This is a genomic window from Sulfitobacter sp. M85, assembly GCF_029285915.1.
Classification (GTDB): Bacteria; Pseudomonadota; Alphaproteobacteria; order Rhodobacterales; family Rhodobacteraceae; genus Sulfitobacter; species Sulfitobacter faviae.
Window position 1 is genome coordinate 56,518 of sequence record NZ_JABECQ010000007.1, and the last position, 110,522, is coordinate 167,039.

Below are 110,522 nucleotides of genomic sequence, written 5' to 3' on the forward strand. Positions count from 1 at the left end.
AGGTCGAGGGCATGCGCCCCTATTCGCCGCTGGAACTGGCCGGGCGCGAGATCTATGTGCGCGAGGGCTGCTACGTCTGCCACAGCCAGATGATCCGCCCGATGCGCGATGAGACGGAGCGTTACGGCCACTACAGCCTCGCTGCCGAATCCATGTACGATCACCCGTTTCAATGGGGCTCCAAACGCACCGGGCCGGATCTGGCGCGCGTGGGCGGGCGCTATTCGGATGAGTGGCATGTCGATCACCTGATGGACCCGCAATCGGTGGTGCCGGAAAGCGTCATGCCGAAATACGCCTTTCTGATGGATGCCAAGCTTGAGCCTGAGGATATGACCGATCTGGTGGCCACCCACCGCACGGTCGGCGTGCCCTATAGCGATGAGATGATCGCGAATGTCCGTGGCGACTTCCGGGTGCAGGTTGACCCTTTTGGCGATTACGACGGGCTGCTGGAACGCTACCCCGGCGCGCAGGTGCGCAACTTCGACGGCCAGCCGGGGGTGAGCGAGATGGATGCCCTGATCGCCTATCTACAAATGCTCGGAACGCTGGTCGATTTCTCGACCTTCGTGCCTGACGCCAGCCGCTGAGGAGGCCGCAATGGACACCTATTCTTTCCTGCGTGAACTGGCTGATAGCTGGGCGCTTTTGATCCTGACGCTGATCTTTCTGGGCGTCATTGCTTGGGCCTTTCGCCCCGGCTCGCGCGCCCTGCACGACGATGCCGCCGCCGTCCCGTTTCGCAACGACGACCCCGACCAAGCCCGCAATGACGGAGCCCGCACATGACCGATAAACGCAAGATCGACCCCGCCACCGGGACCGAGACCACAGGCCACAGTTGGGACGGGATCGAAGAGCTGAACACGCCGCTGCCGCGTTGGTGGCTCTGGACATTCTACGCCACCGTCGTCTGGGGCGTGATCTATACCATCCTTTATCCCGCCTGGCCGATGGTTTCAGGCGCGACGGCGGGGCTGCTTGGCTATTCCACCCGTGGCGAAGTCGCTGCCGAGATTGCGCGCGTGGACCTGTCGAATGCCGACTTGACCGAAAGTCTCGTCAACGTCGATCTGGCGGTGCTGAAGGACAACGAAGAGCTGCACCGTTTCGCGACACAGGCCGGGCGCTCGGTCTTTGCGGCCAATTGCTCGCAATGCCACGGCGCGGGGGCAGGGGGTGTGGTGGCCTCGGGCTATCCGAACCTTTTGGACGATGACTGGCTCTGGGGCGGCACGATGGAGGATATCGCCTATACCGTGCGCCACGGCATCCGCAACGAGGATGACCCCGACGCGCGTTTCTCGGAAATGCCGCCGTTTGATTGGATGGAGGAAGCCGAGCTCGACGCCACCGTGCATTTCGTGCGCAGCCTTTCGGGGCTTGAGCATGACGCGGGCGCGGCGCAGGCGGGGGCAGAGGTCTATGCCGACAACTGTAGTGCCTGCCATGGGGAGCGTGGCCTTGGTGACCGTGAGATGGGCGCGCCCAACCTTGCCGATGCGATCTGGCTGCGCGGCGGCAGCCATGAGGCGATCCTGCAGCAGCTCAAAGCGCCGCGCATGGGGGTGATGCCGCCGTGGCAGGCCCGTCTGGGCGAGGCCGAGGTGCGCGCCGTGACCGCCTATGTCCACGGTCTGGGCGGCGGCGAGGCTGCGGTCGATGCCGAGGGTGCCGCCGCCGATTAAACCGGTACGACAAATAATCTGCGGATTGATGCAGATCAAAGCGGCCTGCGCCCTAGGGGTGTAGGCCGCAAGACGTAACACCGGAGCCTACTGCCCATGTCCAACGCCGCCCCCCCGCTTTTCGCCGCCCGCGAGCCGATTTTCCCCCGCCGGGTCAGCGGATTCTTTCGTCGGTTGAAATGGGTGATCCTGATCCTCACGCTGGGGGTCTATTACATCACCCCGTGGATCCGCTGGGACCGGGGGCCGAACCTGCCGGACCAAGCAGTTCTGGTCGATCTCGCAAACCGGCGCTTCCATTTCTTCTGGATCGAGATTTGGCCGCATGAATTCTACTTCGTGGCCGGGCTGCTGATCATGGCGGGGCTAGGGCTGTTCCTGTTTACCTCCGCTCTGGGGCGGGTCTGGTGTGGCTATGCCTGCCCGCAGACCGTCTGGTCCGATCTCTTCATGACCGTGGAGCGCTGGATCGAAGGCGACCGCAACGCGCGTATCCGACTGCACAACGCACCTTGGAGCCTGCGCAAGGCGCGGTTGCGGGGGGCGAAATGGGTGGTCTGGCTGTTGATCGCGGTGGCGACCGGCGGGGCTTGGGTCTTTTACTTTGCCGATGCGCCCAGTCTCGCGCGCGACCTCGTGACCCTGCAAGCCGCCCCCGTGGCCTATGCCACCATCGCCGTGCTGACGGCCACGACCTTCATCTTTGGCGGTTTCATGCGCGAACAGGTCTGCATCTACATGTGCCCTTGGCCCCGCATCCAAGGCGCGATGATGGATCCGGGCACACTGACCGTCGGCTACCGCAAATGGCGGGGCGAGCCGCGCGGCAAGGGCGGGGTGAAGCGCCAGAAAGCGGCGGCAGAGGCGATCGGCAGCGGCGATGCGGTGGCGCGTTATGGCGCGGCGCTCGACAAAAACACCGCGGGCGACCGCCAGTCGCGCGACGGCGAGGTTTTGGGCGATTGCATTGATTGCAACGCCTGTGTGGCGGTCTGCCCGATGGGGATCGACATCCGCGAAGGCCAGCAGATGGAATGTATCACCTGCGCGCTCTGCATCGATGCCTGCGACGATGTGATGGCCAAGATTGGCCGCCCGCGCGGGCTGATCGACTATCTCGCGCTGGATGATGAGCCGCCCACCGCGCCGAAGGAAAGCGCTGCCGTGGCTGGCCTTGCCGAGGCGCCCGCGGGCGATGTCGCCGGGGCCACTGCGCCGCCCTGGCAGCCCAAGCCGCTTTGGCAGCATGTCTTCCGCCCGCGCACCCTGATCTACACCGCTGCTTGGGCCGCGATCGGTGTAGCGCTTGTCGTGGCGCTCTTCATCCGGCCCGAGATCGACATGACCATCGCGCCGGTGCGCAATCCGACCTTCGTCACCCTCTCGGACGGGTCGATCCGCAACGCCTATGACATCCGTCTGCGCAACAAACATGGGGAGGCACGGGATTTCCGGCTGTCTCTCGCCGGAGACCGCGGTTTGGACCTCAGCGTCGAGGGGGCGGCGGGTTCGGTGGTCTCCGTCCCCGCCGACACCACCCGCCTGCAACGGGTCTATGTCATCGCCCCGCCGCAGAGTGACGCCGCCACCGCGCCGCGCAGCGATCTGCGGTTCTGGGTCGAAGACGTCCGCTCGGGCGAGCGGGCCTTTGGTGACACGATTTTCAATGGAAAGGACAGCCAATGACCGCAGCGCAACTGCAACGGGAGCGCCCCCTGACAGGCTGGCATGTGCTGGCGATCTTCGTAAGCGGGTTTTCGATCATCATCGCGGTGAACCTCGCGCTCGCTTTCAACGCGGTGCGCACCTTCCCCGGCAAGGAAACCGAATCGAGCTACGTCGCCTCGCAAAATTTTGACAGCGACCGCGCGGCGCAGGAAGCGCTCGGCTGGGCGGTGCAGACCGAGTTGACAGGGGAGACGCTCCGCTTGGCGGTGCAGGATGCCAATGGCGTGGTGCAGCCCGAGATCATCGCGGCGACATTGGGCCGGGCGACCACCGTGGCGGATGACATGACGCCCGACTTCGCCTGGGCTGGCCGCGCGTGGGTTGCGCCGGTCACCGCAGGCCCCGGCAACTGGAACCTGCGGATCGAGATGCGCGCCGCCGATGGCACGCTCTTTCGCCGCCGCATTCCGTTGCGGGTGGTACGATGACCGTCGCCGCCTGTCCCGGCTGTGTCGCAGGCACCCCCTCGGCCGTGGCTGCGGCGCAGCGCATCGCGGAGAACGACAAGGCCATCCACCTCGCCCTGCCGCAGATCCGCTGCGCGGCCTGTATTGCGGGGGTCGAGGGGGTTTTGGCCCGCTTGCCCTCGGTCAAAGCCGCGCGGGTGAACCTTGGGGCCAAACGGGTGCGGATCGTGCTGAGCTCCGGCTATGACGCCAGCGCCGCGCTTCAGGCGTTGAACGACGCGGGCTTCGAGGCGCATGAGCTGGACGCGACCGCCCTGCGGCCTGCGGGGGATGACACGGGCCGCCGTCTGCTGGCCCGCGCCGCCGTGGCGGGCTTTGCCATGATGAACGTGATGGCAGTCTCCGTCGCGGTCTGGTCCGGGGCGGGCGATATCACGCGCGAGATGTTTCACTGGGTCTCTGCTGCCATCGCGTTGCCCGCCTTGGCCTTTTCGGCGGTGCCGTTCTTCGCCTCGGCATGGGTCGCCCTGCGGGCGGGCCGGATGAATATGGATGTGCCGATTGCGCTGGCGATCCTGCTGGCGGCGGCGACCTCGCTTTATGAGACTTTCGCCGCCACCGGGGCGCATACTTGGTTCGATGCGGCGCTTTCGCTGACCTTTTTCCTGCTGGTGGGCCGTTATCTGGAGCATCGCGCGCGGGCCACAGCACGTTCCGCCGCGGCGGAGTTAACGGCGCTGGAACTGCCCCGCGCGACCCGTCTGACCGCGACGGGGCGTGAGACGGTGGACGTCAGCGCCTTGATGCCCGATGACCGCATCGCCCTTGCCGCCGGAGCGCGCGCGCCGGTGGATGGCATCGCCTTGGGCGCGGTGATGGTGGACCGCTCCGCCCTGACCGGAGAGGCCGACCCCGTCGCGGTGGCGGCGGGTGGGCCGATCTGCGCGGGCGAGGTAATCCTTGGCACGCCGCTGACCCTAAGGGTCACCCGCCGGGCCGAGGACAGCACCCTGCGCCGCCTCGCGGCTTTGGTCGAGGTCGCCGAGACCGGCAAACACCGCTACAGCGGGATCGCCGACCGCGCCGCGCGGCTTTACGCGCCGGTGGTGCATGGGCTGGCGGCGCTGGCTTTCGTGGTCTGGTGGGCACTGACGGGGGACCTTTATCACGCGATTGCCGTGGCCACGGCGACGCTGATCATCACATGCCCCTGCGCGCTGGCGCTGGCCATTCCGGCGGTGACGGCGGCGATGACCGGGCGTTTGTTCCGCGCGGGCGTGTTGCTGAAATCCCCCACGGCCTTGGAGCGTTTGGCCGAGATCGACACAGTTCTCTTCGACAAGACCGGCACGTTGACCGAGGGCGTCGCGCGGCTGCCCGCGCTTGATACAGAGGTGGCATCGGTCGCGCTTGCCCTCGCGCAGGCGTCTGACCACCCCGCCTCGCGCGCCTTGGCGGCGGCGTTGCAGGGGCAGATGCCCGCCGATCTGCACGACCTGCAAGAGGTGCCGGGCAAGGGCGTCTGCGGCCTGTGGCACGGGGCGCGGGTCTCATTGCGTCGCGGGCAGGAGGGACCGGAACTGCATCTGGCGGACCGCTCTATTCCCTTGCCTCTGTCCGAGACCCCCCGCGCCGGGGCGGCGGAAGTCGTCAGCGCCCTGCGCGGGCGTGGGATGGAAGTGGCGATGGTCACTGGCGATACCGCGCAGCGTGCAGAAGCGCTGGCCCACACCCTCGGGATTGACACGGTTCATGCCGCCGTTCGGCCCGAGGATAAGGCCGGTCTGGTTCGCGACATGGCTGCGCGGGGCAAGCGGGTGCTCATGGTGGGCGACGGGTTGAATGACACGGCGGCGCTTGCCGAGGCGCATGCCTCTCTCGCGCCTGCCACGGCGCTGGATGCCGCGCGGGTCGCCTCAGACGGGGTGATGCTGGGCGGTGATCTTTCTGCGGTCGCCGATACCCTGCGGCTGGCCCGCCGGGCGCGCAGCCGCATTCGCCAGAACCTCGGGCTGGCCGCCGCCTATAACGCGGTCGCGATCCCGGTGGCGGTCATGGGCTTCGCCACCCCGCTGATGGCGGCGGCGGTGATGTCTTCCTCGTCTATCCTCGTGGTTTTGAATGCGGTGCGCTGATGAATATCCTGATTGTTCTCATCCCCGTCTCCCTCTGTCTTGGCGCGGCAGGGCTTGCGGCCTGTCTCTGGACGCTGCGCAACGGGCAATACGATGACCTCGAAGGAGACGCGGCGCGGATTTTGCTGGAGAATGGCGCGCCTAGTGGTGACACCCACCAGCGTGATTCCGAAAAGGCGACCTAGAAACGCAAAACGCGGACCGTGGCCCGCGCTTTCTTAGCTCAATGAAAGCCCGCCGTCAGTCGGCTGCCTGAGAGGCCGAGATGAGCGCGTCCATATCCTTGATCAGCACGGTCTGAGAGGTCTCGAGCGCGATAATATCTTGCTTGCGCAGGCGGGTCAGGGTGCGGCTCACCGTCTCAATCGTCAGGCCGAGGAAGTCCGCGATGTCGCTGCGGGTCATCGGCAGGGCGCAGGTAGTGTAATTGCCAATCGGCCTGCCGGTGCGCTCCGCCAGCGTGATGAGGAAGGAGGCAACCTTTTCCAGCGCGGATTTGCGGGCCAGCATCATAAAGTGATCCTGCATCGCCGAAATCTCACGCAGGGCGGCGTTCAACAGCCGCTTATGCGTCTCGTGATCCCCCTCGAAATCGTCGAGCGCATGGCGGCGGTGGGCAATCACCTCTGCCGTCTGGATCGCCTCGCAATCGCTGTGATGCAGCGCGCCATTGGGAAAGCCGATGATGTCGCCGGGCAGGCCAAAGGCGATGACCTGCCGCCGCCCGTTGTCGAGCACGCGGGTCAGGCGAAAAACGCCCGAGGTGATCTCATAGATATGATTGGCGATATCGCCCTCGCGAAACAGATGGCTGCCGACCGCCTGCCGCTTGCGCGGCGATTGCGCGGCGGGGGTGCAGGGGCAAAGCTGCGCCTCGGGCACTTTGGTTGCGGGGGTGAACTCATTGGATAGCGTCACGTACATGCGATCGTCCTTTCTGCGGCGCGGTCACATTCTCAGGCGCATGTCGCAGAACGACCTTTGGTCTTGTATCCGTTTGTAACGCTTTGTCGCAGGGGATGGCGTGGCGGGTGGTGCTCGCTTGGGTTGCGGACTATACAAACGCAACTTTTGGGGTGATGGGCGTGACCGCGAAGAAGATCCTTGTTGTTGATGACGATGCCAAGATCCGGACGCTTCTTAGGCGCTGTCTTGAAAGCGACGGATACCTTGTGACCGAGGCGCATGACGCGCAGAGCGTGGGAGCGGCCTTCGCGGCGGAGGCTTTTGATCTGGTGACTTTGGATCTGAACCTCGGCGCGGAGGACGGGCTGGACATCGCGCGCGACCTTCGCCGCGATCATGACGTGCCGATCTTCATGGTGACGGGCAAGGACGATGTGATCGACCGCGTTGTCGGGCTGGAGCTGGGCGCGGATGACTATCTGACCAAACCCTTCCATGTACGAGAGGTCTTGGCCCGTGTGAAATCCGTCCTGCGGCGCAGCGGCAAGCGCGAGGCGGAGACGCCCGCACCGCAAAATGCAGAGCCGTGGCTTGCGCTTGATGGGCTCAAGATCAACCTCGACCGGATGCTGCTGGTGGGCCGTGACGGGCAGGAGGGGGATCTGACCACGGCTGATTTCAAACTTCTGGCCGCCTTCGTGAACCACGCGAAAAAGCCCTTGTCGCGCGACCGGTTGATGGATCTGATCGACGGACAGAACTGGGCACCCTTGGACCGCACCATCGACAACCAAGTGGCGCGGCTGCGCAAGAAGGTCGAACGTGATCCGGCGCGTCCGCTGTTGATCAAGACGGTGCGCGGGGTGGGCTATGTGCTGACCGAAAGCCCCACCGCCACCTCGGGTTAGTCCTGTAACAAGGCGCGAAACGCCTCGGCCAGATCCGCTTGCCTGTAGGGTTTGCGCAAGAGGGCGAAGGCGTTGCTCTCTTCCTCGCCGCGCAGGATGTTTTCGGAAAATCCCGAGGTGATCAATATTCGCAGATCGGGCATTTCCGCCGCGACCCGTTTGGCCAGCGCATGGCCCGACAACTCCCCCGGCATCACCAGATCGGTAAAGACCACGTCGATGTCGTCGCGGTCTTGCAGGATGTCCCAAGCCGCATCGCCGGTGGTTGCCGTGACGCAGTCGAACCCCAGCGACTCCAGCCGCCGTTCCGACAGGCGCAGGACCATCGGATCGTCTTCGACCAGCAGCACGCGCAGGCCGGTGCCGATACCGGCGTGCTGCTCTGGCGCGTCGCTGGAGGCCGCCCGCGTGCTGGTGCTGTCCACGAGGGCGGGGAAATAGAGGCTGATCGTCGTGCCCTTGCCCAATTCGCTGTAGATCGCGATATGCCCGCCGGATTGTTTGATGAAGCCGTAAACCATCGACAGGCCCAGCCCCGTGCCTTGGCCGACCGGTTTGGTCGAAAAGAACGGCTCCATCGCGCGGGTGCGGGTCTCAGCAGACATGCCTTCGCCCGTGTCCGCGATCGACAGGCGGATGTAGTTGCCCATGTCGATGCCGATTTCCTGTGCGACATAGGTGTCGTCAAGCTGCATGTTGCGCGTTTCCAGCGTGATTTTCCCGCCCGAAGGCATGGCGTCTTGGGCATTGAGCGCGATGTTCAAAACGGCGGTCTGAAGCTGGGTGGCATCCACCTTGGCCTGCCAAAGGTCCTCGGCAAAACCCGTCTCGACCGCGATATGCGCGCCGATGGTGCGTTTGAGCATCGCCACGGCTTTTGAGACTTCGGCGTTGAGGTCAATCTCCGCCGCGTTCAACGTGGTCTTGCGGGCAAAGACCATCAGGCGCGAGGTGAGGTCCGCGCCGATCTCTGCCGCCTCCAACGCATCCGAGATCAGCGCGCCGCTTTTGGCCGAGGTTTCCGACATCTCCAGCAGTTCGAGATTGCCGATCACGACCGTCAGAAGGTTGTTGAAATCATGCGCGATGCCGCCGGTCATCTGACCGATGGCGTCCATCCGTTGCGAGCGGGCGGTGGCCTCCTCGGCGGCTTTTCGGCGCGACAGATCGTGCATGATGCCGACAAAGGCGACCTCGCCCGAGATATCGGCGCGGCCCACGGAAAGATGCAGCGGGAAGACACTGCCATCGGCGCGCAGCCCTTCCACGTCGCGGCCCACGCCGATGATGCGTTTCTCTCCGGTCTCGAGATGGTGGCGCAGGAAGCCGTCATGTTGAACGGCCATATCCCCCGGCATCAGCATGCGCACGTTCTGCCCTACCAGATCCTCGACCGGATGGCCGAAAAGCGTGGCCGCCGCCTTGTTCACCCGCAGGATATTGCCCGCGTGATCCGCCACCACCATGGCATCGACGGCGGCGTCCAGAAGGGCCAGCAGAACGGGGCTTTCGTCGTTGATCTTCATGCGAGGGTTCCGTCTGTAGGGGCTGCGGGGCAGGGCATCCGATAGCGTGAGAGGGGGCGGGGGCGCAATGCGGGGCGGGGGCGCGTTAAGTGCCCGAGGGCTGCCTCCCGAACCACGCCGGCCCTACCACTGGATCGCTTCCAGATAGTCGAGCAGATTGGCGAAATCGGTTTCCAGCACCTCCCCATCCGCGCCGCCATTTGGGTAGACATGGCGCAGGCCAACGGCGGAGAAGTCTGGCATGGGTGAGGCGGGGTCGTCTTTCGCAAGCTGGCCCATGACGAAGCGGCTGACAAACTCACGGGGGAAGTAGCCGTCATTGCGCTGTTTCAGCCCGGCCAAATCCGGCGGCACGACATCCAGATGCAAGGACATCGGACCGCCCCCTTCGCCCTGCGCCCCGTGGCAGGCGGCGCATTCCTTGGCATAGACCCGCTGCCCCGCGCGCAGCCGGTCGGTGTCGTCAGAGGACCCCTCCGAACAGGCAGAGAGGAGGGCGCAGGATAGCCCGGCAAGGGCAGCGAGTTGAGGGCGCATAGGGGGTCCTTTCGATGGGCGTTAGTGCGACAGAAGCACAGGAAAGGCGCTTTGTTCAATCAGGCTGCGGGTCGTGCCGCCAAAAACCATCTCGCGCAGGCGGGAGTGGTCATAGGCGCCCATGACAATCAGATCGGCCCCGGTTTCTTTGGCGCGTTTCAGGATGGCGGTGCCAATGTCCTCGCCTCCGCTGGCATATTGCTGCACGGCAACGTTGCAGCCTTGGTGGGTCAGCCAAGCGGCGACATCCGTGCCCGGGTTCTCACCGTCATAGGCCGAGATTGAGACCGGGTCGAAAAGCGCCACGGTCACCTCCCGCGCATTGCGCAGGATTGGCAGAGCGGCGCGGATCGCCCGCGTGGCGGGAATGCCCGCTTTCCATGCGACGAAGACCGATTGCGGGGTCAAGGCCGCCTTGGACTGCGCGGTGTTGAGCAGAACCGGCACGGCGGACTCAAAAAGGGCGGCATGGACGATGTCCTCGAACAGGCGGCTGTCTTCGCGCAGGTCCGCGCCGATAAGCACCGCATCACAGGTCAGCCCCGCCCGCGCCACCGTGTTGCGCAGGCCGGAGGCATCGCCACAGACCGCGCGCACATCCGCGCTGGCGCCTTGATCGGTGAGATACTGCGAAAATTCCGCGCGCTGTTTTTCGACCGCCTCGCGGGCCGCGTCCACATCCGCCTGCCAGCCTGCCGGGAGGGAATAGGTGCTGAGTTCGCCCACCCCCATCGAATAGACCGGGACGGCAGGGGTTTCGCTGAGCAGAAGAACGATCAGATGCGCGCCCTGGGTCTGCGCCTCGCGGGCGAGGGCCTCAAGCTGATTTGGCCGGGCATCGACCCCCAGAACGACTGTGATGGTGGCATTTTGCATGGCGACGCTCCTCATGTGACCACGGCCATTATGGGGCGGGCCGGAGCGGCTGCATTGATCTGGATCAAGCGGGAGGAGGACTGCGGAAAGAACCGTAGGCGGCATGCGCCGGAAAAGGGTATCGCCCCCGCGCAAAGGGGGGCGATACCTGCGTCAGTTAAAAGCTGATCGACGCGGTCAGGCTGACAGTGCGGCCCGGTTCGGTCAAGGGCACCACATTGGCAAGCCCAAGCCCATCGGAACTGCGGCTTGCATAGGTCGCGTCGAACAGGTTCTGCACGTCCATGCGCACGTTCAGGTTCTCCATCCGCCGCGGTTTGTATTCCGCGTAGAGATTGACCACCTCATAGCCGTCGAGCGACACATCGGTATCGTCGTTCTCCAAGGCGATCTGCGCGGTCGCGCCGATACGCCATTCCTCGGTCACGTCATAGCCCGCTTCGAAGCCAAAGATATGGCCGACCGGACGGCCAAGGTAATAGGCGGTCGTGGCGGTTGTCGCGTCGTTGGTTTGCACATCGGCATAGGTGTAGTTCAAGGTCGCGAAGCCGCGCGCGCCGGTATAGGTGACCGACCCGTCGAAGCCGCGCGATGTCAGATCGTCCACAGCACCGCGTGCGCCGCTCGAGGGCAGAACGGCGTTGATGTCTTCGATCTCAGTGTCGAAGAGCGCGCCTTTGACCGCCCAAGGGCCGCTGTCGTAACGCAGGCCCAAGCGCACCGCATTGGCGCGCGAGGTGGTGAAGCCGTCATAATTCCACGGGGTGCGGAAGTTGACCAATGCAGCCTCGCCCAACTCATAACCGCCCCAGCTGGAGGCGGCTCCGGCGTTGAGGGTCCATTGATTGTTCAAGACGTAATCGACCGAGCCGTTGACGCTGGCGCCGCTGGCGTCGAAATCGCTCCCATCCGCGCCTTCGAAGGATGCCCAGTCGTAGCGCCCGCCGTAGGATACGGAGATGCGGTCGGAGAGATCCTGCCGTGCCTGCGCGAAGATACCGATGTTGCTAAGCTCTTCGCGGCCGCTCGAACTGCGCGGGCTGACCGTGTTGTCATAGCCTTCGGCGCTTTCGTCAAAGAAATCGACACCGACATTGACGCTGCCGTTGCGGAGCGTGAAGTCGTTGCTGAGCACACCGCTGAGGCTTTTGTTCACGCCATAAAGCGAGCCTACGTCCATCGCCTGCTCGTTGTAGCTGAGCTGCGCATAGGGCGCCCAGATGCCCGAGGGGTTCTCATCCTCATAGGTCAGCGTATAGGAGGTGCGCTGCGACAGCGCTTCGTAGAGCACCGTGTCGCGCCCGATCACATCGGCAAAGTCGGGGCGGATGAAGCCACCTTGAGACGCGCGCAGGCCATTGTCGGTTGTCTCAGAAGCAGAGAAGCTCAGACGTTTGCCGCTTTGCGAGGTATAGGCGAATTTCGCGATATAGTCGGTCAGGTCCGCCGCCGTGCCGGTGATGGTGCTGCCCGAGCCGTCATCATAGTCATCGCCCGTCGCGCGTGTGCCGCTCAGCAGGTATTCAAAACCGTCGTTCTGCCCGAAGAGGGTCAGGGTATTGCGGAACCCTTGGCCATTGCTGCCATAAGATAGCGTGTAGCGACCTCCAAAGGGATCGTCCCCGTCCAGCAGATCGCGGGCGTCTTTCGTGGTATAGGCGATGGAGCCCGCCAGCGCGTTTGGCCCCTGATCCGCCGGGGCAAGCCCCGCGCTGACCTCAACGGATTTCAGCAAGGCCGGATCCAGCAGAACGTTGCCGGTATGGTGGAAGGCCGATTTGTTCTGACGCGCGCCATCGATGGTGACGGAAAGCATGCTTTCCTCGATCCCGTTCACATAGACCTTCTGCGCGATCGGCGCGCCGCCGCTGGCGGTGATCGCGGATTCGCCGGCAAAGACATCGGCCACGGTGGCCGGGTTGCGCTGTTCGATTTCGGTTTCGGTGATCTCGTCATTGCCCAAAACAGCCTGAGCGGCTGAGGTCTGAATGCGCAGCACACCGAGATCGAAGGCGGTGTCGTCTTGCGCGTAAGCGAGAGTGGCGGTCGAGCACATCAGCCAAGAGAGCGCGACGCGCTTGGCGGTATTGGTTTTCATTTTATTGTCCCTTGTAGAAATCCTTGGCTGGCTGGGACTCATGAAACCGCTTGCTTGCTCTGCGCGGATAGTTGCGACAATCCGCCGAAATGTTCAAGGCGCGGATTTGGCTAAAGCGGGAGGGTGGCGGCTGCGGCGTTGGATTTCTACGCGGGTGCCTGGTCTTTAAGCAGACCGGTTTGGAGGACGGCGACGTCGAGGCTTGCGCGGCGACTGACCAGCGTCTTCGTATCGGGGGAAATAAGCACCACGCCCAAGGCGTTAGTGGCGGAGAGACAGGGATTCGAACCCTGGGAACCCGTGAAGGCTCAACGGTTTTCGAGACCGCCCCGTTCGACCACTCCGGCACCTCTCCGCGGGGGTCTGGGGGGTCCGTTTAGTCGCCTTTTCCAGCAGTGGCAAGAGGGGTTTTGCGCATCAATTGAAAGTTTGGGGATTTTCATTGCGCCGAGGCTGGTAGAGCCTAAGTCTAAAGGCAGAATTCTGCGAAAGGACCGCCCATGTTTCGCCAAAACCGTATGATTGCAGCCCCCTTTGTCATGGCGTTGATGCTGCTCGTCGCGCTTGCCCTGCCGCTGCGGGCGGCGGATCGCGGCGCGTTGGAGCGGTTCTTGGAAGTGACCGGCTTTGACGTGGCGTTGGAGAGCATTCGCCTGTCCGCCGATTCCGCGCCTGAGATGTTAGGGCTGCAAAGCGAGGATTTCGGCTCGGAGTGGTCGCGGCTGGTGCGCGATGTCTTTGACACCGAGTTGATGCACGACATGGCGATGGATATCCTTGCCGAGACGCTCAGCGATGACCTGTTGGATCATGCCGCCGGATTCTATGCCTCCGATCTGGGCCAGCGTTTGGTGGCGGTCGAGAACAAAGCGCATATGGCTGAGGATGACGGGCTGAAGGCCGAGAGCGGTGCCGCCATCATCGCGGGGCTTGAGCGGATCGGCTCCCCCCGGTTGGAGACCCTGCGGCGTTTGAACGTGGCCAGCGATGTCGAAGAAATCTCGGTCCGGGCCATTCAAGAGGTGCAGATTCGTTTCCTGATGGCCGCCGCGGCGGCCGGGGTGATCGAATTGCAGATGGAAGAGCCGGACCTGCGCGAGGCGATGCGGGCGCAGGCGGATGAGCTGGGCGCGCAGATCGCCGCTAACGCATTGGCCAACGCCGCCTATACCTATCAATCCTTCTCGGACGAAGACCTTGCCGCCTATGCCGAGGCGTTGGAGCATCCCAAGATGCAGCAAGTCTATACGCTGATGAACGCCGTTCAATATGAGATCATGGCCAACCGGTTTGAGGCCGTGGCCGCGCGGCTTGCGGCCATGCAGCCCAGTCAGGACATCTGATGCGGGCTTGGGTTTTCGCGCCGCTTTTGTGGCTTCTGGCGCTGCCCGCTTGGGCCGATGCGCGGATGACTGTGCTGGTCGATCTGTTGGAGCTTCGCCAAGCGGCGGTGATCCTCGGCAACGAAGGGCAGGCCCATGCGGAGGTGCTGAACCAAGACATGCTGGGCGGGCAGGGCGGCCCAGCCTGGCAGATGCAGGTCGAAAGCATCCACGATCCCGAGCGTATGGTCGAAATGGTCCGCCGCGCCTTGGAAGAGACGATGACGGCGGAGGAGGTCGAAAAGACGATCGCCTTCTATTCCACCGAACTGGGGCGCCGGATCGTCGGGTTGGAGAATGCCGCCCGCGCCGCCATCGCCGAGCCTGAAGTCGAGCAGATTGCGCGGGCAAACTATGGGGTGCTGGCGGGAGACGGTGATCCCCGGGTGACTTTGATCCGCCGGTTGATCGACGCTTCCGATATGATCGACCGCAATGTCGGCACGGCACTCAACAGCAATTTCCAATTCCTCCGCGGCATGCGCGATGGCGGCACGCTGGAGGACAGTGATGAAGACCTCTTGGCCGATGTTGGCGCCGATCTGGATGCGGTGACCGAAGACACCTCCGTCTGGTTGCACGCCTATATGCTGCTGGCCTATCACCCTTTGAGCAACGCCGAAATCGCGCAATATGCGGCCTTTGCCGAGACACCGGCGGGCCGGGCGCTCAACCTCGGGCTTTTCGACGGGTTCGGTCGGGCCTATGAGGATATCTCTTACGGGCTAGGGCGTGCGCTGGCGCTGAATATGGTGGCCGAAAGCCTATGACAGGCCCACGGGGCAGGGCCAAGAAAACCTACTTGACTTGCCCCGCCATTCCGAAGATAAGCCCGCATCCCGGCGGGTAATCCGTTTTCGGGATTGTTTTTTAATGACGCCCCATGGGCGCGCTGTTCGAGGCGGCTTGGCCGGAAAGCCATCCACAAACTCCCAAGCGGGGGCCACAGAACGCGGATGACAGAAAAGGAAGACGCATGTTTGCGGTCATCAAGACAGGCGGCAAGCAATACAAGGTTCAAGCAGGCGATATGCTGCGCGTTGAACGTATTGCGGCCAATGCTGGCGAAACGGTCCAGTTCAACGAAGTTCTGATGCTGGGCGGCGACAGCCCCGTGCTCGGCGCGCCCACGGTCAAGGACGCAGGCGTTCAGGCCGAAGTCGTCGATCAGATCAAGGGCGAAAAGGTCATCAACTTCGTCAAGCGCCGCCGGAAGCACTCTTCCAAGCGCACCAAGGGTCACCGTCAGAAGCTGACGCTGGTCAAGATCACCGACATTCTCGCCTCCGGCGCAGAGAAGTCGGGCGTATCCGAAGCTGTCGGCACCGGTTCCGTAAGCGCCGCCGCCGTGGCTGCCATCACCGGCAAGACCGATGAGGCTGCGCAGATCAAGAAGGCCAAGAAGGCGAAAGCCACCAAGGCCGCTCCGAAAGCCGAGAAAGCCGACCAGATGTCGGAAGCCGGCGCGGACGACCTGAAGGCGCTGAGCGGCGTTGGCCCTGCACTTGAGAAAAAGCTGCACGAAGCGGGCATCACCTCCTTCGCTCAAATCGCAGCATGGACCGAAGCGGATATCGCTGAAGTTGACGAGAAACTGTCTTTCAAAGGCCGTATCCAGCGTGAAGGCTGGGTCGAACAGGCCAAAGAAAAGACCAAAGGCTAAGGAGAGACCGAGATGGCACATAAAAAAGCAGGCGGTTCATCCCGTAACGGGCGCGACTCAGCTGGTCGTCGCCTTGGCGTGAAAAAATACGGCGGCGAAGCCGTCATCCCCGGCAACATCATCGTGCGTCAGCGCGGCACCAAGTTTTGGCCTGCCGAAGGCGTTGGCATGGGCAAGGATCACACGATCTTTGCAACCGTCGACGGCGCTGTGACCTTCCACAAAGGTCTGAAAAACCGCACGTTCATTTCGGTTCTGCCACGCGCGGAGGCCGCTGAATAAGCCGTACCCCAAAGGGTTTGAAAAAATCAGGGATCGGCGATACCGCCGGTCCCTTTTTCTTTTTCGGAAAGACCCCCGATGTTTTTAGTTTCCAGTTCAGGGCCCATTGGCCTGCCGGGCCGTTTCTCCGCTCTTTGCGGACCGCGGCTGAATTTTGATAAAGTCGTTACATTCGGCAGGGAGGAATATGTCGAATGTGTCAACGCCTCGGCGCGCGGGTTACGCGCGATCGGGGCAGGGGCGGCCCGTCTGGCCAAAGGCCCCCAATCCAGTCTGTTCGGAGGAGGAACATGACGATGCAGTTGGAAGCGATTGTGAACCAACCCCTTATTGAGACTGAGCGGTTTGACCTGCGTCCGGTGCGCCGGTCCGACATGGGTATGATTGAGATGTATGCCAGCGACCCGCGGGTCGCCAATGCCACATCCTCAATCCCGCATCCGCTGCCGCCCGGCAGTGTCGAGGCCTATGTCACCCGCGCCATGTCCGATGACCGTGAAGAAGACGTCTGGGTCATGGATGGCACCCGGGCGGACAGTTCCGAGGTGATGGGCGTGATCTCCCTCACCCGGCTGGACCGCAACCAATCCGAAATCGGCTATTGGGTGGCACCGGCGTTCTGGAACACGCATCTTGCCTCTGACGCGGTGCAGGCTTTGGTAAACGCCAACCCCTTGGGCAATGACGCGCTTTTTGCCTCTGTTTTCCATGACAACCCGGCCTCGGCCAAGGTGCTGACCAATGCGGGCTTTGTCTATCTCGGCGACGCGGAAACCTATTGCTTGGCCCGCGATGCTGCCGTACCCACATGGACCTATAGCCGCAAGCTGTAGCTCCGTTTCCCGTGCCTGAAAGGCAAGACCATGAAGTTTCTCGACCTCTGCAAAGTCTACATCCGATCCGGTGCCGGGGGCGGCGGCTGTGTGTCGTTCCGGCGTGAGAAATACATCGAATATGGCGGCCCGGATGGCGGCGACGGCGGCACCGGCGGCTCGGTCTGGGCCGAGGCGGTCGATGGGCTGAACACGCTGATCGACTTTCGCTATCAGCAACACTTCTTTGCCAAGAACGGCCAGCCCGGCATGGGCAAACAGCGCACCGGTAAGGACGGTGAGGATATCATCCTGCGGGTGCCCGTGGGCACGGAGATCCTTGATGAGGATCAGGAAACCGTGATCGCCGATCTGACCGAGCTTGGCCAGCGCGTGCAGCTTGCGCGCGGCGGTAATGGCGGCTGGGGCAACTTGCATTTCAAATCCGCCACCAACCAAGCCCCCCGCCGCTCGAACCCCGGGCAAGAAGGGGTGGAGCGGACGCTCTGGCTGCGGCTCAAGCTGATTGCCGACGTGGGGCTTTTGGGCCTGCCTAACGCGGGCAAGTCGACCTTCCTCGCGACCACGTCGAACGCGCGGCCCAAGATTGCCGATTACCCTTTCACCACGCTGCACCCGAACCTTGGGGTCGTCGGCGTCGATAACACTGAATTCGTCGTGGCGGACATTCCCGGCCTTATCGAAGGTGCCTCCGAAGGGCGCGGGTTGGGTGACCTTTTCCTAGGCCACGTAGAGCGTTGCGCGGTGTTGTTGCACTTGATCGACGGCACCTCGGAAACCGTGGCCGAGGATTACCACACCATCATTGGAGAGCTGGAAGCCTATGGCGGCGATCTGGCGGAAAAACCGCGCGTCACCGTGTTGAACAAAGTTGACGCACTGGATGAGGAAGAGCGCGCAAGTCGTTTGAAAGAATTGGAAAAAGCCTCAGGCGCTGACGTGATGATGATGTCCAGCGTCGCGGGTGAAGGCGTGACCGAAGTGTTGCGAACTTTGCGCCAGAACATCGACGATGACCGCCTGCGTTTTCGCAGCACCGAGGAAGAGACACCTTGGCAACCCTAAGCACCGCCCGCCGCGTCGTCATCAAGATCGGCTCCGCCCTTCTGGTGGACCGCGATAGCGGCAATCTGCGCCGGGATTGGCTGACTGGATTGGCGCAAGATGTCTTGTGGCTCAAGGGCTTAGGCTGCGATGTTGTGCTGGTATCCTCGGGCTCCATCGCGCTTGGCCGGGGTGTTCTGGGCCTTCCGCCGACCGTCTTGGCGCTGGAACAGGCGCAGGCCGCCGCGGCGGTGGGGCAAATCCGCCTTGCCCGGGCCTATGAAGAGGTGCTGGCCCCCCATGGGATCACCACGGCGCAGGTGCTGGTAACGTTGGAAGACAGCGCCAACCGCCGGCGCTACCTCAACAGCCGCGCGACCTTGGAGCAACTGCTCTCGCTCGGCGTCGTGCCCATCGTGAATGAGAATGACACGATCGCGACCGACGAAATCCGCTTTGGCGACAATGACCGTCTCGCCGCGCAGATCGCGGTGACGGTGGGCGCGGATCAGTTGATTTTGCTCTCCGATGTGGATGGTTTCTACAGTGCCAACCCCTCACAGGACCCGACCGCGAAACGCTATGATGTGATCGAGAGCATCACGCCCGAGATCGAGGCGATGGCCGGTGATGCCGGGTCGGGCCTGTCCAAAGGTGGCATGAAAACCAAGCTGATGGCCGCGCGCACGGCGACAACGGCGGGCTGTGCGATGGCGATCACCGATGGGTTCGTCATGCGCCCGCTCACCGCGCTCGAAAGTGGGGCGAATGCCACTTGGTTCAGCGCGCAGAGTGATCCGCAGGCCGCACGGAAACGGTGGATTGCGGCGATGAAACCGCGCGGGGCGGTGACCTTGGACGCCGGAGCCGTGGCGGCTTTGGCGCGGGGCACATCCCTTTTGCCGGCCGGGGTGACCGCCGTTGAGGGGCGTTTTGAACGGGGCGATAGCATCGCCATGTATGACCCCGCCGGTCATGCGGTGGGTCATGGTCTCAGCCGCTATTCGGCGGGGGAGATCGGGCAGATCAAAGGCCGCAAGAGCGCGGAGATCGAGGCGCTTTTGGGTTATCCCGGGCGGGCGGCTTTGATCCATCGGGACGATATGGCGCTTTAGGCGAAGGTGAAGATAGGGGCATAAGGCTATGAACGAAATCGAGAATATCTCCGAGCTGATGGCCGATATCGGCGCCCGCGCCCGTGCAGCGGCAGCGCAACTGGCAACCGCCACGGCCGAGAGGAAACACGCCGCCCTGATCAGCGCTGCCGATGCGGTCTGGAAAAACCGGGCCGAGATCATTGCCGCCAATGAGCAAGACCTCGCCTTTGGCCGCGACAAGGGGCTGTCGGATGCCATGATGGACCGGCTGATGCTGAACGAAGAGCGCATTCGCGGCATGGTCGACGGGCTGCGGTCGGTCGCGGAACAGGTCGATCCGGTGGGCGAGGTGATCGCTGAATGGGACCAGCCCTCGGGCCTTAACATCCAGCGCGTGCGCACGCCGCTTGGCGTGATCGGCGTGATCTATGAATCGCGCCCCAATGTGACGGCGGATGCCGGCGCGCTTTGTCTCAAAGCGGGCAATGCCGTGATCCTGCGCGGCGGGTCGGAAAGCTTTCATTCATCGCGCGCCATCCACGCCTGTCTGCAACAGGGGCTGCGCGATGCGGGCATGCCCGAAGACGCGGTGCAGTTGGTGCCGACGCGCGACCGGGCGGCGGTGCGTGAGATGCTGACGATGACGGATACCATCGACGTGATCGTGCCGCGCGGCGGCAAGGGGCTCGTCGGCTTGGTCCAGCGTGAGGCGCGGGTGCCGGTCTTTGCCCATCTGGAAGGCATCGTGCACATCTATATCGACGCCGAGGCGGACCCCGAAAAAGCCTTGAAGGTCGTGCTGAACGCCAAGACACGGCGGACGGGCATCTGCGGCGCGGCGGAATGTCTTTTGATCCATGAGGATGTCGCCAAGACCATTGGCAATGGCGTGATCCGGGCGCTGATCGACGCAGGCGTCGAAGTGCGCGCCGATACGGCCTTGCAGGATGTCCCCGGCACGGTCCCGGCCAGCGATGCGGATTGGGGGCAAGAATACCTCGATATGATCGTCGCGGCGCGGGTCGTCCCCGGTCTGGACGCTGCGATGGCGCATATTCGCGAGTATGGATCGGGGCATACCGATTGCATCCTGACCGAGAATGCGGAGACCGCTGCGGCGTTCTTCATTGGGCTGGATTCCGCGATCCTGATGCATAACGCCTCGACCCAATTCGCGGATGGGGGAGAGTTCGGCATGGGCGCAGAGATCGGCATCGCCACGGGCAAGCTTCATGCCCGCGGCCCCGTTGGCGCGGCGCAGTTGACGAGTTTCAAATACCTCGTGCGTGGCGAGGGGACTGTGCGCGGCTGACCGTCAGAAAGACAGGGTCAGTGCCGTATCGCTGTTGTCGAGCGTGATTTCTTTCCCCTGTGCTTCGGCCAGAATTGGCAAAAGCGCGAATTGAACCTGCGCGGGCTGTAGCGGCCGGTCCGGCCCGGGCTGTGTCAGCAGCGCCCAAAGTTCAGGGTCTATCGCGATTTTGTCAGCCTCGGCCAGTAGGGACCAATGGCCTGCCCCTTCGGCGATGGTGATCCGCCCGCCGTGGTGCAGGGCCGTTTCGATACAGAGCAGCGCGAGGAAGGCCATCCGCACGCTGTTGCGTGATTGGGAGCTTGTAACCTGCCAATCAACCTCAACCCGCGAGGCGGCATAGAGATCACGTAGGATCGAAGTCACCTCGTTCTGACCCATGGTCTGATCGCCCGCAGCCCCAAAGGCGATGCGGAAAAAGCGGATCCGGGCCGAAGCGCTTTCGACGCTTTGGCCGATCAAGGCAAGCTCAGGCCCCGGGGCGGCCCCGGTGCCCGCCATCTGAAGCAATTCAAGCCCGTTGTTGATGACCCCGATTGGCGATATCAAGTCGTGGCAAATGCGGCTGCCGATCAGGGCGGGCAGGTCGATGCTAAGCTGGCCCATGGTGGCCCCTTGGAATGATTGGAAATGGCATGGATGATCTGAACGCGCTGCTGACGCCGGGCATGTTGGTGATGCATCCGCAGCATCCCGAATGGGGCACGGGGCAGGTGCAAAGCAATATCGGCGGCAAGGTGACGGTCAACTTTCGCGACCAAGGCAAAGTGGTCATAGACAGCTTTCGTTTGGAATTAATGCCGGTCTTTGATGAGGGATGACCCTTTCCAAATCCTTAATGGTGGCAGAAAATTTTCTTAAAGCAACCATAGGGAGAGTAGCCGATTTCCGCTTTCCTCGCAACTGTTGCGCCCGCGCTACCGATTGCCTATCAGGCGGAGACTTTCATTTCGGGCATAGGATTGGCCGATGCCGCGGGGCTTAGCAGCAGATTTTCAGGTCAGATTAGCGCAGACGGAGGCCGATGTGCAGGCGGCACAGCGGCTGCGGTACGACGTTTTCGTGCGGGAGTTGGGCGGCGGTGGGCCGATGGTCGATCATGCCGCCGGGTTGGAGCGGGACCGGTTCGATCCCTACTTTGACCACCTGCTTTTGACCGACCGGCGCAGCGGTAAATTGGCGGGCGTCTACCGGGTGATGCGGGGCGATATGGCCGCGCGGGCAGGGGGCTTCTATTCGGCGGCGGAGTACGATCTAGCGCCGCTTGTCCAGTCGGGTCGTAAGCTGTTGGAATTGGGGCGCTCTTGCCTTGACCCCGCTTATCGCGGTGGCACGGCGATGCACCACCTTTGGGCCGCGCTAGCAGGCTATGTTGCCGAATATGAGATCGAGGTTCTCTTTGGCGTGGCGAGCTTTCATGGCACCGACACCGCGGCTCTGGCCGAGCCGCTTTCGCTTTTGCATCACCGGCATTTGGCGCCGCCCGAACTGCGGGTCCGCGCGCGCGAATATGCGCCCATGGACCTGATCCCCGAGCCCGAGTTGGACCGGCGCAAGGCCATGCTGGCGGTGCCGAGCTTGATCAAAGCCTACCTTCGGTTGGGGGGCACCGTGGGCGAGGGGGCCTATATCGACCGCGCCTTCAACACCACGGATGTTTGCCTGATCCTTGATACGAAACAGATGAGCGCGCGGCAGATGCGGTTCTATAACGGGAGCGCTGCATGAGCACGACTTGGGACAGCGACCAGCCGCCGCCAGAGCGGCGTTTGACCCTTGCAGGGATGCTGCGCGTCATGCTCCGCGGCGCGGTCTTGGCGCTTTTGGTTTTCGGCGGCTTGCTGGTCTTGCTGCTGCTGCGCTTGATCGAGCGGCCAATTTTTGGCCTGCATCGGCCCATCACCCCCCATATCACGCAGATGGTATGCCGCACGGCGTTCTGGGTGCTGGGCATGCGCTTTATCCGCCGCGGCACCCCGATGGAACGGCGCGGCGCGGTGGTGGCCAACCATACCTCATGGCTCGATATTTTTGCGCTGAATGCGGCCAAACGGATCTACTTCGTCTCTAAATCCGAGGTGGCGGGCTGGCCCGGCATCGGCTGGCTGGCACGGGCGACGGGTACCGTCTTTATCCGCCGCGACCGGGCCGAGGCGCGCACCCAGACAGAGGTGTTCCGGACGCGCCTCTTGGCCGGGCATAAGCTGCTGTTTTTCCCCGAGGGCACCAGCACCGACGGGCTTCAAGTGCTTCCCTTCAAGACCACGCTGTTCGAGGCCTTCTTTGACCCTGCCTTGCGGGATGAGATCGCGGTGCAGCCCGTCAGCGTCATCTACCACGCGCCGCAGGGTGAAGATCCGCGGTTTTATGGCTGGTGGGGGGATATGTCCTTTGGCGCGCATCTGCTAACGACGCTGGCCGCGGCCCGGCAGGGCGCGGTTGAGGTGGTCTATCACCCGCCGCTGCCCGTGGCCGAGTTCACCGGGCGCAAGGCGCTGGCGCAACGCTGCGAAGCGATTGTGCGCGCGGGCCATGCTCAGACAGGTGCTGATGGCGGGCCGCGCCTGCAATAAGCCCCTTGCGCTGCGCCGCGCGCTGGCCTATATGCGCCCCACTTGAACCCGCAGTCGGGGTTGGGCCTTTTGGGGAGAAATCCCAGATCGTCCGCCGGTTGGCAGCATGAGGCTGTCATACCCCCGATGAGGCTAAACCGGAAAGGTATAAAGACATGGCTCTTCCTGAGTTCTCCATGCGCCAACTGCTCGAAGCAGGCGTACACTTTGGTCACCAGACACAGCGCTGGAACCCCCGCATGGGCCCGTATATCTACGGCGCGCGCAACGGCATCCACATCATGGACCTCACACAGACCGTCCCCATGCTGGACGAAGCGTTGAAAGTGATCCGTGACACCGTCGCCAAGGGCGGCAGCGTTCTCTTCGTTGGCACCAAGCGTCAGGCCGCACAGCCGATCGCCGACGCCGCAGAGAAATGCGCACAGTACTACATGAACCACCGTTGGCTCGGCGGTACGCTGACCAACTGGCAGACCGTTTCGCAGTCGATCAACCGTCTGAAAAACATCGACGAACAGTCCGAGCGCGGTTTCGAAGGCCTGACCAAGAAAGAGCGTCTTGGCATGGAACGCGACCAAGCGAAGCTTGAAGCGTCGCTGGGCGGTATCCGCGAAATGGGCGGCCGTCCTGACCTGCTCTTCGTCATCGACGTGAAGAAAGAGTCGCTGGCCATTGCAGAAGCCAACAAGCTGGGCATCCCGGTTGTGGCCGTGGTTGATACCAACTGCTCGCCCGACGGTGTTGATTACATCATCCCCGGCAACGACGACGCGGCCCGCGCCATCGCGCTCTACTGCGATCTGGCATCGCGTGCTGCTCTCGACGGCATGTCGGCTCAGCTGGGTGCGGCAGGCGTTGATCTGGGCGCCATGGAAGAAGCTCCCGAAGAAGAAGCCGTGAGCGAAGAGAGCACCGGCGTCGAAATCGGCAACGCGTCCGAAGAGACTCTGCACGACGATGCCATGGGCAAAGATGCGCCTCTGGACATCGAATCCAAGAAAGAGACCGTCGCCAAAGCCGAAGGCTAAGCGTCACGGACCTGAAACACGGGGCAGGGTAACCTGCCCCGATTTCCACCAGAGGCGGGCCTTGGGCCTGCACCCGATTTCCAAAGGAGAACCAAGAGATGGCAATCACAGCATCCATGGTCAAGGAACTGCGCGACAGCACCGGCGCAGGCATGATGGACGCCAAGAAGGCACTGACAGAAAACGACGGCGACATGGAAGCCGCTGTCGACTGGCTGCGCACCAAAGGTCTGGCCAAAGCGGCGAAGAAATCCGGCCGTACCGCTGCCGAAGGTCTCGTGGCCGTTAAGGTCGAAGGCGGTCACGGTGTCGCGGTTGAGGTGAACTCCGAAACCGACTTCGTGGGCAAGAACGCTGAATTCCAATCCATGGTCAGCAACATCGCCGATGCCGCGCTGAAAGTGGACGATGTCGAAGCGCTGAAAGCGGCTGAGATCGACGGCAAATCCGTTGAAACCACCCTGACAGACGCCATCGCCAAAATCGGCGAGAACATGTCTCTGCGCCGCATGCAGAGCATCGAAGGCGAGACCGTCGTCTCCTACGTCCACAACGCCGCCGCACCCGGCATGGGCAAAATCGGCGTTCTGGTCGCCATGACCGGTGGCAACGAGGAACTGGGCAAGCAGATCGCGATGCACATCGCTGCTGTGAACCCCGCGTCGCTCTCCGAAGCTGATCTGGACCCAGCCGTGGTCGAGAAAGAAAAGCAGGTTCAGATGGACATCGCCCGCGAAAGCGGCAAGCCCGAAGCCGTGATCGAGAAAATGATCACTGGCCGCATGCAGAAGTACATGTCCGAAGTGACACTGGTGAACCAGTCCTTCGTCGTGAACCCTGACCTGACCGTCGGCAAGGCCGCTGAAGAAGCGGGTGCGACCATCACCGGTTTCGTGCGTCTGGAAGTTGGCGAAGGCATCGAAGTCGTCAAAGAAGACTTCGCAGCAGAAGTGGCGAAAGCCGCGAAAGGCTAAGCCTTCTCGACCTGAAGAATATGGGGCGGTGCATTCCGATGCGCCGCCCTTTTTCGTGGGCATTCATCGATAGCGACGCCGATAAAAACGACGGCTCGAAGTATCAGGGCAGGTTCTGGATGGGGCAGGGGAAGGATCCGGTCAGCCAGGCGAAAAATAAACCTGACTGAGACCGGCGAGCCAAAAAGCGCCTTGGTATTACAAGGATTTAAGGCCCGTCGTACCGCAGGTGCGAACACCCGCGATACTGGCGGACCATGGCCATCTACTACCTGAGGTGCCAGTAAGGTATTCCATACCCTAATATATTACGGATCCATCACGAACATCTGGTTGGCAAAGGCTGCTTTCAGCACCGCCTGGGCCGTCGTTTCGACCGACAAAGCCTCCCGTGCGAGGCGCAGGTGTTTTTCGACCGTAGGCGCCGTCAGGCCCATCAGCAGGGCGATATCCTGTGTAGTCTTGCCATCTCCGACCCATTGCAGCACCTCCAGTTGACGCCGCGTGAGGCTGCGGTTGGGGCTGCTATAGGGCAGGGAGAGAATTTTCAGATGCGCAATTTCATTCATCAGCTGAATGTCCGCGCCATGCGTGGCCCAAATCGCATCCACCTCATCCTGAGACAGGCCACGGCGCGCCGTTAGCGCAATCGCCCCCTTGGACCGGGCCGAGATCGAGCGGAAGCTGATCGTATAGCCCGCCGTCACATCCATGCTGGCGTTGAAGTCGATCACCCGTTTTTCGGTCTCCGACAGGCCATCGCGCTGCGTGATCTCCGCCAAGGTGCCCCAGCTACAAGCGCCTTCGTTGTTGAGTGCCCAACGCAGCATCGGCGCATTGAAGTAGAGCCCGCTGTGCAGGTAGCCGTTGAGGTATTCCGCGCTTTGATTGCTCAAAATCACGAAATCCGCCGGGTCGCCCAAAGAGGTCGGTGTGCGGTAGCGCGTAAAGCCGTAGATCAGCCGGTCGAACCCATAGTCTGCCATCTGTCGCGTATGGGCATCCCAGAGTGCTTCGATTGTCGGGCTATGCGCGATCTGATGCAGATAGTCGCGCAAAATCATCAGCTTACGATATGACGTTGAAGGGCTTGGATTGCCAGAACATAGCCATGAACGCCAAAGCCGCAGATCTGTCCAAGGGCCACAGGCGCGATATAAGACGTGTGGCGGAAACTCTCGCGCGCGTGAATATTGCTCAGATGCACTTCGACCACCGGCAGTCCGACAGAGGCGATGGCGTCCATCAGCGCGATGGAGGTATGGGTATAGGCGCCGGCATTCAGAATGATACCAGCATGTTGGCCGCGGGCCGCGTGGATCAGATCGATCAGGCTGCCTTCGTGGTTCGACTGCGCAAACTCCATCTCCAGACCCAGCCGCGCGGTTTCCTCGGCACAGAGCGCCTCAACATCCGCCAAGGTGGTCTTGCCATAGACCTCAGGCTGTCGCGTGCCCAGAAGGTTCAGGTTCGGGCCGTTCAAGATAAGTACAGACGCCATAATCACTCGCATTAAATCATCTAGATAGTGTTAACGGAGCAAAACTGGCGCTGTCCAGCGTCAGGTGGCATTGCGGTGCTACTGTGGCGAGAAAATCGCAACAACAGGGCTGGCATGGTGATATGTGAAACTGATAATCAGTATTATGTAAATAAAACGGTTCCTGAGAAGCGCTAGAAGAGTTTAACCCAAGGCATAACCCGCGCCGCGCACGGTTCGGATCGGGTCTCCGCCACCTTCGCGCGTCAATGCTTTGCGCAGTCGCGCGATATGAACGTCCACCGTGCGGGTATCGACATAGATGTCGCGGCCCCAAACGTGGTCGAGCAGTTGATCGCGGCTGAACACGCGCCCGGGTTTTTCCAGCAGCGTCGTCAGCAGCCGATACTCTGTCGGTCCCAGTTTCAGCTCGTTGCCCGCGCGGCTCACGCGGTGACGCTCCGGGTCAAGCTGGATGTCGTCAAAGCTCAGCAGCGCGCCTGCCGCTGCGGGACGTGTGCGGCGCAGCTGCGTGCGCACACGGGCCATGAGTTCGCGCAGGTTGTACGGCTTGATCACATAGTCGTCCGCGCCGGTTTCGAGCCCCCGCACGGTATCCACTTCCTCAGAGCGCGCGGAGAGCATGATGACTGGAATGTGCCGCGTCGCCTCGCGCGATTTGAGTTGGCGGCAAACTTCGATGCCGCTCATCAAAGGCATCATCCAATCGAGGATCACCAAATCCGGCGCAGCCTCTGAGACCAGAAGCATGGCTTCTTCGCCGTCTTCGGCCCGGCGCACCTCAAAGCCTTCGGCTTCGAGGTTATAGGCCAGCACCTCACGTTGCGCGGGTTCATCTTCTACCAGCAGAACTTGCGGTCGTGTGACGTCCATCGTCTCAGTCCTTCGTGGTGATCGAAGTGCGGTCGGCCTTGGGCCGGTCGTCCTCGGGCGTCTCACCGGTCACCAGATAGACAACCTGTTCGGCGATGGCGGTCACATGGTCACCCATACGTTCGACGTTTTTGGCGATGAAATGCAGATGCATACAGGCGGTGATGCTGCGCGGGTCTTCCATCATGAAGGTGAGGAATTCGCGGAAGAGCGCATTATACATCTGGTCGACATCTTCGTCGCGGGTGATCACATCCCGCGCAAGATCCGCGTCGCGCTGGATATAGGCGTCGAGCGCGTCTTTCAGCATCGCCTCAACCGCGCCAGCCATGCGGCGGATCGCGCCGGTGCTGTCGCTGACAGGCTCCATCTGGTTCAGGACGCTGGTGCGCTTGGCCATGTTTTTTGCATAGTCGCCAATACGTTCGAGGTTGGCGCTAATCTTGATGACGCTCAGCGTCAGACGCAGGTCGATCGCTGTGGGCGCGCGCAGCGCGATGACGCGGGCGGCGCTTTCGTTGATTTGCTCTTCCAGCCCGTCGATGGCCTTGTCCCCTGCCCGCACCTCATTGGCGAGCTCTTCGTCGCGGGTTTCGAGCGATTGCGCGCCGCGGCGAATGGCATCTTCGACCAGCCCGCCCATTTTGAGGATCTGCGCCTGAACGGCCTCCAGATCGCGGTCGAATGCTGATGCAATGTGTTGATCTGACATGATATTATCCAATACGGCCGGTGATGTAGCTTTCGGTGCGCGGATCTTGGGGCCGCGTGAAGATGTCGTCGGTGTCGCCAAATTCCACAAGGTTGCCGAGGTGGAAAAAGGCGGTTTTCTGGCTCACCCGCGCGGCCTGTTGCATGGAGTGCGTGACGATCACGACGGAGTAGTTCTGCCGCAATTCGTCAATCAATTCCTCGACTTGCGCGGTGGCGATGGGGTCGAGGGCCGAGCATGGTTCGTCCATCAAGAGCACTTCGGGCTCTGTTGCCACGGCGCGGGCGATGCACAGACGCTGCTGTTGGCCGCCCGAGAGGCCGGTGCCCGGTGCGTGCAGACGGTCCTTCACCTCGTTCCAGATCGCGCCCCGGCGCAGGGCCTGTTCGACGATATCGTCGAGGTCGGCCTTATTGCGGGCCAGCCCGTGGATGCGGGGGCCGTAGGCCACGTTGTCGTAGATCGACTTTGGAAAGGGGTTCGGTTTTTGAAAAACCATACCCACTTTGGCGCGCAGCTGCACCGGGTCGACCCGTTTGTCATAGATGTCTTCGCCATCGATACGGATGTCGCCGGTCACGCGGGCCACATCAATTGTGTCGTTCATCCTATTGATACAACGCAGAAAAGTCGATTTGCCGCAGCCCGAAGGGCCGATAAAGGCGGTCACGGTTTTGTCGTTGATGTCGATGTCCACGTCGCGAATGGCGTGGCTGTCACCGTAGTAGACCTGCACTTTGCGGGCCGCGATCTTGACGGGTTGGGTTGTCACGTCACTCTCCGAATATCTGTTGTCTTTCATGGTCCCGTCCTTGGTTTACCAGCGACGCTCAAAGCGGCGGCGCAGCAGCACGGCAATGGCATTCATCGTGATCAGGAACACCAGCAAGATGATGATACCGCCCCAAGCACGTTCGTAGAAGGCCGGGTCGGCGCGTTTGGCCCATTCATAGATCTGGGCCGGCATGGCGGAGTTCGGCGACATCAACCCTTCGGCGATGCTTTCCGGCGGGTTGGAGGCGATGAAGCCGACCATGCCGATCAGCAGCAAAGGTGCTGTTTCGCCAAGCGCTTGGGCCAGCCCGATGATGGTCCCCGTAAGGATGCCCGGAGCGGCGAGAGGCAGCACATGGTGGAACACCGATTGCATCTTCGAGGCCCCTACCCCAAGCGCCGCGTCGCGGATCGAGGGCGGCACCGATTTGAGCGAGGCGCGGGTCGAGATGATGATCGTCGGCAGGGTCATCAGTGTCAGCACCAGACCGCCCACCAGCGGGGCCGAGTTCGGCAGGTGCATATAGTTGATGAAGACCGCAAGGCCGAGGATACCAAAGACGATCGAAGGCACCGCAGCGAGGTTCGAGATGTTCACTTCGATGATATCGGTGATCCAGTTCTTCGGCGCGAATTCTTCGAGGTAGATCGACGCGGCGACCCCGATGGGCAGCGCCAGCACCAGCACCACCAGCATCATCGCGAAAGAGCCGATCATCGACACCCCCATGCCCGCCGCTTCGGGCCGCGCGTCAGAGGCGTCGGCGCCTGTGATGAAGTCGAGGTTGAAACGCTTTTCGATGCTGCCGTCGGCGATCAACGCATCGACCAGATCAAGCTGCTCGGCGCTGATGTTCTTGTCATTGGCGATGCTTTCGCGGGTCACGCGGCCCTTGAGGTAGCCATCGACACGGCTGTTGGTCAGGAACTCGAATTCGGCATTCGTGCCGATCAGCTCGGGGTTGGCCAAGACGTAGTTGCGCAACTGGGCGGCGGCGTCTTTCGACAGGATATCGGCCATCGCCTTGGGCTTGAGATCGCTCTCGACCTCGCCCGCTTCGATCTTGTTTTCAAAGGCAGCTTTCAGCAGGGGCGAATATCCGAAGGTCGAGACCTTCTTGATGTCTTCCAGATCGCGGTTGCCGTTCTTGTCGAGCTTGTCTTCCAGCAACGGCACGGAAAGCGTCACATAGGTCTGCTGAAACGCGCCGGTCCCGCGGGAGATGATGGTGAAGAGCAGCGTCAGCAGCATCAAGAGGCCGATGACGATGGCAATGATGCCATAGAGCTTGAAACGGCCCTCGGAAGCGTTGCGGCGTTTGGTGCGCCCGTCTTGGACCAGCAGAGAGGCTCCGCGCGGGTCTGCGATGGGGGCTGCGGGGTTGGGGATATCGCTCATTCGTACTGCTCCCGGTATTTGCGCACGATGTAGAGGGCCAGCACGTTCAGGCCCAAGGTCAGGACGAAGAGGGTCAGGCCAAGGGCGAAGGCCACCAGCGTCTCGGGGCTGGCGAAATCGCTGTCCCCGGTCAACTGGCTGACGATGCGGGTGGTGATGGTGGTCATGGCTTCCAGCGGATTGGCCGAGATGCGAGCGATGGCCCCTGCCCCCAGCACCACGATCATGGTCTCACCGATGGCGCGGCTGGCGGCGAGCAAGACGGCGCCGACGATGCCCGGCAGCGCCGCAGGCATGACCACTTGGCGGATCGTCTCGGACTGGGTCGCGCCCAAGCCGAAAGAACCGTCGCGCAGCGACTGCGGCACCGCGTTGATGATGTCGTCCGACAGGGAGGAGACGAAGGGGATCAACATGATGCCCATGACCAGCCCGGCGGTCAGGACCGAGGTCGCCCCCGACATCCAATCGACGCCCAGAAGCCCCTCTTCCCCACGCCCGAAGACTTGGACGAGGAACGGCCCCACCGTCAGCAGTGCGAAAAGGCCGTAGACGATTGTGGGGATGCCTGCGAGGATTTCGAGCAGCGGCTTGGCCGTGGCGCGTACCTTTGGGCCTGCATATTCGCTCAGGTAAATCGCGGCGAAAAGCCCGATGGGCACGGCCACCAGCAGCGCGATGAGCGAGATATATAGCGTCCCCCAAAGCAGCGGCAGGATCGACAGGTCACTGTCGCCGCGGAAGTTCGGTGCCCAGGAAGAGCCGAAGAAGAAGTCGGTCCAGGGGTGCAGGTTGAAGAAATTAATCGTCTCGAAAAGCATCGACAACACAATGCCAACGGTGGTCAGGATCGCGAGCGACGCCGCGAGGATCAGCAGCGCCTTCACGCCCCCTTCGACCCGGTTGCGGGCGCGGAAGGTGGCATCGGTTTCGCGGTAGACCATGGCCAGCCCGGCCAAGGCGATCAGCGCCACGATGATGTTGCGCCAGAAATTGCCCGTCGCCGTCATCTCGCGGTAAGCCTGCGCGGCTTGCAGCACCTCGGGGCTGATCTCGGCACCCAAGGCAACGCCCTGTTCGCCCAGCCATGCGCGCAGGTCATCGGCGGCGGAAAGATCGGTCGCATCTGCCGCGCTGAGCGCGCCGGAAGAGACGGCCGCGTCCAGCCCATCAGCCAGACGACGCACATCGCTCATGATCAGATTGACGGAGGAGCCTTCGGGCACAGCCTCGGCGGGGATCATATCAACCACCGAAGATTGCACCAGCATCGGCTGAACCAGCAGCCAGATGCCCAAAACCAAAAGCGCGGGCACCGCCACGCTCATCACTGCATTATAGCCGTAGTAGCTTGGCAGCGAATGCAGCTTGCGGCTGTCGCCTTGGGCAGAGGCCAAAGCCCGACGCCGCGCAAGGAAATACCCGCCCAGTGCCAGGGCCGCGATCAGGATGACCAGCGGCAGCACCGCGCCTGTTGTCAGTATTTGTCCCACATGTCCCCCGGTGGATCAAAAAGCGAAAAACCGGGGGCAGTCACCCGCCCCCGGCGATAAGGGTAAAGGCTTAGGAGCCGCTGCCCATCACGGTCTCATCCGCAACCACGGACTGGGTGTCGGCCAGTTCAGGGTCGGAGACCAGACCGTATTCGGCCAGCGGGCCGTCGGGGCCGGCAACTTCGTCGGCGACGAAGAATTCAGCGTATTCTTTCAGGCCGGGGATCACGCCGATGTGGGCTTTCTTGACGTAGAAGAACAGCGGGCGCGACACGGGGTAGTCACCCGAGGCGATGCTCTCGGTGGTTGGCTCGACGCCGCCCATGGTGGCAACTTGCAGCTTGTCGGTGTTGTTCTCGTAGAAGGCCAGACCGAAGACGCCGATGCCGTCTTGGTTGCTTTCGATGCGCGCCAGCGTCTCGGTGTAGTCGCCGTCGATGTCCACGGACTTGCCGTCGGTGCGCAGGCTGATGCACTCTTTCTCAGCGGCTTTCTTGTCGCCATCCGCGGCTTCGAGGAAGGCTTCGAAATCACCGGTTTCTTCGCAGCCCGCGAGGATCACTTTGTCTTCAAACACTTCGCGCGTGCCGTGTTTGGTGCCGGGGATGAAGGCTTGGATCGGCTGGGCGGGGAAGTCGGGGTTGACCTGATCCCATGTGGTATAGGGGTTCTCGGTCACTTCGCCATCGACGACAACTTTGGCGGAGAGGGCTTTGTACCAATCGACCGGCGTGAACTCGAAGGTCTCGCCATTGATGTCGGAGGCGAAAACGATGCCGTCATAGCCGATGCGCACTTCGATGATGTCGGTCACGCCGTTTTCGGCACAGGCCGCCACTTCGGCGTCTTTGATCTGGCGGGAGGCGTTTGCCACGTCGATGGTGTTCTCGCCCACGCCTTCGCAGAAGCGCTTGAGGCCAGCCGAGGAGCCGCCCGATTCCACGACCGGTGTCGGGAAGTCAAAGTTTTCGCCAAAGGCTTCGGCGACGATGGAGGCATAGGGCAGCACGGTCGAGGAACCGGCAACCTGTACTTGGTCACGCGCGGCAGCAGCGGTTGCAGATACGGCGGCAATCGCCAGGGCGGAAGTGGTGAGTTTTGCGAGTGACATGATATCTCCTGTCAGATGCGAATTGGTGACCACCCCATGGTGATCTGCGCCCCGTCTATGAAGGCGGTGCTGTGCTTTTGTGACAGCAACGTTACAGTTTCATGACAGTCGCCCTGAATCACCAAATTTCTGCAAAAATCAGTCAGAACCCGGTTTCATCGGCAGAATCACGCGGAATTCGGCCCCTTCGCCGGGGGTGCTGGTGATCTTGAGCCGCCCGCGGTGACGGTTCATGATGTGTTTGACGATAGCCAAACCCAGTCCCGTTCCGCCAAGCGCACGGCTGCGGTGGCTGTCGACCCGGTAGAACCTTTCGGTCAGCCGCGGCAGGTGAATCGCGTCGATCCCGGGACCGTGGTCGCGTACACTGACATAGACCGCAGGGCCGCGCATCGCCGGGTCATGGGCCGTGCGTTTGACCGAAATCTCAACCCGGTTGTCGCGCCCGCCATATTTGATCGCGTTCTCGATGAGATTGGTAAAGACCTGCACCAACTGATCCGCATCGCCCAGCACAAGGGCGGGCGCATCCCCCAAGGTCGGTGCCAGTGTCACATTGCTGTCGACCGCCAGCGGCGCGAGGTTGCGCAGGGTGCCGCGCAGCAGGTCGCGCACATCGATCGGCGCCTCGGGGCGCACGCGCTCTTCGGCCTCGACCCGGCTGAGGGACAAAAGCTCTCCCACCAGCCGGTTCATCCGCTCTGCCTCTTGCGCCATGATTCCCAGAAACCGCTCGCGCGCCGCCGTATCATCGCGTGCCGGGCCTTGCAGCGTCTCAATGAAGCCGATGAGCGCGGTAAGCGGAGTGCGCAACTCATGGCTTACATTGGCCACGAAATCGCGGCGCATCTGGCCTGCCTGCGCCATCTCCGTCACATCGTTGAAACTGAGCAGGACAATCCCGTGGTCGCCCACCGGGCGCAGGCTTACGTCATAGGTGGTGCCATGTTCGCCGCCGGTGCTGGTAAAGCGCGCTTGGCAGGGGCCCGCGCCCGCAAGACAGCGTTCGACCGCTTCGACCAGCCCCGGCTGGCGCAGCGCGGTGACGAAATGGCGGCCCAGCAGCCCCTTGCCCAGCAGATCCTCGGCGGGCGCGTTCAGAACGGTGATCCGCTCTTCGGCATTGATGGCCACGCTTGGCAGCGGCAGCGCCGCCACCACATCGGAAAGGGTTACGGCGGTGCTGCCCACGTCAGAGCGGTTCAAGATCGCGGCGGAAGCGCGCGGCGTTCTCGGCATAGTGTTTGGCGCTCGCGGTCAACTGTTGGATCGCCTGCGCGTCAAGCTCACGCACAACTTTGCCCGGCACGCCCATGACGAGCGACCCATCGGGGATCACCTTGTTCTCGGTGATCAGCGCCCCTGCCCCGATCAGGCAGTTCTTGCCGATCTTCGCCCCGTTCAGCACCGTGGCCCCCATGCCGATCAAGCTGTTGTCGCCGATGGTGCAGCCGTGCAGCATGACCTTATGACCGATGGTGCAATCCTCGCCCACGGTCAGCGGATAGCCCATATCGGTGTGAAAGACGCAGTTCTCTTGCACATTGCTGCCGCGGCCCACGGTGATCATCTCATTGTCGCCGCGCAGGGTGCTGCCAAACCAAACTGAGGCTTCGGGGCCGAGCGTCACCTTACCGATGACATTCGCATCAGGGGCGACCCATGCATCGGGGGAGACTTCGGGGCGGGCATCGGCGAGGGCGTAGAGGGTCATTTCAATTCCTCGAATTCGGATTGCAGACGGCGAACGTGATCCTTGATGGCGGGTTGTTGGCTCAGCCGCAGCCGGGCGGCGGTGATGATCGATTTCAGCCGCGCCTCGGTCTGCTCGAGATCGTCGTTTACGAGCACGAAGTCATAGCCGTCCCAATGGCTGATCTCATCCCAGCTTTTGCCCATGCGCTTGGCAATCGTCTCGGCATCGTCTTGGCCCCGGCTTTCCAAACGGCGCTTCAACTCGGTGATCGAGGGCGGCAGCAAGAAGATCGACAGCGTGTGCGTGTTCAGGTCGGAGTTGCGGATCTGCTGTGCGCCCTGCCAGTCGATGTCGAAAAGAATGTCCTGCCCCTCGTCAATCGCCGCCTGCACGGGGGCCTTGGGGGAGCCGTAGAAGTTGCCAAAGACATGTGCGTGTTCCAGCATTTCTCCCTCGGCCACGGCCTGCCGGAACTCCTCTTCGCCGACAAAGCGGTAATCCTTGCCATCCTCCTCGCCCGGTCGGGGGGCGCGGGTGGTGGCGGAGACCGAGAAGTTGATCGTCGGATCCCATGCGCGCAGGGCGCGGGCCATGGTCGATTTGCCCGCCCCGGAGGGGGAACTGAGGATGATCAGAAGGCCGCGTCGGCTTGGGTTTGTCACGTCTTACTCCACATTTTGCACTTGTTCGCGCATTTGGTCGATCACCGCCTTCAGGGCCAGACCGACAGTCGTCAATTCGGTGCTCTGCGCCTTGGAGCAGAGCGTGTTGGCTTCGCGGTTGAACTCCTGCATCAGGAAATCCAGCTTGCGCCCCACCGGCCCGCCCTGCCCGATCAGCGCACGCGCGGCGGCGACATGGGCGGCAAGGCGGTCGATCTCTTCGGTGACATCGGCCTTGACCGCGATCAAGGCCAGCTCCTGCGCCACCCGGTCCGCATCCGCGCCCTCACTGTTGTCGAGCACGCGCGCAAGGTTGCGGCGCAACTGGGCAGCGGTCTCTTCCTTCCGGGCCTCGGCCAAAGCGGCGGCTTCGGCGGCGCGGTTTTCGACCTCGGTCAACTGCTCTTGCATTACACCGGCCAGCGCCGCGCCTTCCTGCGCGCGCATCTCGTTGAAATCATGCAGCAGGGTCGGCACTTCCGCCAGCAAAGCGGCGCGCAGCGCGTCGATGTCCTGTGCCTGATCGGCCTGTTCCAACACACCGCGCATGGAAAGAATGTCGCTCGCCTGTGAGGGCGCCAGCGATACCCCGGCATCCATCGCACGGGCCTCGATCTCATGCAGGGCGGTCAGCAGCGTGTCGACACGCGCCTCGTTGATCTGCAAGCTGCCGTCACTCTCAGCCGAGGAGATGCGCAGGTTGCAGGTGATATTGCCCCGCGCCACCTCCGCCGAAATCTGCTTGCGCAGGGCGGCCTCAAGCCCCTCGACCCAATCGGGCACGCGCAGCCGCAGGTCGAGCCCTTTGCCATTGACCGCGCGCAGCTCCCAAGACCAGCTCCAACCCTCCAAAGCGCCGGAGGCAGAGGCGAAACCTGTCATGGACCTGATCATCGGCGCGTTCCTTGCAAGGGCGGTCATGTCCTGCCTTACGGCGAAACCCCCGCGAGGGGCAAGCCCCCGCCCCCTCGGCCCGGCGGATCCCTTGGCTCACGCGTTAACCACTTCAGCGAAAGCATGACGAATTCCTTAACCGCCTGCCGTATTAATGATTTGGTAATCATTTCGGCCGCATTGTGCCGCTGTCGTTTCAAAAACGGCTGCTGTATTGGCCAAGTCCTTATGGGTGAGTTTCAATGGGCAATACAGGCCACACCGCGCAGAATGTTGTCGCCATGTCAGATCATCGGACGCATGTTGGCTATGGCCCGCTCGCGCAGGTCGAAGCCTATTGGGAGGCCCTGCGCGGCAACAGGTTGATGCCGCGGCGGTCGGATATCGACCCGCGCGGGATCGAGCAGGCATTGGAATATGCCTTTATCCTCGAACGTGTCGCCGTGGGTGTCGGACGGTTGCGGATTGCGGGCGACCATCTGCGCGATCTCATGGGGATGGAGGTGCGCGGCATGCCGATCACCGCCTTTTTCGGCTCGCAGTCACGCCCCCGCGTCGGCGAAGCGCTGGAAGAAGTGTTTCAGATGCCCGGCCAAATCACACTGGACCTGGGCGCGGCGGCGAGCTATGGGCGGCCTGCCTTGACGGGGCGGATGCTGCTCTTGCCGCTGAAAAGCGATCTGGGCGATGTCAGTCGGGTGCTGGGCTGTCTTGTCGTGCTGGGGGAGATCGGACAAACCCCACGGCGTTTCGATCTGGCGCAGGCCACGCGGCATAGCGCCTTTGGCGGGTTGGCCAAACCTCTGCGCCATGCCGATCCCCTGCAGCAGCCGCTCTTGCCACGCGAAACCGGATTCGCAGAGCCGAAGGCAAGCTTCACCGCCGCCCCGACGGGTGAGAACCCGCCCTATCTGCGTCTGGTGAAGTCAGAGCAGGAATAGCCCGTCCGCCGCCCTCGGAACGCGAAAACGCCGCCCCGGAAAACGGGACGGCGTTTCTTTCGTCACAATCGAGTGCAGGCTGAGGCTGCTACCCCGCCGCCCGCGCCGTTTGAGCCACGCGGCGGTTCGACAGTTCCTCCGCCACGAGGAAGGCCAGTTCCAGCGACTGGCTGGCATTGAGCCGCGGGTCGCAGGCCGTGTGGTAACGGTCCGACAGATCCTCGTCGCTGACCGCCCGCACACCGCCGGTGCATTCGGTCACGTCTTGGCCGGTCATCTCGAAATGCACACCACCGGGGACGGAACCTTCGGCGTTATGCACGGCAAAGAACTCATGCACTTCGCGCAGCACGGAATCGAAGGGCCGGGTCTTGTAGCCGGTAGAGGATTTGATCGTGTTGCCGTGCATCGCGTCACAGGTCCAGACGACATTGGCGCCCTCTTCCTGAACGGTCTTGATCAAACGCGGCAGGTGATCGCCCACCTGCCCCGCACCAAAGCGCGAAATCAGGGTGAGACGGCCCTCTTCATTCTCGGGGTTCAGCTTGGCCATCAACTGCTTGAGGTCATCGCTGGTCATCGAGGGACCACACTTCAGGCCAATCGGGTTTTGCACGCCGCTGGCAAACTCCACATGCGCCCCGTCGGGTTGCCGCGTGCGGTCACCGATCCAGATCATGTGACCCGAGCCTGCGAGCCACTTCCCGGTTTGGCTGTCACGGCGGCAAAGCGCCTCTTCATACTCCAGCAACAGCGCTTCGTGGCTGGTGTAGAATTCCACCGATTGCAGCGTATGTGCGGTTTCGGCGGTCACCCCTGCGGCGGCCATGAAATCAAGTGTGTCAGAGATGCGGTTGGCGATCTCACGGTATTTCTCGGCCTTTTCGTCGTCGGTGAATCCCAGCGTCCAGCCGTGGACCTGATGCACATCAGCATAGCCCCCGGTCGAGAAGGCGCGCAAAAGGTTCAGCGTGGCGGCGGCCTGCGTATAGGCGCGCAGCATCTTTTGCGGGTCGGGGATACGCGCCGCTTCGTTGAAGGCCAGATCGTTGATGATATCGCCGCGGTAGCTGGGCAGTTCCACGCCATCCACCACTTCGGTCGGGGCCGAGCGCGGTTTGGCGAATTGGCCGGCCATGCGCCCCAGTTTGATCACCGGCACCTTGGCCCCATGGGTCAGCACGATGGCCATCTGCAACATTACCTTGAAGGTGTCGCGAATGGCGTCCGAGCTGAACTGTTCAAAGCTCTCGGCACAGTCGCCGCCCTGCAAAAGGAAGGCTTCGCCACGGCCCGCGGCGGCCAGATGTTTCTTCAACCGGCGTGCTTCGCCCGCAAAAACGAGGACCGGATAGCGTGCCAGCTGTGCCTCAACCGCTTCCAATGCGGCTTGGTCAGGGTAATCGGGCATCTGGACGCGCGGTTTGCTGCGCCAGCTCGAGGTGCTCCAGTCTGTCATCTTTCTACTCCGCTCCACAGCGCCGAGTGTCGGCGCTTCGTGATCTTTCTCTATACAAAGGCGCGGGGAAAGTGACCAGAACCGAAATGCGCCCTATTGACGTGGCGTGAGGCCCGTGGGCAATGTTTCCGGTAAGTTCTGGCGGCCATGGCACATGTCGGCAGAGACGACCTGAATAGAAAGACGCCGTGATGTCCCAACCGCGCCCGGCCACCCGCATGCCCCCCCAGACCGACAAGCCGCGGCGCTTCGTCTTTGTGTTGTTGGAGAATTTCACCCTTCTGAGCTTTGCCTCGGCGGTGGAATGCCTGCGGATCACCAACCGCATGCTCGAACGCGAGGTCTATGAATGGCAGGTCGTGGGCGAAAGCGGTGAGACCTGTGTAAGCTCATCCGGCGCGGTTTTCGCGCTGGACGGCGGGCTTGAAGAGTTGGGCCGCGACGACACCATCATGATCTGCGGCGGCATCGGCGTGCAGGCCGCGACCACCAAGAAGCTGCTGGCATGGCTGCGCCGCGAGGCGCGCAAGGGGCTGGTTGTTGGCGGGCTTTGTACCGCGGCACATACGCTGGCCAAGGCGGGGCTGCTCGACGGCAAACGCGCCACGATCCATTGGGAGAATCAGGACAGTTTCGGCGAGGAATTTGAAGAAGTCATTCTGACGAAATCGGTCTTCGTGGTCGATGGCAACCGGCTGACCACGGCGGGTGGCACGTCTTCTTTGGACATGATGCTGAAACTCATTGCCGATGATCATGGAGAGGAGACGGCCAACGCCGTGGCGGATCAGCTCATTTATTCCTCGATCCGCACCGACCAAGACACGCAGCGCCTGTCGGTGCCCACGCGAATCGGCGTGCGCCATCCCAAGCTTTCCCAAGTTATTCAGCAGATGGAGCGCAATATCGAAGAGCCGATCAGCCCCTCCATCCTCGCCCGCGACGTGGGCATGTCGACCCGGCAGCTAGAGCGTCTGTTTCGGCGCTACCTGAACCGCAGCCCAAAACGCTACTATATGGAATTGCGGCTGCAAAAGGCGCGCAACCTGTTGATGCAGACAGATATGAGCGTGATCAACGTGGCGCTGGCCTGCGGCTTTGCCTCGCCCTCGCATTTCTCGAAATGTTACCGGGCGCATTACCAGACCACGCCTTATCGTGAGCGCGGCAGCCAATCCACCCGGCAGCCCGCCTGAGGGTTAGGGCGTGATGCGGTAGACGGTGCCGTTGACCTCTGAAATGAACCAGATCCCACCCTCGGGCCCTTCGACGACATCGCGCACGCGGGCGGTCTCGTCGGTCTTGATTTGCGCCACCTCTTCCAGCGGCGTGCCGCTTAGCCGGGCGATATAGTCGAACTTGAGCGAACCGACGAAGATGTCACCTTCCCATTCAGGGAAAAGCGCGCCGGAGTAGACCATCAGCCCCGCAGGCGCGATGGAAGGGTCCCAGTAGAATTCGGGCTGCGCCATCCCTTCCTTCGCCGTGCCCTCACCGATCTTCGCGCCCGAATAGTGCTCACCGTAGGAAATCACGGGCCAGCCGTAATTCGTGCCTTTGGTGATGCGGTTCACCTCATCCCCGCCCTTGGCCCCGTGTTCCGACACCCAAAGCCGCCCATCCAGATCCAGCCCCGCCCCTTGCGGGTTGCGATGGCCGTAGGACCAGATTTCGGGCAGCACGTCGGGCGTGTCGACAAAGGGATTGTCATCGGGAACCGAGCCGTCGCGGTTCACCCTAATGATGCTGCCGTTATGCGTGCTGCGGTCCTGCGCCGCCGGACGGTCGCCGCGTTCGCCAATAGTGACCAGCAGCGTGCCATCCGGTGCCTCGACCACGCGCGAACCGAAGTGCTGGCCGCCGCTGCTGCCGGGTTTCATGGCGAAAAGCTCGGTCAGGTTTTCCAGACTGCGGGTATCCTTGGACAGTTTCGCGCTGGCCAAGGCGGTCCCCGCGCCGCCACTCTCTTGGGGTTTGGCATAGGTCAGGAACAGCAGGCGGCTTTGCGCGAAATCCCCGGCCAAGGTAATGTCCAACAGGCCGCCCTGCCCGACCACGGCCACCTGCGGCAGGCCCGTGACCTCATGCCGAGCGCCGTCCTTTTGGTAGATCAGACGACCGGCTTTCTCGGTCACCAACAGACCGCCATCGGGCAAAGGCGCGACGCCCCAAGGGGCCTCCAGATTCTCGGCGATGGGCGTGATCGTCAGGCCGCTTTGTGCGCTGGCGGTGCCTGCGGCGGAAAGGCTGCAAAGGGTGAGGGCAGTGGCGGTCGCGATATGTTTGGCGAATGTCATGAGCAGGCTCCTGTGGGCATGGGGCTTGGGTCTAGACATAGCCAGCGACCCGCCCATTTCCACCATCGCGCCCGTATCCCGCGAAAAGCCTGCGAAAAACACTTTATAAATCGCCTTTTCTTTTTCGAAACCACAACCTAACGTTCGATCAGAACGAGAGTTCAACTAAGGGAGAGTACCAAATGAAAAAAATACTGATGGCCACAACGGCCGTTGCCCTGCTCGCCACTGGCGCGCATGCTGAAGACACCAAGATCGGCATTCTGCTGGGCTTCACCGGCCCGCTGGAATCGCTGGCCAATGACATGGCCGCCGGTGCCGAACTGGCAATTTCCGAAGTTAACGAGAGCGGCATGTTCCTCGACGGTGCCACCGTTTCGTCCGAGCGTGGCGACACCGGCTGCATCGACGCGGGTTTGGCCGTGGCCTCGGCTGAGCGTCTGATCACCTCCGACCGCGTGAGCGGCATCGTCGGCGGCATGTGCTCGGGTGAAACCACCGCCTCGCTGCAGAACGTGGCCATTCCGAACGGCATCGTGATGATCTCGCCCTCCGCGACATCCCCGGCGTTGTCGACGGTCGAAGACAACGGCCTGTTCTTCCGCACCTCCCCATCGGATGCGCGTCAGGGTCAGGTCATGGCCGACATCCTGAACGACCGTGGCATCAAGGAAGTCGCCGTCACCTATACCAACAACGACTATGGTAAAGGTTTGGCCGACAGCTTTGAGACCGCTTACAAAGAATCCGGCGGCACCGTGACCATCAACACCTCGCATGAAGACGGCAAAGCGGATTACTCCGCCGAAGTCGGCGCGCTGGCCTCTGCCGGTGGTGAGGTTCTGGTCGTGGCAGGCTATGTCGACCAAGGTGGCGCGGGCATCGTGAACGGTGCGCTGGACGCCGGTGCATTCGACGTCTTCATGTTCCCCGACGGCATGGTCTCCGACACGCTGGAAGAGAAATTCGCCGAGATCGCGGATGGCTCCTTTGGTCAGAACCCGAGTGCTGCTGGCGAAGGCCCGGACAACTACAAGAAGATGGGCAAGGAAGCCGGTTTCGAGCCGACCAACGCTTTCTCGCCTGAATCCTATGACGCGGCAGCGCTGATGCTGCTGGCGATGCAGGCCGCGGGCTCCAACGATCCGGCGGAGTACAAGGAAAAGGTGATGGAAGTCGCCAACGCCCCGGGTGAGAAAATCCTGCCGGGTGAACTGGGCAAAGCGCTTCAGATCATCAAAGACGGCGGCGACGTGGACTATGTCGGTGCCTCGGCGGTCGAGTTGATCGGACCGGGCGAGAGCGCGGGCAACTACCGCGAGATCGAGATGAAGGACGGCAAGATGGTCACGGTCGGCTACCGCTGATCCGCGCTACCATCTAACCGCTAAGAGAGGCCCGGTCGCAGTGCGATCGGGCCTTTTGCTTAGGAAATCCGCTTTTCTTCCGGGGATGCAGCCAGTACAAATCCCCTATTGAGGACGTGGAAAACACGTCCCGTCTGGGAGGACAGGATGAAAAAGCAACGTATGGCCGTGCCGGTCAGGGCTTTGGGCATGTATTTCGCTGAACGTGATTTCAGCAATGCGGCGCAATTTGCCTTTGACGAGGCAGCGGAAAGCTTTCCTCAGATCAGGACCGCAGCGGTCCCTTTCAAGAATCTCAGCACATTGTAAACAGGTATGGCGGCGTGCATTCGTGCGAGCCACCGTATGACGACCAATAAAAACCAGCCACAAGGTGGCGGACACGGGGATGGACATATGATCGTCGTAGACGACGTACACAAACACTTCGGCGGGTTTCACGCCGTCGACGGGGCAAGCCTGTCGATCGAGAAAGGATCGATCACTGGTTTGATCGGCCCAAATGGCGCGGGGAAAACCACGCTGTTCAACGTAATTGCCGGCGTGCTTCAGCCCACTTCGGGCCGCGTCACCATGGACGGGGAGGACATCACCGGCCTGCCCCCGCATGAGCTTTTCCACAAGGGGCTACTGCGCACTTTCCAGATCGCGCATGAGTTCTCTTCGATGTCGTGCCGCGAGAACTTGATGATGGTGCCAGGCAATCAGTCGGGCGAGACGCTGTGGAACACATGGTTCGGCACCAAACGCATCGCCAACGAAGAACGCGCGCTGAAGGCCAAAGCCGATGAGGTGCTTGAGTTCCTGACCATCGAACATCTCGCCGAACAGAAAGCGGGCCAGATCTCGGGCGGGCAGAAAAAGCTGCTGGAGCTTGGCCGCACCATGATGGTGGATGCGAAAATCGTCTTCCTCGACGAGGTCGGCGCGGGCGTGAACCGGACGCTGCTGAACACCATCGGCGACGCGATCATCCGGCTTAACCAAGAGCGCAATTACACTTTCGTCGTGATCGAGCATGACATGGATTTCATCGGCCGCCTTTGCGACCCGGTGATCTGCATGGCTGAGGGCCACGTGCTGGCCGAAGGCACGTTGGATGAGATCAAGGCGAACGAACAGGTGATCGAGGCCTATCTCGGCACCGGGCTGAAGAACAAGGACAAGGTAGGCGCATGAGCAATGATCCCTACGGCGACCGCGGCAACAAAGATTGGTCGGTCGGCAACGCGAAGGGCCAAGGCAGCATCATGCCCAAGGCCAGCGGCAAAACCCACCCCGCCCCCGGCGGCCCCTTCCTGATTGGTGACGGCATGACGGCGGGCTACGGCAACGGCCCCGACATCCTGCATGACTGCACCATCGCCGTGGACCGCGGCGAGATCGCGGTGATCGTCGGCCCCAACGGGGCGGGCAAATCCACCGGCATGAAGGCGGTCTTCGGCATGCTCGACATGCGCAAAGGCCATGTGCGGCTGGATGGTGAAGACATCACCGAACTCAGCCCGCAGGACCGTGTGGCCAAGGGCATGGGTTTCGTGCCCCAAACCTCGAACATCTTCACCTCCATGTCGGTCGAAGAGAACCTTGAGATGGGCGCTTTCATCCGCCGCGATGACTTTCGCGATACGATGACGCAGGTCTATGACCTTTTCCCGATCCTCAAGGAAAAGCGCCATCAGGCGGCGGGTGAACTCTCGGGCGGGCAACGCCAGCAGGTGGCCGTGGGCCGCGCGCTGATGACACAGCCCAAGGTGCTGATGCTCGACGAGCCGACGGCGGGTGTCTCGCCCATCGTCATGGACGAGCTTTTCGACCGGATCATCGAGGTCGCCCGCACGGGCATCCCGATCCTGATGGTCGAACAGAACGCCCGTCAAGCGCTTGAAATCGCGGACAAAGGCTATGTGCTCGTGCAGGGGGCGAATGCCTTTACCGGCACCGGCAAAGAGCTTTTGGCCGATCCTGAAGTCCGCAAATCGTTTCTGGGGGGCTGAACATGGATCTGCTCAACGCTTTCATTGCACTTTTGAACTATGTGCTCATTCCGGGCATCGCCTATGGCTCGCAGCTGGCGCTCGGCGCGCTTGGCGTGACGCTGGTCTACGGCATCCTGCGGTTTTCCAACTTCGCCCATGGCGACACGATGGCCATGGGCACCATGGCGACGATCCTGATGACATGGCTGTTCCAGTCCATGGGTCTGAGCCTCGGCGTGCTGCCGACGGCGCTTCTGGCCCTGCCCTTCGGCATCGCCTTTACCATGCTGCTGGTGCTCGGCACCGACAAGGTGGTCTACAAGTTCTACCGTGAACAGAAGGCCAAGCCGGTGATCCTCGTGATCGTCTCGCTCGGCGTGACCTTCATCTACAACGGGATCACCCGTTTCATCATCGGCGCGGACGATCAGAACTTCCTCGACGGGCAGCGTTTCATCATGTCGGCGCGGGATTTCAAAGAAATGACCGGCCTGCGCGAAGGTCTTGCCTTCAAGACCACCCAAGGCATCACCATCGTCACCGCGATCATCGTCGTCGCATTGCTGTTCTGGTTCCTCAACAAGACGCGGGCGGGCAAATCCATGCGCGCCTATTCCGATAACGAGGATCTGGCGCTCTTGTCGGGCATCAACCCCGAGCGTGTGGTGATGATCACATGGATGATCGTGGCCGCCTTGGCGACCATCGCAGGCACGCTCTATGGCCTCGACAAGTCTTTCAAACCCTTCACCTATTTCCAACTTCTGCTGCCGATCTTTGCGGCGGCCATCGTCGGCGGGCTCGGCTCTCCGGTGGGGGCCATCGCGGGCGGTTTCGTGATCGCCTTTAGCGAGGTCACGATCACCTACGCATGGAAAAAGGTGCTGGGCTATGTGATGCCCGAAGGGTTGCAGCCGGACGGCTTGGTGCAGCTCATGAGCACGGATTACAAATTTGCGGTCAGCTTCGTCATTCTTCTAATCGTTCTGCTGATCAAGCCAACCGGCCTGTTCAAGGGGAAATCGGTATGACCCAGACTGTGAAAAACACGATCCTTTTCGCGATCATCGCCCTGATGATCATCTACACCGGCTTTGCGCAAAGCTGGAACTCGGCCCTGCTGATCATCGCCATGGGTCTGATCTCTTCGATCATGGCGCTTGGGGTGAACCTGCAATGGGGCTTTGCGGGTCTGTTCAACGTGGGCGTCATGGGCTTTGTGGCGCTTGGCGGTCTGGCGGCTGTTCTGGTCTCCATGCCCCCGACCGAGGGCGCTTGGTCCACCGGTGGTTTCGCCATTCTGGGGGCGCTGGCGCTTGGGGCGGGCACCGTGGTGGCGGCGGTCATGCTGATGAAGCGTATGGCCCCCGGCACGCTGCGCACGCTTTCGGTGATCGCGGTCTTGGTCATTGGTTTCTTCATCTTCCGTGCCCTGCTTGACCCCGCCGTTCAAGCGGTCGAGGCGATCAACCCCGCGCAGACCGGCTATCTCGGGGGTCTTGGCCTGCCGGTGCTGATCTCTTGGCCCGTGGGCGGCCTCTTTGCCGCTGGCGCGGCGTGGCTGATCGGCAAGACGGCCCTTGGCCTGCGGTCGGACTATCTGGCGATTGCGACGCTGGGGATTGCCGAGATCATCATCGCGGTACTGAAAAACGAAGACTGGATGAGCCGTGGCGTGAAGAACGTGATCGGCCTGCCCCGCCCCGTGCCTTACGAGATCGACCTGCAAAACAACCCCGCCTTCGTGGAACGTGCGGCGGGCCTTGGCTTTGATCCCGTAGACGCCTCGACGCTCTGGGTCAAACTGCTCTATATCGCGCTCTTCGCCGCTGTTCTGATCGTCCTGTTGTGGATGAGCCAGCGTGCGCTGCACTCGCCATGGGGCCGGATGCTGCGCGCGATCCGCGACAACGAAGTCGCGGCAGAGGCCATGGGCAAAGACGTGACCGCGCGGCATTTGCAGGTCTTCATCCTTGGCTCCGCGATCTGCGGCATCGCGGGGGCGATGATGACGACGATGGACAGCCAGTTGACGCCCGGCACCTACCAGCCGCTGCGCTTCACCTTCCTCATTTGGGTGATGGTGATCGTTGGCGGCTCGGGCAACAACTTCGGCGCGATCCTTGGCGGCTTCCTGATCTGGTTCCTCTGGGTGCAGGTCGAGCCGATGGGCCTGTGGCTGATGAACCTGATCACGGCGGGCATGTCCGAAGGATCGGCGCTGAAGGCCCATCTGATCGAGAGCGCGGCGCATATGCGGCTCTTGACCATGGGCATCGTGCTGCTTCTGGTCCTGCGTTTCAGCCCGCGTGGGTTGATCCCCGAGCGGTAACGCTCGCAGAGCTTCACAAGATAAAGAGGGGCGCGGTCGCACTACCGCGCCCCTTTTTCATTTCTCAGGCCGCTTCAGCGCCCCTTGAACAATCCGCCCAAGATGCCGCGCACGATCCGGCGCCCGGTGGTGCCTTTCAGCTCTTTGATCACCGCGCTCGCGATGGCATCGCCGAAACCGTCGGTCGCCTTGCGGCTTGACCGGCTGCCGCCGCTGCGTGCCCCGCCATAGCGGCGGGCCTTCTGGAACTCACGCGCGGCTGCGTCCTCGGCCTCTGCCGCGGCTTCGATCTTTTCCGCCTCTTTGGCCGCCGCTTCTGCGCGGGCCTTCAGCATTTCATAGGCCGACTCGCGATCCTGCACGGTCTCGTATTTCCCCGCCAAATCGGAGTCCGCCAGCACCGCCGCACGCTCCGCCACGGTGATCGGGCCGAGCCGCGAAGACGGCGGTCGGATCAAGGTACGCTCCACCACGCCCGGCACGCCCTTGCGTTGCAGCATGGAGGTCACGGCCTCCCCAACACCGACCTCGCGGATCGCCTCTTCGGTGTCGAAGCGCGGGTTCTCGCGGTAGGTCTCGGCGGCTTGGCGCAGTTCCTTACGATCCCGCGCGGTAAAGGCGCGTAGCGCGTGTTGGATACGGTTGCCAAGCTGGCCAAGAATATCGTCGGGTACATCGGCGGGGTTCTGGGTGACGAAATAAACCCCGACGCCTTTGGAGCGGATGAGACGCGCCACCTGTTCCACCTTGTCGACCAGCGCCTTGGGCGCATCGTCAAACAGCAGATGTGCCTCGTCAAAGAAGAACACGAGTTTCGGTTTGTCGGGGTCGCCGACCTCGGGCAGTTCCTCGAACAGTTCGGACATGAGCCACAGCAGGAAAGTCGCATAAAGTTTGGGCGAGGCCATGAGCTTGTCAGCGGCGAGGATATTGATCCGCCCGCGCCCTTCGGCATCGCAGCGCATAAGGTCCGAGAGCGCCAGCGCCGGTTCGCCAAACAACTGCGCGCCGCCTTGGTTCTCCAGCACCAGCAGCCGCCGTTGAATGGTGCCGACGGAGGCGGTCGAGACATTGCCATAGCGCAGCGCCAAGTCCTTCGCATTCTCGCCGACCCAGACCAGTAGGGATTGCAGGTCTTTCAGGTCCAAAAGCGGCATCCCTTCCTCATCGGCCACGCGGAAGGCGATGTTCAGGATGCCCTCCTGCGCCTCGGACAGGCTGAGCAACTGCGCGATGAGCAGCGGCCCCATCTCGGAAACCGTGGTGCGGACGGGGTGGCCCTGCTCACCAAAGAGATCCCAAAAGGTGACCGGGAAGGATTGATAGCTATAGTCGTCAAAGCCGATCTTGGCCGCGCGTTCGGTGAAAGCGCCGTGCAGTTTGGTGGCCTCGCTCCCCGCGACGGCAAGGCCGGACAGATCGCCCTTCACATCCGACAAGAACACCGGCACCCCGGCATTGGCAAAACCCTCGGCGAGGATTTGCAGCGTCACCGTTTTGCCCGTACCCGTCGCCCCTGCAATCAGCCCGTGACGGTTGGCATAGCCAAGATCGAGGAATTGCTTTGTCGCATGGTCGGGACCGCCGCCGCCGATAAAGATGTCACTGCTCACGCTAGGGCCTTTCTGTCAATTTTAGCCATTCGTCCGTTCCACTAGAGCATACAAACTTAACCTTTGCGCGCCATAGTGAAGGCATCCCGCTCGCATGTCCTTTCATCGGGTGGGTGTACTTCCTCCCTGTTAGACTTGGCCGCGCCTTCGGGTGCGGCCCTTTTTCTGCCGAGGGCCATGCTAAAACCCTGACAGATTGTCGCATTTTTCCTGTTGACCGGCATCACGCGCTTGCCTAACGTGGCATTAATAAGTCGGCCCAGTCCGACGGGGAGAAAGTACACGGAAAGGGGGCGCGCTGCGTCCCCTTTTGCATTTCCGCCCTGTAAGCCTCTGACATCGTGAGAAAACCATCTTCGTCGGGGTCGGCATGAAATTGCCCGAACCTTGATCGAAATGCGGCCCTTGGCACTGACAATCCCGGGGCGGCGTGGTAAGGGGCGATAACGCAACAAATGTGGATATGACATGAGCAAGTTTATGACCGCCCTGCCGCTTTGTGCAGCGCTTGCACTGACGGCCCCGATGACGGCTTTCGCCCAGACTGCCACGGAAGAGGACACCGCTCAGACCGAAGAGCAGCAGCCCCAGCCCGGCACCAGCGGCAATGCTTCGCAGATCGAAGAGCAGCTGAGCCTTGGTGAAGACGCGGACAAAGACCCCGAACTGGGCAAACCCTACACCAAGAAAGAGATCGGTTCCTGGGAGATGCGCTGCATCAAGACCGAAGAAGAGGTCGACCCCTGCCAGATGTACCAGCTTCTCGCCGATGGCGAAGGCGCGCCGGTTGCCGAAGTCTCGCTCTTCCGTCTGCCCGATGGGGGTCAGGCCAAGGCCGGTGCCACGGTTGTCGTCCCGCTTGAGACCGCCCTGCCCGCGCAGCTGACCCTGTCGGTCGACGGTGGCAAGGCCCGCCGCTATCCCTATGCCTTCTGCAACCCCGTGGGCTGCTATGTGCGCATGGGTCTGACCGATGCCGATATCGGTGCTTTCAAACGCGGCAAGGAAGCGGTGCTGACCATCGTGCCCGCTTTGGCACCGGATCAGGAAGTGAAGCTGACCCTCTCGCTCGACGGGTTCACCGCCAGCTACGACGAAGTCTCGGTGATCGAGCAGTAAGACTGGATTTTACCGATTTGAATGCCGCGCCCGACCTCGGGGGCGGCATTTTTTATGGCCGCGCGTCGCTCAGGCGCGGCGCAGCGCCAGCACGGCGTTCATCCCGCCAAAGGCGAAAGCATTGCTGAGCGCCACATCGACCTGCGCCTCGCGTGCCTCATTGGGCACGACGTCGAGCGCGCATTCCGGGTCGGGTTCCTCATAGCCAATGGTCGGCGCGATCACCCCATCCCGCAGCGCCATGATACAGGCCAGAAGCTCAACCGCCCCGGTGCCACCGATGATATGACCATGCATCGATTTGGTGGAAGAGATCATCAGCCGGTCCGCATGGGTGCCGAAAACATCCGCCACGGCGGCGCATTCGGTCTTGTCGTTGGCCGCCGTCCCGGTGCCATGGGCGTTGATATAGCCGACCTCTTCGCGGTTGATGCCCGCGTCGGCCAGCGCCCCTTCCATCGCCCGCGCGGCCCCGGCCTTGGAGGGCATCACGATGTCGCTGGCATCCGAGGTCATGGCGAAACCGGCCACTTCGCAAAGGATCTCGGCCCCCCGCGCCCGGGCATGTTCATAGTCTTCAAAGACAAAGACACCCGCGCCCTCGCCCTGCACCATTCCGTTGCGATTGGCCGAGAACGGGCGGCAGGCATCGCGGCTCATCACGCGCAGCCCTTCCCAAGCCTTCACCCCACCAAAGCAGAGCATGGATTCCGATCCGCCCGTCACCATCACCGGGCTCATGCCAGAGCGGACCATGGCAAAGGCCTGCGCCATGGCGTGGTTCGACGAGGCACAGGCGGTGGAGACGGTGAAGGACGGCCCGCGCAGGTTCCATTCCATGCTGACATGGCTGGCCGCGGCGTTGTTCATCAGCTTGGGCACAACGAAGGGATGCACCCGATTTTTGCCCTCTTCGTAAACCGCGCGGTAATTGTCGTCCCATGTCGAGACACCGCCCCCCGCCGTGCCAAGCACAACCCCTGCGCGGGCGGCCAAGTCATCGGTGAAGGTCAGGCCCGATTGTTCGATCGCCTCGCGGGCGGCGGTGAGGGTGAATTGCGTGAACCGATCATAAAGCGCGATTTGCTGGCGGTTGTAGCGGCCCTCGGCCTCGAACCCGCGCACCTGACCGCCGATGCGGATGGCCAGCCGCTCCACATCCCGGAACTCTAGCGGACCGATGCCGCATTTGCCCTCGCGCATGGCCGCCAGCGTCTCGGGCACCGACAGGCCCAGAGCGTTGATCGTGCCCGCGCCGGTGATGACAACGCGCCGCATCGCTCAGCTCTGTTCGGCCTGCAGCCGCTCCACCCCGGCGACGATGCTGCGCACGGTCGAGATGTCGAAATCGCTTTCGCTGGGGCTGTTGGCGTTGAAAGGCACGTTCACGTCAAATGTCTCTTCGATGGCAAAGATGCATTCCACGACGCCCATGCTGTCGATCCCGAGGTCTTCGAGCGTGCTGTCGAGCGTGACATCCTCCGGCTCTATCATGGCCTGTTCGGCGAGGATGGTAATGACCTGATCCTGAGTGCTCATGCGGCGTCCCCCAACATATGTCCGCGGCAGGTTTAGTCAGCCTTGTCGCCTTTGGAAACCACCTTTTGCAAGGCCGCGACATCACGCAGCAACTTGGGCAAACGGCGCAGCGCTTTGTAGATTTCGGTCTGCTTGCTCATCTGTGTGGCGGGGTAGCCCAGCATCGTGCGTCCCTCGGGCACGTTGGACAGCACGATCGTCCCGCCCCCTGCGATCACCCGGTCCCCAATCGTGATATTGTCCGCCAGACCGACCTGCCCGCCCAGCACCACATTGTCGCCCACGCGGGTCGAGCCGCCAACGCCCGCCTGCCCGCAGAGCAGGCAGTTTTTGCCAATCACCGCGTTGTGGCCGATATGCACGAGGTTGTCGATTTTCGTGCCGTCGCCGACCTGCGTGTCGCGAATGGTGCCGTTGTCGATGGTAGAGCCCATGCCCATTTCGACATCCGCACCGATGGTCACGGCGCCGAGCGAATGGATACGGGTCCAAGGCTGCGGGGCGGCATCACCCTGATCGCCCAGCGTTTGCCGCGCGCTTTCCACGGTGGACAGCTCAGCCGTCACGAAAGAGAAACCGTCGCCGCCCAAGCGCACGCCCGACTGCGCGATGAAACCCGATCCAATGGTGATCCGCGCGCCGATGCTGACATGTTCGCGCAGAAAACAGCCATCGCCCAATGTCGCATCCACGCCGACAAAACACAGCGGCCCGATGACGCTGCCCGCGCCGATCCGCGCCCCGGCAGAGATCACCGCCAAGGGGCCGACCGAGACGCCTTCGCCCAGCACGGCCTCGGGGTCGATCACGGCAGTGGGGTGGATGCCCGGCTTGAACCCCTGCCCCTTGTCGAGCATCCGCGTCACGCCGGAAAGCGCGTAGCGCGGGCGGTTGGGCAGGATCGCGGCCTTGAGGCCCAGAGCGCGCCAGTCGGCCCCTTCCCAAAGCATCGCCACTTCGGCGGCGCCATCGGAAAGGCTTCTGGCATAGCGTGGGTCCATCGCCAGCGCCATTTCGCCCGATTTGGCGCTGGCGGGTTCCGCGACGCCGCTTACCTTGAGTTCGATGTCACCCTCGGCGCTGGCGCCGACGGCTTTGGCGATTTGCTGAACACTATAGGTCATTTCGGGCGGCCCTTACTTGTTGCGCGCCCGAGAGTTACCCCTGAACGCCGCGCAAGGCCACCCCCGCCTTGGAGAGTGCGTTCCAGATCAGCGCATCCCGGCCATATACGTCATCGCGATATTCGGTATGGCCGCGGGCGTTGGTCACGGCGGTGCGGTAAATCAGATGCACCGGCACCTGCTCTTCGAGGACGACGCGCGTCTCGCGTCCGCTGCGCAGAATGGCCTGAAACTCACCTTCCGGGTCTGCTGATTGCGGGGCCAGCAGCGCATAGGCGAATTCAAAGGGCTCGGCCAGACGCACGCAGCCATGGCTGAAGGCACGCACGTCGCGGGCAAACAGGCTCTTGGCCGGGGTGTCATGCAGGTAGATGTTGTATTTGTTGGGGAACATGAACTTCACCAGACCCAAAGCATTGGTCTTGCTGGGCGGTTGGCGCATGGAGAAGGGGAAGGTCCGCGCGGTGTAGCGGCTAAAGTTGACCGCGCCGCGGTTCACCTTGCGGCCCCGGCTGTCGGTAATCTCGATATGGCCCACGGCATAGGGGTTGCGTTTGAGCTGCGGCAGGTATTCCCCAGTGACGATCGACCGCGGCACATACCAGCTGGGATTGACCACCATATGCTCCATCACGTCCGAGAATTCGGGCGTTGGACGGTCCTCGCGCGCGGCCCCCACGACCGATCGGGTTTGGAAGGTGATCTTGCCATCGTCGATGATCTTGGCCGAGAAATCGGGGATGTTCACAAGGATATGGCGTTTGCCGCGGTCGGTGTTGAACCAACGCTCACGCTCAAGTGCGACCATGACCGATTGCAGCCGCTGCTCGACGCCAATGTTAATCTGTTTCATCGTGGCCGGACCGGCGACGCCATCGGTGTTCAGCCCGTGGGCCTCTTGGAACTGGCGCACGGCTTCGGTCAGGCTGGCGTCATAGCCCATGGCGTTGGACCGCTTCAGAAAGCCCATGGCGATCAGACGGTTGCGCAGGGCAATCACGTCATTTCCGGTATCACCCGGCTCAAGCTTGCCCGCGGGCACCGAGGGGCCCCAGCCGCCCTGCGACAGCAGTTTTTCCATCGCGATCTTCTCTTTCAGCAGCGCATTATACTCAAGGCTGCGCGGCGGCAGGGCGCGGAAATAAGCGGCAGGCGTGGATTTGGGCAGGTCTTGCAGATAGGTCTTGCGGTCACGGTATGGAATTTCGCGCACGATCTGGCTGATGATCCGTTTGGGGATCAGCACACCGGTCTGCACGTCGCGGGCATAGCGCAGGAACACGCGGCTCAACTCCACCTCGGCGAATCCCCGGTCGCGCGGGGTCTTGGCTGTGCGCAGCATTTCCAAGACGGCATCGGGGTTGTAGCGGGTGACCGGCAGGCCATGATCATCCGCCGTGGTGATCGCCCGCATCAGTTCCGACCGGCGCGCACGGTGCTCTTCGGCGGCCCCGGTCCAGATGGCGGTATAATCGTTCTCACGGTAGAAGGCGGCGATGTCATCGTCTTGGGCAGCAGCTTCGGCGACGGCTTGTTTGAAGGCGGTGACCTGCGCCGTGGCAGGCGCGGCAAGGACCAGTGCCGAAATCAACAGGGCAAACCCTGCGATAAATTTGGACAGTTGCCGTGAAAAAGTCGCGCTGAAACCCATGTCGTACCCCGTGAATATACCATTGCCGCCGCGCGACCCTATTGCCTGCCCGGTTTGCCAATAATACTACGCGCAAGTCCATTCAAATTTCCGTTCGCAGGAAAAACGCGTGATGGCCTGTGCGGATTGCGCATCGGTTGCCCCTGCAAACCTTGGGTTTTTTAAACGCATTGCGCAAAAACTTGCCTAAATTTGAACCACTCGGGAACCATTCCGATTCAGCCCTTGGTCAGGTTTTCCCGCTATGCAATAACAATGTTGCATCTGGGGATGAGATGAATGGCCCATGTAACATCTTGGGTAACTTAGGCAGACGACGGGACAGAGACACATGACAGGCAAAAGCTCCTCGGGGATGACCCGGCGCGCCCTTCTCGGCGCATTCGCAGCAACCACCGTTGCAGCAGCTCCCACCTTCTCGAACGCGGCAGGCTTTCTACGGGGCGCAGGCGACATTCGCCGCATCCGCATGTATTCGGGCCGCACCGGTGAGCGGTTGGACATGATCTATTGGATCGAAGGCCACTATATCAAAGACGCCTTTGCCGAAATCAATCATTTCATGCGCGACTGGCGGACCGACGATGTCATCAACATGGACCTGCGCACCATCGATATCATGGCCGCGTCGCATAATCTGCTGGATGTGAACGAGCCCTATATGCTCCTCTCCGGCTACCGCAGCCCGAAAACCAACGCGATGCTGCGCTCCCGTTCCAGCGGTGTGGCCAAGAATTCGCTGCACCTCAAGGGTCAGGCCGCTGACCTGCGCCTCGCCTCGCGCTCGGTGCATCAGGTGGCGCGCGCGGCGATGGCTTGTCGCGGTGGCGGTGTCGGGCGCTACTCCGGCTCGAACTTCACCCATATGGACTGCGGCACAGTGCGCAGCTGGGGCGGCTGATCGCAGCCTCTCGGGCGGGATGAGTGAATTGTTAAGGGCGCCTTCGGGTGCCTTTTTTGTTGCCCGATTTTGTCGCCGGTGGGCTTTCGCTGGCGGTGGTACGGCTCTACGGTCGCGCCAAACACATGCCGGGGAAAGAGATGCAGATAAAGGCGGCGCGCATTGCGGTGATCGGTTTCGGGCCGCGCGGCCTTGGCGCGTTGGAGGCTCTGTCGCAACGGCTTACGGGGACCGAAGGGCGGATACAGATCGACCTTTATGAACCCGGCCCCCATCCCGGCGCGGGTCCGAACTTCGCCCCCTCGGAGCCCACCTATTGTCTGCTTAACATCCCAAACCGAGATATCGCGATCCGCCCGCCGAAGGGGTCGCGGGTCGGACATTTCGCGGAGTGGCAAGACCGCGCCGTAGATCCCGACAGTTTCCCCTCCCGCGCTGAAATGGGCCGCTACCTTATGGCGCGGCGGGACGATCTTTTTGCCCGGGGTTTTACGAAAACTGGCGTGACTTGCAGGGTGATCCCCGCCGCTGTGGCCCGCATCTCGCCCGAGGGGGCAGGCTGGCGTGTGCAATCGGAAAGCGGGTCGGAGGCGCTATATGACGAAGTGCTCCTCACCCTCGGGCAGCCCCCTGTCGAGCCGGACGCGCAGTGGGCCGATTGGGAAGAGCACGCGGCGCGGCGCGAGGCGGAAGTCGCGCAGGCCTATCCGGCTGCAGATCTGCGCCCGAGGGCGGCGGCATGGCGGGGCAAGCACGTCGCGATTCGGGGCTTGGGGCTGTCGACCTATGACGTGTTGCGCGGTCTGACCATGGCACAGGGCGGGCGTTTCGACGCGGCGGGCTATCATGCCTCGGGCCGGGAGCCCTGCCGCATTCTGCCCTTCTCGCTCAACGGGCCCCCCCCTTCCCCAAGCCACAGGATGCCGCTTTCGACGCGCTGTTCGATCCCACATCGGAAGAGACCACGGGCTTCTCAAAAGCCGCCACCGCTGCGATCAATGCGGCACCCGAGGAGGCGCCTTCGTTGATCTCTGACGCCCTCCTGCCCGTGGTTGCGCGTATCCTTGCACCTCAGAATGTGGGGGCGGCGGAAATCGCGAACTGGCTCAAGGTGGAATGGTCAGACCCCGGCACGCAGGACCAGTTGCCCCCAATGGAGGCGCTGCGCCATGGGATAGACTTGGCCACCGGAGAGGTCGCGCCGAGTATTGGCTACACGCTCGGGCAGGTTTGGCGCAAATGGCAGGACGCATGGCGCGCGGCCTTCAACCCGGGCAAGGCGTCGCCCCAGACATCCAAGCGGCTGATAGACTTCGATGAGGGGCTGAAACGATATTCCTACGGCCCACCCCTCGCCTCCGCTCGGGAGCTTTTGGCCCTGATCGACGCAGGGCTGGTCGACCTGTCCTTCGCCACCGATCCAGAGATCACGAATAGCGCGCAAGGCTGGACATTGCAGGCGGAGGGGCACGCGGCGGAGGTGTCGGTCATCGTCGACGCGGTGCTGCCTGCGCCGAACCTCTCGGTCATCGCAGCACCGCCCCTGCCCGATCTCATCTCCCAAGGTTTGGTCTCCTCGCTGTCATCCGATCTGGCCGCAGCGACCGCGCCTGACGGGACGCTGCGCGCCCCTGACGGACGCCCCGTGCCCGGCCTTTGCCTGCTGGGGCGGCTGGCGCTCGGCAGCGTGACGGCGGTGGATTCCCTGCACGATTGCTTTGGCCAATCCGCCGACCGTTGGGCGCAGGGCGTGATCGACAGGCTGTCGGTTTGACACGCTGCCGCTTGGCTACAACAGTTTGTGATCCGGCCCGCGCGATGGAACGGCAAGGCGCTGAAACGGTTTCCCTTTCAACACGAGATTGAAGAATAGGGGAACGACGCAATGAAGAGACGACATTTCATCACCGGTGTAGCCGCCAGCGGTGCCGCATTCGGCGGTGTCCTTGCCACGCCCGCACTGGCGCACCCGCCCAAGGAAATGCCGAGCTATGACGTGCCGCCAGAGATGATGCCGCGCAAAGTGCCGATCGCGGCAGGCGCGCCGCCCTATGAAATCCACGTCGATCCCGACAATTTCGCACTCTACTGGACACTGCCCGACAATATGGCGTGGCGCTATACCGTGGGCGTGGGCCGCCCTGGTCTCTACGAATCCGGTGAGTTCTACGTCGGTGCCAAGAAGGAATGGCCGAGCTGGACCCCGACCCCAAGTATGATTGACCGCGAACCGGAGAAATACAAGAAATACGCCGATGGTATGGAAGGCGGTTTGGACAATCCGCTGGGGTCGCGTGCCCTCTATCTCTTCACGGAAGAGCGCGGCGATACCTTCTTGCGCATCCATGGCACCAATGACCCCAGCACATTGGGCAAACGCGTCTCGAACGGCTGTGCCCGTCTGGTGAACGATCAGATGGCCGAGCTCTATAACCGCGTGCCGATGAACACCCGCGTGGTGCTTTACGAACCCATCGGCTGAGTTTTCTTTCGGCCACATCAAGTAGCCCGGAGCGGAGAATATCCGCTTCGGGCTTTTTTGTGCCTCTCGGTCGACCAGTAGGATTGAAACATTTCACACGGGCCAAAGAGGTTTGCCTGCGGTGGCGGCACACACGTTTCTGCGACGACTGTGTAACAGGTCTTGAACGCTTTTCGCGGGACCGACTAGCGTCATGGGCCTCGGCCCACGGCGCAGGGATAACCTATTAATAACGGTATCTTATGCGGATATGTCAATTTGTTACGATCTGATCGCGCCGGGTCTCGCTCTAACACTGGGCCGTGATCCGAGTTGCTTTGTAACCGCCCCTCACTGCGCCTTAATATCATTGTATCGAACGGGCCTCCCGACCTCCCCGCCTCTCCCCAGAGCGAGAAAGCCGACGCCCTTTCCCAAACCTGAAAGGACTAGAACAATGAAACTCTTTATCGCAACCGCCGCCGCCACTCTGATCGCCACCGCGAGCTTCGCAGGCCAGTCGACACGCTACGAAGACCTGCGCTTGGACACGTCTGTCACGGCTGATGTCGTCCATGCCGCGGATGCCGGTGAAACCCGCCCTAATGAGCGCGCCGCTGACCTGCGGTTGGAAACATTCTCGGACGAGAGTGCGCCGGTCGCCACCTTCTCGACCAGCGGCCCCGTGAGCAGCTTGGGCGAAGGTTTCGCCTATGGTGGTTATGGCGCGGGCAACGACTCCCGCTAAATTGTCTTAGGTAGACCCGAGAGGCCCGGCCCGAAAGGTGCCGGGCTTTTTTCTTGCAGGCGGAGCCGCATGGCCCGATGGGCAACAACTTCTTTCTGCAAAAAAGGGAAAATGGCGGAGCGACAGGGATTCGAACCCTGGAGACGGTCTCCCGCCTACACACTTTCCAGGCGTGCGCCTTCGACCACTCGGCCACCGCTCCGTTGAGGCGGGGTTTAGCTTGGGGGGGCAGTGAGTTGCAAGAGCGAATTCCCCCCAGAGAGGATAAATTTATCTAACCGCCCAGATGAACATAGACACGGCGGTTCAAACGGCCCTTTTTCTCAATCTTTCCAAGGCGAAGCGCGCCGATCTCGCCCGTGCGCGCGACATGGGTGCCGCCACAGGGCTGTAGATCGATGGGGTCCTGCGCCTCTCCGATGCGGATCAGGCGAATGTCCCCCCGTCCGCGCGGCGGGGCGACGGACATGGTTTTGATAAGTTCAGGCGCGGCGTCCAATTCGGCTTCGGTGATCCAGTCCTCGCTCACCCGCGCATCGAGGGAGACGAAGTGGTTCAGCGCCTCCTCCAGTTCCTCGCGGTTCTGCGGCGCATCGGGCATGTTGAAATCAAGGCGCCCGTGGGTGGCCGAAATCTGTCCCCCCGTCACCGGATGGGGGATCACGACCGACAGAAGGTGCAGCGCCGTATGAACGCGCATGTGCTTGTGGCGGCGGTCCCAGTCGAGCTCCTGTTTCACGAAAGCGCCCACCGGCGGCAAGGGACGCGGCTCTGCCGGGACCAGCGCGATGCCGCCGCTGTCGCGGTCGCGCACCGTAGTTGCAATGGTAAGCTCTTGCTTGTCCCAGGTCAGCCACCCGCTGTCGCCCGGCTGGCCGCCGCCCGTGGGGTAGAACAGGGAATTGTCCAAGATCACCCCACCTTCGGGCGTATGGGCCGCCACGCGGGCCGGGGCGTCGCGCAGGTAGGTCTCGGTCCGGTACAGCTCGCCCGTCATGCCTGCGGCTCCGGCTTTGCGTCATCTTCTATTTTCGGTGCTTCGGCCTTCAACGTCTCAGGGTTGCGCAGCCATAGGTCGCGTTGGGCAAAGGGAATTTCGATTCCTTCTTCTTTGAAACGCGCGGCGATGGCGTGGTTGATGTCGTTCTTGACCTTCATCATCCAGTTCACATCCCGCAGGTAGCAGCGCACCTCGAATTCCAGCGCATCGGCCCCGAAGTTCAAGAACAAGACCGCGGGCGGCGGGTTGGTCAGCACGATGGGCTGCGCCTCGGCGATCTCTTGCAGGATGCCTTCGATCCGTTTGGTGTCGGTGCCGTAAGCCACGCCCACGGGCACGATGAGGCGGCCCACGGTATTGCCGCGGGTGTAGTTGGTGACCGTGCCGCTGATTAGGTCAGCGTTGGGCACGATGACATCGGTGCGGTCGAAGGTCTCGATCCTTGTGGAGCGCACCGAGATGTCGCGCACATAGCCCATCTGGCCACCCACCTCGATCCAATCCCCCTCGGAGATCGGACGTTCGATCAACAGGATGATGCCCGAGACGAAGTTCGACACCACGTTTTGTAGGCCAAAACCAATACCGACCGACAGCGCACCGGCGACATAGGCCAGCGCAGAAAGGTCGATCCCTGCCCCGGTGATGGCGAGCAGCGCGGCGAGGAAAATCCCGACATAGCCGATCCCCGAGACGATGGCGTTCTGCCCGCCGATGTCCATCCGCGTCTTGGGCAGGACGTTGCTGCGCAGCGCCCCTTGGATCAGACGGGTGGCGGCATAGCCGATCACGAAGATCACCGCGAAGGAGAGGAAATCCGTGGGACGGATCCGCGTCTCGCCAAAGGCGAAGCCGCGGCTGAACAGCGCCCAAAGCTCAGTCAGGTCGGTGACCCGCGCGCCCCATGCCAGCGCCATCACGGGCAGCGACAGCAACAACAGGATCAGGCCAAAGAAGACGGGCATCAGCGCTTCGCGTGCCTGCACCCCTTGCCCGGTCATGGCACCGTAAACATCGGCCAAGAAGCGTTGCAGCGTCATCACCAGCCCCAGAAGCACCAGCGTGGTGACATAGGGCGGCAGCAGCGAAACGGCGGCGTTGTAATAGCCGCTGATCAGCAGGAGGGGCGCGACCACGGCCACGATCATCGCGCCCAAGCCCAGCCCGCGCACGACGCGGTTCAGGGTCGAGGTCCGCGGCTCTTCGGCGGCGGAGACATCTTCCGTCACCGGATCGCTATAACCGCGCAGGATTTTCCCGATGCGGAACAGGGCAAAGGCGCTCAGCAGCATCACCGGTAGGCGCAGCACAGCCTCGGTGGTTTCGGCCGGTTGTTGGCCATCGAAAATGGCGGTGATGATGGCGCCAAGGATGACGGTGACGGTGATGATGCTGACGTAGAAACGAACCGCTTTGCGCTCAGCCGCGGGCAGCAGGATCAGCGCCTCGTCCTCATCGCGAGAGAACACCCGTTCGGCGACCCAGCGAACGCCCAGCATCGCGCCGCCGATCACTGGGATCAACTTTACAAGGGTCGAGCCGCGGGGGCCGAGCCAATCGGTCGCCAAGACGGCCATGGCCAGCAAGACCAGACCGACCGTGGGCAGGATGATCCGCAGAAGAGACACGACAAAGCGCCAAATGCCAAAGCCGCGCGCGCCGAATTGCTGAAGCCGACCCACAATCGCGGTCGACCAATGGTGGCCACGGAAGATCAGCACCAAGCCCAGAACGGTGAGGGCCAGAACCGCAGGGAGAGAGGCGCGCAGGCTGCGCCGCGCCGTGTCGGCATCGTCAGGCGCTTCGGCGGCGATCTCACCCGCCGCTGTCGCCAGATCGTCTATCGCGCTGCGCCAATGGACGGGGTTGAGCGGCGTGGGCACCACCTCCATCAACTGCTCAGTCTGGCGTTCGCGCAGCGCAACGTCGATCTGCCCGATCAGCGCATCGGCGCGCAGATATGCCGCTTCGGCCCGCTGAACCGGGGTCAGCAGTGTGTTGAGCTGTCGGTTCAACTCTTCACGGTTGGCGGCGACTTCGGGGGATTCCGGCTCGGCCCCATCGCCCTCCGGCGGGGTTCCGAGCGCGGCCAATTGTTCGCGCAGCGCGCTGATCCGCGCCGCGTTCAGGTTGCGCGCTGCGTCGAATTCGGCGCGGTAATCCACCAGCCGGGCGCGCTGCACCTCCAGCATGGTTTCGGTGGTATCGGGAGCGTCAATCGCCTCTTCAGCCGAAGAGGCGACGGTTTCCCATTGGTCGAAATCCGGCAGAACCGGTTCCTGTGCGACAGCCGCGCCGGTCAGCCAGACCAGCAACGCGGTAAGGCCAAGGGCGAAGCGGAGCATTTGGGTCATGTATCCTCGAAAACACCTGGGATGGATTGCGGCGCGGCATCAAGCCAAGCGGGCGTCGGCAGCCCCTTCTCGCGCAGGAACTCCGGGTTGAAGAGTTTGGATTGATAGCGCGTGCCAAAGTCGCACAACACGGTCACGATGGTATGGCCCGGCCCCATCTCTTTCGCCAGACGCATGGCCCCGGCGACGTTGACGCCCGAGGAGGCACCAAGGCAGAGCCCCTCATTCTCCAGCAGGTCAAAGACGACCGGCAACGCCTCTTCGTCGGAGATGTTGTAGGAATAGTCGGGCTTGAACCCTTCGAGGTTTGCGGTAATCCGCCCCTGCCCGATGCCTTCGGCGATGGAACTGCCTTCGGACTTCAACTCGCCTTCGGTATAGTAGCTGTGCAGCGCGGCCCCATCGGGATCGGCAAGCGCGATTTTGACGCCCTTGGGTTGCAGCGCCATGGCCACGCCGACGAGCGTGCCGCCCGAGCCGACCGCGCAGCAAAAGCCATCGACCTTGCCGCCGGTCTGTTCCCAAATCTCGGGACCAGTGGTTTCGATATGTGCTTGCCGGTTGGCGGTATTGTCGAACTGGTTGGCCCAGATCACCCCCTCGGGCGTGGTCTTGGCCAGTTCCTTGGCCAAACGCTCGGAATAGCGGACAAAGTTGTTGGGGTTTTTGTAAGGAGCCGCAGGCACCTGCACCAGTTCGGCACCGGCCAGCCGCAGCATGTCTTTCTTTTCCTGCGACTGGGTCTCAGGGATGACGATGACGGTCTTGAACCCCATCGACGCGCCCACCAGCGCAAGCCCGATGCCGGTGTTGCCCGCGGTGCCTTCGACAATGGTGCCGCCGGGCTTCAACTCACCCCGTGCGATGGCGTCGCGGATGATGAACAGCGCCGCGCGGTCCTTGACCGATTGGCCGGGGTTCATGAACTCCGCCTTGCCCAAGATTTCGCAGCCGGTCTCTTCGCTCGCGCCGCGCAGCCGGATCAGCGGTGTGTTTCCAATGGCCTCGGCCAGATCTTTAGCAACCTGCATGTTTGCCCCCAGTTCATGTTCCGTCCGGTTTAGCTGTCGCGCCTTCGGACCTCAAGCGTTCGCGGTGGCGGGCAAGCCAATAGGCGCTTGCCACCAATGGCGCATTGGCCAGCGCCTGCGCATCGGCCAAGGCCATCAGATCATCGAATGACATCAGATGCGACCGGATATCCTCGCCCTCCGCAGCCAAACCGCCGGTGCCGATGATATGATCCGGCAAATCTGCCAATCCCACGAAAATGTGAAAGAATTCCGTCGCATTCCCTGGGGAGGCATATACGTTTCCGACCGGCTCCAAGGCGCCCACGGTGATGCCCGCCTCTTCCTGCGCTTCACGCCGGGCGGCGGCCTGCGGTGTCTCGCCGGGGTCGATATGGCCTGCGATGGGTTCCAACTGCCAGCGGGTATGATCGCCGCGCGCCAGCGGGCCCATGCGGATTTGCTCAACCAGCAGCACGCGGTCGCGCAGCGGGTCATAGGGCAGCACCAAAGCTGCATCCGCGCTGACAAAAACCGCCCGGTCGATCTGCGCCGACATGCTGCCGTCAAATGTCTCATGTCGCAGAGAGATTTCATCAAGGGCGAAGAAGTTCGCGTAAACGCGGCGGCGGTCGGTCACTTCGACCTTGCCATCGAGCGCCAGCGGATCATGCATGCCCTGTGTCGCCAGCACCTGCTGATGGGCCCGACGGCGGATCATCGGGAACATCGCATCGACCTCGGCCCGCGGGCGCTTGCCCATATAGCTCATCACTTCGCGCGCGGCGTGGCAGGAAGGCGCGGCCCAATCACGCTCCCACTCAGGCAAGGACCATGGCCCCTGCGCGGTCCAGCGCCCGGGCTGGGGCAGATAGACCTCAGCCCCCTGCCCGTCTGCCAGTGTCACCGGCACCAAATCATAGTCGAACGCGCCTTCATAGAAATCGAGCCGCGCGAAATCATCCGCGCTCAGGCCCCGCACCAGCAAGCCCTCGGCCTGCGCGCCATCGCGCGTCTCAATCGTGGGAAACGGGCCTTCGGCGGCGGCAGAGACTTGGTAGCCGGACAGATTGGCGGGGCTGAGATCAATCGCCTCGGCGGAGCGGCCAAGCACGATTTCCAACAGCGGCAGATGCCGCAGAGTGCCGTAGATAAAGAGATGTCGCATGGTGATCAGGGCCAACGGTTATAAGCAAATTCGGTCAAAAGCCCTGCGATCATGCCGCCGACGACAAGTGCCACGCCGATGGGCACGGTGGCGATCATTAGGCCGAATTCCGCGCCGATCTGGAACACGGCGACGATGGCCTCGAAGGGATCGTCATAGCGGTTGCGCAACGCCAGCCGAACCATTTCATTCGCCGCCTGCAAAAAGATCGCCCAGAGCATCAGCACGAAGACACCGGCAAAACCGTTGTTGATCGCAGCCACGATGCCCCGGCCCGCGCGCCGGCCCATCACGCGCCAGCCCACGATGAGGCCCAGCACCACGTTAAGCGGCAGGAAATACCCGAAATCCGTGCTTTCCGGCATCAAGGGCACGACCATGCCCGACAGGACAAAGGCCAGCACGGCGAGTGAGATCGCTGCCATAAGTCGTGCACCAGTCGGCATTTTTCGGCTCCTTGCGGCATTGGACCGCAGGGGCGGTCACACAGGTCGCCGTACCGTAATCTGCGTCACGTCGCAATTGCCACTGTCAAATGTCGCGGCACAGGAAGTGAGGTAAAAATTCCACATCCGGCGAAAGCGTTCGTCAAAGCCTAGCGCGGTGATCTGATCCCATTTCTCGTTAAAGGTCTCATGCCAACGGCGCAGGGTGATGTCATAGCTTTTGCCAAATTCGATCGACCGGTCGACGACCAGCCCTGCCCGCTCTACCTGCTCCCGCAGGATCGTGGGGCTGGGCAACATGCCGCCGGGGAAGATGTATTTTTGGATGAAATCCACTCCGCGTTTATAGACCTCCCAACGGCGGTCAGCGACGGTGATGATCTGCAAGGTCGCGGCGCGGCCCGGTTTCAGACGTTGGTGCAGCGTGTCGAAATAGACCGGCCAGTATTTCTCGCCCACCGCCTCGAACATCTCGATGCTGGCGATGCCATCATAGCTCTCGGTCTCGTCGCGGTAGTCTTGCAGTTTGAAGGTCACGCGGTCCGAGAGGCCCGCCTTGGCGATCCGCTCCTGCGCGTAGTTGAACTGCTCTTGGCTGATGGTCAGCGCGGTCACTTTCAGCCCGCGTTCGGCGGCGGCATATTCCGCAAAACCGCCCCAGCCGCAGCCGATTTCCAAGACATGATCGCCGGGCTGCACGCCCATCTGATCGACCATGGATTTGTATTTCGCCCGCTGCGCTGCCTCCAGCGATTGCTGGGCGTCGCCCTCGAAAATGGCCGAAGAATAGGTCATCGTATCGTCCAGCCATAGGCTATAGAACGCATTGCCCAGATCGTAGTGATAGCTGATGTTGCGCTTGGCCTGTTTGCGGTTGTTGCGCTGAAGCCAGAAGCGGAACTTCTCGAACTGACGCAGCAGCCCTTGGCCGGGGAAACCGTCATAGACCGTCTCATTCCCCGCATGAACCAAATCCATGAAGGCTTGCAGGTCCGGCGTCGACCACCACTCATCCAGATAGGCGTCGCAAAAGCCTAGGTCCCCCTCGCGGATCAACCGGGCAAAGAGATCATCGTTATGGATATGCAGTTCTGCCACCGGGCCGGGCTTGGCCCCTTCGGCGCGGAACACGCGGCCATCGGGCAGGACAAAGTCCACCCGCCCGTGCTGCATCTCCTGCGCCATGGCGAAGACCTGCGGGAAATAGCGCGGCAGACCTTTCTGCCCCTCGGTGGTCGTAAGCTTCATACCTCGGTTCCGTTCTTGTTCTGGCCTACTGTAACCGCAGACTGCTGTTTCGCAAAAAGTTAAAAGTCGCGGTTGCGATAGGCGTCGAGCGCCCGTTCCCGCCCCTCTGACAGATCGACGATCGGATCGGGGTAATCATCCTCTGGGCTTAGGCCCCAGCGGCGTGGGACCGCGTCGAAATAGGCCAGCGCCTCGTCATTCGGTTTCGCGCGGCCCTCGGCGATCCAACGGCGGGTGTAGTCGCGCCCCTTGTCGAACCGATCAAGCTGGGTCTCAGGGTTGAAAATGCGAAAGAACGGCGTCGCATCGGGGCCAGAGCCTGCGGCCCATTGCCAGCCCATCGCATTATTGGCCGGGTCCCAGTCGATCAGGTGTTCTTCGAACCACTTTTGCCCGATCCGCCAGTGGCACATCAAATGTTTCGTCAGATAGCTCGCCACGATCATGCGGCCCCGGTTGTGCATGCGCCCCGTGACCTGCAACTCGCGCATGGCCGCATCGACGAATGGCACCCCGGTGCGCCCCTGTTTCCACGCCAGCACCTCGGCGCGGCGCTCGTCCTCATTCCACGGGAAAGCCTGCCATTCCTCGCGCCAGTTTTGGTCAAGTATGCGCGGCGTGTGATACATCAGGTGATAGGCAAACTCGCGCCAGGCGAGTTCCTTGAGGAAGGTCTCAGCCCCGCGCTTGCCCTCCTGCATCGCCCGCTGGCCCGCGTGCCAGCACTGGGCCGGGCTGATCTCACCCAATGACAGGTTTTCTGACAAGGCCGAGGTGCCATCCTCGCCCGGCATGTCGCGGCTTTCGTCGTAGCCTTCGACGATATGGGCCATGAATGAGCCAAGCCGGGCCTGTGCCGCAGCCTCCCCCAGACGGATATAGGGGCGCACTACGTCGCGCCCGCGCTGCATCTCGGCGTCCATTTGCCAATCGTCGAGCGCGGCGCTCTCGGGCCAGTTTGGCGGGGCTGGGATGTCGCTCGGGGTGGCCAAGGGGGCCGCCACATCGCGGCCCCGGACCCCCTTCCAATAGGGGGTGAAGACTTTGTAAAAGCCGCCGGTCTTGGTCTCAACCGTCCAAGGCTCGAACATCAGATGCCCGGCAAAGCTACAGGCTTCGACCCCATCGTCCTTCAGCGCCTCTTTGACCCTGGCGTCGCGGTCGATCGCGGCGGGATCGTAAAGGCGGCTCCAATAGACTGCCCCCGCGCCGGTGGCTTCAATCACCTCGCGCAGCACCTCAAGCGCATCGCCACGGCGCAGGATCAGGCGGCTGCCCTTCTCGGCCAAAGTCTCCCCAAGGCAGCCCAAGGCCAGCCCGAGGCGGAATTTCGGCGCCGCGCCCAAAGCCTCTGATTGTGCGTCGCAGATGAACAGCGGGATGACCGGGCGGCCCGACTGGCAGGCCGCCGTCAGGGCAGGATGGTCGCTCAGCCGCAGATCGCGGCGGAACCACATGATAATCGGGGAATTGTCGCTCACGTTCGGGGTCTTGCTCCTACACTTGTCCCGAAACATAGCGCCCCTGCGCCGGGGTCAAGGATCAGAGCAGATCATCCAGCGCGTTCAGCAGTTTGTCCATTTCATCCTGCGTCGTGTAATGGGTGAAACTGAGGCGGAGCACGCCTTTGGCCTCATCTACCCCCATCGCGCCGAGCGCCCGGCCTGCGTAGAAGGTGCCACCCCCTGCCATGATGCCGCGCGCGGCCAATGCCTGCGCCATCTCGACCCCCGGTCGATCAAGCGCCAATGCGACCGTGGGCGCGCGAGTTGCCGCATCGGTGGGGCCGATGACCCGCACAGAGTTGCGCGCCGCCATGGCATCCAGCAGCGGTTGCAACAGAGCCGTCTCATGGGCGCGCATCGCGTCATGCACAGCAACACCGCGCGCCGTGGCCCCGGCAGTGCCGCCGATATGGTGGGCGTGGAAAGCGTCGATATAGTCCGCCATGCCCGCGCTGGCTGCGATCTGCGCGTGATCCGGCCCGGCGGGGGTGAAGCGCTTGTAAAGCACGTCTCCGTTGAAGTGATGCGCTTGGTTCGGCAGCAGCTCGGCCAGCGCCCGGCGGATGACCATGACACCCTGATGCGGCCCGAAGGTCTTGTAAGCGGAAAATAAGTAGATATCCGGCCCCAGCACCCCGACATCGGCAAAGCCATGTGGCGCATAAGAGACGCCATCGACGCAGACGAAAGCCCCGGCGGCATGGGCCAGCGCCGTGATCTCGGTCACCGGGTTGATCTCGCCCACCACATTTGAGCAATGCGGGAAGCAGACCAGCCGGACATTCTCGTCCAGTAGGTCTTCGAGCTTTGCCGGATCGAGATGCCCGGTCTCAGGGTCGATTTGCCATTCGCGGATCTCGATCCCCCGCTCGGCCAGCCTGCGCCACGGGCCGGTATTGGCCTCATGGTCCTGATTGGTCACGACGATCGCCTCACCGGGCTGCATCATCTGGCCAAAAGCCTGCGCCAGCACATAGGTGTTTTGCGTGGTCGAGGGGCCAAAGCTCAGCTCCTCCGGCGTCACGCCTAGGATCGCGGCCATGCGGGTGCGGGCCTCGTCCATCTCCTCCCCACCAAGCCGGCTGGCCTCATAGGCGCCGTAGGGCTGCACCTTTCGCTGAGTGTAGAAGCGATGCAGCCGGTCGATCACTTGGCGGCAGGTGTAAGACCCACCGGCGTTCTCAAAGAAAGCCTGCCCCTGAAGGCTCGGCTCGGCGAAAGCGGGAAATTGGGTGCGGACCCATTCGGAATCAATATGCATGGCGGGAAGGTCCACCGCGGCGCGGCCAAGGTCAAGCGCCCAAAGAAAACGGCGGCCCCGAGAGGCCGCCGTCATCCGTGTCTTAAAGGCTGTGCAGGTTAGCGGATTTTACGCTCGTCCTGCAGACCGCGGAAGATGCAGAAGCACATGAAGAGCAGCAGCAGCGTGAACAGCAAACCGGTGGAGATCACCATGGATTGCAGCGCTGCCAAGCCGCCACCGATCAACAGCGCGATGGCCACGGCACCCTCAAAGATGCACCAGAACACTCGCTGCGGCACCGGCGCATCGACCTTGCCGCCTGCGGTGATCGTGTCGATCACAAGCGACCCGGAGTCGGACGAGGTGACGAAGAACACCACCACCAGCACGATGCCGATGAAGGAGGTGATCGAAGCCAGCGGCAGTGCATCGAGCATTTTGAACAGCTGCAACGGCAGACCCGCATCTTGGGCCGCGGTGTAGCCGTCATTCAGCACCTGATGGATCGCGGTGCCGCCAAAGATCGACATCCACAGCACACAGACAAGCGATGGGATCAACAGCACGCAAACGATGAATTCGCGCACGGTACGGCCCCGGCTGACGCGGGCGATGAACATGCCGACGAAGGGTGACCAGCTGATCCACCAAGCCCAGTAGAACGCCGTCCAGCCTTGGGAGAAGTTCACGTCTTCACGGCCAAACGGGTTTGCGAGTGCGGGCAGATATTCGATGTAAGCAACCAGCGAGTCCCAGAAGAAGGACAGCAGGAACACGGTCGGCCCGACGATCAAGGTGAACAGTGCCAGCAGTGCTGCCAGACCCATGTTAACCTCACTGAGGACTTTCACACCGCCATCAAGACCGCGCAGCACCGAAACCAGCGCCACGGCGGTGATCAGCGAAATCAGAACGATCTCAGATGTGGTGCCAACGGGAATCCCGAACAGCTCGTTCAGACCGGCGTTAGCTTGCGTGGCACCCAGACCCAGCGACGTGGCCAGACCAAAGAGCGTGGCAAAGACCGCGATGGTGTCGATGATATGCCCGGGCCAGCCCCAAACACGTTCGCCCAGAACCGGGTAAAAGGCCGAGCGGATCGTCAGCGGCAGACCTTTGTTATAGGTGAACAACGCCAGCGCCAGGGCGACGATGGCATAGATCGCCCAAGGGTGCAGACCCCAGTGATAGATCGTCGCCGCCATGCCAAGGCGCAGCGAACCGGCCTCGTCACCCGACGCACCCGCGAGCGGGGCCCAGTCGGTGCGCAGCCCGTTCTCGGTCGTGATCTCCCCCATGGAAGTCGAGAAGTGGGTCAGCGGCTCGGAGACGCCATAAAACATCAGACCGATGCCCATGCCCGCCGCGAAAAGCATCGCGAACCAGCCAAGATAGGTATAATCCGCAACCGCTTCGTTGCCGCCAAGGCGAACATTGCCAAAGGGCGTCACGATCAGCAAAAGTGCGAAGATCACCACCAAATCGGCAGAGCCGATCAGGAACCAATCAAAGTTCTTAGTGGTAAAGTTGAACATGGCCGAAAAGATCGCGCCTGCCTGTTCCGGCAGCGCGATGGTGTAAAAGACGAAGATCACCACGGCGATCCCCGAAATCAGAAAGACCGGGTTGTGAATGTCGAGCCCGAACGGCCCGATCTGCCGTTCGATATTATCCTGACCGATCTCATAATCGGTATCGATCACATCCGCCTTGCCCTCAGGCTCGGGGATGCCGTGCGAATTGGTATCGCTCATAATCTGTTCCCTCTTTGATGACAGATTACCGCGCAAAACACGGCCTTCTGTTTTTCTCATCCGTGCACAACAGGATAGAGGCCTGCGACCATTGGGCAAGCCATTGCGGCCAAGCCCCCTTGGAAACTTGGCTAAAACGACCGTTTCGGTATCTGCTGCGACGTAAGTTTGGGGGGACTACCCTGTCCCGAGCGCGGCTGCAATCGCATCGGCCTGTTCGCGAATCCGGTCCATGTCGCCTTGGACACCGGGCGGGCGCAGCTTATCGCCCTCATGCCGCGGCAGGATGTGGTAGTGGAGGTGAAAGACCTCTTGCCCGCCCGCAGCCTCGTTAAACTGCTGCACCGTGATGCCATCGGCGCCAAAGGCGCGCAGGCAGGCATTGGCGACTTTCTGAACCGTCGCCAGACAATCCGCCAATTGTGCGGGGCTGGCGTCGAGCATGTTGCGGCAGGGCGACTTGGGGATCACCAGACAATGCCCTTCGGCGCGGGGCATGATGTCCATAAAGCAATAGGTCTTGTCGTCCTCATAGACCTTAAAGCTGGGGATCTCTTTGCGCAGAATCTTGGCAAAGATATTGTCGTCGTCGTAGCTGGCCATCATGCTCTCCTTCTGGCGGTCGGGGCGGCGCGGACCATTAACCACACCGCCCCGCGCCGAGGCAATATCAAGCGTTTACGTCGACGACCACCCGGCCCTTGACCTGCCCTTTCAGGATGTCCGCCCCCAATTGCGGCAGGTCGCTGAGACCCGCGGGTTGAACCATAGCCTCCAGCTTGTCCATCGGCAGGTCTTTGGCCACCCGCTCCCAGGCGCGCAGACGGTTGTCATAGGGCTGCATGACGCTGTCGATGCCCAAGAGGTTCACGCCGCGCAGCAGGAAGGGGATCACCGTGGCAGGCAGGGCCGCACCGCCCGCAAGGCCCACGGCCGCCACGCTCGCCCCATATTCCATCTGACCCAGCACGCGGGCCAGCATCGCGCCGCCCACGGCATCGACACATCCGCCCCATGTCTCGCCCTCAAGGGGGCGTTTGACCGTCTCGTTGATCTCATCCCGCGCGACGATCCGGGCCGCGCCGAGGCTCTTGAGGTAATCTTCGGTCTCGGGCCGCCCGGTGACCGCCGCCACTTCATAGCCGAGGTTGGCAAGGATCGCGGTCGCGACCGAGCCGACGCCCCCCGCAGCACCCGTGACCAGAACCGGGCCTTTCTTGATGCCGTGATCCTCCAGCGCCATGACGGCCAGCATCGCGGTGAAACCTGCCGTGCCCACGGCCATCGCTTGACGCGTGTCCAACCCTTCGGGCAGCGGCACCAGCCAATCGGCCTTGACCCGCGCCTTTTGCGCATAGCCGCCCCAATGCGCCTCGCCGACGCGCCAACCGGTCAACACCACCTTGTCGCCGGGCTTGTAACGGTCGTCATTCGAGGTCTCGACCGTGCCGGCGAAATCGATGCCCGGCACATGCGGATAGTTGCGGACCAAGCCACCACCCGGCCCGATGCATAGGCCGTCTTTGTAGTTCACGGTGGAATATTCGACCGCGACCGTCACCTCGGCCTCGGGCAGTTGGTCTTCGGTGATCTGGGTGACCTCGGCCTGGGTCTTGCCTTCGTCATCCTTGTTTACAATCAGCGCATTAAAGCTCATCTTTCATCTCCTTTTCAGGTTTCAATCTAACGGACCTCAGGCCCAGTAACTTTCCCTCACGGTCACGTCACGCTCGCCGTCGGGGGTGTGCGCCCGCAAGCGCGTGCCCGGGTCCCAATGGGTCATCCGCACCATTCCGATGGCGACATTCACGCCAAAGTCAGGGGACCAAACCGCCGAGGTCACCTGCCCCACGCGTTTGTCGCCCGCCATCAAGGGCCAGACACGATCACAAAGCGGCACCGGATCGCCAGCGATCTCTAGGGGACGTATCTGTTGCACCGGGCCCTCTTTCGCCACCCGCAGCAGCGCATCTCTGCCGATACAGCCCATCGCCGCCTGCGTGTCGCAGAGCTTGCCAAGACCGCATTCGTGGGGCGTGTTGTCGTCGGTCATGTCATTGCCATAGCTCAACAATCCGCCCTCGATCCGCTCAATCAGGTTCGGACAGCCCGCCCGCACATCCAGATCGCGTCCCGCCTTGAAAAGCGCCTCCCAAAATGGCATCGCGATGTCGCCCCTTCGGTATAAATCTCAAAGCCGCCCTGTTTGGAGTAGCCGGAGCGCGCGACATTCATGGCGCGGCCTTGAAACTGGAACTCTCCGAAGCGGAAGAACTTCACCTCCCGCACCGCCGCGCCAAAGACGCGTTCCATTAGATCTTCGGCCTTCGGCCCCTGCACCGCCAGCAGGTTCACATCCGGCTCATCGACCAAGACATCAAGATGATAACCGTTGCATATCCCCTTGGCCCACAACAACAAATCGCTATCGGCGATGGAAATCCACCAACGATCCTCGGCCAGTTTTACCGCCACCGGATCGTTAAGCATCCCACCCGTCTCATCCACGATCGGCACATAGACACAGCGGCCCGGCGCCACATCGCGCAGATCGCGGGGTGTCAGCATTTGCATCAGTCGGGAAGCATCGGGCCCGCGCAGTTCAACCTGTCTTTCGCATGCCACGTCCCAGACTTGCACGGCTTTCTTCAAGTGGTGATAATCCGCCTCGGTGCTTTCAAATACGGTCGGCAGCAGCATCCGGTTGTAGACCGTATAGGCTTTCACACCCGCCGCCTCGACCCCGGCAGAGAATGGCGTGCGCCTGATCCGGCGCGAGAGAGAGAGTTCGGCCATCAGCCCTCCTCCGGCATGAAAATGAAATCGGTCACCGGCGCGTCACATCCTGCGCTGGTGAGCATGGCGTGCACTTGGCCGCGGTGATGGGTTTGGTGGTTGAATAAGTGCACCACACATCCCGCCATTGGCTTGGAAACATCGCGTTGCAAGATGCCGGAATGCCACGTTAAATCGCGGTCTAGCATCGACTGGTCCAGCCCCGCCGCCCACTGAGAAATGGCAAGGTCGCATTGAACTCGCGCCAAAACCCATGCGTCACCGGAGGGGCAAAGCTCGGTGTCTTTGCCTTCCGGCTTTGCCGCGGCAGGGTCGAACCGCGACAGCCAGAGTTGATCGCACCACAGAAGATGGTTCAGCGTGCCGAGGATGGAGCCGAAGAACGCCCCGCGATCCTGTGTTAACGTTGCCTCATCCAAAGCCTGAACGACGCTCGACAACTGACTGTTCTGCCATGCATTATAGCGCGCCATTTCCTTGGCATAGGTGGGAGTGATCACCGCGCCCCCTGCCAATCGATCGCGCAGACCTCAGCCGATTTACCACCGAAATCCCAGACCCGGCCATAGTCGCGGACCTTGGATTTTACGCCACGCGCAGCCACGATATTCGGGCCCATCCAGTATTTCGAATTAGTGATCGTCACAGGCTCTCCCGGTTCGGCCCCGGCCAGCATCTCGATCTCGCCGTTGATTTTTCGACCAATATTGATGACCCGGCGGTTGCCGTCGCGAATGATTTCGACCGGGGCGCGTTCGGCGCCGACGATCTCGCTTACCAACATGGTGAACAGCCCCGTGGTGCCGCCCGCAGCGCCCGAGAAGATTTGCAGCAACCCGTCATAGGCCGCCTCGCTCGCGCGGTCGTCGACATAGGCGGCGACCTTCCAATTTCCCTCGCCCATGCGGCCCGGAATGTCGACCAACAGCCCGACGTTCAGGCCGGCCAAATCCTCCCCCTCGAAATGGCCTTCGTCGATCACGATGCCCATCCATGCATGGCAGTGGCCTTCGGTCGGCAGATGCGCGCCAAGGCTGACCACGCAGGGGCAGAAGACATCGCAAGAGCAGTTTAGGAAAAGCTCGCCCTTGATCGCCCAATCGGCGGGTGTCATCTCTCTGTTTGGCATATCATCCTCCTGTGATCATGGGCCAACCCGCCACGACACCTGCGCCGAGGATCAGGGCGAAACCCATTGGTTTTGTTACGTAATGCCCGATCTGGGGCAGTTTTTCGATGACCATGAAAAGCGTGGCCAGCCCCATCCAAGCAAGGTTCATGACCCCGCCGGCAAAGCCCAGAAGCATAAAGCCCCAGCAGCAGCCCGCGCAAAAGGCGCCGAGGCCCAGCCCCATGCGAAAGCCGCCCGCGGCGCCGGGGCGCCAGTGGCCCATGAAATACATCATCGGAGAGTGGCAGACGCCGTGGCAAATCTCCTTGGCGCGGGTAAATTGGAAGAGGCCCACAGCCAAGAGCAGCGCCGCCGCCGTCCAACGCGATTTGGCGATGCCGAGCATATCGATGACGCCGCCGTGCAGCAGCAACAGTTGCAAACCCGCGATCCCCGCCGCGAAGACGAGCCAGACCGCGAGGTAGCCCGCAAGCACCGCCAGCCAGCCCGCGCGCGTGCCATTGGCCGAAGTCATAAGGTCTTCATAGGCGCGTAGCGTCGGCACCATGGTCGGGACCATCATCGCCGCCATCATCGCGCCCCACATCACGAACAGCGGAAAGAAACGCGCCATGGGCATATACATATCCATGCCCGGATCCATCTGCCGCATGCGTTCGCCCATGGCACCGGGGCGGCCGAGCAGATCGAGGTCCATCTGCATCGCCATGCTGTACATCATCCACCAGGCGGCGAGAATTAGGGCGAAAAACCCCAGCCATAGTGTTGATCGTACCATCCCGGTCATCGCCGCCCTCCCCTGCGTGCTCTTGTAGATTTAATGTCAGACAATTAAAGTCCTCGCAAACACTAATTGTAAGACATATGAAAATTGACCCAAGCAACCCCGCCGATCTATCGGCTCAGATCGCCACAGCCATTCGCGACGCCATCATCGGCGGGCATCTGATCGTCGACCAGCGCCTGCCCTCCGAGGCGGAGCTTGCCGAGCAGTTCGAGGTTTCCCGCCCCACGGTGCGCGAGGCGCTCAAGCGGCTGGCCGCGCAATCGCTGATCCGCACGCAGCGCGGGGCCACGGGGGGTGCTTTCGTCAACCGGCTGAGCTTTCCGGATGCCTATGCGCAGCAGATCACCACCTCGACCCTGCTGCTGTCGATGAATGTGGTGAGTTTTGAGACCGCTTGCGAGGCACGCTTCGCCTTGGAACGCGCCTGCGCCCCACTATCGGCAGAGCGGCGGACGGCGGACCACCTTGCCACCATGCGCGCGGAGATTCATCGGCAGGCGCAGCCGGGACTGACAGATGAGGCCTTTTGCGCCTCCGACGTGGCATTTCACCGGGCGCTGGTCGATGGTGCGGGCAATCCGGTGCTAAGTTATCAACTTGCGGGCGCGGTCGAGGCGATGCAGCCCCTGATGAATATGATCACCTTCACCGCGCGGGATCGCGCGCGGATCGTAGCTCTGCATCAAGAGATCGCGGATGCGGCAGAGGCCCATGACGGCAAGGCGGTGACGGCAGGGCTGACCGCGCTTGAGGCCGAGACGCAACAGCTTGCCCAAAGCGTTTTCGCCGCGCGTGCGGCGCGGAATGCCGAAGCTGCGGGGCGACGCTAGGTTGGGCCATATAAACAACGCGATACGCGCTTATCTTGACGTGAAAAATTCGCCGCATCGCACCCCTTGCAATTCACCCATGGCAGCCCTACTTTAATCCTGTCCTTCGGGACTATGGACATAAACGCGCTCGTAATAAGCGGTTCGGACCCGGGGGCGGTACCCGGCGGCTCCACCAAACATCCTTCATTTGGGGATCATGGGGCCGAAATAGGATCGACGAACGTCTAAAGGGGTTGCTTTGTCTCGGTGAGATACCACCGTTATCGGTTCAAACTGTACAATTGCAAATGACAATCGTGCTCCAGTTGCGATGGCCGCGTAAGCGGTTTCAGCGACTGAAATCTTAAGTCCTTAGGCCTTGCAGCTTAAGGCGGGGTTCGCAGGTACCTGGCAACAGAAACCTGCACTTTTCCCTTCCGTTTCATACCCGTTAGACGGCGCTTTTGCCTTAACTTGACCGCGCTTTCCTCTGGCCCTATCCGTGACGCAGCGAAGCCGTGGTGGCTTTGATGACGCAGGATGGCCCCGATGACCCCGCCCAGTTGGCCCGATATGTTTCGCGTGTTTGGCCGGATTGGGTTGATGTCCTTCGGCGGCCCCGCAGCCCAAATCGCCGTGATGCACCGCGAGCTGGTCGAGCATCGCCCGTGGTTGAGCGAGCAGACCTACCTGCGGGCCCTTTCGCTCTGTATGCTGTTGCCCGGACCGGAGGCGATGCAGCTGGCGACCTATGCAGGCTGGCGCCTGCGCGGCGTTGCGGGCGGGCTGTTGGGGGGGCTGCTTTTCGTCGTGCCGGGGGCGGTCTTCATCGCGGCACTTGCGCTGCTTTATGCGTGGTATGGGCAGATGCCCTTGGTCCAAACGGCCTTTCTGGGCATCAAGGCCGCTGTCATTATCGTGGTATTCCAAGCGCTTATGAAGGTTTCTTCAAAGGCGCTTCACGGGCGGCTCGGCTGGGCGCTGGCCTTTGGGTCTTTCATCGCGCTCTTCGTGCTGGGCCTGCCGTTTCCGCTCATCATTCTGGTTGCCGGGGCCATTGGGATGCTGAGCCGAGGCCCGACGCCTGAGACCGAAGCCGCCGACCTGCCGCCGGCGCATAGCCTGCGCACTCTGCTCATTTGGGGTGGTCTCTGGGCCGCGCCGCTTCTGTTCCTTGCCTTCATCGGCGACGACTTTCTGCTGCAACTGGGGCTGTTCTTTTCCAAACTGGCCGTGGTGACCTTCGGCGGGGCCTATGCGGTGCTGGCCTATATGACCCAGACCGTGGTGCAGGATTTCGGCTGGATCGAGACCGATCAGATGATCGACGCGCTCGGCTTGGCCGAGACGACGCCCGGCCCACTGATCCTTGTGACGCAATTCGTCGGGATGTTGGCGGGCTTTGCGCAAAGCGGCCCCGCGGGGGCGATGGCTGCCGGGCTGCTGGCGCTTTGGGTCACTTTCACGCCCTGTTTTCTGTGGATTTTCCTTGCTGGCCCGTATCTTGAGGCACTCTCTGAACAGCCGCGCATCGCAGGCGCGCTGCGGGCGATCACGTCGGCTGTGGTGGGGGTCATCGCCAATCTCTCGGTTTGGTTCGCGCTGCATGTGCTGTTTGATCGGGTGGGCGCTGACGGCCCGCTTGCCCTGCCCCTGCCCGTTTGGGACAGTTTCAACCCCATGGCCGTCGCGCTCACACTCTTGGCTGCCGTGCTGATGCTGGCGCTCAAGCGTAATTTTGTCATCACGATGGTCCTGCTCGCGGCGCTGGCGCTGATCCTTCACGCGATTTAGCGCGGCACCCCCTTTCACTCGCCCCTGAATGGGGTATGCTTACCCCTGCCCAACGCCCGGACCGGAGAGAAGAATGAGCCGCAGCATTGATTACGGCAACCTGATGCACGAAGCCATGCGGGGCCTGATCCGCAGGGTCTTGCAAGACGTATCGGACAAGGGACTGCCGGGGAATCACCATTTCTTCATCACCTTCGACACCTCGCATCCGGATGCGGAATTGGCCGATTGGCTGTCGGACCGCTATCCCGATGAGATGACCGTGGTGATGCAGCACTGGTACGACGGCCTTGATGTGGGTGAAGACGGTTTCGCCATCACGCTGAACTTCGGCGATGCGCCAGAGCCGCTTTATATTCCTTACGACGCGATCCGCACCTTCGTGGACCCTTCGGTTGAGTTTGGCCTGCGGTTCGAACAGCAAGAGACCGAAGAGGAAGACGTGGCTGAGGATGAGGCCACGCTCGACCAGACGGATGAGGCAGAGTTGGAAGTCGCGGAAGAGCCGGTCAAAGATGCCGAGATCGTCTCGCTCGATTCCTTTCGGAAGTAGCGGCGGAATGGCCGTTAGCGCCATCCCCGCATTGCGCAGCGCGTAAGGCGCAGGTACACCGCTGGACAACGATAAGTCACAGCAGGAGCCGCAAAATGGCCGATACCCGCACCGAAACCGACAGCTTTGGTCCGCTCGAAGTCCCCGCCGATAAATACTGGGGCGCGCAGACGCAGCGTTCGATCATGAACTTCCCGATTGGCTGGGAAAAGCAGCCCATCGCCATCGTGCGCGCGCTCGGCGTGATCAAAAAAGCCTGCGCGCAGGCGAATGTGGCGCAGGGCTCGCTGGACGAGGAACGCGGTCGCGCGATCATTCAGGCCGCTGGCGAAGTGTTCGAGGGTAAGTTCGACGACAACTTCCCGCTGGTGGTCTGGCAGACCGGTTCCGGCACCCAGTCGAACATGAACGCCAATGAGGTTATCGCCAACCGCGCAATTGAACTCATGGGCGGCACCATTGGCTCGAAAGATCCGGTGCACCCCAACGATCACTGCAACATGGGCCAGTCCTCGAACGACACGTTCCCCACCGCCATGCATATCGCCACCGCGATGACGGCGCGTGACGTGCTCCTGCCGGGGCTGGAGAAGCTGCACGGCGCGTTGCAGAAGAAGGTCGAGGAATTCGACGGCATCATCAAAATCGGCCGCACCCATACGCAGGACGCGACACCGCTGACGCTGTCTCAGGAATTCTCGGGCTACACCCATCAGGTCGCCATGGGCATTGCCCGCGTGCGCGATGCGCTTGGCCGTATCTATGAGCTGGCACAGGGTGGCACCGCCGTGGGCACCGGGCTGAACACCAAGAAGGGCTGGGCCGAGACCGTGGCGCATAACATGGCCGAGATCACCGGCCTGCCCTTCGTCACCGCGCCCAACAAATTCGAAGCACTTGCCGCCCATGACGCGATGGTCGAGATTTCCGGCGCGCTGAAGACCGTGTCGGCGTCGCTGTTCAAAATTGCCAATGACATCCGCCTTTTGGGCTCCGGCCCGCGCTGCGGTCTGGGCGAATTGATCCTGCCCGAGAATGAGCCCGGCTCTTCGATCATGCCGGGCAAGGTGAACCCGACGCAATGCGAGGCGCTGACGCAGGTCTGCGCCCATGTCATGGGCAATGATGCCGCCGTGGGCTTCGCCGGGTCGCAGGGGCATTTCGAGCTTAACGTCTACAAGCCGATGATGGCCTATAACGTGTTGCAATCCATGCAGCTTTTGGGCGATGCGGCCTCGGCCTTTACCGACAATCTGGTGGATGGCCTGAAGGCTGACGCGGACCGGATCGAGAAGCTGATGCGCGAGTCGCTGATGCTGGTCACCGCGCTGGCCCCCGAGATCGGTTATGACAACGCCACCAAGGTCGCCAAGACCGCGCATAAGAACGGCACCACGTTGAAGGAAGAGGCGATTGCCTTGGGCTTCGTCGATGCCGAGACCTTCGAGCGTGTGGTGCGCCCTGAGAATATGATCGGCCCGAAATGAGCCAGCCCATCAACCTGAACAAGGCGAGAAAGGCACGCGATCTTGCGGCCCGCCGCGCTCAGGCGGATGAGAATGCGCTGCGCTTTGGCCGCAGCAAAGCTGAGAAGGAGGCGGCGCGCAAAAGCGCCGCCCAAGCCAAGGCCACGCTCGACGCGCATAAGCGCGAGACATGAGCGCAAGGCCCCGCAAACATTCGGTGACCCTAAGGGGCCACCGGACATCGATCTCCCTCGAAGACGAATTCTGGGATGAGTTCCGCGCCATCGCCGCCGCACGGGGCATGCCGATCAACGCGTTGGTGGCCGAGATTGACGCCGCCCGTGGGCTGGACATCGGGCTGGCCGGGGCGATCCGCTTGTTTGTGCTGCGGTCGTTAAAGGAACGTTTACCAAAAGCGGATTAGCGTCTGGCCATGACTTTGGCCTCTCCCCTTTCGCCACAGGCGTGGCTCCACAGCCTCTTTGCCTCGCGCGCCGCGATCAGCGGTCAGGTGATCCGGCGCAAAGCGCGGGATATCGAGAAATTCGTCGGACGCCGGGCATTCGAAGCGGAATTGAAGCGCCGTGGGTATCAAGCGGTGGAAAACGCCGGACAGGTCATCATATTTTGCAATCGTGAACCCATCCGGCGGATCGTGTAGCCGTTTTCTTTAAAAGAAAACGGCCCCGGAATTTTCAAAAAATTCCGTTTAACAGATCGACGCTTGGTAGATTTTCTCGATGTTCTGCCCGAGCGCCGTGTTGAACTCCGCGTCCGTCATCTTGACATTCAGCCCTTCCGTCAAAGCGCGGGAGAAGCTGGCGATCATGGTCCGGTTCTTGCCCAGCCGTTCGCAGGCTTCCGCCGTGGAATAGCCACCCGACAGCGCCACGACGCGCAGAACATTGGCATGTTCGGCCAGATCATCATAGAGACCGGCCTTCTCGGGGATCGTCAGCTTCAGCATCACCATCTCACCTTCGGGCAGCGCCTTCAGGTGTTTCGCGATCTCACCGTGCAAAATTTCTTCGGCCTCGGCCTTGCTCTCGGAATTGATGTTCACCTCGGGCTCGATGATCGGCACGAGACCGGCAGCGCAGACCTGTTTGGCCAGTTCGAACTGTTGCGCCACCACGGCGGCAATGCCGTTTTCGTTGGCCTCATGAATGACAGAGCGTTCCTTGGTGCCGAAGATACCATGCTTCACGGCGCGGGCCAACAGGTCGTCAATCTCCATGATCGGCTTCATCATCTGCACGCCGTTGCTGGTTTCCTCCAAACCCTTATCAATCTTCAGGAAAGGCACCACGCCGCGGTCTTCCCAGAGCAGTTGTGCAACCGGTTTGCCATTGATCGTGTCATCCATCGTGCGCTCGAAAAGGATCGCGCCGATAACTTTTTCAGAGGTGAAATCATCGGCCAGAATGATCCGCGCCCGCATGTCGTGAACGGCTTTGAACATCTCTTCGTCGCCGTTGTAGTCCGACGGTTCCACGCCATAGAGGCTCAGCGCCTTGGGGGTGGAGCCACCCGATTGATCAAGCGCCGCGATGAAGCCCTTGCCGCTGTCCATTTGCTCAAGTTGCGCCTTGTCGTAGCCCATGTCACCCAGGTCCTATTTTGATTCCGTTCGCTGCGTTTCTAATTGAAACGCAAAGCCGATGATAGCAGCTAGCGTCTTGATAGCGCTAACCAAATGCCCTTATCTGAACGGACGGTCAAATGTGCGACAGGCACTGGCACGCGGTCCGGTTGGGCCGTCACGCGGAAGTCGCGCAGGATGCGCGACAGGATCAGCGGCCCTTCGACCATGGCAAAGCCCGCCCCGGTGCAGACCCGCGGCCCGGCGGAGAATGGGATGAAAGCGTCGCGCTGGCACTGTTTGCCATTCTTGGTCTGCCAGCGGGACGGGTCAAAGCCGTCGGGGTTGTCCCAGAGCCGTTCGTGGCGGTGCAGATGCCACGGGCTGAGCACCAGTTGCGCGCCCTGTTTCACCTGTCGGTCACGGAAGTGTTCGGGGCAGCTGTTCTCGCGCACCATCATCGGCACCGGCGGGTAAAGGCGCAGCGTCTCGCGAAAAACATCGCGGCTGAGCTTGAGTTTCGACATCACCGCGAAATCGCAGGTCTCAAGCGCCTGCGCCTCTTCCGCCAACCGCTCTTGCCACGCGGGATGGGTGGCCATCAAATACAGCGCCCATGCAAGGGCCGAGGCGCTGGTCTCATGCCCCGCAAGAAAGAAGATCGCGACCTGGTCGACCATTTCTTCGGTGTCGAAGCGCTCTCCGGTTTCGGGATCGGCTTGGGTCATAATCTTGGTGGCAAGATCATCGGGCGCGGTGCCCGCCTCGATCTGCGCGATGCGCGCGCGGGTCAGATCGGTGATCAGCGCCCTGATCCGCGCCGCGCTGGCCCGCGTGTCGCGGCGAAACAGGCGCGGCACCCAGCGCGGCAGCGGCAAAAGCGCCCCGAGGTTCAGGATTGGCTGGCTACGCTGGTAATTGCGAAACTCGTCAAAAACCGCGCGGGCGACCTCATGTTCAATCGGCAGCGAAAACAGCGTGCGAAAGATCACATCGGCGGCGGCGTGGCTTGTCTCAGCCTCGATCTCGACCACCCGGCCCGCCTTGGGCTCCAGCCGTGCCGCAGCCGCCTCTGCCGCGTCCCACATGGCGGGAAAGGTCTCACGCAGGCGCCCGCCCTCGAAGGCCGGGTCGATGATGCGGCGCTGGCGTTTCCATGTCTCGCCATTGGTCAGAAAGACAGAGTTGCCCAAGAGGGGCCGCAGCCCCTCGCCGATACGGTCGGACTTGGGGAAATCCTCGGGCCGGTCCTTCAACACGGTTTTCACCAGTTCGGGCTGGTTCATCAGGTAGCTGCGAAAAAACGGCGTTTTGAACTCAGCCATCCACGCCCGATAGAGCCGCGCGGGCTGGGCCGAGAGGATGTCGGCGCGAAACAGTTTGGCATAGCGCCAGAGCGACACGCGGTCGGGGCGCGCGGGGGGTTTGGGCGGATGGCTCATGCAGCGACAGAGGTGTATTTGCTGACCGCGTGGTCGATCCGCGATTTCGATGCGGGCCGCCCGTCATAGCGCGCGGCGAGTGTCTGCGGCCCGGCGGTGATCTGGAAATAATCATAGTCACGTGGACGGTCGAAGGCACAAAGATACTGGAAATGCAGCCGGAAGAAGCGCCAGCGCAGCGCCTTCCAACGCGCGGGGCTAAGCGTTTGCGTGAAGGCGGCGGAGAAGACCAGCGGCCAGCGTTTCCCTTCGGGCGCGACACCAGACACCGACACCGGATCGCAAAGCGCAAAGGCGCAGCCATCGCCCGGGGCGGTGACATCGACCCAGGCCAATTCATCTCGCGCCGAGAGATAGCGCAGATCGCCGCGCAACCGCTCGGCCCGGGGCAGGAAAGACACCATTGGCACCACCTGCCCCAGCGTGAGGAAACCCAGAGCAGGCCCGCCCTCGGTCACCCTGCCCGACCGGATCAGATCGGCCAGTACCGAAACCCCCAGATGCGCGCCCGAGGAATGGCCGACGACCAAGACCTCGTCGATATCATCGGTCAGCGCGGTGGCGATGGCATCGGCAAAGGTCGCCATCCGGGCCTCAAGCTGCGGCGGATTCGCGCCCTTGGTGGCGGCGGAATAGGCGTAATCATGCATGAGGTAATAGGCGAAAAACTTGCCGTCCTTCTTTTTGAACCAGCGCAGCAGGGCAATGCCCAACCCCATGCCCAGTGCCGCGAAGGCGAGCCGCGCGGCCCAATGATCGCTGAGCATGCCGAGAAGGCCATAGGTCAACAGGCCAAGCGCCACCGCCAACAGCGCCTGCGCGATTAACATGCCAACGGGGTAGAGTGCGGCGATCACCGGCCCCTTGCGCAGCCGCATGAGCCGCCAGAGCGCGCCCGACCCGATGTAGACCCAAGCCGTGCGCAGCAATTGCCAATAGGTCGCGGGGATCGAACTGCTCATGCTTTCGCGCACGATGTCGGACCAGACCAGAACCTCGACCTGCGCGCTCACCCGCTGCCCGTCGATCTCAGCATCCACCTGCCAGCCGTAATTGCCGCGGCCCGCCTTCGGATTCAGCCCGATCTCATAGCCCGAGATCGCCGCCTGCGCGGCGCTTTCCTTGCGGTACAGCTCGCGGTAGCGGCGCGGGTGAATCGGATCGTAGCCGGGGATGTAGAACACCCGGCGCGTTTTCACCGTCTTTCCCTGCGCTTTGCTTACCATGCCCGCCCTCTTCTTCGGCATAGTCTAGCCGTAATTCGGGGCGAGAATAAGGCTTAACCCACAGTTGCGAGGATCGGGAAGGTTTCTAGCAGCCAGAAGGAGAAGGCGGTGAATGCACCGGTCAGCAAGGCCAGCCCGACGAGCACAAGAAGCCCCCCCATGATCCGCTCAATCAGCTTCATATGCGGTTTGATGCGGTTCATCAGCGTCATTGCGCGGGTGATAAACATCGCGGCCAGCAGGAACGGGATCCCCAGCCCTGCCGCATAGACGCCCAGCAAAAGCGTACCGCGAGAGACGGAAGCCTCGCTCGCCGCGAGCGACAGGATCGCGCCAAGCTGCGGGCCGATACAGGGCGTCCAACCAAAGGCGAAGGCCAGCCCTAGAACATAGGCGCCAAAGCTGGAACCGCCCTTATCGCCCGCGTCCAACCGCGCCTCTTGGTCCAGAAAGGGAATGCGGAAGAGGCCGATGAAATGCAGGCCAAAGACAATGATCACCACGCCGGAGATCTTGGCGAAAAGCGCCTGATTCTGGAGAAAGAACATCCCAAAGGCCGAGGCGGTGAAGCCCAAGAGCACGAAGACGGTGCTTAGCCCCAGGACGAAGAACAGCGCCGCCACCACCGCCCGCCGTCGCGCGCTGGATTGGCTCGACATGTCATTGATCGACACGCCCCCCATATAGGCCAGATAGGGCGGCACGATGGGCAGCACGCAGGGCGACAGGAAACTGAAAATCCCGGCGACAAGGGCGATGGTCATGGCCGGCAGGATCCCGGCGTCGAGGAGGCTTATTTCAAACATGACCGACTCCTAGACCGACATGGCCCCGGCGTCACCTGTCATATTGTCACAAGATCGTGGACCTCGGGACCGGCTTGGCTTAACTGATCTTATGAAGATCGAAAAACTGGATGCCACGGGGCTTCTCTGCCCCCTGCCCGTGCTGAAAGCACGCAAACGACTGGCCGCGCTGGCGCCGGGCGATCAGCTGCACATGCTGGCGGATGACCCCGCCGCCGTGATCGACGTACCACATTTCTGTACCGAGGCAGGCCATCAGCTGACCGAAACCCGGACCGAAGGCGCGGCAGAGCTTTACATCATCACTAAGGGCGGCTGAACGGGCGCGGTCGCGCCGTCTTTCTTACCCTATCGCTAAACTGAAAACGGCGGGCCCGAGAGCCCGCCGTTTCCTTTATCTAGAGCGCTTTAGCTGCCCAGCGACCACCAGCCGCGCCGTTTGGGTTTGGGCTTCTCGGCGGGCTGCTCTTCGACCTTTTCGGCCACTGGCTCAGGAGCGGTTTCGGCAGCGGGTGCCTCGGCCTCGACCGGCTGCGGCGCGGGGTCGGGCTGCGGCTCAGGCTGAGGCGCTTCCGCGACGGGCGTCGCCGTCTCCGGTGACGGGGCCGCGATGGGCGCTTCACTCGGCAGGGCTTCGGCCATTGCATCGGGCGTGGCTTCGGCGACCGGCTCGACCGGCTTGGCCTTGGCCCGGCTGCGGCGCTTGGGCTTCGGCGCGGGTGCGGCCTCTTCCTCACTTGCCACGGCGTCTGCGCTCACGGTCTCTTCCGCCGCGTCGGCTGCGGGTTTCTTGGTCCGACGGCTACGCTTGGCCTTGGGCTTGGGGGGCTCCTCCCCTTCGGCCTCGGCGCTGACCTTCGGCGCTTCGCCTTCTGCGGCGGCAAGGGCTTCGGGCGCGGGTTCCGCTTCGGGAGCGATTTCGGCCTTAGGCTTGCGCGAGCGGCTGCGGGATTTCGGCTTGGGCTTCTCCTCGGCGGCGGGCGCGGCTTCCGCTTCGGCCTGCGGGGCTTCTGCCTCTACCGGCGCGGTTTTCTCGCCCTCGTCCGATTTCGCCTCGTCCTGCTGCTGAGCACCGTTTTGATCCTCTGCACCGTTCTGCTGATCGCCATTGCCATTGCGGCCACGGCCACCCCGGCTGCGGCGACGGCGGCGGCGGCGCTTGGATTTGCCCTCACCCTCTTCACCGTTGCCATTGCCGTTCCCGTTCTCGGAGGGGCTGGCGTCCTGTGCGGCGGGGGCCTCTTCGGCCTCGGCGGCGCTCTCATCCTCGTCGATTTGATCCATGAGGGAAGTATCGACCGAGACGACGTGATCCGAGACGGGCGGCACGGTGCGCGTGGCCGTCTTGAACTTCTCGATGTGGAAGTCGGGGCTGACCAGCGACGGATCGCCTTCGATCCGCACGGACATGCCGTAGCGCATTTCAATATGGGCGATATGCTCGCGCTTTTGGTTCATCAGGAAGTTGGCGATGCCCACGGGCGCGCGCACCAGTACTTCGCGGGAGCGGCGGCGGGTGCCTTCTTCTTCGATCTGGCGGATGATCGACAGGGCGAGGTTATCGTCCGAGCGCACGAGGCCGGTGCCGTGGCAGGCGTGGCAAGGCTGGGTCGTCGCCTCGATCATGCCGGGGCGCAGGCGCTGGCGCGACATTTCCATCAGGCCGAAGCCCGAGATGCGGCCCACCTGAATGCGCGCGCGGTCGGTCTTGAGCCGGTCCTTCATGCGCTTTTCGACGGCGGCGTTGTTCTTGCGCTCGTCCATGTCGATGAAGTCGATCACGATGAGCCCGGCAAGGTCACGCAGACGCAGCTGGCGTGCGACCTCGTCGGCGGCTTCAAGGTTGGTCTTGAGCGCGGTCTGTTCGATCGAGCCTTCTTTGGTGGCCCGGCCCGAGTTCACGTCGATCGCCACCAGTGCTTCGGTCACGCCGATCACGATATAGCCGCCCGAGGGCAGTTGCACCGTGGGGTTGAACATGCCCGAGAGGTAGCTTTCCACCTGATAGCGGGCGAAGAGCGGCAGGCTCTCGTTGTAGAGCTTCACGTTCTTGGCGTGGGACGGCATGATCATTTTCATGAAGTCCTTGGCGATGCGGTAGCCGCGCTCGCCCTCGACGTGAATCTCGTCGATCTCGCGATTGTAGAGGTCGCGGATCGAGCGTTTGATCAGATCGCCTTCCTCGTAGATTTTGGCAGGCGCGATGGACTTCAGCGTCAACTCGCGGATCTGTTCCCAGAGACGCTGGAGGTATTCGTAATCGCGCTTGATCTCGGCCTTGGTGCGTTTCGCCCCGGCGGTGCGCACGATGAGGCCGGCACCTTTCGGCACCTCAATCTCGGTCGCGATTTCCTTGAGCTTCTTGCGGTCGGCAGCATTGGTGATCTTGCGGCTGATGCCGCCACCGCGGGCGGTGTTGGGCATTAGCACGCAGTAACGACCGGCGAGGCTGAGATAGGTGGTCAGCGCCGCACCCTTGTTGCCGCGCTCTTCCTTGACGACCTGCACCAGCAGGATCTGGCGGACCTTGATGACTTCTTGAATCTTGTAGCGGCGCGGGCGCGGTTTGCGCACGGGGCGGATGTCTTCGCTGTCGTCCTCATCGGCGACGGATTCGATGGAATCGTCCTTCGCCGTGGCATCGCTGCCTTTGTCCTCGCCATCGGCGTCTTCATCGTCGGCCTGCGCGTCACCCTTGGCGTCGGCATCCTCGGCCTTTGCCGCGTAATCCGCCTTGGCCGGGGCCGCGTCCTCGGCCTTGGCGATATCACCCTCCGCCGCATCATTCTCGGGCTCTTCAACCGGCGTCTCCGCGACCCGCTCCATGGGCGAACTGCCCTCTTCGCTGTCGAGATCGACGGTTTCCATGCCCGCGATCTGATCGCTGTTTTCCTCGGCGACCTCGGCGGTGGCTACGGCATCATCGCTGTTGGTCTCGGCCGCTTGGCTTTTCGACCGGCTACGCGACCGCGAGCGGGTCCGCTTGGGTTTTTCTTCTTCGTCATCCTTGGCGGCCTGCGCTTCGGCATAGGCGCGCTCTTCTTCCAGCAGCGCCTGACGGTCGGCCACGGGAATCTGGTAATAATCGGGGTGGATTTCCGAGAAAGCGAGGAAACCGTGACGGTTGCCGCCATAGTCGACAAAGGCCGCCTGAAGCGACGGTTCGACCCGTGTAACCTTGGCTAGATAGATATTGCCAGCAAGCTGGCGTTTGTTTTCCGATTCAAAATCGAATTCTTCGACCTTGTTTCCGTCCACGACCACGACCCGAGTTTCCTCGGCGTGGGTGGCATCGATAAGCATTTTCTTAGACATAGATCCATTATGCACAGCACCCGCGCACAAAATGCCCCTGGCGGGGCTTCGGGCTGGGAGGTGTGACTTGTCAGGGCGATGGAGGACGCGGCAACAGCAGGGCCACGAATGGCCCCCAACTGTCTGCTCTGAGCATCTGCGCGCGTCATCGCGGTTCTTCTCCGATGCGAGGGCTCTGCGGCCTCTCCCATCCATTAATTAGCTGTGCTTCGGTCGGGCTAACCCTCGCGAATATCAGCGGTTCTTCGGCCGTTTCCGGCCCAATCGGTCTGCTGGCCCCCCGGTGTCGGGCGGGCACGGCAGCGAAACTGTCAAAAGTCACCCCACGCCGGTCGGGCGTTACGGGACTTATCCGGCTAGTTAAGGGCTTTACGGGGTGAAACACAATGGTCAATCGAATGAGCAACAGTCAAATGCGCTTTATCCCCGGTCGGTTGACAAGGCGCATGGGCTTGGAAACATTCAGACTGTCACGGCGGCTGTCGCCGGGCGACACCATAGAATTGCCTTGCCGCCGATGCGGCCCAGAGTTTCAAAGGACCGCTTTCATGCCTAAATTTCTGCGCCCCGCGCTTTGTCTGACCCTTCTGGGCCTCGCCGCCTGTGATGAGATCGCCGTGGCCGACGACCCCGCAGCGCTGGCGGAATTGCGCGGGCAGAAAAGCTGTATCTCCGCGGTGGCCCAGCAAACCGGAGCGGCGGGGATTGCGATCAATACCACCCGTCCGGTGGTTGAGCTTTACCGCCATATCGTCGATGTGCCCGGCGCGGCGAGCTGGTCTTGCATCACCGATCCGAATGGCAAAGCGGTCGAGATCGCAGAGCAGCGCAACGGTTAAGCCGCGCTGCTTGTGGGGCGCGGTCAGAGGTAATCTGACCGCTGCAACCCGTATTTCGCCATCTTCTCATTCAACGTCCGTCGCGGCAGGCAAAGCTCGTCCATGACGCTGGCGATCGAGCCCTTGTGGCGGCGCATGGTGTTATCGATCAACATACGCTCAAAGGCTTCGACATATTCTTTCAGCGGCTTGCCCTCGGTGGTCATCACCGGCTGCATCTCATCATGGTCGCTCATCAACAGCGAGGCAATGGTGCCCGAGCCGCGGCGCGATTGCAGCACGGCGCGTTCGGCGACGTTGATGAGTTGCCGCACGTTGCCGGGCCAAGGCGCCTGCAACAGCTGTGCCGCCTCTTGCGCGCTGACCTGAGGCGCCTCGCAGCCGTATTCATCCGCGAATTGATCGCTCAACCGAGTAAAGAGCGTCAGAATATCCTCGCCCCGTTGGCGCAGCGGGGGCACGGTGATGCGCAGGGCCGCCAGACGATAAAACAGGTCCGAGCGCAGCGCGTCTTCCGAGGTGCGCCCTGCCTCTTGCAGGTTCGAGATGGCGACGATCCGCGTCTCCGCCGGGGTGCCCTGCTCGTTGATCGCGCTTAGCAGCCGGGCTTGGAGTTGCTCAGAAAGCGCTTCGATATCCTCTAAGACCAAAGTGCCGCCGCGGGCTTCTTCGATAGCGGGCAGTTGCGCGTCTTCGGGCTGCATCGGGCCGAAAAGCCGTTTGGCCAGCGCTTCTTCCTCGAAAGCACCGCAGGAGACGAGCACGAATTTCTTGCCCGCACGCGAGCCTACGGCGTGCAGCGCATGGGCGACCAAAGTCTTGCCCGTCCCGGTCTCCCCGTCGATCAGCACATGCCCATCGGCCTGCCCCAGATCGAGAATATCCTCGCGCAGGCGCTCCATCACCGGGGATTGGCCGATCAGCTTTTTCATCAACTGGCCGCCGTCCGACAGTTCACGCCGCAGGGCGCGGTTGTCCATCACCAGCCGCCGCGCGTTGGCGGCCTTCTTAGCCAACTCGCTCATCCGGTCGGGGTTGAAGGGCTTTTCGAGGAAATCGAACGCGCCCACCCGCATCGCCTCAACCGCCATCGGCACATCGCCATGGCCGGTGATCATAATGACCGGCAGGGCCGAGTCGCTGCCCATGAGTTTTTTCAAAAACTGCATCCCGTCCATGCCCGGCATCTTGATGTCGGAAATGACGATGCCCGGATAATCGGGCCCCAATGTCTTGAGCGCGTCCTCGGCGCTGCCGAAAGTTTCCGTGTCATAGCCTGAGAGGGCCAGCCACTGGCTGATCGACTGCCGCATGTCCTGTTCGTCATCTACAATCGCGATTTTCATTGCCTGAGCCATGCGTTCACTCCGCCGCTTCTATCTTCGTTTCATCTGCCAATATGGGCAGTTGCATTTCAAAAACAGCGCCACCGTTCTGTCCGTTGCGCGCCGTCAGCCTTCCACCGAGGTCGTTCACGATCCCCGATGAAATGGCAAGACCCAGCCCAACGCCATCGCCGGGCTGTTTGGTCGTGTAGAAAGGTTCGAACAGCGCGTCCAAGTCTTCGATCCCCGGGCCATTGTCGCGCACGGTCAATGTCGCCGTCTCCCCCGCTGATAATATAATGTCCACCTGAGGGTTTCGTTCCGATTTTGTTGCGTCCAATGCGTTTCTTAACAGGTTTACCATAACTTGTTCGATCCGCATACGGTCTCCCATCACCGTGACGGGATTATCGGGCAGAATACGGCTGATCTGGACCTGTCGTTGGCGCAGTTGCGGCTCCATCATCGACAGGGACGATGCCAGCGCTGCGCCCATGTCGACAGGAGAAAACGCCTCCTGCCCCTTGCGGGCATAGGATTTAAGCTGCCGCGTGATCGCGCCCATCCGCTCGATCAGGTCGTCGATACGGCCAAAGGACGACAGCGCCTCATCCTGCCGGTTGCGATTGAGCAACAACCGCGCGCCCGCCAGATAGGTCTTCATCGCGGCGAGCGGTTGGTTCAATTCATGGCTGACGGCGGCAGACATCTCGCCCAAGGCGGCGAGTTTCGATGACTGTTCAAGCGTTTGCTCGGCCACGGCGAGGGTCTGTTGCACGCGCTTTCGTTCGGCAATCTCACGTTGCAGGGCAAGGTTCAGCGCCCTGAGTTTTGCCGATTCCCGTTGGAAGATCGCCAGCCTTCCGGCCGTGCGGCGGCTGAGGAAGTAGAACGCCAAGGCCAGCAAAATCGCAAAACCCATGACCTCAAGCGCCAGCACGCCGTTCACCTTCTCGCGGACCGAGGCATAGGTGGTGTAGCTGCTCATCCGCCAGCCCCGGAACGGGATGCGGTTTTCCAGACGCATCACCGCTTCGCCCTGCAAATAGGCATCGGGCGGCAGCGCGGTCCAATCGGTGGTGGCTTGGATGGCGCGCTCAATGGCGCTTTGCGGCGTGTGGTTGGCCAAGGCTTCGGGTTCGGTCAGCCCGCGCCAGCGCGGCTCGGTGGCGAGGATGATCTGCCCGGTGCTGTCCATGACGATCACCGCGTCGGAAATCCCGGCCCATGCGCGCTCGAACTTCTGCAAGTCGACCTCGACCGCGATTACGCCAAGGGTCGTGCCGCCCGACTGCATGCGCCGCGAATAGAGGAAACGATAGCCGCCCTGCTCCCGCTCAATCGTCGAAAAGATTGTGGCGTTGGAGCGAATGGCGTCGACGAAATAAGGCTCGGATTTATGCGCAGAGCCCAAACGGTTGCGGTCGGTCGCCGCCACCGTGCGCCCGTCGATGTCATAAAGCATCAAGGAGGCCGCGCCGATCTCCTCCACGAAGGAGATAAGCCGTTGCGTCGATAGGGAATAATCCGCCGTTTGTAGCGCCCCGATCAAGGTTGGGTCGCGGGCCAAAAGCTGCGGCACGATGGCATTCTGGCGCAGTTCCGCCAGCAGGTTCCCGCTATAAAGCGCGATGCGCAGTTCGGCGCGGTTGCGGGTACTTTCGGTAAAACGGTCGGTCAGCAGCTTATTGGTGATCGAAATCGTCACCACAGCGAGGATCATCAGCGCCGCGATGGCGAACCGCACCCGCCAGGATACGGCCATGCTATTGCCTTCGGAACCGGATGTATCACTCATCGCGGCAACCTACGCGCTCCGCGCGCCGCACTCAAGTCAGGCGGTTTGCAAAGCACCGGTCAATGCGCGGAAGAGCGCCGCCCCATCCGTATTGCCATGCGCCGCTTCCGCCGCCCGCTCAGGGTGCGGCATCATGCCCAGCACCCGGCGGTTATCCGACAGGATGCCCGCGATGTCATCGCGCGCGCCGTTCGGGTTCTCGGCATAGCTGAAGGCCACGCGATCTTCGCCGCGCAGTTTCGCAATCGTCTCGTCATCCGCGAAATAGTTGCCGTCGTGGTGGGCGATCGGAATGTCGATGACCTGACCGGCAGTGTAGCCGCTGGTGTAATCGCTCGCCGTAGTCTCGACCTTGAGACCCACGGTCTTGCAGATGTATTTCAATCCCGCGTTCCGCAGCAGCGCGCCCGGCAGCAGGCCGGTTTCGGTCAGCACCTGAAAACCGTTGCAGATGCCCATCACATAGCCGCCACGCTCCGCATGGGCGGCCACTGTGCGGCAGATCGGCGAATTCGCGGCGATGGCCCCGCAGCGCAGGTAGTCGCCATAGGAGAACCCGCCGGGGATCCCCACGATATCAACGCCTTGCGGCAGTTCGCTGTCCTTGTGCCAGACCATGGAGACCTTGGCACCCGCGGCTTTGAAAGCCACGGCAAGGTCGCGGTCGCAATTGGACCCGGGAAAGACAACCACCGCTGCGTGCATCAGGCCAGCTCCACCGAATAGGATTCGATCACCGTATTGGCCAAGAGCTTTTCGCACATGGCGTTTACATCGGCCTCGGAGGTGCCTTCGGCGAGGTCAAGTTCGATCACCTTGCCCTGACGCACACCGTTCACCCCGTCAAAGCCCAAGGCTCCGAGCGCGTGGCGAACCGCTTCGCCCTGAGGGTCGAGCACCCCGTTCTTCAGCATCACATGCACCCGTGCTTTCATGGCGCGACACCCCTTTGTAACATCTGCAAATTGAACGGCGAAGCCGCGTTAGTTTATCAGCGTCGGCTTTGTCACCGGCGCGTTGTTCTTGGGCATGACGCCAAGGCGTTTGGCCACTTCGGTATACGCATCGGTGAGCGAACCCAGGTCGCGGCGGAACACGTCTTTATCGAGCTTCTGACCCGTTTCGATGTCCCACAGGCGGCAGCTGTCGGGGCTGATCTCATCGGCAACGATCAGACGCTGGAAATCACCGTCGTAAACGCGGCCAATCTCGATCTTGAAGTCCACCAGCTTAATGCCCACGGCCATCATCACGCCCGACATGAAGTCATTAACCCGCAGCGCAAGGCTCAGGATATCGTCCATGTCTTGCTGGCTGGCCCAGCCGAATGCGGCGATATGCTCTTCGGTGACCAGCGGATCGCCGAGCGAGTCGTCCTTGTAGCAATATTCAACGATCGGGCGTGGCAGCTGTGTGCCCTCTTCGATCCCCAACCGCTTGGACATGGAACCGGCGGCATAGTTGCGTACGATCACTTCCAGCGGAATGATCTCAACCTGCCGCACGAGCTGTTCGCGCATGTTCAGGCGTTTGATGAAATGCGTCGGCACGCCGATGCTGTTCAGCCCAGTCATAAAGAACTCGGACAGGCGGTTGTTCAACACGCCCTTGCCTTCGATCGTGGCTTTCTTCTCGGCGTTAAAGGCCGTGGCATCGTCTTTGAAATATTGAACGATCGTACCGGGCTCGGGACCTTCATAGAGGATCTTTGCCTTGCCTTCGTAGATCTTGTTGCGCCGGGCCATGGGCATCCTTTCCAACAGGGGGCCGGGAACATCCCCGCCGCTTGCGCTTCTCTTAGTGCAAGCACCCCGCTGCTGCAAGCATGGCCCGCCACCTTTGCCCCGCCACTTGCGAGAACGGGCCTGCGTTCGCATATCGATAGGGTAATCGCAGCAACCGGAGACCCGCCATGAGCAACTTTGACGACCGTGCAAATGCCTTTGAAAGCAAGTTCGCCCACGATGCGGATATGCAATTCCGCGCCGAGGCGCGGCGCAACAAGCTTCTGGGTCTCTGGGCTGCTGAACTTTTAGGCAAATCCGGCAGCGATGCCGAGGACTATGCCAAAGAGGTCGTGAAATCCGATTTCGAAGAGGCGGGCGACGAAGACGTTTATCGCAAAGTCTCGGGCGATCTGGGCGACCGCGCGGATGAGGCGACGATCCGCGGCAAGATGCAAAGCCTGATGGCCGAGGCCAAGGCGCAACTGCTGAGCGAGACAAGCTGACCCCCTGCGCTCCGGTCTTGGCACCGGGGCGCAGCCTTCCCGCCTGCCCTCATAATGAAGATGAATATTATGAGATTGCCCCCAGGTAGCCACCATGACATCAGGCGAAATTCTCAGACCTAACAGGAGCCCCCATGAGCAACGCATTCACCGATCTTCTCGCTGAAAAGGGCACATTGCTCGCCGATGGGGCCACGGGCACCAATCTGTTCAACATGGGGCTGATGTCGGGCGATGCGCCCGAATTGTGGAACACCGACGAGCCCGCAAAGATCACTAAGCTTTACCGTTTTGCGGTGGATTCGGGCAGTGATCTGTTCCTTACCAACTCCTTTGGTGCCAACGCCGCCCGCCTCAAGCTGCACGACGCGCAGGACCGCGTGCATGAGTTGAGCCGCGTCTCCGCCGAACTGGCGCGCGAAGTGGCCGATACCGCCGAACGCAAAGTGATCGTCGCAGGCTCCGTCGGCCCGACGGGCGAGATTATGGAGCCTGTGGGCACCCTGTCCCACTCCCTCGCCGTCGAGATGTTCCACGAGACCGCCGATGGGCTCAAGGCAGGTGGTGCCGATATCGGCTGGCTCGAGACGATCAGCGCCCCGGAAGAATACCGAGCCGCCGCCGAAGGCTTCCAGCTTGCCGGTCTGCCGTGGTGTGGCACGATGAGCTTTGACACTGCGGGCCGCACGATGATGGGGCTGACTTCTGAAGGGATGGTCGACTTGGTGCATGGGCTCGAAAACATGCCGCTGGCCTATGGTGCCAACTGCGGCACTGGCGCCTCTGACCTGCTACGCACCGTGCTTGGCTTTGCCGCGAAGAACGGCACGCTGCCGATCATCTCGAAAGGCAATGCAGGCATCCCGAAATACGTCGAAGGCCACATCCACTATGACGGCACGCCCGAGTTGATGGCGCGCTATGCGGTGATGGCCCGCAACGCAGGCGCAAGCATCATCGGCGGCTGTTGCGGCACCCTGCCTGAGCATCTGGTCGCCATGCGCGAGGCGCTTGACAGCACCGAAAAAGGCCCGGCCCCGACGTTGGAGCAGATCCGCGAAGAGATCGGCGATTTCTCTTCCGAAAGTGATGGCACCGATGGCCAAGGCCCCACCCGCGCGCCGCGCCGCGGGCGTCGCCGGGGCTGAGGCTCAGAACAAGCTCAATTGATCGCCCTTTTCGGAGGGCGGTCGATACAGATCACAGCGCAGCGGCACGCCAGACCGGGCCAGCCCCAAACGTTTCACCGCCAGATCAAAGCGTTGCGCCACCATCTGCGCATATGGCCCCTCACCCCGCATCCGCTTGTGCCAGCCCGCGTCATATTCCTTGCCCCCGTGCATATCGCGTAACCGCGCCATGATCCGCTCGGCCCGGTCCGGGTAATGGGTGGCGAGCCAGTCCTGCACCAGCGGCGACACCTCTCGCGGCAGGCGCAGCATGATCCAACTGGCGTGCCGCGCGCCCGCGTGGCGCCCGGCGGTGAGGATCGCCTCCAACTCCGGGTCGGTCAGCGCCGGGATCATCGGCGATGCCATGATCCGCACCGGAATCCCTGCTTCCGACAGCTTTCGGATCACCTGCAACCGCCGCCGCGGCGCGGGCGCGCGCGGCTCCATCAAGCGGCTCAGCTTTGCGTCCAGCGTGGTCACCGAAATGCCGACCGCCGCCAATCCGCGCCCTGCCATGTCGCTCAGAATGTCGATGTCGCGTTCGATCAGGCTGCCCTTTGTGACGATCGCCACCGGGTGATTGAACGCCGACAACACCTCAAGACACTCTCGCATGATGCCATGGGTCTTTTCGATCGGTTGATACGGATCGGTGTTGGTGCCGATGGCGATGGGCGCGACCTGATAGCGCTTCGACCGCAACTCCCGCGCCAGAACGTCCGGCGCTTCGGGGCGGGCGATCAACTGCGTCTCAAAATCCAGCCCCGGCGAAAGGCCGAGGTAGGCATGGCTGGGCCGCGCGAAACAGTAAACACAGCCATGTTCGCAGCCGCGATAAGGGTTGATCGAGCGGTCAAAAGGCAGATCCGGCGAGCGGTTGTAGGTGATCACCCGGCGCGGCACCTCGATACTGGTCTGGGTGCGCAGCACCGGAAGCACCTCGTCGCGCGCCCAACCGTCATCTTCGGCGACGCGGGTATGACGCTCAAACCGGCCCGCATCATTGCTGCCGGCCGCGCGGCCAAGCACGCGGAATCGCTGGTCTTCCCTATCCATGAAAGAAGGTTAGAACATTGCGCGAACATCGGCAAGTAACCTCGTGCAAACCCTTGTCCTTACACCGCAAAAAGCAGTAGTTTGGCCCCAAGGCGTCGCGCAAGGCGCGGCCGATGTCGCAAACCGCGACCCCGGCGCTAACATTCCGTGGGACAAGGGCTCAAGTGTCATGCACCTGCACGCCCAGCAGAAGGAAACACCATGTCGGAAGAAGACGATATCATCCTGGCCGAGTTGGACGACGAAGAACTGGTCCAACAGATGTTCGATGACCTCTATGACGGTCTTAAGGAAGAGATCGAAGAAGGGGTGCAAATCCTGCTTGAACGCGGTTGGGAGCCCTATGAGATCCTGACCAAGGCGCTTGTCGGCGGGATGACCATCGTCGGCGCCGATTTCCGCGACGGGATCCTCTTCGTGCCCGAAGTGCTGCTGGCCGCCAATGCGATGAAGGGCGGCATGGCCATCCTCAAGCCGCTGCTTGCAGAAACCGGAGCGCCGCGCGTGGGCAAGATGGTGATCGGCACTGTCAAAGGCGACATTCATGACATCGGCAAGAACCTCGTCGGCATGATGATGGAAGGCGCGGGTTTCGAGGTTGTCGATCTGGGCATCAACAACGCGGTCGAAGCCTATCTCGAAGCGCTCGAAGCGGAAAAGGCCGATATCCTTGGCATGTCTGCCCTGCTGACCACGACCATGCCCTATATGAAAGTGGTGATCGACACGCTGATCGAACAGGGCAAGCGCGACGACTATATTGTGCTGGTCGGTGGCGCGCCCCTGAACGAGGAATTCGGCAAGGCCATCGGTGCCGATGCCTATTGCCGGGATGCCGCCGTGGCGGTGGAGACAGCGAAAGACTGGATGGGCCGTCGACATAATTCGGCCAACGCCTGAGCGTTTCGCCCCTGCCCGCTTGGCTTGGGGCGCGGTGACATGCGATGGTATCGGCATGAATGACACCCCGCTGCCAGATGACCGGACCCTGACCCAAGACGGGCTCGCGCCCACCCGCGCGGGCCGTATCTTGCTGATTGCCTGCGGGGCGCTGGCGCGTGAGATTTTGGATCTGAAAGCCGCCAACGGTTGGACCCATCTGGACCTGACCTGCCTGCCCGCGAAATATCACCTCTACCCGGAAAAGATTACGCAGGCGGTGCGTGATACGGTCGCCAAACACCGTGCGGATTACGACGATTTCTTTGTTGTCTACGCCGATTGCGGCACGGGCGGCGGGCTGGAACGCGCCTGCGCAGAACTCGGCGTGCAAATGGTCGCCGGGCCGCATTGCTATAGCTTTTTCCAAGGCAACGAAAGTTTCGCCAAAACCGCCGAAGATGAGATCACCACCTTCTACCTCACCGATTTTCTGGTCCGGCAGTTCGACGCTTTCATCATCAAACCCATGGGCCTCGACCGGCATCCCGAGCTGCGCGACATGTATTTTGGTAACTATGAAAAACTGGTCTATCAGGCGCAGACTGACGACTCGGCGCTTACCGAAAAGGCGCGGGACTGCGCCGCTCGGCTTGGCCTTGCGTTCGAGCGGCGGTTCACGGGTTACGGTGATTTGGAGAGCGCTCTGCGCGCCCTTTAACCCTTACGCTTCCTGCGCGGCCGTCTCGCGCACACGCTCGATCATCGCGCGCAATCCGTTGGAACGCTGCGCCGAGAGGTGGTCGTTCAACCCCAGCCGCGCCAGTTCCGCCTTGGCATCGACGCCGCCCACTTCACTAGGTGTCAAGCCGTTGTAAAGCTTGCGTAAAACCGCGATCAACCCTGAGACGATCATCGCATCGCTGGCGCCGTCGAAATGCAGTTTCCCGCCCTCGAACTGTGCATGCAGCCAGACCTGAGAGGCGCAGCCATCGACCTTGGTCGCAGGGACGCGCAGCGGCTCAGGCAGCGGCTCCATCGCTTTGCCAAGGTCGATCACATGGCGATAACGGTCTTCCCAATCGTCCAAAAACTCGAAATCCTCGACCAGTTCTTCAAAGGCGGGCGTGGCCATCTGTGCACTCTCTTCGGGTGAATTCCATTGCCTGACAGGTAGGATGCCCATGGGCAAAGGTCCACCCCCTTCCCAAGGCTGGCGGGATGGGGTAGCACAAGGCAAGTAAACTTAACGGCGGTTCCCATGCGCAAGACAATCCTCGCTCTTTTGGCTTCGACCCTTTTGGTATCCGCCTGCGGCACGGTCCGTGACAGTCGCATCAATCCATTGAATTGGTTTGGCCCCGCCCGTTCGGTTGAGACCGCCCCGGCGGAGAGCACGAACCCCCTGATCCCGCAGCGCAGTGGGCTGTTCGCGCGGCGCGCGGTTGAGGTCGACACCTATGAGGGGCGCCCCTTTGAGCAGATCACCGATCTGACCATCGAGCCGGTGCCGGGCGGTGCGATTCTGCGCGCCACCGGGCTGGCGGCACGCCAAGGCATCTACAAAGTGCGCCTGACCCCCGCGACGCCGGATGAGATGCCCGTCGACGGTGTTCTGACCTATCGTTTGGAAGGGGTCCGGCCCGACAAGGCCACCCCGCAAGGCAGCCGCCCCACCCGCGAAGTGATTGCCGGGCGTCGCCTGACCGATCAGATGCTGGCCGGGGTGCGCGAGATTCGCGTCGAAGGGCAGCTGAACGCGCTGGTCTCTCGCCGCTAAGACGCCGCCTGCCCTCTATTGAGAAAGAGCCGCCCCTGATCGGGCGGCTCTTTTCGTTTCAGACTTTGACGGCCTTCACGTCATTTCCGTCAGCGGCCAAGGCGATCTTGCCCTCGCAGAGCAGTAGCGCATCGGCACCGAAGACCTCATGCCGCCAGCCGCGCAGCGCCTGCACGTCACGCTCCCCCGCCGAGAGCATGTCGAGATCGCTGGCCGAGGCGATGAGCTTGGCCGCAACGCCCGCGCTTTCGGTCTTGGCCTTGAGCAGCACCCGCAGAAGATCGGCTAGCGCCGGGTTCACCTGCAACTTGTCGCGCTTGCGGTCGGGCTGGGGCATGTCGGCAGGCTTGCAGGCCACACCTGCGGCCACAGCCTTCAGGATACCTTCGGCGATTTCGCCCTTGCGGGCCTCGCGCAGCAGCAGCCGGGCGCGGTTCAACTCTTCGCCATTCGAGGGCTTGAGGCTCGCCAATTCGACCAGCGCGTCATCCTTGAACACCCGGTTGCGCGGGATGTTGCGGCTGCGGGCGTAATCCTCACGGAAGGCCGCCAGCTCACGGACGATCGCCAGAAACTTGGGCGAATTGGTCCGGGTCTTGACCCGTTTCCACGCATCCTGCGGTTGGGTGACATAGGTGTCGGGGCTGAGCAGCGTTTCAAGCTCTTCGGCCACCCACCGCGCGCGCCCGGTCTGTTCAAGCTTGCGGGCCAGAAATTCGTAGATTTGGCGCAGATGGGTCACGTCGGCCAGCGCATAGGTCTTCTGCGCCTCGGTCAGCGGGCGGCGCGACCAATCGGTAAAGCGCGAGGTCTTGTCGAGCGACTGATGCGCGATTTTGCGCACCAAGGTCTCATAGCCCACCTGTTCCCCAAAGCCGCAGACCATCGCGGCGACTTGCGTGTCGAACAGCGGCTTGGGAAAGACCTTGGCATCGACATAGAAGATCTCAAGATCCTGCCGCGCGGCGTGGAAGACCTTGACCACCGACGTGTCGCGGAACAGATCGTACAGCGGCTCAAGCGAGATGCCATCGGCCAAGGGGTCGACCAATACGGCGTTGCTATCATCGGTGCCGGGCATGGCAAGCTGAACAAGGCAGAGTTTGGAATAATAGGTCCGCTCACGCAGGAATTCAGTGTCGACGGTCACGTAATCATGGCGCGCAGCCTCTTCACAGAATTGCGCGAGGTCGGCGGTCGTGGTGATGGTTTTCATATATGCTCTTTGACATGTTGCACGCCCGGTCATCGGGCTTTGCCAAAGAGGTACATCACGCGGGCGGGTTTGACCAGCGTCAGCCGGTGAGCAGGACCGGCTCCCGCTCACCAGCGGCGAAACGGCGCAGCACGGCGGGGTAAAGGCGGTGTTCCTGTACCAAGACCCGCTCGGCCAAACTCTCGGCCGTGTCGCTGGGTAGAACGGGGATGCGCGCCTGACCAAGGATCGGACCGTCATCGAGTGCGGCGGTCACCTCATGCACGGTGCAGCCATGTTCGGTATCGCCAGCCTCCAGCGCGCGGGCGTGGGTGTGCAGGCCGCGGTATTTCGGCAATAGCGAGGGGTGGATGTTGATCATCCGCCCCGCCCAAGCATCGGTGAACCCTTCGGTCAATTTGCGCATGAAACCGGCAAGGCAGATGATGTCGGGCGCATGAGCCTCAAGCGCAGCGCTGAGCGCCGCCTCAAAAGCCGGGCGGTCCTTGCCGAAGGGGCGGTGATCGACCACTTCGGTCGCGATCCCCTGCCCCTGCGCCCAAGCGATCCCGCCCGCATCCGCGTTGTTTGACAGCACCAGACAGGGGCGGCCTGCATGGTCACCGGTCATATCCTCGACCAGCGCCCGCATGTTAGAGCCGCCGCCCGAGACGAAAATCGCAACCCGCTTGGTCAAAGCAGCGCGCCGGAATAGGTGACGCCATTGCCAGTGGTGATGCGCCCGATCTCAATGGCGGCATGGCCATCCTCGGCAAAGGCGGCTTTGGCGGCCTCGACCTTATCGGCGGAAACCACGGCGACCATGCCGATCCCGGCGTTGAAGGTCTTGAGCATCTCGGCCTCGGCCATGTCCCCTTCGGCGGCCAGCCATTTGAACACCGGCGGGAGTTCCCATGCATTGAGGTCGATCTCAGCAGCCAGCCCCACGGGCAGGACGCGCGGCAGGTTCTCGGTCAGGCCACCGCCGGTGATATGCGCCAGCGCCGACACGGCATCGGCGCGCAGGGCGGCCACAGCGCCTTTGACGTAGAGCTTCGTTGGCGTCAGCAGCGCGCTGCCCAGATCACCCTCGCCCCATGGGCAATCATCACCCCAGCCCAGACCGCTCCGCTCGACGATCTTGCGCACGAGGCTGTAGCCGTTGGAATGCACCCCGTCGCTCGGCAGGCCCAAGAGCACGTCGCCCTCTTTCACATCGCGCGGCAGCTCGGTCCCCCGCTCCATCGCGCCGACCGAAAAACCGGCAAGGTCGAAATCGCCCGCGTGGTACATGCCCGGCATTTCAGCAGTCTCGCCCCCGATCAAGGCACAACCGGAATCGGCGCAGCCCTTGGCGATGCCTTCGATGATCCGCGCGGCACTGTCGAGTTCCAGTTTGCCGGTGGCGAAATAGTCGAGGAAGAAGAGCGGCTCGGCCCCCTGACAGACCAGATCGTTGACACACATGGCGACCAGATCGATGCCGATACTGTCGACATTGCCGGTGTCGATCGCGATGCGCAGCTTGGTGCCCACGCCATCGGTCGCCGCGACCAGCACCGGATCGGTGAAGCCTGCGCCCTTGAGATCGAACAGCGCGCCAAAGCCGCCGAGGCCGGACATGACACCGGGCCGCGCGGTGGATTTCGCCGCCGGTTTGATCCGCTCTACAAGCGCATTGCCTGCGTCAATATCCACGCCTGCTTCGGCGTAGGTGATTCCGTTGTCGGATTTTGTCATGGTCATGGCCCCCGGCGCGCATTTTCCCTTGCGCGCGGAGTTAGAGTATTGCGCCGCCCACTGCAATCATTTGGTGCAGCTAATGTCTTGACGCTCGGCCTGCGGCGTCATACCCAAACGCCCATGGCGGGCCTGTAGCTCAATTGGTTAGAGCAGAGCGCTCATAACGCTTTGGTTGCGGGTTCAAGTCCTGCCGGGCCTACCATACTTCCGCCCCCGCCTTTCGTGGCCTTCACCGTTTGGCGCTGACGTGCCAGTTCACCTGCATCTCGACCACCGTTTCACCCGCTTCGTTCTGAATGTCGACCGCCACGTCAAAGGCGACCTTGCCGTCTTCTTGCAGCGCGCTCAACAGGTCGGCCCCGGGGCGCGAGGTTTTGGCATGGGCGGTCAGCGTGCCTTCGGCGATCTTTTTAAAGGTGATCTGCCCCATGGCCGCCACGGGGCGCATGTCCATGATCACCGGTGCAATCGCCCCCGCCATGGCGGCCCCCGATGCGGCTTCGCCCAGCGTGAACATCGCGCCCGCGTGCTGCGTGCCGATGTGGTTCGAGGTCTCATGCCGCTGCACCAATTCGGCGCCGGCGGTGCCGTCTCCGATCTCGAGCAGTTTCACCCCGACATGGGCGGCAAAGGGCACGGCCGTGTCGAGATGGGCTTTGATCATGTCATAGGGGGTCATCGCTGCGCTCCGTATTAGGGTCCCCTCACTGTGGCAAAGCCGGGCGCGTCGCACAATCATGCCGCCGGGTCACCGCGCGATGACGATATCCGCGCGCAGCCCGCCAAGGCGGTCCGATTCCCCAAGCCGCAGCACCCCGCCGTGGGCGCGGGCGATGTCGGAGGCGATGGCAAGGCCAAGCCCCACGCCGCCGCCCTTGTCTTGGTTGCGCGCAGGATCGAGCCGCGAAAAAGGCCGCGTCGCCTCGTCTCGCCGCGCTTCGGGAATGCCGGGGCCATCGTCTTCGACCCGGATGCGCAGGGTGCGGTCGCTCAGCATGACCGAGACTTCGGCCTGCGTGCCATAGCGCACGGCGTTGGAAATAAGGTTGTCCACCGCCCGGCGCATCGCGATCCTGCGCAGCTTCACGATCCCCTCGCCCGCGCCCTCGGGCGGCAGCAGCGTGACCTTGCGCCCAGCCCGCTGCGCGTCTTCCACGATGGCGCTGACGAACCCATGCGGGGCCACCTCTTCGGGTTCACCCTCAGCGGCGCCCTTGGCGAAGTTCAGGAATTCGTCCAGCATCCGTTGCATATCATCCACATCGGCCAAGAGCGGGGCTGCGTCCTCCTCGTCGATCATCGACAGGCCGAGGCGCATCCGGGTCAGCGGCGTGCGCAGGTCGTGGCTCACGCCCGAGAGCATCAGCGTGCGCTGCTCTATCTGCCGCTCGATCCGGGCGCGCATGTCGACAAAAGCGTTGCCCGCCGCGCGGACTTCGATGGCGCCGGTGGGAGTATAAGGCTCATGCCGCCCACGGCCAAAGGCCTCCGCCGCGCGGGCCAGACGTTTGATGGGGCGCAGCTGATTGCGCAGATAGATCGTGGCGATATAGCTCAAAAGCACGCCGAAAAACACGGTGTAGACGAAAAGCTGATGCGGGTTCGAGGCCGAGATGCGCCGCCGCTCGAACTGGATGCGCAGCGGCCCGTGCACGCTCTCGATATAGAGCACGACGAAATCGTCATCGCTGAGGTCCACCGCTTCGATCCCGTCCATCTTGCTGCGCAGCCGGGGGATGAGGACGCGGCCCGAATAGTCGTACCACAGCATGCTGTCTTCTTCGGGCAGCGGACGGTTGGCGGGGGTCACCACGAAATCAAGCGGGCCCGCCCGCGCCTCAACCGCCGTGGGCACGGATTGCGCATCGGGGGCCGTGCCGACCGCCAGCATGACCAGTTCCAGTTCCCGCAGAACCGTATCGGTCATCTGGCCGGTGACACCTTCGAAATGCCTCTGCGCAAAGATCACCACGACGACCAACTGCAAAAACACCACTGGTAACAGCAGGATCAGCGCGGCGCGTCCGTAGATGCCGCGCGGCACATATCGTTTGAGCCAGGCAAAATTCATGGCTAGACCTTAGCCAGCCCCCTGCCCCAGCGAAAGGTGAAACCATGCTGCCGCCCGACAACTTCGACCCCAAGATTGGCATTGCCGAAACCTTGGAGCCCGAGCTGCGCCGGATCGTGGCGCCCAACCCCTCACCGATGACCTATCGCGGCACCAATACCTATCTCTTGGGCGAGACCGATGTGGCGGTGATCGACCCCGGCCCCGACAGCTCGGCGCATCTTGAGGCGATCCTCGCCGCAATCCAGCCCGGGCAGCGGATCAGCCATATCATCGTGACCCATACGCATCTGGATCACTCCCCCCTTGCCCGCCCGCTGGCCGCGCGTACGGGGGCCGAGGTCTGGGCCTTTGGTGAGGCCACGGCGGGCCGTTCGGCGGTGATGCAGGGGCTGGCCGAGGCGGGGCTGATGGGCGGCGGTGAAGGTGTGGACCACGGGTTCCGCCCCGATCACGCACTGGCCGATGGGGATGTGCTGAAGGGGGACGGCTGGGCGCTGGAGGTGCTGCACACGCCGGGCCATATCGGCAATCATGTCAGCCTCGCTTGGGGGGATGCCTGTCTGACCGCGGATCACGTCATGGGCTGGGCGACCTCCCTCGTTTCGCCCCCCGATGGGGATTTGACCGATTTCATGGCTTCCTGCGATAAGCTGGGCGCGCGGCAATGGCGGGTGTTCTATCCCGGTCACGGCGCCCCGGTGAGCGATCCCAACGCGCGGCTCGACTGGTTGGTCGCGCATCGTCGCGCGCGGGAGGCGTCGATCCTCGACGCACTGGCTGCCGGACCCGCGACGGCGGAGGACCTCGCTCGCGCCATCTATGCCGAAACACCTTCCGCGCTCTTAGGCGCGGCCACCCGAAACGTGCTGGCGCATCTGGTCGATCTGACAGGCCGGGGGCGCGTGACCCCAGAGGGCACCTTGCAGGCAGAGGCGCGTTTCACTCTCAACTCATAGGAGAATGCGGGCCTTTCCGTCGCAAAATCGCAACAAATGCCCCATTCTGGGCGCAATCTGGCCCCTTTATGGACCCGAACCGCGCCCAAGCTGGTTGCGGGGGTGAGAGACATCAAACCCCAGCGAGCAGCAAAGGAGCTACCCGATGGCCCGACTAGACAGAACGCCGCAACCGCAAAAACCAAAGCCTGCGCCGAAGCCGAACGGCACCTCGGCCCAACCACCGCAGCGCCCCACGCCGCTGATCACCGACTACGCCAGTCTTTGAACGGCGCTCCCCGCGCATCAGATGGGGCCGGTGGATTGGGGGAACTTTGGGGCCGGACCATGCGTTTGCCGCCTAGAGCAACACGCAAGGACAGACATGAAACCCCATACCCCCTCTCACGAAGCTGACCTCGCCCGTCTGCGCCGATTGGCCGTCAGCATGGACAGCGCCTATAAGCTGCCGTTCGTCGGCGTGCGAATGGGGTGGGATTCGATACTGGGCCTCGTGCCGGTGGTGGGCGATACGCTCGCCCTTCTTCCCTCGGCGTATATCCTGAAAGAATCGCACCGCTTGGGCGCGCCCAACAGCGTGCTGGCGAAAATGCTGGTGAACACCGGGATCGACTATGTCATCGGCTCGGTCCCGCTGGTCGGTGACCTTTTCGATATCGGTTGGAAGTCAAAGCTGCGCAATGTCGATCTGCTGGAGCGTCACCTGAAGGATCAAGCCGCCAAAGCGCCGCCGATGGGCGATGTCGAAGGGCGCATGTCCTCGCACCACCCGACGCTCAACAACTGATCGCCAAAGAAAAAGGGCCGCCCCAAGGCGACCCTTTCAGTCTTTCCGAAGAACGGGTGGCTTAGCCGACCAGTTCCAGACCGGAGAAGAAGTAAGCGATCTCGACCGCAGCGGTTTCCGGCGCGTCGGAACCGTGCACGGAGTTTTCACCAACGCTTTCGGCGAATTCGGCGCGGATGGTGCCGGGGGCCGCGTCGGCGGGGTTGGTCGCACCCATCACTTCGCGGTTCTTCGCGATGGCGTCTTCGCCTTCCAGAACCTGAGCCACGATCGGCGCGGAGGCCATGAACTCGCACAGTTCGTCATAGAAGGGACGCTCGGCGTGCACCTTGTAGAACTCGCCCGCCTGCGCCTTTGTCAGGTGGATGCGCTTTTGCGCCACGACGCGCAGGCCCGCGTCTTCGAATTTCTTGACGATGGCGCCGGTCAGGTTGCGGCGGGTTGCGTCGGGCTTGATGATCGAGAAGGTGCGTTCGAGGGCCATTGGCTGTACTCCATAGCGGGTGTTGATTTGCGCGCTCCCTAGCATGGGGTCTGGCCCATGAAAAGCCGTGATTGACCTTCGGCCCCGCTTGCTCCAAACGGCTTTCATGTTACGCATTTCAGAAATCAACTACTCCGTCGAAGGCCGCCCCCTGTTCGAGGAAGCCTCCGCCGTGATCCCCGAGGGGCATAAGGTCGGCATCGTCGGGCGCAACGGCGCGGGCAAGACGACGCTGTTCAAAATCATCCGTGGTGAGCTGTCACTCGACAGCGGCGATATCTCTTTGCCGTCCCGCGCCAAGATCGGCGGCGTCGCGCAAGAGGTGCCCTCGTCCGAGACCTCGCTCATCGACACGGTGCTGGAGGCCGACGTTGAACGTGCCCGGTTGATGAAAGAGAGCGAAACCGCCGAGGATCCCGCCCGCATCGCGGACATCCAGACCCGTCTGGCCGATATCGACGCATGGTCCGCCGAAGGGCGCGCGGCCTCGATTCTCAAGGGGCTTGGTTTCGACGACGAAGAACAGCAGATGCCCTGCTCCGCCTTCTCAGGCGGCTGGCGGATGCGCGTGGCGCTGGCCGCCGTGCTCTTTGCCCAGCCCGACCTGCTGCTTTTGGACGAGCCGACCAACTACCTCGACCTTGAAGGGGCGCTCTGGCTGGAAAGCTATCTGGCGAAATACCCCCATACGGTGCTGATCATCAGCCACGACCGCGGCCTGTTGAACCGCGCCGTGGGCGGCATCCTGCATCTCGAAGATCGCAAGCTGACCTATTACCAAGGCCCTTACGACCAATTCGCCCGCCAGCGCGCCGAGCAACGCGCGTTGCAGGCGGCGATGGCCAAGAAACAGCAGGCCCGGCGCGATCACATGCAGGCCTTCGTCGACCGTTTCAAGGCCAAGGCCAGCAAAGCCAAACAGGCGCAATCGCGTCTGAAGATGATCGAGAAGATGGACATGATCACCGCGCCCGAGGAGGCGGCGCGCAAGGTCTTCACCTTCCCCGAGCCTGAAGAATTGTCGCCCCCGATCATCAATATCGAGAACGGCGCAGTCGGTTATAGCGACGACAACCCGGTGCTCACGCGGCTGAACCTGCGCATCGACCAAGACGACCGGATCGCCCTTCTGGGCAAGAACGGTCAGGGCAAGTCGACGCTGGCGAAACTTCTGTCGGACCGCCTGCCCCTGATGGCCGGGCGGCAGGTCAATTCCTCCAAGCTGCGCGTGGGTTTCTTCGCCCAGCATCAGGTGGATGAGCTGATCGTCGAGGAAACCCCGCTGCAACACATGATCGCCGCCCGCCCCGGCGTGTTACAATCCAAGCTGCGCGCGCAGCTTGCCGGTTTCGGCCTTGGCCCTGAGCAGGCCGAGACCGAGGTCGGGCGGCTTTCGGGCGGGCAGAAGGCGCGGCTGTCGCTGCTCTTGGCGACGCTGCACGCACCGCATCTGCTGATCCTCGACGAGCCGACCAACCACCTCGACATCGAAAGCCGCGAAGCGCTGGTGGAGGCGCTGACGCGCTATTCGGGCGCGGTGATCCTTGTTAGCCACGACATGCACCTGCTGTCGCTGGTGGCCGACCGGCTGTGGCTGGTGTCGAACGGCACGGTCAAACCCTATGAGGAAGATCTCGAAGCCTATCGCAAGATGCTGCTGACGCCGGAAAAGCCGGTCAGCAAGAACCCCGCCAAGCCGAAAGAAACGCCCAAACCCAAACGCGCCAGCCGCGATGAGGTTTTGGCCCTGCGCAGCGAGGTCCGCAAGGCCGAAGCGCGGATGGAAAAGATCAACGAGATGCGCGACAAGCTCGCCAAGAAACTCGCCGATCCCGCGCTTTACGAGGACGCCAAAACCGGTGAGCTTGAGGTCTGGAACAAGAAATACGCCGAGGTGATGGAGGCGCTGGACCGCGCGGAATCGCTTTGGATGGGCGCACAGGAAAAGCTCGAGAAGGCCACGGCCTGACCCGGAAGCGTTCACTTTATCACATCGCAGGGGTCGCCTAAGGGGCGGCCCTCGTGCATTCTGGCCAGAAGCCCCGCGCCAAGGAAGTCCCATGACCCTCGACACCGCCTATATGATCACCGCCCTCGTCACGATGTTCGTGGTGATCGACCCCATCGCCATCGCGCCGGTCTTCCTCGCGCTTACCCGCGGGATGAGCAACGCAGAGCGGCGCAAGATCGCTTGGCGCGCGGTCGGCGTGGCCGGGTTGATCTTGCTGATCTTCGCAGCCTTCGGCGAGGCAGTGCTGGGTTTCATCGGCATCTCCATGCCCGCTTTCCGCGTGGCGGGCGGCATCTTGTTGTTCATCACCGCGCTCGACATGCTCTTCGACCGCCGTACCAAACGGCGTGAGGACCGCGCGGATGAAGACGACCACGACGATCCGTCGGTCTTCCCCATGGCCATTCCGTTGATTGCGGGCCCCGGCTCCATCGCCTCGGTCATCCTGCTGACGGGAGAAAAACCGGGCGGCGAAGGGCTGTTGACCATTATCGTGATCACCGCGCTGACACTGGTGGTCATGGCGCTAACCATGCAGGTCAGCGGCGCGCTTGAGCGGGCGATGGGCAAGACGGGCATTAACATCGTGACCCGTCTGCTTGGCATGTTGCTGGCGGCGCTTTCGGTTCAATTCGTGCTCGACGGCTTGGCGGCCTTTGGCTTTGGCCCCGGCCCCACGTTCGGCTGACATTTCCGCGCGGCCTTCCTATATGAGATCTAAGGGGGCGCGTTCATGGCCGAAATCGACACAGCACATCTGATCTATCTCATCGTTCTTCTGGCGATGGTGGCGGGCTGGTTTTTCATGCACAGCCGCCCGAATATGAACAAGACCCTGCAACAGGCGGCGGTCTGGGGGCTGATCTTTACCGGCGCCGCGGCGGGCGTCGGCCTGTGGCAAGACATCACCCGCGACAGCGCCCGCCAACATCTCACCATCAGCGAAGAGGGTGACATCGTCCTGCCCCGCGGGCGCGATGGGCATTACTACCTGACGGCCCAGATCAACGGCGCGCCGGTGCGCTTTGTCGTCGATACGGGCGCATCCGATATCGTGCTGACCAAATCCGACGCGGCGCGCATCGGCATCGACCCCGAGGGGCTGGATTACCTTGGCCGCGCGGGCACCGCCAATGGCGAAACGCGCACCGCCTTCGTGCGTCTCGACGAGGTGGTGGTGGGCCATGCGGTCGATCACAACGTCCCCGCGGTAGTGAATGACGGGATCATGTCGCAATCCTTGCTCGGCATGGGCTACCTGCAACGTTGGGGCCGGATCGAGATCAGCGGCGGTGAACTGCGCCTGAGCCGCTGACGGAATAGGGCAAGACCTTGCCGGAAATGCGGGGCAAAACATCAAACACGCCGCAAAATGACGCCGCATTCGCCGTGAATTGAACAGGTTCCCGCCCTTTTGAGCGGATATCTGCAGGGCACAACTGTACCCAATTTTGGAGAAAGTGCTGCTATGCTGATGAACATTTTTGGTGGGTCATCCTCCTACCAACAAAGCAACAAACCCGCTAAGGCGGAGAAGGCTGAAAAGCCGCAAGAGGCCGAAAAGGCCAAGGACAAGCCATCCCAGGCGCAGGCGAAACCCGCCAATGACGGGCAGAACGCGCAGAACAGCGCGGCGGCGCAGGAGGCATCCAAACCTCAAGCCGTGCAAGCGCCTGCCAAGGTCGAAACGGTGCAAGCTGTGGCACAGGCAAAGCCGGTCGAGACGGCTCAAAAGGCCACGAGCGCGGATGACGAAGCCTTTGCCCGCGCCGCAGCACAGCGCAGCGTCGACAGCCAGCGCACCCGCGCCCTGCTGGACACGATCGCGCCGGTGAACAACAGCGCGGTCGAAGCGGCCAAATCCTATGTCAGCAAGGTCGAACCCGCAGCACCGGAGGCCGAGGCGAGCAAATCCACCGCTGCCGCGAAACCCGCGCTCGACAAAGCGGCCTAAGCCGCGTTCAGGGGCGGCGGGCTTTCGGCCCCTGCCCCTGCACTGCCGCCCTTCAGGTCTCGGCCTTCTTTTCCCAGCGGCCGCTTTCCTCTGACCAATATTGGGCCGAGGCGCCGTCGGATTTCAGCCGCTTCCACAGGCCGCGCGCCTGATCCAGCGCCACGGGATCATGCCCGTCGAACAACACGCAGACCCGCTGGTGCGCGGCCACTTCCGCCGCCGTGACATCGGCCCCATGCACCGTCATCAGACAATCCGCCCGATTGGGGGCGCCATCCTCCAGCGTCAGCAGCACGGGCTGATCCGCGTCCTGCGGCCCGCCCGCCATGCCATGGGGCAGAAAGCTGTCATCCGCATAGGTCCAAAGCGCCCGGTCCAGCGCCTGTAGCCCCGCCCGGTCCGTCCCGCGCAGGGCCACGCGCCAGCCATTGGCGAGCGACTTTTCCAGCAGCATCGTCAGCGTCTCGACCAGAGGTCGCTGGGTCAGGTGATAGAAGTAAGCCGCCCCCATCAGTCGCTCAGCCCTTCTCGAAACGGTCAGCGACGAGACGGTTCAACGCCGCCACGCCCCAGCCCGTCGCGCCCGCGGGCGCCAGCGTACTTTCGGATTTCAGTGAGGCAACACCGGCAATATCGAGGTGAATCCAAGGTGTCTCATCCTTGACGAACCGCTTGAGGAATTGCGCCGCAGTGATCGACCCCGCCGGACGCCCGCCGATATTTTTCATGTCGGCGACGCGGCTTTTCAGCAGGTCGTCATAGCCCTGCCCCAGCGGCATCCGCCACGCGCCTTCGCCTTCGCTCTCAGCGGCTTTCAGGAAATCGTTGCACAGCCCATCGTCATTCGAAAAGACCCCGGCGTTCTGATGGCCCAGCCCGATGATGATCGCCCCGGTCAGCGTGGCCAGATCGATCATCGCCGCGGGTTTGAAACGGTCTTGGGCGTACCACATGACATCGCAGAGCACCAAACGCCCCTCGGCGTCGGTGTTGATGACCTCTACCGTGTCTCCCTTCATCGTGGTGATCACATCGCCCGGGCGGGTGGCATTGCCCGAGGGCATGTTCTCAACGATACCCACAAGCCCCACGACATTCGCCTTGGCCTTGCGCAGCGCCAGAGTACGCATCACGCCGGAGACGACGCCCGC

At 62.4% G+C, this 110,522-nt stretch carries 115 protein-coding genes, 3 tRNA genes, 1 other RNA gene and 1 pseudogene (2 of these 120 only partly in view); 58 read left to right on the forward strand and 62 right to left on the reverse strand.

What is annotated here, in order from left to right; all coding sequences use genetic code 11:
- The 7 genes from ccoO to ccoS all read left to right on the forward strand — a co-directional run.
- Positions 1–593 carry the 3' portion of a cytochrome-c oxidase, cbb3-type subunit II gene (gene ccoO / locus HKX24_RS13910; RefSeq protein ID WP_271693757.1) on the forward strand. The gene continues 244 nt to the left of window position 1, outside the view, so 593 of the gene's 837 nt are visible here — the last part of the coding sequence; its start codon lies beyond the left edge, outside the window; the stop codon is at positions 591–593.
- A 10-nt stretch (positions 594–603) separates the two neighbouring features.
- Entirely contained in the window at positions 604–792 is a 189-nt protein-coding gene (locus tag HKX24_RS13915; RefSeq protein WP_136720504.1) for a cbb3-type cytochrome c oxidase subunit 3, read from the forward strand.
- Positions 789–1,691: a cytochrome-c oxidase, cbb3-type subunit III gene (ccoP, locus tag HKX24_RS13920; protein ID WP_271693758.1), complete on the forward strand. Its 903-nt coding sequence runs from the start codon at positions 789–791 to the stop codon at positions 1,689–1,691. The genes HKX24_RS13915 and ccoP overlap by 4 nt, the downstream gene beginning before the upstream one ends.
- Positions 1,692–1,787: 96 nt before the next feature.
- Positions 1,788–3,377: a cytochrome c oxidase accessory protein CcoG gene (gene ccoG, locus HKX24_RS13925; protein WP_271693759.1), complete on the forward strand. Its 1,590-nt coding sequence runs from the start codon at positions 1,788–1,790 to the stop codon at positions 3,375–3,377.
- Entirely contained in the window at positions 3,374–3,847 is a 474-nt protein-coding gene (locus HKX24_RS13930; RefSeq protein ID WP_271693760.1) for a FixH family protein, read from the forward strand. Before ccoG ends, HKX24_RS13930 begins: the two co-directional genes overlap by 4 nt.
- On the forward strand, positions 3,844–5,961 hold the full coding sequence (locus HKX24_RS13935) for a heavy metal translocating P-type ATPase (protein WP_271693761.1): 2,118 nt from the start codon (positions 3,844–3,846) through the stop codon (positions 5,959–5,961). Before HKX24_RS13930 ends, HKX24_RS13935 begins: the two co-directional genes overlap by 4 nt.
- On the forward strand, positions 5,961–6,146 hold the full coding sequence (gene ccoS / locus HKX24_RS13940) for a cbb3-type cytochrome oxidase assembly protein CcoS (RefSeq protein WP_271693762.1): 186 nt from the start codon (positions 5,961–5,963) through the stop codon (positions 6,144–6,146). Before HKX24_RS13935 ends, ccoS begins: the two co-directional genes overlap by 1 nt.
- A gap of 55 nt (positions 6,147–6,201) precedes the next feature.
- On the opposite strand, the gene HKX24_RS13945 is transcribed toward ccoS, so the two are convergent.
- The gene (locus tag HKX24_RS13945; protein WP_276154061.1) at positions 6,202–6,885 is read right to left on the reverse strand and encodes a helix-turn-helix domain-containing protein; all 684 of its coding nucleotides are present in this window, start codon (positions 6,883–6,885) and stop codon (positions 6,202–6,204) included.
- Positions 6,886–7,040: 155 nt separating this feature from the next.
- On the opposite strand from HKX24_RS13945, the gene HKX24_RS13950 reads away from it, so the two are divergent.
- Positions 7,041–7,775: a response regulator gene (locus HKX24_RS13950; RefSeq protein ID WP_271693819.1), complete on the forward strand. Its 735-nt coding sequence runs from the start codon at positions 7,041–7,043 to the stop codon at positions 7,773–7,775.
- On the opposite strand, the gene HKX24_RS13955 is transcribed toward HKX24_RS13950, so the two are convergent.
- The 5 genes from HKX24_RS13955 to HKX24_RS13975 form a co-directional block, all read right to left on the reverse strand.
- A complete protein-coding gene (locus tag HKX24_RS13955; RefSeq protein ID WP_271693763.1) occupies positions 7,772–9,301 on the reverse strand; it encodes a PAS domain S-box protein in 1,530 nt (509 codons plus the stop codon). The genes HKX24_RS13950 and HKX24_RS13955 overlap by 4 nt on opposite strands.
- 123 nt (positions 9,302–9,424) lie before the next feature.
- Positions 9,425–9,838 carry a cytochrome c gene (locus HKX24_RS13960; RefSeq protein ID WP_271693764.1) on the reverse strand — a complete coding sequence of 138 codons (414 nt, stop codon included), beginning with the start codon at positions 9,836–9,838 and terminating at the stop codon, positions 9,425–9,427.
- 21 nt (positions 9,839–9,859) lie between these two features.
- Positions 9,860–10,714, reverse strand: coding sequence for a universal stress protein (locus HKX24_RS13965; RefSeq protein ID WP_271693765.1), 855 nt, complete (start codon positions 10,712–10,714; stop codon positions 9,860–9,862).
- A gap of 157 nt (positions 10,715–10,871) precedes the next feature.
- Positions 10,872–12,812 carry a TonB-dependent receptor gene (locus HKX24_RS13970; protein WP_271693766.1) on the reverse strand — a complete coding sequence of 647 codons (1,941 nt, stop codon included), beginning with the start codon at positions 12,810–12,812 and terminating at the stop codon, positions 10,872–10,874.
- A gap of 265 nt (positions 12,813–13,077) precedes the next feature.
- Positions 13,078–13,167, reverse strand: a tRNA-Ser gene (locus tag HKX24_RS13975).
- A gap of 184 nt (positions 13,168–13,351) precedes the next feature.
- Here HKX24_RS13975 and HKX24_RS13980 point away from each other — a divergent pair.
- From HKX24_RS13980 to HKX24_RS14015, 8 genes are all read left to right on the forward strand, one after another.
- Positions 13,352–14,155, forward strand: coding sequence for a DUF2059 domain-containing protein (locus HKX24_RS13980; protein ID WP_271693820.1), 804 nt, complete (start codon positions 13,352–13,354; stop codon positions 14,153–14,155).
- The gene (locus HKX24_RS13985; RefSeq protein WP_276154062.1) at positions 14,155–14,964 is read left to right on the forward strand and encodes a DUF2059 domain-containing protein; all 810 of its coding nucleotides are present in this window, start codon (positions 14,155–14,157) and stop codon (positions 14,962–14,964) included. The genes HKX24_RS13980 and HKX24_RS13985 overlap by 1 nt, the downstream gene beginning before the upstream one ends.
- 206 nt (positions 14,965–15,170) lie before the next feature.
- The gene (locus tag HKX24_RS13990; RefSeq protein WP_067262097.1) at positions 15,171–15,857 is read left to right on the forward strand and encodes a 50S ribosomal protein L21; all 687 of its coding nucleotides are present in this window, start codon (positions 15,171–15,173) and stop codon (positions 15,855–15,857) included.
- 12 nt (positions 15,858–15,869) lie between these two features.
- On the forward strand, positions 15,870–16,139 hold the full coding sequence (gene rpmA / locus HKX24_RS13995) for a 50S ribosomal protein L27 (protein WP_067262095.1): 270 nt from the start codon (positions 15,870–15,872) through the stop codon (positions 16,137–16,139).
- A gap of 296 nt (positions 16,140–16,435) precedes the next feature.
- Positions 16,436–16,972 carry a GNAT family N-acetyltransferase gene (locus tag HKX24_RS14000; protein ID WP_067262104.1) on the forward strand — a complete coding sequence of 179 codons (537 nt, stop codon included), beginning with the start codon at positions 16,436–16,438 and terminating at the stop codon, positions 16,970–16,972.
- A 30-nt stretch (positions 16,973–17,002) separates the two neighbouring features.
- On the forward strand, positions 17,003–18,037 hold the full coding sequence (gene obgE / locus HKX24_RS14005) for a GTPase ObgE (RefSeq protein ID WP_271693769.1): 1,035 nt from the start codon (positions 17,003–17,005) through the stop codon (positions 18,035–18,037).
- Positions 18,025–19,131, forward strand: coding sequence for a glutamate 5-kinase (proB, locus tag HKX24_RS14010; protein WP_271693770.1), 1,107 nt, complete (start codon positions 18,025–18,027; stop codon positions 19,129–19,131). The genes obgE and proB overlap by 13 nt, the downstream gene beginning before the upstream one ends.
- Positions 19,132–19,159: 28 nt before the next feature.
- Entirely contained in the window at positions 19,160–20,425 is a 1,266-nt protein-coding gene (locus HKX24_RS14015) for a glutamate-5-semialdehyde dehydrogenase (protein WP_271691294.1), read from the forward strand.
- A 3-nt stretch (positions 20,426–20,428) separates the two neighbouring features.
- Here HKX24_RS14015 and HKX24_RS14020 read toward each other — a convergent pair whose 3' ends face one another.
- Entirely contained in the window at positions 20,429–21,031 is a 603-nt protein-coding gene (locus tag HKX24_RS14020) for a histidine phosphotransferase family protein (protein ID WP_276154063.1), read from the reverse strand.
- 29 nt (positions 21,032–21,060) lie between these two features.
- On the opposite strand from HKX24_RS14020, the gene HKX24_RS14025 reads away from it, so the two are divergent.
- The 5 genes from HKX24_RS14025 (at position 21,061) to tsf (ending at position 25,003) form a co-directional block, all read left to right on the forward strand.
- Positions 21,061–21,246 (forward strand): DUF3553 domain-containing protein, encoded by a 186-nt coding sequence (locus HKX24_RS14025; RefSeq protein ID WP_067262087.1) that lies wholly within the window; start codon positions 21,061–21,063, stop codon positions 21,244–21,246.
- Positions 21,247–21,394: 148 nt separating this feature from the next.
- Positions 21,395–22,153 (forward strand): GNAT family N-acyltransferase, encoded by a 759-nt coding sequence (locus tag HKX24_RS14030; RefSeq protein WP_271691296.1) that lies wholly within the window; start codon positions 21,395–21,397, stop codon positions 22,151–22,153.
- On the forward strand, positions 22,150–22,998 hold the full coding sequence (locus tag HKX24_RS14035) for a lysophospholipid acyltransferase family protein (RefSeq protein ID WP_271691297.1): 849 nt from the start codon (positions 22,150–22,152) through the stop codon (positions 22,996–22,998). The genes HKX24_RS14030 and HKX24_RS14035 overlap by 4 nt, the downstream gene beginning before the upstream one ends.
- Before the next feature lie 155 nt (positions 22,999–23,153).
- Positions 23,154–24,029, forward strand: coding sequence for a 30S ribosomal protein S2 (gene rpsB / locus HKX24_RS14040; protein WP_067262080.1), 876 nt, complete (start codon positions 23,154–23,156; stop codon positions 24,027–24,029).
- 98 nt (positions 24,030–24,127) lie between these two features.
- Entirely contained in the window at positions 24,128–25,003 is an 876-nt protein-coding gene (tsf, locus tag HKX24_RS14045; RefSeq protein ID WP_067262078.1) for a translation elongation factor Ts, read from the forward strand.
- Positions 25,004–25,311: 308 nt separating this feature from the next.
- Here the strand turns inward: tsf and HKX24_RS14050 are convergent, their stop codons facing one another.
- The 12 genes from HKX24_RS14050 to HKX24_RS14105 all read right to left on the reverse strand — a co-directional run bounded on the left by HKX24_RS14050 (position 25,312) and on the right by HKX24_RS14105 (position 36,118).
- Positions 25,312–26,067, reverse strand: coding sequence for a LuxR family transcriptional regulator (locus HKX24_RS14050; RefSeq protein ID WP_271691298.1), 756 nt, complete (start codon positions 26,065–26,067; stop codon positions 25,312–25,314).
- Positions 26,067–26,504, reverse strand: coding sequence for a type II 3-dehydroquinate dehydratase (gene aroQ / locus HKX24_RS14055; RefSeq protein WP_271691299.1), 438 nt, complete (start codon positions 26,502–26,504; stop codon positions 26,067–26,069). The genes HKX24_RS14050 and aroQ overlap by 1 nt, the downstream gene beginning before the upstream one ends.
- 183 nt (positions 26,505–26,687) lie before the next feature.
- On the reverse strand, positions 26,688–27,377 hold the full coding sequence (gene phoB / locus HKX24_RS14060) for a phosphate regulon transcriptional regulator PhoB (RefSeq protein WP_067266767.1): 690 nt from the start codon (positions 27,375–27,377) through the stop codon (positions 26,688–26,690).
- A gap of 4 nt (positions 27,378–27,381) precedes the next feature.
- Positions 27,382–28,089 carry a phosphate signaling complex protein PhoU gene (gene phoU / locus HKX24_RS14065; protein ID WP_209217798.1) on the reverse strand — a complete coding sequence of 236 codons (708 nt, stop codon included), beginning with the start codon at positions 28,087–28,089 and terminating at the stop codon, positions 27,382–27,384.
- A 4-nt stretch (positions 28,090–28,093) separates the two neighbouring features.
- Entirely contained in the window at positions 28,094–28,891 is a 798-nt protein-coding gene (pstB, locus tag HKX24_RS14070) for a phosphate ABC transporter ATP-binding protein PstB (RefSeq protein WP_271691301.1), read from the reverse strand.
- A 15-nt stretch (positions 28,892–28,906) separates the two neighbouring features.
- Complete coding sequence (gene pstA, locus HKX24_RS14075) at positions 28,907–30,262, reverse strand: phosphate ABC transporter permease PstA (RefSeq protein WP_271691302.1); 1,356 nt, start codon at positions 30,260–30,262, stop codon at positions 28,907–28,909.
- Positions 30,259–31,728, reverse strand: coding sequence for a phosphate ABC transporter permease subunit PstC (gene pstC, locus HKX24_RS14080; RefSeq protein ID WP_271693822.1), 1,470 nt, complete (start codon positions 31,726–31,728; stop codon positions 30,259–30,261). Before pstC ends, pstA begins: the two co-directional genes overlap by 4 nt.
- Before the next feature lie 97 nt (positions 31,729–31,825).
- Positions 31,826–32,866, reverse strand: a complete 1,041-nt coding sequence (locus HKX24_RS14085) for a substrate-binding domain-containing protein (RefSeq protein WP_271691303.1) — start codon at positions 32,864–32,866, stop codon at positions 31,826–31,828.
- Positions 32,867–33,004: 138 nt separating this feature from the next.
- The gene (locus tag HKX24_RS14090; RefSeq protein ID WP_276154064.1) at positions 33,005–34,105 is read right to left on the reverse strand and encodes an ATP-binding protein; all 1,101 of its coding nucleotides are present in this window, start codon (positions 34,103–34,105) and stop codon (positions 33,005–33,007) included.
- Positions 34,059–34,580, reverse strand: a complete 522-nt coding sequence (locus HKX24_RS14095) for a gamma carbonic anhydrase family protein (RefSeq protein WP_271691305.1) — start codon at positions 34,578–34,580, stop codon at positions 34,059–34,061. The genes HKX24_RS14090 and HKX24_RS14095 overlap by 47 nt, the downstream gene beginning before the upstream one ends.
- Positions 34,577–35,224 (reverse strand): guanylate kinase, encoded by a 648-nt coding sequence (gmk, locus tag HKX24_RS14100; RefSeq protein ID WP_276154065.1) that lies wholly within the window; start codon positions 35,222–35,224, stop codon positions 34,577–34,579. Before gmk ends, HKX24_RS14095 begins: the two co-directional genes overlap by 4 nt.
- A 3-nt stretch (positions 35,225–35,227) precedes the next feature.
- On the reverse strand, positions 35,228–36,118 hold the full coding sequence (locus HKX24_RS14105) for a YicC/YloC family endoribonuclease (protein ID WP_276154066.1): 891 nt from the start codon (positions 36,116–36,118) through the stop codon (positions 35,228–35,230).
- A gap of 281 nt (positions 36,119–36,399) precedes the next feature.
- Between HKX24_RS14105 and HKX24_RS14110 the strand changes: the two genes are divergently transcribed.
- Entirely contained in the window at positions 36,400–37,059 is a 660-nt protein-coding gene (locus tag HKX24_RS14110; RefSeq protein ID WP_271691307.1) for a PAS domain-containing protein, read from the forward strand.
- 88 nt (positions 37,060–37,147) lie between these two features.
- Here the strand turns inward: HKX24_RS14110 and HKX24_RS14115 are convergent, their stop codons facing one another.
- Positions 37,148–38,518: a 3-deoxy-7-phosphoheptulonate synthase class II gene (locus HKX24_RS14115; protein ID WP_271687274.1), complete on the reverse strand. Its 1,371-nt coding sequence runs from the start codon at positions 38,516–38,518 to the stop codon at positions 37,148–37,150.
- A gap of 191 nt (positions 38,519–38,709) precedes the next feature.
- Between HKX24_RS14115 and HKX24_RS14120 the strand changes: the two genes are divergently transcribed.
- Positions 38,710–39,714 carry a GlxA family transcriptional regulator gene (locus HKX24_RS14120; RefSeq protein ID WP_271687273.1) on the forward strand — a complete coding sequence of 335 codons (1,005 nt, stop codon included), beginning with the start codon at positions 38,710–38,712 and terminating at the stop codon, positions 39,712–39,714.
- Positions 39,715–39,717: 3 nt separating this feature from the next.
- Here HKX24_RS14120 and HKX24_RS14125 read toward each other — a convergent pair whose 3' ends face one another.
- Complete coding sequence (locus tag HKX24_RS14125; RefSeq protein ID WP_271691308.1) at positions 39,718–40,815, reverse strand: PQQ-dependent sugar dehydrogenase; 1,098 nt, start codon at positions 40,813–40,815, stop codon at positions 39,718–39,720.
- A 182-nt stretch (positions 40,816–40,997) separates the two neighbouring features.
- Here HKX24_RS14125 and HKX24_RS14130 point away from each other — a divergent pair, with 182 nt between their 5' ends.
- The 6 genes from HKX24_RS14130 (at position 40,998) to HKX24_RS14155 (ending at position 46,493) form a co-directional block, all read left to right on the forward strand.
- Entirely contained in the window at positions 40,998–42,182 is a 1,185-nt protein-coding gene (locus HKX24_RS14130) for an ABC transporter substrate-binding protein (protein WP_067266789.1), read from the forward strand.
- Between the two features lie 147 nt (positions 42,183–42,329).
- A complete protein-coding gene (locus tag HKX24_RS14135; RefSeq protein ID WP_271691309.1) occupies positions 42,330–42,491 on the forward strand; it encodes a hypothetical protein in 162 nt (53 codons plus the stop codon).
- A gap of 87 nt (positions 42,492–42,578) precedes the next feature.
- Positions 42,579–43,361 (forward strand): ABC transporter ATP-binding protein, encoded by a 783-nt coding sequence (locus tag HKX24_RS14140; protein WP_067266791.1) that lies wholly within the window; start codon positions 42,579–42,581, stop codon positions 43,359–43,361.
- Positions 43,358–44,179, forward strand: a complete 822-nt coding sequence (locus tag HKX24_RS14145) for an ABC transporter ATP-binding protein (RefSeq protein WP_209217788.1) — start codon at positions 43,358–43,360, stop codon at positions 44,177–44,179. The genes HKX24_RS14140 and HKX24_RS14145 overlap by 4 nt, the downstream gene beginning before the upstream one ends.
- 2 nt (positions 44,180–44,181) lie before the next feature.
- Entirely contained in the window at positions 44,182–45,192 is a 1,011-nt protein-coding gene (locus HKX24_RS14150; RefSeq protein WP_271691310.1) for a branched-chain amino acid ABC transporter permease, read from the forward strand.
- Positions 45,189–46,493, forward strand: coding sequence for a branched-chain amino acid ABC transporter permease (locus HKX24_RS14155; RefSeq protein WP_271691311.1), 1,305 nt, complete (start codon positions 45,189–45,191; stop codon positions 46,491–46,493). Before HKX24_RS14150 ends, HKX24_RS14155 begins: the two co-directional genes overlap by 4 nt.
- Before the next feature lie 74 nt (positions 46,494–46,567).
- On the opposite strand, the gene HKX24_RS14160 is transcribed toward HKX24_RS14155, so the two are convergent.
- The gene (locus HKX24_RS14160) at positions 46,568–48,106 is read right to left on the reverse strand and encodes a helicase HerA-like domain-containing protein (protein WP_271691313.1); all 1,539 of its coding nucleotides are present in this window, start codon (positions 48,104–48,106) and stop codon (positions 46,568–46,570) included.
- Between the two features lie 468 nt (positions 48,107–48,574).
- Here HKX24_RS14160 and HKX24_RS14165 point away from each other — a divergent pair, with 468 nt between their 5' ends.
- Positions 48,575–49,225: an invasion associated locus B family protein gene (locus HKX24_RS14165; protein WP_271691314.1), complete on the forward strand. Its 651-nt coding sequence runs from the start codon at positions 48,575–48,577 to the stop codon at positions 49,223–49,225.
- A gap of 69 nt (positions 49,226–49,294) precedes the next feature.
- Here the strand turns inward: HKX24_RS14165 and HKX24_RS14170 are convergent, their stop codons facing one another.
- From HKX24_RS14170 to HKX24_RS14185, 4 genes are read right to left on the reverse strand one after another with little or no spacing between them, the layout of a single operon-like run.
- On the reverse strand, positions 49,295–50,503 hold the full coding sequence (locus tag HKX24_RS14170; protein ID WP_271691315.1) for a beta-ketoacyl-[acyl-carrier-protein] synthase family protein: 1,209 nt from the start codon (positions 50,501–50,503) through the stop codon (positions 49,295–49,297).
- Between the two features lie 3 nt (positions 50,504–50,506).
- The gene (locus HKX24_RS14175) at positions 50,507–50,764 is read right to left on the reverse strand and encodes an acyl carrier protein (protein WP_271691316.1); all 258 of its coding nucleotides are present in this window, start codon (positions 50,762–50,764) and stop codon (positions 50,507–50,509) included.
- A gap of 32 nt (positions 50,765–50,796) precedes the next feature.
- Positions 50,797–51,888 (reverse strand): UDP-3-O-(3-hydroxymyristoyl)glucosamine N-acyltransferase, encoded by a 1,092-nt coding sequence (gene lpxD, locus HKX24_RS14180; protein ID WP_271691317.1) that lies wholly within the window; start codon positions 51,886–51,888, stop codon positions 50,797–50,799.
- A gap of 34 nt (positions 51,889–51,922) precedes the next feature.
- Entirely contained in the window at positions 51,923–53,539 is a 1,617-nt protein-coding gene (locus tag HKX24_RS14185) for a L,D-transpeptidase family protein (protein ID WP_271691319.1), read from the reverse strand.
- Positions 53,540–53,870: 331 nt separating this feature from the next.
- Here HKX24_RS14185 and HKX24_RS14190 point away from each other — a divergent pair, with 331 nt between their 5' ends.
- The 5 genes from HKX24_RS14190 to HKX24_RS14210 all read left to right on the forward strand — a co-directional run bounded on the left by HKX24_RS14190 (position 53,871) and on the right by HKX24_RS14210 (position 57,649).
- Positions 53,871–54,440 (forward strand): DUF882 domain-containing protein, encoded by a 570-nt coding sequence (locus HKX24_RS14190; RefSeq protein WP_067267369.1) that lies wholly within the window; start codon positions 53,871–53,873, stop codon positions 54,438–54,440.
- A gap of 47 nt (positions 54,441–54,487) precedes the next feature.
- Positions 54,488–55,468 carry an FAD/NAD(P)-binding protein gene (locus HKX24_RS14195; protein ID WP_276154067.1) on the forward strand — a complete coding sequence of 327 codons (981 nt, stop codon included), beginning with the start codon at positions 54,488–54,490 and terminating at the stop codon, positions 55,466–55,468.
- On the forward strand, positions 55,465–56,214 hold the full coding sequence (locus HKX24_RS14200; RefSeq protein ID WP_276154068.1) for a hypothetical protein: 750 nt from the start codon (positions 55,465–55,467) through the stop codon (positions 56,212–56,214). Before HKX24_RS14195 ends, HKX24_RS14200 begins: the two co-directional genes overlap by 4 nt.
- Before the next feature lie 111 nt (positions 56,215–56,325).
- The gene (locus HKX24_RS14205) at positions 56,326–56,922 is read left to right on the forward strand and encodes a L,D-transpeptidase (RefSeq protein WP_271691322.1); all 597 of its coding nucleotides are present in this window, start codon (positions 56,326–56,328) and stop codon (positions 56,920–56,922) included.
- 436 nt (positions 56,923–57,358) lie between these two features.
- Positions 57,359–57,649, forward strand: a complete 291-nt coding sequence (locus tag HKX24_RS14210; RefSeq protein WP_271687259.1) for a hypothetical protein — start codon at positions 57,359–57,361, stop codon at positions 57,647–57,649.
- Positions 57,650–57,761: 112 nt separating this feature from the next.
- On the opposite strand, the gene HKX24_RS14215 is transcribed toward HKX24_RS14210, so the two are convergent.
- From HKX24_RS14215 to HKX24_RS14290, 16 genes and pseudogenes are all read right to left on the reverse strand, one after another.
- Positions 57,762–57,851, reverse strand: a tRNA-Ser gene (locus tag HKX24_RS14215).
- 72 nt (positions 57,852–57,923) lie between these two features.
- Positions 57,924–58,646 carry an alanyl-tRNA editing protein gene (locus HKX24_RS14220; protein ID WP_271691323.1) on the reverse strand — a complete coding sequence of 241 codons (723 nt, stop codon included), beginning with the start codon at positions 58,644–58,646 and terminating at the stop codon, positions 57,924–57,926.
- Entirely contained in the window at positions 58,643–61,003 is a 2,361-nt protein-coding gene (locus HKX24_RS14225; protein WP_271691325.1) for a DUF3772 domain-containing protein, read from the reverse strand. Before HKX24_RS14225 ends, HKX24_RS14220 begins: the two co-directional genes overlap by 4 nt.
- Entirely contained in the window at positions 61,000–62,034 is a 1,035-nt protein-coding gene (locus HKX24_RS14230) for a cysteine synthase A (protein ID WP_271691326.1), read from the reverse strand. Before HKX24_RS14230 ends, HKX24_RS14225 begins: the two co-directional genes overlap by 4 nt.
- A gap of 13 nt (positions 62,035–62,047) precedes the next feature.
- Complete coding sequence (locus tag HKX24_RS14235; protein WP_271691327.1) at positions 62,048–63,181, reverse strand: NUDIX domain-containing protein; 1,134 nt, start codon at positions 63,179–63,181, stop codon at positions 62,048–62,050.
- Between the two features lie 5 nt (positions 63,182–63,186).
- Positions 63,187–63,627 carry a TrgA family protein gene (locus tag HKX24_RS14240; protein WP_067266699.1) on the reverse strand — a complete coding sequence of 147 codons (441 nt, stop codon included), beginning with the start codon at positions 63,625–63,627 and terminating at the stop codon, positions 63,187–63,189.
- Positions 63,628–63,663: 36 nt separating this feature from the next.
- A complete protein-coding gene (locus tag HKX24_RS14245) occupies positions 63,664–64,875 on the reverse strand; it encodes a cyclopropane-fatty-acyl-phospholipid synthase family protein (RefSeq protein ID WP_271687253.1) in 1,212 nt (403 codons plus the stop codon).
- A 59-nt stretch (positions 64,876–64,934) separates the two neighbouring features.
- A complete protein-coding gene (locus tag HKX24_RS14250; protein ID WP_271691328.1) occupies positions 64,935–66,356 on the reverse strand; it encodes a deoxyribodipyrimidine photo-lyase in 1,422 nt (473 codons plus the stop codon).
- A gap of 61 nt (positions 66,357–66,417) precedes the next feature.
- Positions 66,418–67,641, reverse strand: a complete 1,224-nt coding sequence (locus HKX24_RS14255; protein WP_271693824.1) for an aminotransferase class V-fold PLP-dependent enzyme — start codon at positions 67,639–67,641, stop codon at positions 66,418–66,420.
- A 98-nt stretch (positions 67,642–67,739) separates the two neighbouring features.
- A complete protein-coding gene (locus HKX24_RS14260) occupies positions 67,740–69,377 on the reverse strand; it encodes a BCCT family transporter (protein ID WP_271691329.1) in 1,638 nt (545 codons plus the stop codon).
- 177 nt (positions 69,378–69,554) lie between these two features.
- Entirely contained in the window at positions 69,555–69,980 is a 426-nt protein-coding gene (locus tag HKX24_RS14265) for an HIT family protein (RefSeq protein ID WP_067266693.1), read from the reverse strand.
- 67 nt (positions 69,981–70,047) lie between these two features.
- The gene (gene acuI, locus HKX24_RS14270) at positions 70,048–71,034 is read right to left on the reverse strand and encodes an acryloyl-CoA reductase (RefSeq protein ID WP_271687249.1); all 987 of its coding nucleotides are present in this window, start codon (positions 71,032–71,034) and stop codon (positions 70,048–70,050) included.
- Between the two features lie 36 nt (positions 71,035–71,070).
- Positions 71,071–72,173 (reverse strand): annotated as a pseudogene (locus HKX24_RS14275) (dimethylsulfoniopropionate demethylase).
- On the reverse strand, positions 72,173–72,673 hold the full coding sequence (locus tag HKX24_RS14280) for a DinB family protein (protein ID WP_271691330.1): 501 nt from the start codon (positions 72,671–72,673) through the stop codon (positions 72,173–72,175). The pseudogene HKX24_RS14275 and the gene HKX24_RS14280 overlap by 1 nt, the downstream one beginning before the upstream one ends.
- Complete coding sequence (locus HKX24_RS14285; RefSeq protein ID WP_271691331.1) at positions 72,670–73,302, reverse strand: DUF1326 domain-containing protein; 633 nt, start codon at positions 73,300–73,302, stop codon at positions 72,670–72,672. Before HKX24_RS14285 ends, HKX24_RS14280 begins: the two co-directional genes overlap by 4 nt.
- 1 nt (position 73,303) lies before the next feature.
- Positions 73,304–74,092, reverse strand: coding sequence for a DUF2182 domain-containing protein (locus tag HKX24_RS14290; RefSeq protein WP_271691332.1), 789 nt, complete (start codon positions 74,090–74,092; stop codon positions 73,304–73,306).
- Positions 74,093–74,169: 77 nt separating this feature from the next.
- Here HKX24_RS14290 and HKX24_RS14295 point away from each other — a divergent pair, with 77 nt between their 5' ends.
- The 8 genes from HKX24_RS14295 to HKX24_RS14330 all read left to right on the forward strand — a co-directional run bounded on the left by HKX24_RS14295 (position 74,170) and on the right by HKX24_RS14330 (position 79,378).
- Positions 74,170–74,922 (forward strand): FCD domain-containing protein, encoded by a 753-nt coding sequence (locus HKX24_RS14295; protein WP_276154069.1) that lies wholly within the window; start codon positions 74,170–74,172, stop codon positions 74,920–74,922.
- A 62-nt stretch (positions 74,923–74,984) separates the two neighbouring features.
- Positions 74,985–75,333, forward strand: a transfer-messenger RNA (tmRNA) gene (gene ssrA, locus HKX24_RS14300).
- A 120-nt stretch (positions 75,334–75,453) separates the two neighbouring features.
- Positions 75,454–76,698: a chromate efflux transporter gene (chrA, locus tag HKX24_RS14305; protein ID WP_271691333.1), complete on the forward strand. Its 1,245-nt coding sequence runs from the start codon at positions 75,454–75,456 to the stop codon at positions 76,696–76,698.
- A gap of 73 nt (positions 76,699–76,771) precedes the next feature.
- Positions 76,772–77,251 (forward strand): ClpXP protease specificity-enhancing factor SspB, encoded by a 480-nt coding sequence (locus tag HKX24_RS14310; RefSeq protein WP_067266680.1) that lies wholly within the window; start codon positions 76,772–76,774, stop codon positions 77,249–77,251.
- A 95-nt stretch (positions 77,252–77,346) separates the two neighbouring features.
- Complete coding sequence (gene fumC / locus HKX24_RS14315) at positions 77,347–78,738, forward strand: class II fumarate hydratase (protein WP_271691334.1); 1,392 nt, start codon at positions 77,347–77,349, stop codon at positions 78,736–78,738.
- Positions 78,735–78,911 carry a DUF4169 family protein gene (locus tag HKX24_RS14320; RefSeq protein ID WP_067266677.1) on the forward strand — a complete coding sequence of 59 codons (177 nt, stop codon included), beginning with the start codon at positions 78,735–78,737 and terminating at the stop codon, positions 78,909–78,911. Before fumC ends, HKX24_RS14320 begins: the two co-directional genes overlap by 4 nt.
- The gene (locus tag HKX24_RS14325; RefSeq protein ID WP_271691335.1) at positions 78,908–79,141 is read left to right on the forward strand and encodes a ribbon-helix-helix domain-containing protein; all 234 of its coding nucleotides are present in this window, start codon (positions 78,908–78,910) and stop codon (positions 79,139–79,141) included. Before HKX24_RS14320 ends, HKX24_RS14325 begins: the two co-directional genes overlap by 4 nt.
- A 9-nt stretch (positions 79,142–79,150) precedes the next feature.
- Positions 79,151–79,378, forward strand: a complete 228-nt coding sequence (locus tag HKX24_RS14330) for an N-(5'-phosphoribosyl)anthranilate isomerase (protein WP_247744561.1) — start codon at positions 79,151–79,153, stop codon at positions 79,376–79,378.
- Between the two features lie 48 nt (positions 79,379–79,426).
- Here the strand turns inward: HKX24_RS14330 and HKX24_RS14335 are convergent, their stop codons facing one another.
- From HKX24_RS14335 to HKX24_RS14350, 4 genes are all read right to left on the reverse strand, one after another.
- Entirely contained in the window at positions 79,427–80,320 is an 894-nt protein-coding gene (locus HKX24_RS14335; RefSeq protein ID WP_271691336.1) for a fructose bisphosphate aldolase, read from the reverse strand.
- A gap of 68 nt (positions 80,321–80,388) precedes the next feature.
- Complete coding sequence (locus HKX24_RS14340; protein ID WP_271691337.1) at positions 80,389–81,741, reverse strand: cytochrome P450; 1,353 nt, start codon at positions 81,739–81,741, stop codon at positions 80,389–80,391.
- Positions 81,738–82,967: a hypothetical protein gene (locus HKX24_RS14345; RefSeq protein WP_271691338.1), complete on the reverse strand. Its 1,230-nt coding sequence runs from the start codon at positions 82,965–82,967 to the stop codon at positions 81,738–81,740. Before HKX24_RS14345 ends, HKX24_RS14340 begins: the two co-directional genes overlap by 4 nt.
- 53 nt (positions 82,968–83,020) lie before the next feature.
- The gene (locus HKX24_RS14350; protein WP_271687236.1) at positions 83,021–83,773 is read right to left on the reverse strand and encodes a cytochrome c biogenesis protein CcdA; all 753 of its coding nucleotides are present in this window, start codon (positions 83,771–83,773) and stop codon (positions 83,021–83,023) included.
- A 91-nt stretch (positions 83,774–83,864) separates the two neighbouring features.
- Between HKX24_RS14350 and HKX24_RS14355 the strand changes: the two genes are divergently transcribed.
- On the forward strand, positions 83,865–84,092 hold the full coding sequence (locus tag HKX24_RS14355) for a sulfurtransferase TusA family protein (protein WP_271691339.1): 228 nt from the start codon (positions 83,865–83,867) through the stop codon (positions 84,090–84,092).
- 89 nt (positions 84,093–84,181) lie between these two features.
- Here the strand turns inward: HKX24_RS14355 and HKX24_RS14360 are convergent, their stop codons facing one another.
- Complete coding sequence (locus tag HKX24_RS14360) at positions 84,182–87,088, reverse strand: ribonuclease E/G (RefSeq protein WP_276154070.1); 2,907 nt, start codon at positions 87,086–87,088, stop codon at positions 84,182–84,184.
- A 548-nt stretch (positions 87,089–87,636) separates the two neighbouring features.
- On the opposite strand from HKX24_RS14360, the gene HKX24_RS14365 reads away from it, so the two are divergent.
- Positions 87,637–87,927, forward strand: a complete 291-nt coding sequence (locus HKX24_RS14365) for a hypothetical protein (protein ID WP_271691341.1) — start codon at positions 87,637–87,639, stop codon at positions 87,925–87,927.
- Between the two features lie 23 nt (positions 87,928–87,950).
- On the opposite strand, the gene HKX24_RS14370 is transcribed toward HKX24_RS14365, so the two are convergent.
- Genes HKX24_RS14370 through purC form a run of 5 tightly spaced genes read right to left on the reverse strand, consistent with a single transcriptional unit; the run spans position 87,951 to position 92,795 of the window.
- Positions 87,951–89,285 (reverse strand): sigma-54 dependent transcriptional regulator, encoded by a 1,335-nt coding sequence (locus tag HKX24_RS14370; protein ID WP_271691342.1) that lies wholly within the window; start codon positions 89,283–89,285, stop codon positions 87,951–87,953.
- A 4-nt stretch (positions 89,286–89,289) separates the two neighbouring features.
- On the reverse strand, positions 89,290–91,050 hold the full coding sequence (locus tag HKX24_RS14375; RefSeq protein ID WP_271691343.1) for an ATP-binding protein: 1,761 nt from the start codon (positions 91,048–91,050) through the stop codon (positions 89,290–89,292).
- A gap of 36 nt (positions 91,051–91,086) precedes the next feature.
- Positions 91,087–91,755, reverse strand: coding sequence for a phosphoribosylformylglycinamidine synthase subunit PurQ (gene purQ, locus HKX24_RS14380; protein WP_271691344.1), 669 nt, complete (start codon positions 91,753–91,755; stop codon positions 91,087–91,089).
- A complete protein-coding gene (purS, locus tag HKX24_RS14385; protein ID WP_067266658.1) occupies positions 91,755–91,985 on the reverse strand; it encodes a phosphoribosylformylglycinamidine synthase subunit PurS in 231 nt (76 codons plus the stop codon). The genes purQ and purS overlap by 1 nt, the downstream gene beginning before the upstream one ends.
- Before the next feature lie 48 nt (positions 91,986–92,033).
- The gene (gene purC / locus HKX24_RS14390; protein WP_067266657.1) at positions 92,034–92,795 is read right to left on the reverse strand and encodes a phosphoribosylaminoimidazolesuccinocarboxamide synthase; all 762 of its coding nucleotides are present in this window, start codon (positions 92,793–92,795) and stop codon (positions 92,034–92,036) included.
- 167 nt (positions 92,796–92,962) lie between these two features.
- Here purC and HKX24_RS14395 point away from each other — a divergent pair, with 167 nt between their 5' ends.
- Together HKX24_RS14395 and bmt are read left to right on the forward strand one after the other, a co-directional pair.
- Positions 92,963–93,280, forward strand: coding sequence for a DUF1476 domain-containing protein (locus HKX24_RS14395; protein WP_209217756.1), 318 nt, complete (start codon positions 92,963–92,965; stop codon positions 93,278–93,280).
- Between the two features lie 134 nt (positions 93,281–93,414).
- Positions 93,415–94,428, forward strand: coding sequence for a betaine--homocysteine S-methyltransferase (bmt, locus tag HKX24_RS14400; protein ID WP_271691345.1), 1,014 nt, complete (start codon positions 93,415–93,417; stop codon positions 94,426–94,428).
- 3 nt (positions 94,429–94,431) lie between these two features.
- On the opposite strand, the gene HKX24_RS14405 is transcribed toward bmt, so the two are convergent.
- Positions 94,432–95,508 (reverse strand): PA0069 family radical SAM protein, encoded by a 1,077-nt coding sequence (locus tag HKX24_RS14405; RefSeq protein ID WP_271691346.1) that lies wholly within the window; start codon positions 95,506–95,508, stop codon positions 94,432–94,434.
- A gap of 201 nt (positions 95,509–95,709) precedes the next feature.
- On the opposite strand from HKX24_RS14405, the gene HKX24_RS14410 reads away from it, so the two are divergent.
- Both HKX24_RS14410 and HKX24_RS14415 read left to right on the forward strand, forming a co-directional pair.
- The gene (locus tag HKX24_RS14410) at positions 95,710–96,408 is read left to right on the forward strand and encodes a B12-binding domain-containing protein (protein ID WP_271691348.1); all 699 of its coding nucleotides are present in this window, start codon (positions 95,710–95,712) and stop codon (positions 96,406–96,408) included.
- Positions 96,409–96,463: 55 nt separating this feature from the next.
- Positions 96,464–97,108 (forward strand): DUF1638 domain-containing protein, encoded by a 645-nt coding sequence (locus HKX24_RS14415; RefSeq protein WP_271691349.1) that lies wholly within the window; start codon positions 96,464–96,466, stop codon positions 97,106–97,108.
- Between the two features lie 3 nt (positions 97,109–97,111).
- Here the strand turns inward: HKX24_RS14415 and HKX24_RS14420 are convergent, their stop codons facing one another.
- Complete coding sequence (locus HKX24_RS14420) at positions 97,112–97,522, reverse strand: SufE family protein (protein WP_067266648.1); 411 nt, start codon at positions 97,520–97,522, stop codon at positions 97,112–97,114.
- A 126-nt stretch (positions 97,523–97,648) separates the two neighbouring features.
- On the opposite strand from HKX24_RS14420, the gene HKX24_RS14425 reads away from it, so the two are divergent.
- Positions 97,649–98,167: a hypothetical protein gene (locus tag HKX24_RS14425; RefSeq protein WP_271691350.1), complete on the forward strand. Its 519-nt coding sequence runs from the start codon at positions 97,649–97,651 to the stop codon at positions 98,165–98,167.
- 58 nt (positions 98,168–98,225) lie between these two features.
- Here HKX24_RS14425 and rnd read toward each other — a convergent pair whose 3' ends face one another.
- The 3 genes from rnd to purM all read right to left on the reverse strand — a co-directional run bounded on the left by rnd (position 98,226) and on the right by purM (position 101,102).
- A complete protein-coding gene (gene rnd, locus HKX24_RS14430) occupies positions 98,226–99,383 on the reverse strand; it encodes a ribonuclease D (RefSeq protein WP_271691351.1) in 1,158 nt (385 codons plus the stop codon).
- A gap of 79 nt (positions 99,384–99,462) precedes the next feature.
- Positions 99,463–100,059 carry a phosphoribosylglycinamide formyltransferase gene (gene purN, locus HKX24_RS14435; RefSeq protein ID WP_271691352.1) on the reverse strand — a complete coding sequence of 199 codons (597 nt, stop codon included), beginning with the start codon at positions 100,057–100,059 and terminating at the stop codon, positions 99,463–99,465.
- The gene (gene purM, locus HKX24_RS14440) at positions 100,056–101,102 is read right to left on the reverse strand and encodes a phosphoribosylformylglycinamidine cyclo-ligase (protein ID WP_271693825.1); all 1,047 of its coding nucleotides are present in this window, start codon (positions 101,100–101,102) and stop codon (positions 100,056–100,058) included. Before purM ends, purN begins: the two co-directional genes overlap by 4 nt.
- Positions 101,103–101,230: 128 nt before the next feature.
- On the opposite strand from purM, the gene HKX24_RS14445 reads away from it, so the two are divergent.
- Positions 101,231–101,307 (forward strand) — tRNA-Ile (locus HKX24_RS14445).
- Positions 101,308–101,334: 27 nt separating this feature from the next.
- On the opposite strand, the gene HKX24_RS14450 is transcribed toward HKX24_RS14445, so the two are convergent.
- Entirely contained in the window at positions 101,335–101,784 is a 450-nt protein-coding gene (locus HKX24_RS14450; protein WP_271691353.1) for a DUF4442 domain-containing protein, read from the reverse strand.
- Positions 101,785–101,853: 69 nt separating this feature from the next.
- Positions 101,854–103,176, reverse strand: a complete 1,323-nt coding sequence (locus tag HKX24_RS14455) for an ATP-binding protein (RefSeq protein ID WP_271691354.1) — start codon at positions 103,174–103,176, stop codon at positions 101,854–101,856.
- 44 nt (positions 103,177–103,220) lie between these two features.
- Between HKX24_RS14455 and HKX24_RS14460 the strand changes: the two genes are divergently transcribed.
- The 3 genes from HKX24_RS14460 to HKX24_RS14470 all read left to right on the forward strand — a co-directional run bounded on the left by HKX24_RS14460 (position 103,221) and on the right by HKX24_RS14470 (position 104,922).
- Complete coding sequence (locus HKX24_RS14460; RefSeq protein ID WP_271691355.1) at positions 103,221–104,135, forward strand: MBL fold metallo-hydrolase; 915 nt, start codon at positions 103,221–103,223, stop codon at positions 104,133–104,135.
- Between the two features lie 145 nt (positions 104,136–104,280).
- On the forward strand, positions 104,281–104,403 hold the full coding sequence (locus HKX24_RS14465; protein ID WP_269451603.1) for a hypothetical protein: 123 nt from the start codon (positions 104,281–104,283) through the stop codon (positions 104,401–104,403).
- A gap of 96 nt (positions 104,404–104,499) precedes the next feature.
- Positions 104,500–104,922 carry a DUF4112 domain-containing protein gene (locus tag HKX24_RS14470; protein WP_271691356.1) on the forward strand — a complete coding sequence of 141 codons (423 nt, stop codon included), beginning with the start codon at positions 104,500–104,502 and terminating at the stop codon, positions 104,920–104,922.
- 61 nt (positions 104,923–104,983) lie between these two features.
- Here HKX24_RS14470 and ndk read toward each other — a convergent pair whose 3' ends face one another.
- Positions 104,984–105,406: a nucleoside-diphosphate kinase gene (gene ndk / locus HKX24_RS14475; protein ID WP_271691357.1), complete on the reverse strand. Its 423-nt coding sequence runs from the start codon at positions 105,404–105,406 to the stop codon at positions 104,984–104,986.
- Positions 105,407–105,512: 106 nt separating this feature from the next.
- Here ndk and HKX24_RS14480 point away from each other — a divergent pair, with 106 nt between their 5' ends.
- The 4 genes from HKX24_RS14480 to HKX24_RS14495 all read left to right on the forward strand — a co-directional run bounded on the left by HKX24_RS14480 (position 105,513) and on the right by HKX24_RS14495 (position 109,371).
- Entirely contained in the window at positions 105,513–107,375 is a 1,863-nt protein-coding gene (locus tag HKX24_RS14480; RefSeq protein WP_271691359.1) for an ABC-F family ATP-binding cassette domain-containing protein, read from the forward strand.
- Between the two features lie 91 nt (positions 107,376–107,466).
- Complete coding sequence (locus tag HKX24_RS14485; RefSeq protein ID WP_271691360.1) at positions 107,467–108,105, forward strand: MarC family protein; 639 nt, start codon at positions 107,467–107,469, stop codon at positions 108,103–108,105.
- A 45-nt stretch (positions 108,106–108,150) separates the two neighbouring features.
- Positions 108,151–108,732: a TIGR02281 family clan AA aspartic protease gene (locus HKX24_RS14490; RefSeq protein WP_209217741.1), complete on the forward strand. Its 582-nt coding sequence runs from the start codon at positions 108,151–108,153 to the stop codon at positions 108,730–108,732.
- A gap of 153 nt (positions 108,733–108,885) precedes the next feature.
- Positions 108,886–109,371, forward strand: a complete 486-nt coding sequence (locus HKX24_RS14495) for a hypothetical protein (RefSeq protein ID WP_271691362.1) — start codon at positions 108,886–108,888, stop codon at positions 109,369–109,371.
- 52 nt (positions 109,372–109,423) lie between these two features.
- Here HKX24_RS14495 and HKX24_RS14500 read toward each other — a convergent pair whose 3' ends face one another.
- The gene (locus HKX24_RS14500; protein ID WP_271691363.1) at positions 109,424–109,882 is read right to left on the reverse strand and encodes a DNA polymerase III subunit chi; all 459 of its coding nucleotides are present in this window, start codon (positions 109,880–109,882) and stop codon (positions 109,424–109,426) included.
- Positions 109,883–109,889: 7 nt separating this feature from the next.
- Positions 109,890–110,522, reverse strand: partial view of a leucyl aminopeptidase gene (locus HKX24_RS14505; protein WP_271691364.1) — the end only. It continues 840 nt past the right edge of the window; the window shows 633 of its 1,473 coding nt (coding positions 841–1,473); the start codon falls outside the window, past its right edge — the gene reads right to left on this strand; the stop codon is at positions 109,890–109,892.

Coding starts and splice junctions, on each gene's coding strand:
- HKX24_RS14285 (WP_271691331.1), bottom strand. CDS start 73,302: ATGCCAAACAGAGAGATGACACCCGCCGATTGGGCGATCAAGGGCGAG.
- HKX24_RS14450 (WP_271691353.1), bottom strand. CDS start 101,784: ATGACCCCCTATGACATGATCAAAGCCCATCTCGACACGGCCGTGCCC.
- HKX24_RS14350 (WP_271687236.1), bottom strand. CDS start 83,773: ATGTTTGAAATAAGCCTCCTCGACGCCGGGATCCTGCCGGCCATGACC.
- HKX24_RS14170 (WP_271691315.1), bottom strand. CDS start 50,503: ATGCGGCGCGTTGTCATCACCGGCGCGGGCACGATCAACGCTCTGGGC.
- HKX24_RS13985 (WP_276154062.1), top strand. CDS start 14,155: ATGCGGGCTTGGGTTTTCGCGCCGCTTTTGTGGCTTCTGGCGCTGCCC.
- HKX24_RS14140 (WP_067266791.1), top strand. CDS start 42,579: ATGATCGTCGTAGACGACGTACACAAACACTTCGGCGGGTTTCACGCC.
- ccoG (WP_271693759.1), top strand. CDS start 1,788: ATGTCCAACGCCGCCCCCCCGCTTTTCGCCGCCCGCGAGCCGATTTTC.
- rpsB (WP_067262080.1), top strand. CDS start 23,154: ATGGCTCTTCCTGAGTTCTCCATGCGCCAACTGCTCGAAGCAGGCGTA.
- HKX24_RS14030 (WP_271691296.1), top strand. CDS start 21,395: ATGCCGCGGGGCTTAGCAGCAGATTTTCAGGTCAGATTAGCGCAGACG.
- HKX24_RS14145 (WP_209217788.1), top strand. CDS start 43,358: ATGAGCAATGATCCCTACGGCGACCGCGGCAACAAAGATTGGTCGGTC.
- rpmA (WP_067262095.1), top strand. CDS start 15,870: ATGGCACATAAAAAAGCAGGCGGTTCATCCCGTAACGGGCGCGACTCA.
- purM (WP_271693825.1), bottom strand. CDS start 101,102: ATGACAAAATCCGACAACGGAATCACCTACGCCGAAGCAGGCGTGGAT.
- HKX24_RS14325 (WP_271691335.1), top strand. CDS start 78,908: ATGAGCGCAAGGCCCCGCAAACATTCGGTGACCCTAAGGGGCCACCGG.
- HKX24_RS14455 (WP_271691354.1), bottom strand. CDS start 103,176: ATGAATTTTGCCTGGCTCAAACGATATGTGCCGCGCGGCATCTACGGA.
- HKX24_RS14240 (WP_067266699.1), bottom strand. CDS start 63,627: ATGCCGACTGGTGCACGACTTATGGCAGCGATCTCACTCGCCGTGCTG.
- chrA (WP_271691333.1), top strand. CDS start 75,454: ATGACCCCGCCCAGTTGGCCCGATATGTTTCGCGTGTTTGGCCGGATT.
- HKX24_RS14310 (WP_067266680.1), top strand. CDS start 76,772: ATGAGCCGCAGCATTGATTACGGCAACCTGATGCACGAAGCCATGCGG.
- fumC (WP_271691334.1), top strand. CDS start 77,347: ATGGCCGATACCCGCACCGAAACCGACAGCTTTGGTCCGCTCGAAGTC.
- HKX24_RS14210 (WP_271687259.1), top strand. CDS start 57,359: ATGAAACTCTTTATCGCAACCGCCGCCGCCACTCTGATCGCCACCGCG.
- HKX24_RS14405 (WP_271691346.1), bottom strand. CDS start 95,508: ATGGATAGGGAAGACCAGCGATTCCGCGTGCTTGGCCGCGCGGCCGGC.
- HKX24_RS14470 (WP_271691356.1), top strand. CDS start 104,500: ATGAAACCCCATACCCCCTCTCACGAAGCTGACCTCGCCCGTCTGCGC.
- HKX24_RS14485 (WP_271691360.1), top strand. CDS start 107,467: ATGACCCTCGACACCGCCTATATGATCACCGCCCTCGTCACGATGTTC.
- HKX24_RS14245 (WP_271687253.1), bottom strand. CDS start 64,875: ATGAAGCTTACGACCACCGAGGGGCAGAAAGGTCTGCCGCGCTATTTC.
- HKX24_RS14410 (WP_271691348.1), top strand. CDS start 95,710: ATGTCGGAAGAAGACGATATCATCCTGGCCGAGTTGGACGACGAAGAA.
- HKX24_RS14230 (WP_271691326.1), bottom strand. CDS start 62,034: ATGCAGGTTGCTAAAGATCTGGCCGAGGCCATTGGAAACACACCGCTG.
- pstB (WP_271691301.1), bottom strand. CDS start 28,891: ATGAAAGACAACAGATATTCGGAGAGTGACGTGACAACCCAACCCGTC.
- HKX24_RS14135 (WP_271691309.1), top strand. CDS start 42,330: ATGAAAAAGCAACGTATGGCCGTGCCGGTCAGGGCTTTGGGCATGTAT.
- HKX24_RS14155 (WP_271691311.1), top strand. CDS start 45,189: ATGACCCAGACTGTGAAAAACACGATCCTTTTCGCGATCATCGCCCTG.
- HKX24_RS13990 (WP_067262097.1), top strand. CDS start 15,171: ATGTTTGCGGTCATCAAGACAGGCGGCAAGCAATACAAGGTTCAAGCA.
- HKX24_RS14340 (WP_271691337.1), bottom strand. CDS start 81,741: ATGAGCCATCCGCCCAAACCCCCCGCGCGCCCCGACCGCGTGTCGCTC.
- obgE (WP_271693769.1), top strand. CDS start 17,003: ATGAAGTTTCTCGACCTCTGCAAAGTCTACATCCGATCCGGTGCCGGG.
- HKX24_RS13955 (WP_271693763.1), bottom strand. CDS start 9,301: ATGAAGATCAACGACGAAAGCCCCGTTCTGCTGGCCCTTCTGGACGCC.
- HKX24_RS14085 (WP_271691303.1), bottom strand. CDS start 32,866: ATGTCACTCGCAAAACTCACCACTTCCGCCCTGGCGATTGCCGCCGTA.
- bmt (WP_271691345.1), top strand. CDS start 93,415: ATGAGCAACGCATTCACCGATCTTCTCGCTGAAAAGGGCACATTGCTC.
- HKX24_RS14265 (WP_067266693.1), bottom strand. CDS start 69,980: ATGGCCAGCTACGACGACGACAATATCTTTGCCAAGATTCTGCGCAAA.
- ndk (WP_271691357.1), bottom strand. CDS start 105,406: ATGGCCCTCGAACGCACCTTCTCGATCATCAAGCCCGACGCAACCCGC.
- HKX24_RS14125 (WP_271691308.1), bottom strand. CDS start 40,815: ATGACATTCGCCAAACATATCGCGACCGCCACTGCCCTCACCCTTTGC.
- HKX24_RS14500 (WP_271691363.1), bottom strand. CDS start 109,882: ATGGGGGCGGCTTACTTCTATCACCTGACCCAGCGACCTCTGGTCGAG.
- HKX24_RS14225 (WP_271691325.1), bottom strand. CDS start 61,003: ATGACCCAAATGCTCCGCTTCGCCCTTGGCCTTACCGCGTTGCTGGTC.
- HKX24_RS14260 (WP_271691329.1), bottom strand. CDS start 69,377: ATGAGCGATACCAATTCGCACGGCATCCCCGAGCCTGAGGGCAAGGCG.
- HKX24_RS14490 (WP_209217741.1), top strand. CDS start 108,151: ATGGCCGAAATCGACACAGCACATCTGATCTATCTCATCGTTCTTCTG.
- HKX24_RS14290 (WP_271691332.1), bottom strand. CDS start 74,092: ATGACCGGGATGGTACGATCAACACTATGGCTGGGGTTTTTCGCCCTA.
- HKX24_RS14355 (WP_271691339.1), top strand. CDS start 83,865: ATGAAGATCGAAAAACTGGATGCCACGGGGCTTCTCTGCCCCCTGCCC.
- HKX24_RS14365 (WP_271691341.1), top strand. CDS start 87,637: ATGCCTAAATTTCTGCGCCCCGCGCTTTGTCTGACCCTTCTGGGCCTC.
- HKX24_RS14220 (WP_271691323.1), bottom strand. CDS start 58,646: ATGACGGGCGAGCTGTACCGGACCGAGACCTACCTGCGCGACGCCCCG.
- HKX24_RS14235 (WP_271691327.1), bottom strand. CDS start 63,181: ATGCGACATCTCTTTATCTACGGCACTCTGCGGCATCTGCCGCTGTTG.
- HKX24_RS14015 (WP_271691294.1), top strand. CDS start 19,160: ATGAACGAAATCGAGAATATCTCCGAGCTGATGGCCGATATCGGCGCC.
- HKX24_RS14120 (WP_271687273.1), top strand. CDS start 38,710: ATGTCCCAACCGCGCCCGGCCACCCGCATGCCCCCCCAGACCGACAAG.
- HKX24_RS14165 (WP_271691314.1), top strand. CDS start 48,575: ATGAGCAAGTTTATGACCGCCCTGCCGCTTTGTGCAGCGCTTGCACTG.
- aroQ (WP_271691299.1), bottom strand. CDS start 26,504: ATGGCGTCTGTACTTATCTTGAACGGCCCGAACCTGAACCTTCTGGGC.
- HKX24_RS14320 (WP_067266677.1), top strand. CDS start 78,735: ATGAGCCAGCCCATCAACCTGAACAAGGCGAGAAAGGCACGCGATCTT.
- tsf (WP_067262078.1), top strand. CDS start 24,128: ATGGCAATCACAGCATCCATGGTCAAGGAACTGCGCGACAGCACCGGC.
- HKX24_RS14420 (WP_067266648.1), bottom strand. CDS start 97,522: ATGGCCACGCCCGCCTTTGAAGAACTGGTCGAGGATTTCGAGTTTTTG.
- HKX24_RS14425 (WP_271691350.1), top strand. CDS start 97,649: ATGCGCAAGACAATCCTCGCTCTTTTGGCTTCGACCCTTTTGGTATCC.
- lpxD (WP_271691317.1), bottom strand. CDS start 51,888: ATGACCTATAGTGTTCAGCAAATCGCCAAAGCCGTCGGCGCCAGCGCC.
- HKX24_RS14095 (WP_271691305.1), bottom strand. CDS start 34,580: ATGACCCTCTACGCCCTCGCCGATGCCCGCCCCGAAGTCTCCCCCGAT.
- HKX24_RS13945 (WP_276154061.1), bottom strand. CDS start 6,885: ATGTACGTGACGCTATCCAATGAGTTCACCCCCGCAACCAAAGTGCCC.
- HKX24_RS14255 (WP_271693824.1), bottom strand. CDS start 67,641: ATGCATATTGATTCCGAATGGGTCCGCACCCAATTTCCCGCTTTCGCC.
- purS (WP_067266658.1), bottom strand. CDS start 91,985: ATGAAAGCACGGGTGCATGTGATGCTGAAGAACGGGGTGCTCGACCCT.
- HKX24_RS14460 (WP_271691355.1), top strand. CDS start 103,221: ATGCTGCCGCCCGACAACTTCGACCCCAAGATTGGCATTGCCGAAACC.
- HKX24_RS14105 (WP_276154066.1), bottom strand. CDS start 36,118: ATGATCAGGTCCATGACAGGTTTCGCCTCTGCCTCCGGCGCTTTGGAG.
- HKX24_RS14025 (WP_067262087.1), top strand. CDS start 21,061: ATGGATGATCTGAACGCGCTGCTGACGCCGGGCATGTTGGTGATGCAT.
- HKX24_RS13950 (WP_271693819.1), top strand. CDS start 7,041: ATGGGCGTGACCGCGAAGAAGATCCTTGTTGTTGATGACGATGCCAAG.
- phoB (WP_067266767.1), bottom strand. CDS start 27,377: ATGGACGTCACACGACCGCAAGTTCTGCTGGTAGAAGATGAACCCGCG.
- pstA (WP_271691302.1), bottom strand. CDS start 30,262: ATGAGCGATATCCCCAACCCCGCAGCCCCCATCGCAGACCCGCGCGGA.
- HKX24_RS13930 (WP_271693760.1), top strand. CDS start 3,374: ATGACCGCAGCGCAACTGCAACGGGAGCGCCCCCTGACAGGCTGGCAT.
- HKX24_RS14335 (WP_271691336.1), bottom strand. CDS start 80,320: ATGGGCTACGACAAGGCGCAACTTGAGCAAATGGACAGCGGCAAGGGC.
- HKX24_RS14395 (WP_209217756.1), top strand. CDS start 92,963: ATGAGCAACTTTGACGACCGTGCAAATGCCTTTGAAAGCAAGTTCGCC.
- HKX24_RS14375 (WP_271691343.1), bottom strand. CDS start 91,050: ATGAGTGATACATCCGGTTCCGAAGGCAATAGCATGGCCGTATCCTGG.
- ccoS (WP_271693762.1), top strand. CDS start 5,961: ATGAATATCCTGATTGTTCTCATCCCCGTCTCCCTCTGTCTTGGCGCG.
- HKX24_RS14465 (WP_269451603.1), top strand. CDS start 104,281: ATGGCCCGACTAGACAGAACGCCGCAACCGCAAAAACCAAAGCCTGCG.
- ccoP (WP_271693758.1), top strand. CDS start 789: ATGACCGATAAACGCAAGATCGACCCCGCCACCGGGACCGAGACCACA.
- HKX24_RS14295 (WP_276154069.1), top strand. CDS start 74,170: ATGAAAATTGACCCAAGCAACCCCGCCGATCTATCGGCTCAGATCGCC.
- HKX24_RS14495 (WP_271691362.1), top strand. CDS start 108,886: ATGCTGATGAACATTTTTGGTGGGTCATCCTCCTACCAACAAAGCAAC.
- HKX24_RS14035 (WP_271691297.1), top strand. CDS start 22,150: ATGAGCACGACTTGGGACAGCGACCAGCCGCCGCCAGAGCGGCGTTTG.
- HKX24_RS14090 (WP_276154064.1), bottom strand. CDS start 34,105: ATGCCGAGAACGCCGCGCGCTTCCGCCGCGATCTTGAACCGCTCTGAC.
- HKX24_RS14115 (WP_271687274.1), bottom strand. CDS start 38,518: ATGACAGACTGGAGCACCTCGAGCTGGCGCAGCAAACCGCGCGTCCAG.
- HKX24_RS14130 (WP_067266789.1), top strand. CDS start 40,998: ATGAAAAAAATACTGATGGCCACAACGGCCGTTGCCCTGCTCGCCACT.
- HKX24_RS13970 (WP_271693766.1), bottom strand. CDS start 12,812: ATGAAAACCAATACCGCCAAGCGCGTCGCGCTCTCTTGGCTGATGTGC.
- HKX24_RS14415 (WP_271691349.1), top strand. CDS start 96,464: ATGAATGACACCCCGCTGCCAGATGACCGGACCCTGACCCAAGACGGG.
- HKX24_RS14185 (WP_271691319.1), bottom strand. CDS start 53,539: ATGGGTTTCAGCGCGACTTTTTCACGGCAACTGTCCAAATTTATCGCA.
- acuI (WP_271687249.1), bottom strand. CDS start 71,034: ATGAGCTTTAATGCGCTGATTGTAAACAAGGATGACGAAGGCAAGACC.
- purQ (WP_271691344.1), bottom strand. CDS start 91,755: ATGCACGCAGCGGTGGTTGTCTTTCCCGGGTCCAATTGCGACCGCGAC.
- phoU (WP_209217798.1), bottom strand. CDS start 28,089: ATGTCAGATCAACACATTGCATCAGCATTCGACCGCGATCTGGAGGCC.
- HKX24_RS14020 (WP_276154063.1), bottom strand. CDS start 21,031: ATGGGCCAGCTTAGCATCGACCTGCCCGCCCTGATCGGCAGCCGCATT.
- HKX24_RS14175 (WP_271691316.1), bottom strand. CDS start 50,764: ATGAGCACTCAGGATCAGGTCATTACCATCCTCGCCGAACAGGCCATG.
- HKX24_RS13965 (WP_271693765.1), bottom strand. CDS start 10,714: ATGCAAAATGCCACCATCACAGTCGTTCTGGGGGTCGATGCCCGGCCA.
- HKX24_RS14000 (WP_067262104.1), top strand. CDS start 16,436: ATGCAGTTGGAAGCGATTGTGAACCAACCCCTTATTGAGACTGAGCGG.
- purC (WP_067266657.1), bottom strand. CDS start 92,795: ATGGCCCGGCGCAACAAGATCTACGAAGGCAAGGCAAAGATCCTCTAT.
- HKX24_RS14360 (WP_276154070.1), bottom strand. CDS start 87,088: ATGTCTAAGAAAATGCTTATCGATGCCACCCACGCCGAGGAAACTCGG.
- HKX24_RS14050 (WP_271691298.1), bottom strand. CDS start 26,067: ATGATTTTGCGCGACTATCTGCATCAGATCGCGCATAGCCCGACAATC.
- HKX24_RS13915 (WP_136720504.1), top strand. CDS start 604: ATGGACACCTATTCTTTCCTGCGTGAACTGGCTGATAGCTGGGCGCTT.
- HKX24_RS14370 (WP_271691342.1), bottom strand. CDS start 89,285: ATGGCTCAGGCAATGAAAATCGCGATTGTAGATGACGAACAGGACATG.
- HKX24_RS14345 (WP_271691338.1), bottom strand. CDS start 82,967: ATGGTAAGCAAAGCGCAGGGAAAGACGGTGAAAACGCGCCGGGTGTTC.
- HKX24_RS13980 (WP_271693820.1), top strand. CDS start 13,352: ATGGCGTTGATGCTGCTCGTCGCGCTTGCCCTGCCGCTGCGGGCGGCG.
- HKX24_RS13935 (WP_271693761.1), top strand. CDS start 3,844: ATGACCGTCGCCGCCTGTCCCGGCTGTGTCGCAGGCACCCCCTCGGCC.
- rnd (WP_271691351.1), bottom strand. CDS start 99,383: ATGAAAACCATCACCACGACCGCCGACCTCGCGCAATTCTGTGAAGAG.
- HKX24_RS14330 (WP_247744561.1), top strand. CDS start 79,151: ATGACTTTGGCCTCTCCCCTTTCGCCACAGGCGTGGCTCCACAGCCTC.
- HKX24_RS14150 (WP_271691310.1), top strand. CDS start 44,182: ATGGATCTGCTCAACGCTTTCATTGCACTTTTGAACTATGTGCTCATT.
- HKX24_RS14205 (WP_271691322.1), top strand. CDS start 56,326: ATGAAGAGACGACATTTCATCACCGGTGTAGCCGCCAGCGGTGCCGCA.
- HKX24_RS13960 (WP_271693764.1), bottom strand. CDS start 9,838: ATGCGCCCTCAACTCGCTGCCCTTGCCGGGCTATCCTGCGCCCTCCTC.
- HKX24_RS14110 (WP_271691307.1), top strand. CDS start 36,400: ATGTCAGATCATCGGACGCATGTTGGCTATGGCCCGCTCGCGCAGGTC.
- HKX24_RS14480 (WP_271691359.1), top strand. CDS start 105,513: ATGTTACGCATTTCAGAAATCAACTACTCCGTCGAAGGCCGCCCCCTG.
- HKX24_RS14190 (WP_067267369.1), top strand. CDS start 53,871: ATGACAGGCAAAAGCTCCTCGGGGATGACCCGGCGCGCCCTTCTCGGC.